At 61.7% G+C, this 113,693-nt stretch carries 109 protein-coding genes and 5 tRNA genes (2 of these 114 cut by a window edge); 51 read left to right on the top strand and 63 right to left on the bottom strand.

The window, feature by feature from the left end:
• From AOBCEHNH_RS03620 to rsfS, 18 genes are all read left to right on the top strand, one after another.
• Window positions 1-1,852 carry the 3' portion of an HAD-IC family P-type ATPase gene (locus tag AOBCEHNH_RS03620; RefSeq protein ID WP_152063191.1) on the top strand. 980 nt of this gene lie to the left of the window's left edge, so only the last 1,852 of its 2,832 coding nucleotides appear in the window; the start codon falls outside the window, past its left edge; its stop codon occupies window positions 1,850-1,852.
• Entirely contained in the window at window positions 1,849-2,991 is a 1,143-nt protein-coding gene (locus AOBCEHNH_RS03615; RefSeq protein WP_152063190.1) for a zinc ribbon domain-containing protein, read from the top strand. The genes AOBCEHNH_RS03620 and AOBCEHNH_RS03615 overlap by 4 nt, the downstream gene beginning before the upstream one ends.
• A gap of 87 nt (window positions 2,992-3,078) precedes the next feature.
• Window positions 3,079-3,618, top strand: coding sequence for a peptidylprolyl isomerase (locus tag AOBCEHNH_RS03610; RefSeq protein WP_152063189.1), 540 nt, complete (start codon window positions 3,079-3,081; stop codon window positions 3,616-3,618).
• Between the two features lie 50 nt (window positions 3,619-3,668).
• Window positions 3,669-5,087 carry a tetratricopeptide repeat protein gene (locus AOBCEHNH_RS03605; protein ID WP_152063188.1) on the top strand — a complete coding sequence of 473 codons (1,419 nt, stop codon included), beginning with the start codon at window positions 3,669-3,671 and terminating at the stop codon, window positions 5,085-5,087.
• Between the two features lie 119 nt (window positions 5,088-5,206).
• Window positions 5,207-6,238, top strand: a complete 1,032-nt coding sequence (locus AOBCEHNH_RS03600) for a rod shape-determining protein (protein ID WP_006722612.1) — start codon at window positions 5,207-5,209, stop codon at window positions 6,236-6,238.
• Window positions 6,239-6,319: 81 nt separating this feature from the next.
• Complete coding sequence (mreC, locus tag AOBCEHNH_RS03595) at window positions 6,320-7,234, top strand: rod shape-determining protein MreC (RefSeq protein WP_152063187.1); 915 nt, start codon at window positions 6,320-6,322, stop codon at window positions 7,232-7,234.
• A gap of 10 nt (window positions 7,235-7,244) precedes the next feature.
• Entirely contained in the window at window positions 7,245-7,808 is a 564-nt protein-coding gene (gene mreD / locus AOBCEHNH_RS03590; RefSeq protein WP_152063186.1) for a rod shape-determining protein MreD, read from the top strand.
• Window positions 7,809-7,817: 9 nt separating this feature from the next.
• Window positions 7,818-9,863, top strand: a complete 2,046-nt coding sequence (gene mrdA / locus AOBCEHNH_RS03585) for a penicillin-binding protein 2 (protein ID WP_152063185.1) — start codon at window positions 7,818-7,820, stop codon at window positions 9,861-9,863.
• Window positions 9,864-9,872: 9 nt separating this feature from the next.
• Complete coding sequence (locus AOBCEHNH_RS03580) at window positions 9,873-11,054, top strand: FtsW/RodA/SpoVE family cell cycle protein (protein WP_152063184.1); 1,182 nt, start codon at window positions 9,873-9,875, stop codon at window positions 11,052-11,054.
• A gap of 56 nt (window positions 11,055-11,110) precedes the next feature.
• The gene (locus AOBCEHNH_RS03575; protein WP_152063183.1) at window positions 11,111-12,001 is read left to right on the top strand and encodes a hypothetical protein; all 891 of its coding nucleotides are present in this window, start codon (window positions 11,111-11,113) and stop codon (window positions 11,999-12,001) included.
• Window positions 12,002-12,136: 135 nt separating this feature from the next.
• Entirely contained in the window at window positions 12,137-14,014 is a 1,878-nt protein-coding gene (locus AOBCEHNH_RS03570) for a TIGR03960 family B12-binding radical SAM protein (RefSeq protein WP_152063182.1), read from the top strand.
• Entirely contained in the window at window positions 14,011-14,850 is an 840-nt protein-coding gene (locus tag AOBCEHNH_RS03565) for a TIGR03936 family radical SAM-associated protein (RefSeq protein WP_152063181.1), read from the top strand. Before AOBCEHNH_RS03570 ends, AOBCEHNH_RS03565 begins: the two co-directional genes overlap by 4 nt.
• A 97-nt stretch (window positions 14,851-14,947) precedes the next feature.
• The gene (gene rplU / locus AOBCEHNH_RS03560) at window positions 14,948-15,313 is read left to right on the top strand and encodes a 50S ribosomal protein L21 (protein ID WP_039910251.1); all 366 of its coding nucleotides are present in this window, start codon (window positions 14,948-14,950) and stop codon (window positions 15,311-15,313) included.
• Between the two features lie 38 nt (window positions 15,314-15,351).
• Window positions 15,352-15,606 (top strand): 50S ribosomal protein L27, encoded by a 255-nt coding sequence (rpmA, locus tag AOBCEHNH_RS03555; protein ID WP_006722622.1) that lies wholly within the window; start codon window positions 15,352-15,354, stop codon window positions 15,604-15,606.
• A 235-nt stretch (window positions 15,607-15,841) separates the two neighbouring features.
• Window positions 15,842-17,284: a GTPase ObgE gene (gene obgE / locus AOBCEHNH_RS03550; protein ID WP_152063180.1), complete on the top strand. Its 1,443-nt coding sequence runs from the start codon at window positions 15,842-15,844 to the stop codon at window positions 17,282-17,284.
• Entirely contained in the window at window positions 17,271-17,930 is a 660-nt protein-coding gene (gene nadD, locus AOBCEHNH_RS03545) for a nicotinate-nucleotide adenylyltransferase (protein ID WP_152063179.1), read from the top strand. Before obgE ends, nadD begins: the two co-directional genes overlap by 14 nt.
• Before the next feature lie 4 nt (window positions 17,931-17,934).
• Complete coding sequence (yqeK, locus tag AOBCEHNH_RS03540) at window positions 17,935-18,537, top strand: bis(5'-nucleosyl)-tetraphosphatase (symmetrical) YqeK (RefSeq protein WP_152063178.1); 603 nt, start codon at window positions 17,935-17,937, stop codon at window positions 18,535-18,537.
• A 22-nt stretch (window positions 18,538-18,559) separates the two neighbouring features.
• Entirely contained in the window at window positions 18,560-19,015 is a 456-nt protein-coding gene (gene rsfS / locus AOBCEHNH_RS03535) for a ribosome silencing factor (RefSeq protein ID WP_152063177.1), read from the top strand.
• A 92-nt stretch (window positions 19,016-19,107) separates the two neighbouring features.
• Here rsfS and AOBCEHNH_RS03530 read toward each other — a convergent pair whose 3' ends face one another.
• Together AOBCEHNH_RS03530 and dinB are read right to left on the bottom strand one after the other, a co-directional pair.
• Entirely contained in the window at window positions 19,108-19,932 is an 825-nt protein-coding gene (locus AOBCEHNH_RS03530; RefSeq protein WP_152063176.1) for a glycosyltransferase family 8 protein, read from the bottom strand.
• 176 nt (window positions 19,933-20,108) lie between these two features.
• Entirely contained in the window at window positions 20,109-21,407 is a 1,299-nt protein-coding gene (gene dinB / locus AOBCEHNH_RS03525; protein ID WP_152063175.1) for a DNA polymerase IV, read from the bottom strand.
• Between the two features lie 194 nt (window positions 21,408-21,601).
• On the opposite strand from dinB, the gene rpsP reads away from it, so the two are divergent.
• The 24 genes from rpsP to hflX all read left to right on the top strand — a co-directional run bounded on the left by rpsP (window position 21,602) and on the right by hflX (window position 49,292).
• Window positions 21,602-21,958: a 30S ribosomal protein S16 gene (gene rpsP / locus AOBCEHNH_RS03520; RefSeq protein WP_006722631.1), complete on the top strand. Its 357-nt coding sequence runs from the start codon at window positions 21,602-21,604 to the stop codon at window positions 21,956-21,958.
• A gap of 3 nt (window positions 21,959-21,961) precedes the next feature.
• The gene (locus AOBCEHNH_RS03515; protein WP_006722632.1) at window positions 21,962-22,273 is read left to right on the top strand and encodes a KH domain-containing protein; all 312 of its coding nucleotides are present in this window, start codon (window positions 21,962-21,964) and stop codon (window positions 22,271-22,273) included.
• 4 nt (window positions 22,274-22,277) lie between these two features.
• Complete coding sequence (locus AOBCEHNH_RS03510) at window positions 22,278-22,793, top strand: ribosome maturation factor RimM (protein ID WP_152063174.1); 516 nt, start codon at window positions 22,278-22,280, stop codon at window positions 22,791-22,793.
• A gap of 18 nt (window positions 22,794-22,811) precedes the next feature.
• Window positions 22,812-23,603, top strand: a complete 792-nt coding sequence (trmD, locus tag AOBCEHNH_RS03505) for a tRNA (guanosine(37)-N1)-methyltransferase TrmD (protein ID WP_152063173.1) — start codon at window positions 22,812-22,814, stop codon at window positions 23,601-23,603.
• Window positions 23,596-24,228 (top strand): signal peptidase I, encoded by a 633-nt coding sequence (gene lepB / locus AOBCEHNH_RS03500; RefSeq protein WP_193221165.1) that lies wholly within the window; start codon window positions 23,596-23,598, stop codon window positions 24,226-24,228. The genes trmD and lepB overlap by 8 nt, the downstream gene beginning before the upstream one ends.
• A gap of 51 nt (window positions 24,229-24,279) precedes the next feature.
• A complete protein-coding gene (locus tag AOBCEHNH_RS03495) occupies window positions 24,280-25,197 on the top strand; it encodes a glycine--tRNA ligase subunit alpha (protein ID WP_152063172.1) in 918 nt (305 codons plus the stop codon).
• A complete protein-coding gene (gene glyS / locus AOBCEHNH_RS03490; protein WP_152063171.1) occupies window positions 25,198-27,288 on the top strand; it encodes a glycine--tRNA ligase subunit beta in 2,091 nt (696 codons plus the stop codon).
• Window positions 27,289-27,477: 189 nt separating this feature from the next.
• A complete protein-coding gene (locus AOBCEHNH_RS03485) occupies window positions 27,478-28,350 on the top strand; it encodes a pyruvate, water dikinase regulatory protein (RefSeq protein ID WP_152063170.1) in 873 nt (290 codons plus the stop codon).
• A gap of 202 nt (window positions 28,351-28,552) precedes the next feature.
• Window positions 28,553-31,276: a pyruvate, phosphate dikinase gene (gene ppdK / locus AOBCEHNH_RS03480; protein ID WP_193221187.1), complete on the top strand. Its 2,724-nt coding sequence runs from the start codon at window positions 28,553-28,555 to the stop codon at window positions 31,274-31,276.
• Window positions 31,277-31,486: 210 nt separating this feature from the next.
• Complete coding sequence (locus tag AOBCEHNH_RS03475) at window positions 31,487-33,166, top strand: ribonuclease J (RefSeq protein WP_152063168.1); 1,680 nt, start codon at window positions 31,487-31,489, stop codon at window positions 33,164-33,166.
• 142 nt (window positions 33,167-33,308) lie between these two features.
• Window positions 33,309-35,882 carry an FtsK/SpoIIIE family DNA translocase gene (locus AOBCEHNH_RS03470; protein WP_152063167.1) on the top strand — a complete coding sequence of 858 codons (2,574 nt, stop codon included), beginning with the start codon at window positions 33,309-33,311 and terminating at the stop codon, window positions 35,880-35,882.
• On the top strand, window positions 35,883-37,280 hold the full coding sequence (locus tag AOBCEHNH_RS03465) for a helix-turn-helix domain-containing protein (protein WP_152063166.1): 1,398 nt from the start codon (window positions 35,883-35,885) through the stop codon (window positions 37,278-37,280).
• 39 nt (window positions 37,281-37,319) lie between these two features.
• Window positions 37,320-37,817, top strand: coding sequence for a YajQ family cyclic di-GMP-binding protein (locus AOBCEHNH_RS03460; protein ID WP_152063165.1), 498 nt, complete (start codon window positions 37,320-37,322; stop codon window positions 37,815-37,817).
• A gap of 9 nt (window positions 37,818-37,826) precedes the next feature.
• Entirely contained in the window at window positions 37,827-39,164 is a 1,338-nt protein-coding gene (rimO, locus tag AOBCEHNH_RS03455) for a 30S ribosomal protein S12 methylthiotransferase RimO (protein WP_152063164.1), read from the top strand.
• A gap of 5 nt (window positions 39,165-39,169) precedes the next feature.
• The gene (pgsA, locus tag AOBCEHNH_RS03450; RefSeq protein ID WP_006722646.1) at window positions 39,170-39,820 is read left to right on the top strand and encodes a CDP-diacylglycerol--glycerol-3-phosphate 3-phosphatidyltransferase; all 651 of its coding nucleotides are present in this window, start codon (window positions 39,170-39,172) and stop codon (window positions 39,818-39,820) included.
• A gap of 83 nt (window positions 39,821-39,903) precedes the next feature.
• Window positions 39,904-40,428 (top strand): CinA family protein, encoded by a 525-nt coding sequence (locus AOBCEHNH_RS03445; RefSeq protein ID WP_152063163.1) that lies wholly within the window; start codon window positions 39,904-39,906, stop codon window positions 40,426-40,428.
• Between the two features lie 238 nt (window positions 40,429-40,666).
• A complete protein-coding gene (recA, locus tag AOBCEHNH_RS03440; protein WP_006722649.1) occupies window positions 40,667-41,767 on the top strand; it encodes a recombinase RecA in 1,101 nt (366 codons plus the stop codon).
• Between the two features lie 14 nt (window positions 41,768-41,781).
• On the top strand, window positions 41,782-42,453 hold the full coding sequence (locus AOBCEHNH_RS03435) for a regulatory protein RecX (protein ID WP_152063162.1): 672 nt from the start codon (window positions 41,782-41,784) through the stop codon (window positions 42,451-42,453).
• Between the two features lie 204 nt (window positions 42,454-42,657).
• Window positions 42,658-44,217, top strand: coding sequence for a ribonuclease Y (gene rny / locus AOBCEHNH_RS03430; protein WP_370739231.1), 1,560 nt, complete (start codon window positions 42,658-42,660; stop codon window positions 44,215-44,217).
• Window positions 44,218-44,225: 8 nt separating this feature from the next.
• On the top strand, window positions 44,226-45,314 hold the full coding sequence (locus AOBCEHNH_RS03425; RefSeq protein WP_006722652.1) for an ATP-binding protein: 1,089 nt from the start codon (window positions 44,226-44,228) through the stop codon (window positions 45,312-45,314).
• A gap of 91 nt (window positions 45,315-45,405) precedes the next feature.
• Complete coding sequence (locus AOBCEHNH_RS03420; protein WP_118103255.1) at window positions 45,406-45,726, top strand: stage V sporulation protein S; 321 nt, start codon at window positions 45,406-45,408, stop codon at window positions 45,724-45,726.
• A gap of 1 nt (window position 45,727) precedes the next feature.
• Window positions 45,728-47,089 (top strand): tRNA (N6-isopentenyl adenosine(37)-C2)-methylthiotransferase MiaB, encoded by a 1,362-nt coding sequence (gene miaB / locus AOBCEHNH_RS03415; protein WP_152063161.1) that lies wholly within the window; start codon window positions 45,728-45,730, stop codon window positions 47,087-47,089.
• Window positions 47,086-48,006: a tRNA (adenosine(37)-N6)-dimethylallyltransferase MiaA gene (gene miaA, locus AOBCEHNH_RS03410; RefSeq protein ID WP_152063160.1), complete on the top strand. Its 921-nt coding sequence runs from the start codon at window positions 47,086-47,088 to the stop codon at window positions 48,004-48,006. The genes miaB and miaA overlap by 4 nt, the downstream gene beginning before the upstream one ends.
• Window positions 48,003-49,292, top strand: a complete 1,290-nt coding sequence (gene hflX, locus AOBCEHNH_RS03405) for a GTPase HflX (RefSeq protein WP_152063159.1) — start codon at window positions 48,003-48,005, stop codon at window positions 49,290-49,292. The genes miaA and hflX overlap by 4 nt, the downstream gene beginning before the upstream one ends.
• 42 nt (window positions 49,293-49,334) lie before the next feature.
• Here hflX and lexA read toward each other — a convergent pair whose 3' ends face one another.
• Complete coding sequence (gene lexA, locus AOBCEHNH_RS03400) at window positions 49,335-49,973, bottom strand: transcriptional repressor LexA (protein WP_039910258.1); 639 nt, start codon at window positions 49,971-49,973, stop codon at window positions 49,335-49,337.
• Window positions 49,974-50,130: 157 nt separating this feature from the next.
• Here lexA and AOBCEHNH_RS03395 point away from each other — a divergent pair, with 157 nt between their 5' ends.
• From AOBCEHNH_RS03395 to AOBCEHNH_RS03380, 4 genes are all read left to right on the top strand, one after another.
• The gene (locus AOBCEHNH_RS03395) at window positions 50,131-50,592 is read left to right on the top strand and encodes a LysM peptidoglycan-binding domain-containing protein (protein WP_006722658.1); all 462 of its coding nucleotides are present in this window, start codon (window positions 50,131-50,133) and stop codon (window positions 50,590-50,592) included.
• An 87-nt stretch (window positions 50,593-50,679) separates the two neighbouring features.
• Window positions 50,680-51,123, top strand: coding sequence for a transcriptional regulator NrdR (nrdR, locus tag AOBCEHNH_RS03390; RefSeq protein WP_039910259.1), 444 nt, complete (start codon window positions 50,680-50,682; stop codon window positions 51,121-51,123).
• 2 nt (window positions 51,124-51,125) lie between these two features.
• Window positions 51,126-51,569 (top strand): dUTP diphosphatase, encoded by a 444-nt coding sequence (dut, locus tag AOBCEHNH_RS03385; RefSeq protein ID WP_152063158.1) that lies wholly within the window; start codon window positions 51,126-51,128, stop codon window positions 51,567-51,569.
• Window positions 51,570-51,603: 34 nt separating this feature from the next.
• Window positions 51,604-52,917, top strand: coding sequence for an NCS2 family permease (locus AOBCEHNH_RS03380; protein WP_006722661.1), 1,314 nt, complete (start codon window positions 51,604-51,606; stop codon window positions 52,915-52,917).
• 160 nt (window positions 52,918-53,077) lie between these two features.
• Here the strand turns inward: AOBCEHNH_RS03380 and AOBCEHNH_RS03375 are convergent, their stop codons facing one another.
• Entirely contained in the window at window positions 53,078-54,373 is a 1,296-nt protein-coding gene (locus AOBCEHNH_RS03375) for an MGDG synthase family glycosyltransferase (protein ID WP_226803222.1), read from the bottom strand.
• A gap of 97 nt (window positions 54,374-54,470) precedes the next feature.
• Here AOBCEHNH_RS03375 and AOBCEHNH_RS03370 point away from each other — a divergent pair, with 97 nt between their 5' ends.
• The gene (locus tag AOBCEHNH_RS03370) at window positions 54,471-55,412 is read left to right on the top strand and encodes an NAD(P)/FAD-dependent oxidoreductase (protein WP_193221164.1); all 942 of its coding nucleotides are present in this window, start codon (window positions 54,471-54,473) and stop codon (window positions 55,410-55,412) included.
• 188 nt (window positions 55,413-55,600) lie between these two features.
• On the opposite strand, the gene AOBCEHNH_RS03365 is transcribed toward AOBCEHNH_RS03370, so the two are convergent.
• The 38 genes from AOBCEHNH_RS03365 to uppS form a co-directional block, all read right to left on the bottom strand.
• The gene (locus tag AOBCEHNH_RS03365; RefSeq protein ID WP_152063156.1) at window positions 55,601-56,485 is read right to left on the bottom strand and encodes a DegV family protein; all 885 of its coding nucleotides are present in this window, start codon (window positions 56,483-56,485) and stop codon (window positions 55,601-55,603) included.
• A gap of 147 nt (window positions 56,486-56,632) precedes the next feature.
• A complete protein-coding gene (locus AOBCEHNH_RS03360; protein WP_006722665.1) occupies window positions 56,633-57,166 on the bottom strand; it encodes an adenine phosphoribosyltransferase in 534 nt (177 codons plus the stop codon).
• Window positions 57,167-57,217: 51 nt separating this feature from the next.
• Window positions 57,218-58,114, bottom strand: coding sequence for a transcriptional regulator FtsR (gene ftsR, locus AOBCEHNH_RS03355; RefSeq protein ID WP_006722666.1), 897 nt, complete (start codon window positions 58,112-58,114; stop codon window positions 57,218-57,220).
• Window positions 58,107-58,517, bottom strand: a complete 411-nt coding sequence (locus AOBCEHNH_RS03350; protein ID WP_006722667.1) for an FHA domain-containing protein — start codon at window positions 58,515-58,517, stop codon at window positions 58,107-58,109. The genes ftsR and AOBCEHNH_RS03350 overlap by 8 nt, the downstream gene beginning before the upstream one ends.
• A gap of 87 nt (window positions 58,518-58,604) precedes the next feature.
• A complete protein-coding gene (locus AOBCEHNH_RS03345; RefSeq protein WP_006722668.1) occupies window positions 58,605-59,348 on the bottom strand; it encodes a CDP-alcohol phosphatidyltransferase family protein in 744 nt (247 codons plus the stop codon).
• A 114-nt stretch (window positions 59,349-59,462) separates the two neighbouring features.
• A tRNA-Pro gene (locus AOBCEHNH_RS03340) sits at window positions 59,463-59,539 on the bottom strand.
• A 59-nt stretch (window positions 59,540-59,598) separates the two neighbouring features.
• On the bottom strand, window positions 59,599-60,783 hold the full coding sequence (coaBC, locus tag AOBCEHNH_RS03335) for a bifunctional phosphopantothenoylcysteine decarboxylase/phosphopantothenate--cysteine ligase CoaBC (RefSeq protein ID WP_152063155.1): 1,185 nt from the start codon (window positions 60,781-60,783) through the stop codon (window positions 59,599-59,601).
• Between the two features lie 2 nt (window positions 60,784-60,785).
• Window positions 60,786-61,499: a zinc ribbon domain-containing protein gene (locus AOBCEHNH_RS03330; RefSeq protein WP_152063154.1), complete on the bottom strand. Its 714-nt coding sequence runs from the start codon at window positions 61,497-61,499 to the stop codon at window positions 60,786-60,788.
• Window positions 61,496-62,302, bottom strand: coding sequence for a Nif3-like dinuclear metal center hexameric protein (locus AOBCEHNH_RS03325; RefSeq protein ID WP_152063153.1), 807 nt, complete (start codon window positions 62,300-62,302; stop codon window positions 61,496-61,498). Before AOBCEHNH_RS03325 ends, AOBCEHNH_RS03330 begins: the two co-directional genes overlap by 4 nt.
• Entirely contained in the window at window positions 62,289-63,461 is a 1,173-nt protein-coding gene (locus AOBCEHNH_RS03320; RefSeq protein WP_152063152.1) for a cysteine desulfurase family protein, read from the bottom strand. Before AOBCEHNH_RS03320 ends, AOBCEHNH_RS03325 begins: the two co-directional genes overlap by 14 nt.
• Before the next feature lie 5 nt (window positions 63,462-63,466).
• Window positions 63,467-64,147 carry a ribulose-phosphate 3-epimerase gene (gene rpe / locus AOBCEHNH_RS03315; RefSeq protein ID WP_152063151.1) on the bottom strand — a complete coding sequence of 227 codons (681 nt, stop codon included), beginning with the start codon at window positions 64,145-64,147 and terminating at the stop codon, window positions 63,467-63,469.
• Window positions 64,148-64,205: 58 nt separating this feature from the next.
• The gene (locus AOBCEHNH_RS03310; protein WP_006722674.1) at window positions 64,206-65,222 is read right to left on the bottom strand and encodes an NAD(P)H-dependent glycerol-3-phosphate dehydrogenase; all 1,017 of its coding nucleotides are present in this window, start codon (window positions 65,220-65,222) and stop codon (window positions 64,206-64,208) included.
• A complete protein-coding gene (gene plsY / locus AOBCEHNH_RS03305) occupies window positions 65,215-65,949 on the bottom strand; it encodes a glycerol-3-phosphate 1-O-acyltransferase PlsY (protein WP_193221163.1) in 735 nt (244 codons plus the stop codon). Before plsY ends, AOBCEHNH_RS03310 begins: the two co-directional genes overlap by 8 nt.
• Before the next feature lie 2 nt (window positions 65,950-65,951).
• Window positions 65,952-67,289: a ribosome biogenesis GTPase Der gene (der, locus tag AOBCEHNH_RS03300; RefSeq protein ID WP_118271163.1), complete on the bottom strand. Its 1,338-nt coding sequence runs from the start codon at window positions 67,287-67,289 to the stop codon at window positions 65,952-65,954.
• Between the two features lie 299 nt (window positions 67,290-67,588).
• A complete protein-coding gene (locus AOBCEHNH_RS03295) occupies window positions 67,589-68,992 on the bottom strand; it encodes a DUF512 domain-containing protein (protein ID WP_152063150.1) in 1,404 nt (467 codons plus the stop codon).
• Window positions 68,992-69,843 carry a 4-hydroxy-3-methylbut-2-enyl diphosphate reductase gene (gene ispH, locus AOBCEHNH_RS03290; protein ID WP_152063149.1) on the bottom strand — a complete coding sequence of 284 codons (852 nt, stop codon included), beginning with the start codon at window positions 69,841-69,843 and terminating at the stop codon, window positions 68,992-68,994. Before ispH ends, AOBCEHNH_RS03295 begins: the two co-directional genes overlap by 1 nt.
• Complete coding sequence (locus AOBCEHNH_RS03285; protein ID WP_152063148.1) at window positions 69,844-70,578, bottom strand: lysophospholipid acyltransferase family protein; 735 nt, start codon at window positions 70,576-70,578, stop codon at window positions 69,844-69,846.
• A 1-nt stretch (window position 70,579) separates the two neighbouring features.
• The gene (gene cmk / locus AOBCEHNH_RS03280) at window positions 70,580-71,260 is read right to left on the bottom strand and encodes a (d)CMP kinase (RefSeq protein WP_152063147.1); all 681 of its coding nucleotides are present in this window, start codon (window positions 71,258-71,260) and stop codon (window positions 70,580-70,582) included.
• Between the two features lie 9 nt (window positions 71,261-71,269).
• Window positions 71,270-72,088 (bottom strand): pseudouridine synthase, encoded by an 819-nt coding sequence (locus AOBCEHNH_RS03275; protein ID WP_152063146.1) that lies wholly within the window; start codon window positions 72,086-72,088, stop codon window positions 71,270-71,272.
• Window positions 72,081-72,794 carry an SMC-Scp complex subunit ScpB gene (gene scpB / locus AOBCEHNH_RS03270; RefSeq protein ID WP_152063145.1) on the bottom strand — a complete coding sequence of 238 codons (714 nt, stop codon included), beginning with the start codon at window positions 72,792-72,794 and terminating at the stop codon, window positions 72,081-72,083. The genes AOBCEHNH_RS03275 and scpB overlap by 8 nt, the downstream gene beginning before the upstream one ends.
• The gene (locus tag AOBCEHNH_RS03265) at window positions 72,794-73,597 is read right to left on the bottom strand and encodes a segregation and condensation protein A (protein WP_006722684.1); all 804 of its coding nucleotides are present in this window, start codon (window positions 73,595-73,597) and stop codon (window positions 72,794-72,796) included. Before AOBCEHNH_RS03265 ends, scpB begins: the two co-directional genes overlap by 1 nt.
• 58 nt (window positions 73,598-73,655) lie before the next feature.
• Window positions 73,656-74,360: a site-2 protease family protein gene (locus tag AOBCEHNH_RS03260; RefSeq protein WP_152063144.1), complete on the bottom strand. Its 705-nt coding sequence runs from the start codon at window positions 74,358-74,360 to the stop codon at window positions 73,656-73,658.
• A gap of 10 nt (window positions 74,361-74,370) precedes the next feature.
• Window positions 74,371-74,667, bottom strand: coding sequence for a hypothetical protein (locus AOBCEHNH_RS03255; RefSeq protein WP_006722686.1), 297 nt, complete (start codon window positions 74,665-74,667; stop codon window positions 74,371-74,373).
• Window positions 74,654-76,666 carry an ABC-F family ATP-binding cassette domain-containing protein gene (locus AOBCEHNH_RS03250; RefSeq protein ID WP_152063143.1) on the bottom strand — a complete coding sequence of 671 codons (2,013 nt, stop codon included), beginning with the start codon at window positions 76,664-76,666 and terminating at the stop codon, window positions 74,654-74,656. Before AOBCEHNH_RS03250 ends, AOBCEHNH_RS03255 begins: the two co-directional genes overlap by 14 nt.
• A gap of 70 nt (window positions 76,667-76,736) precedes the next feature.
• Window positions 76,737-76,811 (bottom strand) — tRNA-Val (locus AOBCEHNH_RS03245).
• 197 nt (window positions 76,812-77,008) lie between these two features.
• Window positions 77,009-77,084, bottom strand: a tRNA-Ile gene (locus AOBCEHNH_RS03240).
• Window positions 77,085-77,397: 313 nt separating this feature from the next.
• Window positions 77,398-78,663, bottom strand: a complete 1,266-nt coding sequence (locus tag AOBCEHNH_RS03235; RefSeq protein WP_152063142.1) for an ABC transporter permease subunit — start codon at window positions 78,661-78,663, stop codon at window positions 77,398-77,400.
• Entirely contained in the window at window positions 78,656-79,621 is a 966-nt protein-coding gene (locus AOBCEHNH_RS03230) for an ABC transporter ATP-binding protein (protein ID WP_152063418.1), read from the bottom strand. Before AOBCEHNH_RS03230 ends, AOBCEHNH_RS03235 begins: the two co-directional genes overlap by 8 nt.
• Window positions 79,622-79,643: 22 nt before the next feature.
• Complete coding sequence (locus AOBCEHNH_RS03225) at window positions 79,644-80,459, bottom strand: hypothetical protein (protein WP_193221162.1); 816 nt, start codon at window positions 80,457-80,459, stop codon at window positions 79,644-79,646.
• A complete protein-coding gene (locus AOBCEHNH_RS03220; protein WP_152063140.1) occupies window positions 80,456-80,950 on the bottom strand; it encodes an RNA polymerase sigma factor in 495 nt (164 codons plus the stop codon). The genes AOBCEHNH_RS03225 and AOBCEHNH_RS03220 overlap by 4 nt, the downstream gene beginning before the upstream one ends.
• Window positions 80,951-81,332: 382 nt before the next feature.
• Window positions 81,333-81,408 (bottom strand) — tRNA-Ala (locus tag AOBCEHNH_RS03215).
• Between the two features lie 23 nt (window positions 81,409-81,431).
• A tRNA-Ala gene (locus AOBCEHNH_RS03210) sits at window positions 81,432-81,507 on the bottom strand.
• Window positions 81,508-81,668: 161 nt separating this feature from the next.
• Window positions 81,669-83,378 carry a proline--tRNA ligase gene (locus tag AOBCEHNH_RS03205; RefSeq protein ID WP_152063417.1) on the bottom strand — a complete coding sequence of 570 codons (1,710 nt, stop codon included), beginning with the start codon at window positions 83,376-83,378 and terminating at the stop codon, window positions 81,669-81,671.
• Window positions 83,379-83,578: 200 nt separating this feature from the next.
• The gene (gene ispG, locus AOBCEHNH_RS03200; RefSeq protein ID WP_152063139.1) at window positions 83,579-84,640 is read right to left on the bottom strand and encodes a flavodoxin-dependent (E)-4-hydroxy-3-methylbut-2-enyl-diphosphate synthase; all 1,062 of its coding nucleotides are present in this window, start codon (window positions 84,638-84,640) and stop codon (window positions 83,579-83,581) included.
• Window positions 84,641-84,664: 24 nt separating this feature from the next.
• The gene (locus AOBCEHNH_RS03195; RefSeq protein ID WP_226803220.1) at window positions 84,665-86,107 is read right to left on the bottom strand and encodes a M50 family metallopeptidase; all 1,443 of its coding nucleotides are present in this window, start codon (window positions 86,105-86,107) and stop codon (window positions 84,665-84,667) included.
• Between the two features lie 14 nt (window positions 86,108-86,121).
• On the bottom strand, window positions 86,122-87,297 hold the full coding sequence (gene dxr, locus AOBCEHNH_RS03190; RefSeq protein ID WP_152063137.1) for a 1-deoxy-D-xylulose-5-phosphate reductoisomerase: 1,176 nt from the start codon (window positions 87,295-87,297) through the stop codon (window positions 86,122-86,124).
• On the bottom strand, window positions 87,297-88,157 hold the full coding sequence (locus AOBCEHNH_RS03185; protein WP_226803218.1) for a phosphatidate cytidylyltransferase: 861 nt from the start codon (window positions 88,155-88,157) through the stop codon (window positions 87,297-87,299). Before AOBCEHNH_RS03185 ends, dxr begins: the two co-directional genes overlap by 1 nt.
• A 27-nt stretch (window positions 88,158-88,184) precedes the next feature.
• Window positions 88,185-88,970 carry an undecaprenyl pyrophosphate synthase gene (gene uppS / locus AOBCEHNH_RS03180; RefSeq protein ID WP_152063136.1) on the bottom strand — a complete coding sequence of 262 codons (786 nt, stop codon included), beginning with the start codon at window positions 88,968-88,970 and terminating at the stop codon, window positions 88,185-88,187.
• 170 nt (window positions 88,971-89,140) lie between these two features.
• On the opposite strand from uppS, the gene AOBCEHNH_RS03175 reads away from it, so the two are divergent.
• The gene (locus AOBCEHNH_RS03175) at window positions 89,141-89,302 is read left to right on the top strand and encodes a hypothetical protein (protein ID WP_193221161.1); all 162 of its coding nucleotides are present in this window, start codon (window positions 89,141-89,143) and stop codon (window positions 89,300-89,302) included.
• Between the two features lie 100 nt (window positions 89,303-89,402).
• Here AOBCEHNH_RS03175 and AOBCEHNH_RS03170 read toward each other — a convergent pair whose 3' ends face one another.
• The 21 genes from AOBCEHNH_RS03170 to AOBCEHNH_RS03070 all read right to left on the bottom strand — a co-directional run bounded on the left by AOBCEHNH_RS03170 (window position 89,403) and on the right by AOBCEHNH_RS03070 (window position 112,149).
• Entirely contained in the window at window positions 89,403-89,606 is a 204-nt protein-coding gene (locus AOBCEHNH_RS03170) for a hypothetical protein (protein ID WP_152063135.1), read from the bottom strand.
• 8 nt (window positions 89,607-89,614) lie between these two features.
• A complete protein-coding gene (locus AOBCEHNH_RS03165; RefSeq protein ID WP_152063134.1) occupies window positions 89,615-92,305 on the bottom strand; it encodes a hypothetical protein in 2,691 nt (896 codons plus the stop codon).
• 82 nt (window positions 92,306-92,387) lie between these two features.
• Complete coding sequence (locus AOBCEHNH_RS08020) at window positions 92,388-93,320, bottom strand: N-acetylmuramoyl-L-alanine amidase (RefSeq protein WP_226803216.1); 933 nt, start codon at window positions 93,318-93,320, stop codon at window positions 92,388-92,390.
• A gap of 2 nt (window positions 93,321-93,322) precedes the next feature.
• Window positions 93,323-93,613 (bottom strand): phage holin, encoded by a 291-nt coding sequence (locus AOBCEHNH_RS03155; RefSeq protein WP_152063133.1) that lies wholly within the window; start codon window positions 93,611-93,613, stop codon window positions 93,323-93,325.
• 10 nt (window positions 93,614-93,623) lie between these two features.
• A complete protein-coding gene (locus AOBCEHNH_RS03150; protein ID WP_152063132.1) occupies window positions 93,624-93,965 on the bottom strand; it encodes a hypothetical protein in 342 nt (113 codons plus the stop codon).
• A 339-nt stretch (window positions 93,966-94,304) separates the two neighbouring features.
• Window positions 94,305-95,342 carry a hypothetical protein gene (locus tag AOBCEHNH_RS03145; protein ID WP_152063131.1) on the bottom strand — a complete coding sequence of 346 codons (1,038 nt, stop codon included), beginning with the start codon at window positions 95,340-95,342 and terminating at the stop codon, window positions 94,305-94,307.
• A gap of 49 nt (window positions 95,343-95,391) precedes the next feature.
• Window positions 95,392-95,676 carry a hypothetical protein gene (locus tag AOBCEHNH_RS03140; RefSeq protein WP_152063130.1) on the bottom strand — a complete coding sequence of 95 codons (285 nt, stop codon included), beginning with the start codon at window positions 95,674-95,676 and terminating at the stop codon, window positions 95,392-95,394.
• Window positions 95,676-96,788, bottom strand: a complete 1,113-nt coding sequence (locus AOBCEHNH_RS03135; protein WP_152063129.1) for a hypothetical protein — start codon at window positions 96,786-96,788, stop codon at window positions 95,676-95,678. Before AOBCEHNH_RS03135 ends, AOBCEHNH_RS03140 begins: the two co-directional genes overlap by 1 nt.
• Window positions 96,781-99,273: a fibronectin type III domain-containing protein gene (locus AOBCEHNH_RS03130; protein ID WP_152063128.1), complete on the bottom strand. Its 2,493-nt coding sequence runs from the start codon at window positions 99,271-99,273 to the stop codon at window positions 96,781-96,783. Before AOBCEHNH_RS03130 ends, AOBCEHNH_RS03135 begins: the two co-directional genes overlap by 8 nt.
• Window positions 99,273-102,824: a phage tail tape measure protein gene (locus AOBCEHNH_RS03125; protein ID WP_152063127.1), complete on the bottom strand. Its 3,552-nt coding sequence runs from the start codon at window positions 102,822-102,824 to the stop codon at window positions 99,273-99,275. Before AOBCEHNH_RS03125 ends, AOBCEHNH_RS03130 begins: the two co-directional genes overlap by 1 nt.
• Entirely contained in the window at window positions 102,817-103,251 is a 435-nt protein-coding gene (locus tag AOBCEHNH_RS03120) for a hypothetical protein (RefSeq protein WP_152063126.1), read from the bottom strand. Before AOBCEHNH_RS03120 ends, AOBCEHNH_RS03125 begins: the two co-directional genes overlap by 8 nt.
• Window positions 103,252-103,479: 228 nt before the next feature.
• The gene (locus AOBCEHNH_RS03115) at window positions 103,480-103,824 is read right to left on the bottom strand and encodes a hypothetical protein (RefSeq protein ID WP_152063125.1); all 345 of its coding nucleotides are present in this window, start codon (window positions 103,822-103,824) and stop codon (window positions 103,480-103,482) included.
• Window positions 103,825-103,938: 114 nt separating this feature from the next.
• Window positions 103,939-104,994 carry a phage tail tube protein gene (locus AOBCEHNH_RS03110; RefSeq protein WP_152063124.1) on the bottom strand — a complete coding sequence of 352 codons (1,056 nt, stop codon included), beginning with the start codon at window positions 104,992-104,994 and terminating at the stop codon, window positions 103,939-103,941.
• A gap of 10 nt (window positions 104,995-105,004) precedes the next feature.
• On the bottom strand, window positions 105,005-105,469 hold the full coding sequence (locus AOBCEHNH_RS03105) for a hypothetical protein (RefSeq protein WP_152063123.1): 465 nt from the start codon (window positions 105,467-105,469) through the stop codon (window positions 105,005-105,007).
• Between the two features lie 4 nt (window positions 105,470-105,473).
• Window positions 105,474-106,268 carry a hypothetical protein gene (locus tag AOBCEHNH_RS03100; protein WP_152063122.1) on the bottom strand — a complete coding sequence of 265 codons (795 nt, stop codon included), beginning with the start codon at window positions 106,266-106,268 and terminating at the stop codon, window positions 105,474-105,476.
• Window positions 106,268-107,506, bottom strand: coding sequence for a phage major capsid protein (locus tag AOBCEHNH_RS03095; RefSeq protein WP_152063121.1), 1,239 nt, complete (start codon window positions 107,504-107,506; stop codon window positions 106,268-106,270). The genes AOBCEHNH_RS03100 and AOBCEHNH_RS03095 overlap by 1 nt, the downstream gene beginning before the upstream one ends.
• A 17-nt stretch (window positions 107,507-107,523) precedes the next feature.
• Window positions 107,524-108,237, bottom strand: a complete 714-nt coding sequence (locus tag AOBCEHNH_RS03090) for a head maturation protease, ClpP-related (protein WP_152063120.1) — start codon at window positions 108,235-108,237, stop codon at window positions 107,524-107,526.
• Window positions 108,224-109,699 carry a phage portal protein gene (locus AOBCEHNH_RS03085; RefSeq protein WP_152063119.1) on the bottom strand — a complete coding sequence of 492 codons (1,476 nt, stop codon included), beginning with the start codon at window positions 109,697-109,699 and terminating at the stop codon, window positions 108,224-108,226. Before AOBCEHNH_RS03085 ends, AOBCEHNH_RS03090 begins: the two co-directional genes overlap by 14 nt.
• 139 nt (window positions 109,700-109,838) lie before the next feature.
• Entirely contained in the window at window positions 109,839-111,338 is a 1,500-nt protein-coding gene (locus AOBCEHNH_RS03080; RefSeq protein WP_152063118.1) for a terminase large subunit domain-containing protein, read from the bottom strand.
• On the bottom strand, window positions 111,335-111,826 hold the full coding sequence (locus AOBCEHNH_RS03075) for a P27 family phage terminase small subunit (protein ID WP_152063117.1): 492 nt from the start codon (window positions 111,824-111,826) through the stop codon (window positions 111,335-111,337). The genes AOBCEHNH_RS03080 and AOBCEHNH_RS03075 overlap by 4 nt, the downstream gene beginning before the upstream one ends.
• A gap of 8 nt (window positions 111,827-111,834) precedes the next feature.
• Complete coding sequence (locus AOBCEHNH_RS03070) at window positions 111,835-112,149, bottom strand: hypothetical protein (protein WP_152063116.1); 315 nt, start codon at window positions 112,147-112,149, stop codon at window positions 111,835-111,837.
• 877 nt (window positions 112,150-113,026) lie between these two features.
• Here AOBCEHNH_RS03070 and AOBCEHNH_RS03065 point away from each other — a divergent pair.
• The 3 genes in view from AOBCEHNH_RS03065 to AOBCEHNH_RS03055 are tightly spaced (at most 22 nt apart) and all read left to right on the top strand, a layout consistent with a single transcriptional unit that may run on beyond the window.
• Window positions 113,027-113,311 (top strand): hypothetical protein, encoded by a 285-nt coding sequence (locus AOBCEHNH_RS03065; RefSeq protein ID WP_152063115.1) that lies wholly within the window; start codon window positions 113,027-113,029, stop codon window positions 113,309-113,311.
• A 22-nt stretch (window positions 113,312-113,333) separates the two neighbouring features.
• Entirely contained in the window at window positions 113,334-113,522 is a 189-nt protein-coding gene (locus tag AOBCEHNH_RS03060) for a hypothetical protein (RefSeq protein ID WP_152063114.1), read from the top strand.
• A 16-nt stretch (window positions 113,523-113,538) separates the two neighbouring features.
• Window positions 113,539-113,693, top strand: the 5' portion of a protein-coding gene (locus tag AOBCEHNH_RS03055) for a hypothetical protein (RefSeq protein WP_152063113.1). 112 nt of this gene lie beyond the right edge of the window; 155 of the gene's 267 nt are visible here — the first part of the coding sequence; it begins with the start codon at window positions 113,539-113,541; the stop codon falls past the right edge of the window.

Here is a 113,693-nt window from a genome sequence, read left to right as displayed (position 1 = left end):
CGCCCGCGTGGACGTGCTCTGCCTGGACAAGACCGGCACGATCACCTCGGGCCATATGGAGGTCGAGGGCGTGTATGTGGCCGACGACCTTGGCGGGGCCGCGCCCGCGGAGGCCTTCGACGCCGATCGCCTCGATTCCGCGTCGCAGCGGATGCACGCTGCGCTCTCTGGCATCGCCCGGGCCACGTCGGACGATGCGAACGAGACCTGCACGGCGGTCCTTGCGCACTATCGCGACCTCGCCCGTGCGCCCGAGGCCCAGCGCGCCATCGCTTTCTCCTCCGCCAAGAAGTGGAGCGGCGCTCAGCTCACGGGCGGTGCGTTCGGCTCAGATTCGGTCGCGTGCGTCATGGGCGCCTCGCAGTTCGTGCTCACGCCGGATGTCTTTGCCCGTTTCGAGGGCCGCGTCGCCGAGCTCGCGTCGCTGTGCCGTGTGCTGGTGGTTGCCGAGGTCGACGGATTCACCGATGAGGGCGATATCATCGGCGAACCCCGTCCCTTGGGCTTTGTGACCATCCGCGATGAGATTCGTTCGTCCGCGGCGGACACCATCCGCTATTTTTGCGAGCAGGGCGTCACCCTCAATGTCATCTCCGGTGACGACCCGCGTACGGTCTCGACGATCGCGCGCACGGTCGGCATCCCTGGGGCCGATAGGTATGTGGACGCAACCACGCTCGATACGCCCGGTAAGGTGGACGCCGCGGTCGATCGCTATCACGTCTTTGGCCGTGTGACCCCGCAGCAGAAGCGCGAGCTCGTCAACGCGTTGCAGCGCCGCGGCCATACGGTCGCCATGACGGGCGACGGCGTGAACGACGTGCTCGCCCTCAAGGAGGCCGATTGCTCGGTGGCCATGGCCGCGGGTTCTGACGCTGCGCGCAACGTCGCCGAGATCGTGCTCGTCGATAACGATTTTGCGGCCATGCCCGAGGTCGTTGCCGAGGGGCGTCGCTCCATCAACAACCTGCAGCGCTCGGCCGCGCTGTTCCTCACCAAGACCCTGTTCTCGATGGGCCTGGCCGCGCTGTGCATCTTTGTGCCGCCCTATCCCTTCCTGCCCATCACGATGACGCTCATCAATTTCTATTGCATCGGCTTCCCGAGCTTTGTCTTGGCGCTCGAGCCCAACACGGCTCGTGTGCGCGGCAACTTCCTGGCGAACGTCCTTAAGCGCGCCCTCCCCGCGAGCGCGGGCGTGTTGGCCGGTTCGATCCTGTGCATGGGGGCCGCCGCGCTCTTTGGGTATTCCGAGGCGATGCTCTCAACGATGTGCCTCATCACCGCGTGCGCCGTGGGCGTCTACCTCATCTGGCGCATCTCGGTGCCCTTCACGCCGCTGCGCCGCGCCGTGTTCGTGTTCGTCATCGCGGGTCTTGCGGTCGGTGTTGTCGGGTTCCCCGGATTCTTCTCGATTGCTCGCCTCAAGCTCATTCCCGCCGTGCTTGGTGCGCTGTTCGCCGCTGTGGGATGCCTTTTGTTCGCCTGGCTCACCGACATGCTCGAGCGCTCGCCCGAGAAGACGAGCAAGCTTGCCACCGGCTTCGGTCGCGGCGTTCGGGTGAGTGTGCGCGGGCGCTCCGGCGGGCGCAAGGTCACCTCCACGGGCTCGAGCGCCCGTCGCGCCTTCGACCGCGCTCGCGAGCGATTCGCGCGCCGCAAGGCCGACGCCTCCGCCCGCGCCGCCGCCGAGGCGGATTCGCCCGAGGTCGCGATTTCCGACACCCGTCGGGAGAGCGTGAAGACCGCGGTCGGAGCTTCGTCCGGACGCAAAAAACGCTATCGTGTTGAGCAGGCCAACGGCGGCATCCGCGTGCGGATGCCCAAGACCAAGCGGAAGAAGGACCATTGATCTGCCCCATCTGCAACGCTTCCATTTCCGATGATTCGAGCACGTGCCCCGCGTGCGGCGCCGACCTGTCGCCGCGCCCCGCTTCCACGCACCCCGATTTCATTTTTTGCGAGGGCTGCGGTGCGCGCCTGGGCGACCAGGACCGCACATGCCCCAAATGCGGCCGACCCGCTCCGGGCATCCTCTCTGAGCAGTCCGCCGCTTCCGACCTCGCGGCCGGTCGTACCGCGAGCTTCCCGCGTCTGACCGCCGAGATGATTGCCGGCGCGGTGCCGGCCCCGAGCGCCTCTACGAGCTCCGCCGCCCCTCGCGACGAGCAGGCGACGAGCGTCCTGGATGGCGACGAGCTTTCCGCCGCGCAGGCGCCCTCGGCTTCGCGTTCCGCAGCACCGCGTCCGCGGCCCGTCGTGAGCGATGACGACCTTGCGCGTGGAGACGACGCCTACGCCAAGGCGCGCCGCCCCCGTTGGGTCGCTCCGCTTGTCGCGGTTCTCCTCTTTGGGGCGGTTGGCGTGTTCGTCGCGACCGACCCGCTGGGCGTGATGCCCGGTATCGTCGAGTCCTTCGATCGGGCCGCGAGCGAGATGTACCCGAGCCGCCAGGTGGCCGAGAAGGGCTCCGCCGACGATTCCGCCCCCGAGACGGGGGAGACGGGGGCAGGAGAGGCCGACGGCGCCCATGTGCTCTCCGAACCCGAGGCCTTCCAGCTGCTCTCCGCTGTGTATGCCGAGATCACGTCGTATCAGGACGCCCTGGGTCCGGTGATCGAGACCTTCAACGGGCAATATCTCATCAAGGACTTCGATCAGCGCTCGCAGGCTTCCCAAGGCGCGTATGACCTGCGTTCTACCATCCAGCAGACCCTGGATGAGCTCGACTCCCTGCGCCTTGCCGAGAACACGGCGTATGCCGAGGACGTCGAGCATCTTAAGCAGCTTGCCACGTGGATGTACAACCGCGTCGACGTGCTGTGCAAATCGTGGGACGTCTCGCTCGCGGTTCCGCAGGGAGAGCGTCCGGCCGACCATCAGGACGAGATCCTCGCACCCCTGCGCGAGGTGTCCATGGTCGATGGCCGCGCCGTCGACGTCATCGAGTACGAGAAGAACGTCGCCGCGTGGAAACCCGTCGAAAAGTAAGGTTCGTGCCCCGCCCGCCGCGTGCGGGCGGGTCGCGTTGGGCGTGGTAAGATAAGTTCTATATGCACGTACGTTAGGGGGAGACTCATGTTCTTCAAGAAGACCCGCACACCCGAGTACCAGCTCGCCGGCGACGAGAGCGCCATCATCGAGACCTCGCAGGGCACCATCCGCGTCAAGCTCGATTCCGCGGGCGCCCCGATTCATGTCGCGAACTTCTGCGAGCTGTCCGTGATGGGGTTCTATGACGGCCTCAAGTTCCATCGCTACGTCCCCGGGTTCGTGATCCAGGGCGGTTGCCCCAACACGCGCGACATGACCCCCGAGCAGGTCGCCGCGGGCCAGATGGGTCCCGACGGCCAGCCCGGTACTGGCGGTCCCGGCTGGAACATCCAGGAGGAGTTCTCCACCAACCCGAACAACAGCCACGAGGACGGCGCCCTTGCGATGGCCCGTTCCATGGACCCCAATTCCGCGGGCTCCCAGTTCTACTTCTGCCTGGGTCCGCAGCACAACCTCGATTCTGGTTACACCGTCTTCGGCTCCACGGTCGAGGGCCTCGACGTCATCAGTCGCTTGCGCGCCGGCGACGAGATCCGCCATATCGAGATCGTCCACGAGGCTTAAAGATCCGCCTCGCGAGAAGTAAACGACCCTTACGCGTCTAAGGAGTACATGTGAACGCTCAAGTTTTGGAACAGGCCCGCAGCGCTTACCGCACCGGCGACTTTGCCGCCGCGGCCCAGCTGTTCTCCGCTGCCAAAGAGGGCGACCAGCCCTGGGGCGAGGCCGACCATCTCCGCGGCAACTCGCTCATGCGCCTCGGTCGTTATGCCGAGGCGGCGGCTGCTTATGCCGTCGCGTTGAAGGATGACGCCTACGGCAAGAAGGGCGCGCTGCTCACCAACCAGGGTAAGGCCCTCGTCGCCGCCGGCGATTTGGCCTCGGCCGTCTCCTCCTTCTCCGCTGCCACCCAGGATGCCAGCTACGCCACCCCGTATAAGGCCTACCTCGGTCTCGGCAGCGCACTGGAGAAGCTCGGCAACCTCACGGAGGCCGGTGTGGCCTACCGCCAGGCTGCTATCGACGGGACCAACCCCGCCCCGGCTGGCGCCTTGGCGAGCCTCGGCGATTGCTTCGTCGCCCTGCAGCGTCCTGAGGATGCCATTGAGTCGTACCGCACCGCGCTCGATTTTGCCGGTCCGCGCGATGATGTGAGCGCTATCAACGCCGGTCTGGGCTGCGCGTACGCCGCCGCCAACCGCTTCAGCGATGCGCTCGACGCCTTCACTGCCGCAACCGCGGACGGCGTGTATCAGCTCACGGCCGATCAGTCCGCTGCTCGCGATCGCGCGCATGATGCGCTGTCCGCCTCCGCGGCAATGATGCCGGCGACCGACGCCTTCGACACCGCGGTCGACCCGCTCGATCCGCTCGGACAGTCCGGCAACTTCATGCCCGATCCGTCCGACACCGGATTCTTCACGCTTTCCGAGCACGAGATGGTTCAGCAGGATCGCGCCGAGGCCAAGGTTCGCCGCAAGCACCGTCACCTCGGTCTCAAGATCTTCATCACGATCCTCCTCATCCTGGTTGTTGCAGGCGGCGGCCTTGCCTTTGCCTACACCCGCGGATTCGGCTTCCCCACGCAGCAGGACACGCTTACCAAGCTGTTCGAGGCTGCCTCCTCCGATGCCGCAACCGATGAGTTCTTGGCCTCCGGCCTCGACGATAGCCAGCGTGCGGTCATCGTGGCCTCCATCCCCAAGGACGCCACCGCGACCATCGAGGGCATGGATGCCGGCATGAGCGAGTCCAAGGCTACGGTCAAGGTCGCGCTCAAGCAGGGCGGCGAGATGACGTATGAGGTCGACTTCGTCCGCGAGGGTCTCGGTTGGGTCGTTTGCTCGATCGCCTCCGACTTCAACGTCTCCGGCGATGTCGACGCCTCCGCTGGTACCGATGAGTCCGCTGCCGAGCCCACCGATGCCGACGCTGCCACGGACGAGGCTCCCGCTGAGGACGCCGCTGCCGCCGATGCGCCCGCTGCGGAGGACCCGACTGCCGAGCCTGCCGGCGAGGCTGCCGCACAGTAGTAGTTTCAGTGGACGGGTGATGCGTTTTCCGCGCACGTTATCTTTGACGTACGGGCGGACGCTACACTTGTCCCAGTGAACCCCGTGTGTTTGACGTAGGAGCAGACTTGTTTTCTCTGATGGATATGTTTTTCGGTCAGTACGACGGCGATCTGGCGATCGACCTCGGTACGGCCAACACCCTCGTCTCCGTGCGTGGCAAGGGCATCGTCATCCGCGAGCCCTCCGTTGTCGCAATCGATAAGAACGACGAGCGCATTCTGGCTGTCGGCATCGAGGCCAAGCGCATGCTCGGGCGCACGCCTGGCAACATCGTCGCCGTCCGCCCGCTCAAGGACGGCGTCATCGCTGACTTCGATGTGACCGAGGCCATGCTGCGCTACTTCATCGACAAGGCGAGTGAGAAGCGCTATCCCTGGACCCCGCGCCCTCGCGTCGTCGTGTGCGTGCCCTCCGGCGTCACGTCCGTCGAGAAGCGCGCCGTGTTCGAGGCCACCATCCAGGCCGGTGCGCGTCAGGCCTACCTCATCGAGGAGCCCATGGCCGCCGCCATCGGCGCCGACCTGCCCGTTGAGGAGCCCACGGGCTCCATGGTCATCGACATCGGTGGCGGCACCACTGAGGTCGCGGTCATCGCCATGGGCGGTATCGTCGTCTCCCAATCCATCCGTATCGCCGGCGATGAGTTCGACCAGGCGATTCTCCAGCATGTTCGCGATGCCTACAACCTCGCCATCGGCGAGCGCACCGCCGAGGATATCAAGATCAAGGTCGGTTCGGCCGTCCCGCTCAAGGACGAGCTCGACGTCGAGGTCAACGGCCGCGATGTGATCACGGGCCTGCCCAAGACCGTCCGCATCGAGAGCGAGGAGATCCGCCGCGCCCTCAACAAGCCGCTGGATGAGATGACCAAGGCCGTCAAGGACGCCCTCGACGCGACCCCGCCGGATCTTGCCTCCGACCTCATGTACTACGGCATCCTGCTCACGGGCGGCGGTGCCATGCTCCGCGGTTTGGACGTCCGCCTGCGCGATGAGACGGGCGTTGCGGTCAACGTGAGTCCCACCGCACTCGACAACGTCGTGAACGGCTGCGCGCGCGTCCTGGAGGCAAACGCCTTCGACGGCGGTTTCGTCCAGAGCAACGCGTAGCGGAAAGGTCGGCCTGTGCCGGGTAAGCCCAAATATTCCTCCAATCTGCATAGTTCAAGACAATCAACGGGTGGTCGCCCGTTGATTGTTTTATGCCTCGTGTCGCTGCTGCTCCTTACGTTTTACCTGCGTGAGGGGGACACCGGCATGATCCACTCCCTGCGCGGCGCAGCGATGACGATCACGTCTCCCGTTCGCATGCTGGGCGGTGCGGTTGCGGCCCCGTTCAACGCAATCGGCAACGCGATCGGTAACGCCGGCGCCTCGTCCGAGACGCTGTCGGAGCTCAAAAAGGAGAACGAACGTCTGACCGCCAAGGTCGCCGAGCTTTCCGAAGCCCAGGAAACGGCTGCTCGTCTTGAGAAGCTCGTCGGCCTCCAGTCCACGTACAGCCTGAAGTCGACCGCCGCCCGCATCATCGGGTCCACGGGCGATGCCTGGTCCAACGCTGTCATCATCGACAAGGGCGTAAACGCCGGCTTCGAGGTCGGTATGCCCGTATGCAGCTCGGGTGGCGTCATCGGTCAGATCATCGAGGTCTCTGCCACCACTTCCACCGTGCGCCTCGTGAGCGACGAGCAGTCCGGCATTTCGGCCATGGTTCAGGGTTCGCGTGCTCAGGGTATGCTCCGCGGACAGGCCGATGGCACCCTGCGCCTCGAGTACGTCGTCTCCGATGCCGAGGTGTCCGCTGGCGACATCATCATCACGTCTGGTATCGGCGGATCGTTCCCCAAGGGGCTGCCGCTCGGTACCGTCGCCTCAATCAACCGTGCCGCGAACGCGGTGTATTGCACGATCGTCGTGCGTCCCGCCTCCACGGCCGAGAACAACGAGGAGGTCCTCGTCATTACTTCGCTCGAGGATGACCAGGTCGCCTCCGATGAGGAGGTCGCCGCGGCCAACAACTCACCGCAGGGCGGTCCGGCCAAGCAGCAAGACGATGCAACTGATTCAGACGGCGCCGCAGATGCGGACGCCCCGGCCGGCGAATAGGAGGTAGTCCATGGGATTCGAACTCAAAAACTCAGGCCCCTCCCGCGGTCGTCTCTCGGGCATTGTCGTGGCGTGCATCCTGCTGCACCTGGCCCTCGCGCCGCAGATTCACCTTTTTGGTGGAGCGTTCAATTTCATGCTCGTGCTGACGGTGTCTCTGGCCATTTCCCTCGATTCCCGCACCATGGTGTACGTCGGCTTCTTTTCCGGCCTTCTGTATGACCTGACCACGACGGGTCCCGTCGGACTGATGTCGCTGTTGCTCGCCATGGTGGGATACGGCGTGGCCCTTATGTCGCGCGGCCTGACCTCCGGCGTCGGCATGGAGACGCTGCGCGTCGTGATCGCCGCTATCCTCGGTGTCAATCTCATCTACTCGATCGCGATGCTCGGCCTCGGTGTCGAGTCGAGCGTGCTCGTGGCCATTGGCGTCCATGGCCTCGCTTCGACGGTGCTCGACGTGCTTGCGAGCATCCCGTTCCTGCTCATGGCGGGTTCGCCTGCGGCCCAGCGCGGGTTTTCCTCGCGCGGTTTTGGCTACGGGCGCGGTTCGCGCTTCAAGGGCTTGAAGTAGGTCGCGTCCATGGATGCCCAGTTCATCGTTATCATAGCCGGCGTCATTCTGCTCGTCGCCATCATTGGCTCGCTGCTGTTCCTCAAGGGGTACTCGGGTAAGTTCACCTTCGACACCCAGAACGGCACGCGTCCGCGCGCCTCCGAGGGGGAGGGTTCCACCCAGGGCGTCAAGTCCAACGGGCGCTTCAAGCTCCTCACCGCCGGAGTCGGCGCGGTGTTCGCCGCTATCATCGCCAAGCTCTGGAGCATGCAGATGGTCTCGTCGGACCATTACGATGCACTCGCCGAGAAGAATCAGACGCGTACGGTGACCACTCCCGCGCCGCGCGGCCGCATTCTCGACCGCAATGGCGTGGCCATCGTCGATAACCGTCCTTCGCTTGCCATCACGGCGTACCGCGACCTTGCGGATGATCCGGTCACGGTTCGGCATCTCGCCAACGTGCTCGGCATGCCCTATATGGCCGTGTTGCGCAACATCCAGAACAACACCGAGGGCCCGCAAAGCCCTCATACCGTTGCCACCGATGTGAGGCGCTCTACCGTTGCCTACATCCAAGAGCACATCGACCTGTTCCCCGGCGTCTACATCGCCGAGCGCACCGAGCGCGCCTATCCCTACGGCACGCTCGCGTGCCACGTCGTTGGATATACCGGCACGGTCACTCAGGAACAGCTCGACGCCCAAAAGGATGAGAAGGCCAATTCCGGCTCGATCGTCTACCAGCATGGTGACATCGTGGGTCAGGCAGGCGTCGAATACTACTACGAGAACCTTCTACAGGGCATTCGTGGCGAGCAGACCGTCAAGGTCGACGCGAGTGGCAACGTGACGGCCCAAGCCGGCGCCGTGCCCGCCGAGCCCGGTAGCGACATCAAGCTCACGATCGACGTGAAGATCCAGCAGGCGTGCGAGGAAGGTCTCAAGATCAGCCAGGAGACCGCCGAGCGCACCGGGTATCCGGGGGGCGCGGGCGCCTGTGTCTGCCTCGACTGCACCAATGGCGATGTCCTCGGCATGGCGAGCTTCCCGTCGTTCGATCCGTCCGTGTTCGTCGGCGGCATCTCCTCCGACATCTGGTCCGAGCTCAACGATGACAAGGGCGGACGTCCGCTGGTCAACCGCGTCGTTGGTGGCCAGTACATGTCCGCATCCACCATCAAGCCCCTGAGCTCCTTCGCCGGTATGGAATACGGCGTGTACACTGCCGAGACCCGATCCGATTGCAGGGGCTGGTGGACCGGCCTGGGCGAGGGAAGCGGCAAGTGGTGCTGGCTGCACAAGGGCCACGGCGTCCGTGGCCTGCAGGATGGTATCAGGGACTCTTGCGACGCGGTCTTCTACGATCTGGGCAAGAACTTCTTCTACGCCGACCATGACACCGAGGGCCTGCAGGAGATGTTCCGTCGCTGGGGCCTGGGTTCCAAGACGGGCGTCGATCTGCCCGCCGAGGGCGTGGGTCGCGTTCCGGATGCCGAATGGAAAGAGAGCTACTTCAAGGATTGGTCGGCCGAGGAGCGTGCATGGAATGCCGGCGATATGACCAACATCGCCATCGGCCAGGGCGACATCCTCGTGACGCCCATCCAGATGGCAACGGCATATGCCGGCATCGCCATGAACGGCGTCGAGTACACGCCTCATGTCCTGCATTCGGTCGTGGCCCGCGACGGCCAAGGCGATGCCTATACCTTCGAGCCGAAGAAGCGTCTGACGGTCGAGCTCAAGAACCAGGACTCCCAGATGGGCGTCGTCCATGCGGGACTCCACTCGATGATCTACGAGGAGTCTCCCGCCCTCGCCGAGCACTTCAAAAACCTGCCCGTCCAGGTGGCTGGCAAGTCTGGCACGGGCGAGAAGGTGGGGGAGGAGTTGTACGGCTGGTTCATTGCCTACGCTCCTTATGACGACCCCAAATACGTGGTGGTCACGTTGTTGGAGCAGGGCGGTTTTGGCGGAACGTGCTCTATGCCGGCGGTTCGTCACGTCCTCGGCGCCATTTACGATTGCCCCGACTCGCTTGAGTACGTCGGCGGGGATACCTCGAGGTAGGTGAGGAACATGGCTCAAGATACGCTTTCGCGCGTGAACAAGAAAATGGGCGCCAACAGGGCTGGCTTGCGGCAGAAGGTGAGCGTGCCCGTGCTCATCGCCTGGGTGCTCCTGCTCGCCTACGGCGCCTTTGTGATTTGGACCGCGTCGCTCACCATCGCCGAGGCCTCGTTCACCCGCCAGCTCGTCGGCATCGGCCTCGGACTGTTCTTGGCGTTCCTGTGCTGGAGGTCCGATTTCTCAGGCCTGGCCGGCATGACGACCGTCCTGCTCGTCATCGATTTGATCGTCCTGTTCAGTCCCTATATCCCCGGCCTCTCTTACAACGCCAAAGGCATGACCGGATGGATCAAGATTCCGCTTATCGGACTCACCTTCCAGCCGGTCGAGCTTGCCAAGCTCATCACGATCTTCTTTGTGGCCTCGCTCGGTGCGCAGTACAACGGTCGCATCGATTCGGTGAGGGAGTACGTCAAGTTCTGCGCGATGCTCATGGTTCCCTTCGGTGCGGCCGTGGTCGCAGGCGACTTGGGCAGCGGCCTGGTGATCTTCTTTGCCGGTGCCGCCATCATCATGATGAGCGGGCCCCGGAAGGAATGGGTGCTGTGCACCGTGGCTCTCATCATCGGCCTCGTCTCGATCATGCTCGCCCTCGACTCGGTCCTCGATGGCATGCTGGGGCGCGATGTCCTGCTCAAGCAGTACCAGATGAACCGCCTGCTCGTCTTCATCGACCCCGAGTCCGATACCTCGGGTGCCGGCTATAACTTGCTGCAGTCCATGATCGCTGTGGGCTCGGGCGGCTTCTTCGGCAAGGGCGTGGGCAACGCATCGCAGGCCGGCGCTGGCTTTTTGCCCGAGGCCCATACCGACTTCGTGTTCGCCCTGCTGTCCGAGGAGTTCGGTTTCGTCGGTGCGCTCGTGCTGCTCGGCCTGTTCGCCTTCCTGATCTTTTCCACCATTCGCGTGGCGCATCGATCCGACTCCCTGTTCTTGCAGCTCGCATGCGTTGGTGTCGTGGGTATGTGGACCTTCCAGCTGCTCGAGGAGGTCGGCATGTGCATCGGCCTCATGCCCATCACTGGTATTCCGCTGCCCTTCATCAGCTTCGGTTCATCGTCGATGCTCATGCAGTGCGCGGCAGTCGGTATCGTCCAGTCGATCTGGCGAGTGGGTAACAAGTCCGTATAGACCCGTCTGGGTCGTGCGGATACGTCCGTATTGGTCTGAGCGTTTCGAGGAGTGACATGAGGATTCCCGTTGATTCTGTCGTTGACGCCGTCAAGATGGGTGCGAGCGTCCAAGGCGATGTTGATGCGCCGGTACGCGTGGCGGTCTACCTTGACGCCGGCGCGCCCTCCCATATCGTTTCGTGCCTGCGCGACGCCCTGGTGCCGCAGACGACCTCGGGGCTCGTGCGAGTTGCGCGTCTTGATGCCCCCGTGTTTTCCGTCAAGGCCGATACCGACGTCGCCCTGGTTGTGAGCTCGGGCAGCCCGCTGTTGCAAGATCGCGTCCAGCAGATCGTGATCGCGGGCGTCCCGACCGTCATTCTTTGCGAATCAAGTGTGGAGGTGCCCTTTATCCAGCAGGATACGGCGATGCTCGGCCTTATCGCCGCGAGCGATGCGACGCACCTGCTCTCCTCGCTTGCGCGCTGGATCTTGGATCGGACCGACAAAGACACCGCCTTTGCCGCGAACTTCGCCTTCATGCGCATCGCGGCCGCCATGCGGGTGGTGCGGTCGGCGACCATGGCCAACCTTGCCACCGGCGCGCTGTTCTTCATGCCAGGCGCCGATTTTCCCGTTATGACCATGACGCAGCTCGGGATGATGCTCAAGCTCGCGGGCGTGTTCGGCAAACCCATGCGGGTCGAGCGCGCGTACGAGGCCGCCATGGTGCTCGCCGGTGCGATCGCCCTGCGCGCCGGGGCGCGTGCGGTGGCGCGTCGTATCGGGCGCCCGGGTGTGGTCTTCAAGGCGCTTGTCGCGGGTGCCGGTACGTTCGGCATGGGGTGCTGCCTCAGCGCCTATTACGAGCGCGATGTCGACTACGGTCCTCTGAACGACTTTTTCCGCGGGGCGTATTCGCGTGCGAAGACCCTGCTCGCCCCTGCGCCGCAGGCGGTCGCGTAGGCCGGTTTGCCGCGGTATTTGGCCTGCCGCTGCTGCCTGTGCGGTGCGCCCCCGTTCGCCCGTGTCGCGACGATGCGCTATCATTCCCGACACCCGTGACTTTTATCTCCGTTAAGCCCCCGATAAGGAGGATTCATGCGAGTTCCCTATGAGAACCGCTTCCATGAGCTTGAACCGTTGCTCGCCCGCGTCGAAAAGCCTACGCGCTACATCGACCATGAGTGGGGAGCGCTGTACAAGCCCGAGGCTGAGCACCGCTGCGTGCTGATCTACCCCGACGTGTACGAGGTGGGCCTGCCCAACCAGGGCATCGCCATTCTCTATCGCAATCTCAACGAGGCCCCTGGTCTTTCCTGCGAGCGCGGCTACATCCCGTGGGTCGACATGTCCGATGAGATGCGCGCCGCCGGAATCCCGCTGCTCTCGCTCGAGGGCGCTGCCCCCATCGCGTCCTTCGACGTCGTGGGCTTCCACGTGCCGCATGAGATGGCGTGCACCAACTACCTCGAGGGTCTCGACCTTGCCGGCATTCCGCTTCATGCGGCCGATCGCGGTGAGGACGACCCCATCGTCATCTGCGGCGGCCCTTCCGTCTACAACCCCGAGCCGCTCGCGCCGTTCTTCGATTGCATGATGATCGGCGAGGGCGAGGAGCAGATCGTCGAGTTCTGCCAGCGCCATCGCGAACTGCGCGACGCCGGTGCGTCCCGTGCCGAGATGCTTCGCGAGCTTTCGAAGATCGGCGGCGTTTACGTGCCGTCCCTCTATGAGGTGCGCCATGACGAGCCCTGCTCGCCGCACGGCTACACGGTCCCGCGCGAGGGTGAGGACGTGCGGCCCGTGGTTTACAAGCGCGTGGTGAAGGACTTTGGCGCCACCAACCCGGTCCCGCAGGCCGTCGTTCCCTACATGCAGATCGTCCAGGACCGTCTCTGCGTCGAGGTGCTGCGCGGCTGCGCCCGCGGTTGCCGCTTCTGCCAGGCGGGCATGACGTACCGCCCGGTGCGCGAGCGCTCCGCCGACCAGGTGGTCTCCGCCGTCACGGGTGGTCTTGCCCACATGGGTTATGACGAGGTCTCACTCAACTCGCTCTCCACCACCGATCACTCCAAATGCGCCGAGATGCTCAATCGCCTCAACAAGCGACTGGGCGACACCGGCATCTCCATCTCCGTGCCGTCTCAGCGCCTCGACTCCTTTGGTGTGGACATGGCCGCCGCCGTGGCGGGGGAGAAGAAGGGCGGCCTCACCTTTGCGCCCGAGGCCGGCAGCCAGCGCATGCGCGACATTATCAACAAGAACGTGACCGAGGAGGACCTCGAGCGCGCCACGCGCGCCGCGTTCGAGGCCGGTTGGCGCCGTGTCAAGCTGTACTTCATGATGGGTCTGCCGGGGGAGACCGATGAGGACATCGTCGCTATCGCCCAGCTCGCCGACCATACGCTCGAGATCGCGCGCGAGGTCGTTCCCAAGGAGCAGCGAGGCGGTATTTCCGTATCTATCTCGGTATCGGTGTTCATCCCCAAGGCGCATACCCCGTTCCAGTGGTGCCCGCAGCTCGACGACGCCGAGGTCAAGCGCCGTCAGCAGCTGCTCTTCCATTCGGTGAAGAATCGCGCCGTGCGCATCCACTGCCACGATGCCGCCACTTCGCTCGTTGAGGCGGTCATGAGCCGCGGCGGCCGCGACATCGCACCTCTCATCGAGGGCGCCTGGAGGCGCGGCCAGCGCTTCGACGCCTGGACCGAGCAGTTCGAGCTCAGTCGCTGGGAAGAGGCGGCCGCGGAGCTCGGCATGGACTTGAGGGCGCTCGCCCAGGAGTCCTTTGAGCTCGATTGGCGTCTGCCCTGGGAGCATGTGAGCCCGGGCGTGTCCCGCGGGTTCCTCCTGCGCGAGTACCGTCGATCCCTCGAGGGCGTCACCACGCCCGACTGCACGCGCGAGTCCTGCACAGGCTGCGGCGTGTGCCCGACCCTGAAAGCCGACAACGTCTTGGTAGGTGAGCGCGCATGACGAACGCATCCGAACCCACGCTCTTCCGCCTCCGCGTGGCCTATCCCAAGTTGGGGCGCCTCAAGTACCTGGGCCACCTCGAGCTGATTCACACGGTCGAGCAGGTCGTGCGCCGTGCGAAGCTGCCCTATGCGGTCACGCAGGGTTTCTCCCCGCATATGCGCATCGCCTACACCTCGGCACTGCCAGTGGGGACGTCTTCCACGGCGGAGTATTTCGACGTGTATCTGACGGAGCTCATCCCTGCCGAGGACGCGCTTGCGCGGCTGCAGGCCGCCGCTCCCGTGGACCTGCGTCCTATCGATGCTGCCTACGTTGAGCTCCGTCGCCCGGCGCTCACCGCCGAGATTAATGAGGTGCGATACCTGCTTGAGGTCTTCGTCAGGCCCGAGTTCGACGTTACCGACGAGGCGCTTTCTCAGATTGTCATCGGCTGGTACGATCAGGGCGCGCAGATCCCGTTCCATCGCGGCAAGAAGACCAAAACCCTCGATGTGCGGCGCTTGCTCAAGGCCGAGAGCCACGAAGTTCTGACCGACGGTTGCGTCAGAATCGAATTGTGCACCCGTTGCGACAACGAGGGCTCGCTTCGCCCCGAGATCATCGTGGCCGCCTTCGACCAGGCCTTGCGAGGGCTCGATCCCGGTGTGGACGAGCAGATCGTGTCTACGGGAATCCAGCAGCTCACGGTGTTCGATAGATATAATGTTGAGCGTATTTCTCAAAGCATTTGCGTGGAAGCTTCGACTATCATCGAGCCATTGGGCCGTGAGCTCGAGGCACCTGAGGGGAGCCTTCTCGCGCGTTCCGTGCGATGGGCTTTGTCGAACCTGTGAATATGCAGGGAAAACGTTGAATATATCCGTTGACGCGCCATAATCCACCTGATACCATATCCGACTGTTGCACAACTGATGCATGAAGGGCAAGAACATGTACGCAATCGTTTCTACGGGCGGCAAGCAGTATAAAGTCGCCACCGATGACGTCATCACCGTTGAGAAGATCGAGGGCGAGGCCGGTTCCAAGGTCGAGCTCGAGGTTATCTTCCTGAACGACGGCAAGAAGATCGTCACGGATCCTGCCAAGCTCGCCAAGGCTAAGGTCACTGCTGAGATCCTGGAGCAGTTCAAGGGCGAGAAGCAGCTCGTCTACAAGTTCCACAAGCGTAAGCGCTATCACCGCCTCAAGGGCCACCGTCAGCAGCTCACCAAGCTGAAGATCACCAAGGTCCAGGCCACTTCCCGCGCCAAGAAGACCACCAAGGTCGAGGAGCCCGAGGCTCCCGTCGCCGAGTAGTCGACCATTTGTAGTTAGTTAGAGAGCAGGTACCTGACATGGCACACAAAAAAGGTCTCGGTTCCTCCCGCAATGGTCGCGACTCCCGCGGCCAGCGTCTGGGCACCAAGCGTTTTGACGGTCAGACCGTGAAGGCCGGCGAGGTTCTCGTCCGCCAGAACGGCACTCACATCCACCCCGGCGAGAACGTCGGCCGTGGTAAGGACGACACCCTCTTCGCGCTCGTCGAGGGTAAGGTCAAGTTCACCAAGGGCCTCAAGCACCGCGTGAACGTGTACCCCGTCGAGGCGTAGTCCTCACCCTTTTTGCATTTGCATCTTTTGGGAGACCCTCTGAGCGTTTAGCCCGGAGGGTCTCCTTGTGTGTAAAAGGGGTCGGGTGCACACGACACATCTCATTTTGCACAGGGGCATTTGGTAAGCTAGTTGAATGTTTACTGCGAATGCGCGTCGCGCGCATCGCCGTGGATGTGCAATTTGCACCCGTCCCTTTTTACACATAGGGCTTGTCAACATACAAGGAGGGGCTGTGTCCCAGTTCACCGATATTTGCCGCATCAACGTCAAGGGCGGCGACGGCGGCGCCGGCTGCATGTCGTTCCGTCGTGAGGCCTTCGTTCCCAAGGGCGGACCCGACGGCGGCGACGGCGGCCATGGCGGCGATGTTGTCATCCAGGCCGACGCCCAGCTCTCGTCGCTCATCGATTATCGATTCAAGCATCATTTCCGCGCGGAGGCCGGCACGCACGGCAAGGGCTCGCGCAAAGACGGCGCCGACGGCAAGGACCTTATCCTCAAGGTGCCTATGGGCACCGTCATCCGCGAACTCGATCCCACGACGATGGAGCCCGCCTACGATCTGGCCGACCTCACGCACGACGGGGAGCGCGTCGTGGTGGCCCCCGGTGGCACCGGTGGTTTGGGCAACCCGCACTTCGTGACTTCCACGCGTCGTGCTCCGGCGTTCGCTCAAAAGGGCGAGCCCGCCATCGAGCACTGGATCGAGCTTGAGATGAAGCTCATGGCCGATGCAGCCCTCGTGGGTTTCCCGAGCGTCGGTAAGTCCTCGCTCATCGCCCGCATGAGCGCCGCCCGACCCAAGATTGCTGACTACCCGTTCACCACGCTCGTGCCCAATCTCGGCATGGTGCGCGCCGGCGAGTATTCCTATGTCGTTGCCGACGTTCCGGGTCTCATTGAGGGCGCGGCCGAGGGCAAGGGCTTGGGCCATCAGTTCCTGCGTCATGTCGAGCGCACTGCTCTGATCCTGCACGTTGTCGATATCACGGGCAGCTATGAGGGCCGCGATCCCCTCGAGGATTACCGCATCATCAACGATGAGCTCCGCCGCTATGCATCCGACCTTGCCGATCGTCCGCAGATCGTCGTCGCCAACAAGTGCGATGCCTCCGGCGTGGCCGATCGCGTCCAGGCGCTAAAGATGGCCGCCCTCGAGGACGGTCACGAATTCTTCGCCGTTTCCGCGCTTACGGGCGCCGGCCTTCAGACGCTCATGCTCGCCTGCGGTGAGCGCGTGAGCGAGCTGCGTCGCGCCATCGCCGAGGAGCAGGCAGCCGCCCCCGCCTTCGACGAGGAGAAGTGGGAGCGCGCCCGCAAGGCTCGCGACAAGCGCTTCCGTGTACTCCAGGAGGAGCCGGGCGCTTGGCGCGTCACCGGCACCAATCTCGAGCGCATGGTCGTCCAGACCGACTGGGAGAACGAAGAGGCCATCATCTACCTGCAGCACCGCATGGCCCGCATGGGCGTGGACGATGCCCTTATCAAGGCCGGCTGCAAGAATGGCGATGAAGTTCGCATTCTCGGCTACGCCTTCGATTTCGAGGGCATCGACGACGATGAGGATTATGAGGACGACGTCGAGTTCATCGAGTTCGATGTCGACGATGAAGAGCTCGCCACCGAGGATTCTCAGCCCGAGGTCGGTGAGGAGGACCCCGATGTCCTCGCGTGATCGACTGCTGCCCCCGCTCGGCGACGACCCTGAGCGCACGTACCGCCTGGGCATCATGGGCGGAACGTTCGACCCGATTCACTACGGCCACTTGGTCACCGCCGAGCAGGCACGTGAGGCGCTCGATCTTGATCTGGTGCTGTTCATGCCCGCCGGTTCGCCTGCATTCAAGCAGGACAAGCATGTGAGCGACCCCGAGGATCGCTACGCTATGACGGTGTTGGCCACTGCCGCGAACGCGGCGTTCTACGCCAGCCGCTTCGAGATCGATCGTCCTGGCGTCACCTATACGGTCGACACCCTCGGAGAGTTGCGCTCGCGCTATCCCGATAACGTAGAGCTCTACTTCATCACGGGAGCAGACGCGATCATGGATATCCTTGCCTGGCATGACGCCGAGCGCCTCGCATCGCTTGCGACCCTGATCGCCGCGACCCGACCCGGGTACGATATCGAGACGGCCAAGGCCCGCATTACCGCCTCTGGCATCGATTTCGATGTTCGCTATATCGAAATTCCGGCTCTGGCCATCAGCTCGTCTAACATTCGCGAGCTCGTGCGCGACGGCAAGAGCGCGCGCTATCTCACAAGTGAGTCGGTGATGGGTTATATCCAGAAGAACGACTTGTACGTCACGGGAGAATGATCACATGACGCTTTCAGATGAACAGATCGCCGAGCTCGAGGCCGTTCGCGCCAAGCTCGAGGTGCGCATGGTCGAGAAACCCCGCCGCTACCAGCACTCCCTGGGCGTTGCCAAGACGGCTTACGAGATAGCACGCGCATACGACGTGGATTGCTTTTCGGCTGCCCTTGCGGGGCTTTTGCACGATTGGGACAAGGTTTTGGACGATCACGAGCTGCTCGTGAGAGCGGCTCAGTACGGCGTTCGCGTCGCCGGTTCCCCCGCCGCCGCCGTGGGGTTGCTGCACGGTCCTGTTGCCTCTTATGAGCTGCCGCATATTTTCGAGGGCATCGACGCTTCCGTGTGCCAGGCGGTCGCAAGGCACACGGTCGGAGCGGTCGGCATGACGCCGCTCGACATGGTCGTGTTCGTCGCCGATGCGATCGAGCCCGGGCGTCACGGCGACTACGCCGAGCGCCTGCGCGCCATGGTGGGGGAGTCTTCCCTGGAAGAGCTGTTTTTCCAAACGTTCGCGCAGGGTCTCGTTTATGTGATTTCGGGTGGACGCTATCTGTACCCGACCGCCATCGACATCTATAATGCGTACGCAGCAAAGCGAACGCGCTAACCGATCACAGGAAAGGTTTTCCATGACTGACATGACCGACGATCAGCTTCTCGACTACGCCTCCGGCCTGGGCGCTCATGCTGCCGAGGGCAACGCCTCCGTCGAGCGCAGCGCCGCTTCCCCCTCTACGTCCGGCGTTCCCGCCATCGAGGTGGCTCGCGTCGCCGCCGACGCGGCCTCGTTCAAGGGTGCCGAGGACATTTGCATCATCGATCTCACCGAGCTCTCCGATGTCTGCGACTACTTTGTGCTTGCCACCGGCAGCAACACGCGCATGACCGACGCTATCGTCGACGAGGTCGAGGAGAAGGTCGCGAAGGCATTCGGCGAGCATCCGTTCTCGATTGAGGGCCGCGAGGAGCGCAATTGGATCCTCATGGACTACGGTTCGGTCGTCGTCCACTCCTTCACCCCTGAGGCGCGCGAGTACTACCGCCTCGAGAAGCTCTGGGGCGATGCTCCCGTCATCGAGCTCTAATTTCGGCGTATCGCCACACGGGGTTTACGCAAAAGGGCAGGCTATAGTGCCTGCCCTTTCTCATATCCGCAGTGTATTCTGCTCTTCGCTCGCTATATCCGGCGGGCGAGCGTGGCGTAGTGTTTGTACAGCGCTGCGAATTGGCCGCGGTACTTCGGCGCCCACGGTTTATCTCGGCCACAGAAGTGCAGAATCGCAGTGTTGTTCATGACCCAATCGAGCGTTGCCTCGCCTCCGGTACGGATGATGTTGTCGGGGTATTTCCGCGCGTCGTAATTCCACACCTGGTCGGGGACGGGCAATGTGCGCTCGCCATACAGGGCGTTGAAGATGTCCTGGTCGGGGAAGAGCAGCTTTCGCTCGTGCTCCATGGCAAAAGCAAAGATCTCGTCGGGGTCGATGAGTGCTTTGGCCCGCGGCATGTCCATGAGGATCACGCCGGTATTGAAGTAGAGCTCGCTCGTGTTGAGGCGCACGTTGTTGAGGGCCGTTGCCGGATGGATCGCATCGGTATGGGACGCGGCGGCGAATACGCAGGCTCCCAGTTCGATGTCGAAGAGCGGCGTGAGCGGATTGATGATGAGGATGTCGGGGTCGAGATACAGGGCTCGGTCTATGTTGGCGTCGATGACATGCGGCGCCAGCATGCGATAGTACATCTCCTGAGGGTATCGCTCGCTTGAGCGGGCATGCGCGAAGAGCGCCTGGTCCACCATGCGGGGCGCAAGCTCTATCTCGATATGCCCGCAAAAAACCGCAAGAGAATCGAGCGCCACCTGCGGGATACCGCGGTGAAGGAGCCAGACTCGGATACTTTCAGCTCGGTTATTTGCACGCAGCGACAGCAGCATGGTGCGGAGCGGGCCGAGATATCCCTCGTCACAGGTAACGACGATTTCGAGGGTGCGCTGCGTCATGGGTCTCCTTAACGAGGTCGATGCATGTTAGGGCCGCAGGCTACTTGCGAGTCACGTCCTCTCTTGTACCCGCAGCTCGATGTGTAATCGGGTGCAGGTACAAATTGCTCGTCACTTTGGATGGACGTTCTTGTGGCGTGCGAATATGCCGATGTGTAATTTGCACCCGTCCCCAATTACACATCTTCGGGAGCATGTTGCGTGAGGAACTTCGCGGGGTCGACAAGGTCGCCGCCAAAACGGGTGCTCCGCCCAAAGGACACGGCATCGTTGCCAAAGCGCTCGCGCAGGGCGTCGAGCGTGACGGCGAGGTCGCGCTTGTCGCTCGCCATGGCGCCCCGTTCATCGACGGCGCAAAAGAGGTCAGTCTGAATCCCATGGGGGTCGGGCCCAAAATCGCTCACACCCACGCCGGCGAGGCGGATATGCATGCCCCCGGTCCAAATCGAGGCCAGCAGGTCGCATGCGACCGCTCCGAACACGTTCTCATCGTCGGTCGCGTGTGCGAGCTTGCGCTGGATCGTCCTACCTTCGCCAAAGGAATACTTAAGCTTGAGCGTGACGGTTCGTCCCGCCAGTCCACGCCGGCGGAGCCTGGCACCCACCGATTCGGCGAGCAGCTGTATCGCCGCCTTGACGTCGCTGGGGTCGGTGAGGTCGTGCGCGAAAGTCCGCTCGTTGCTGATGGATTTGACGTCGTCGGGCGCATCGATAGCCCGAACTTCGCTGACCTCGAGCCCCGCGGCCCTTCGACGCGCGAGTTCGGTGTTGATGCCGAAGATGGGTGAGAGGAGGCCGTCGGACGCTTCTGCAAGCTGCCCGAGTGTCCGTATCCCCACGCGCGCAAGTGCGCTTTCGACGGCGGCACCGATGCCGCTCATGGCGCGGACGGGTAGCGGTGCGAGAAATCCGTGCTCGGTTCCAGGCGTCACGATGGTGAGCCCGCGGGGCTTGTCCCGCTCGCTGGCGATCTTTGCGACGGTCTTGTTGCGACCCAGCCCGATTGAGCAGGTGACGCCCAGTTCTGAGACACGGCGGCCGATGCGCTGCGCTATCTGAATGGGATGTTCGTCGCAAAACCGGCCGGGGCTGATGTCGAAGAACGCCTCGTCTATGGATACGCGGTCGACGAATGGGGTCTCATCTGCGAGAATGGCCATGACGCGCGCGCTCATCTCGCGATAGCGATCGAAGTGGCCGGGCGTCCAGATGGCCTCGGGGCACAGGCGTTTGGCCTGGGCGGACGACATGGCCGAGCGAACACCGTAGACTCGCGCCTCATATGAGCATGTGGAGACGACGCCGCGTTTTTCGGGCGAACCGCCCACGATCACGGGCTTTCCGCGCCATTCCGGATGATCGAGCTGCTCGACGCTCGCAAAGAACGCATCGAGATCCATCAGCCCGATTGCAGGGCCGTTCCACGAGCCGAAGAGCTCTGGGGCGAGACCGTATGTATGTTCGCTTGTGTTCATGCTGTCAGTATATCGACAATTGCCGATGTACGCTGCATGAACATGCTTGCAATCGCGCAAATCTCAGATAAGATATGGATTTGCTTGCGACTTTCCAAATGAAGCCGGTCTCAAACGCTTCCCGTCGAGTCGTTTGGCACGGTAATTGTCCTGGTTAGGAATGCAGCAATCGCTGCGGAAAAGAAGGAGTTTGCATGGCTGTCAAGATTCGCCTCGCTCGTCATGGTTCCAAGAAGCGCCCGTACTACCGCGTCGTCGTCGCCGATTCCCGCACCCGTCGCGATGGTCGCCCCATCGAGGAGGTCGGTCGTTACAACCCGATGACCACCCCCAAGACCATCTCCCTCGACCTCGAGAAGATCGCCGACTGGCAGTCCAAGGGCGCTCAGCTCACCGACGCCGTCGCCGCTCTGGTGAAGGCCGCCAACGAGGGCGAGAAGACCGCCGCCGCCCCCAAGAAGTCCAAGAAGCAGCTCGCCAAGGAGGCCGAGGAGGCCGCCCGCAAGGCCGAGGAAGAGGCCGCTGCCGCTGCCGAGGCTTCCGAGGAGTAAAACGTGTCTGAGGAGCTGCTCTTGGAATCCCTCGTTGATGAGGCCATCGACGCCACCGAGGCGGAGGAGCTCGTCTCCGACCGTATCGCCGATCTTGTTGAGTATCTCGTCTGCAGCATCGTCGACGATGCCGACGGCGTTTCGCTCGAGGTGATCGACGGTGCCGACTCGTCGACCATCGAGGTCACCGTCGCCGAGGGCGACGTGGCCAAGGTTATTGGTCGCCACGGTCGCACCATCAAGGCCATTCGTACGCTCGCCCGCGCCCTCGCTGCTCGTCTCGACACTTCCGTCGAGGTCGAGGTCCTGGGTTAGGCCCGTGCGCGCCGCCTATAAGAACATCGCCCGTGTGGTTCGCCCGCACGGCACCAAAGGGGAGGTTCTCGTGGCTCCGCTGCGAGGCCTTCCCCTTTTGCTTACCGAGTCGATGCAAGTGCATCTGACCCCGCCCGCCCTCAAGCGGGAGCGTACCTCGACCGTCGAGTCCCTTTCCGTCACGCCCGAGGGCGCCCGCGTGCGCTTCTCCTGCGCTCACAATCTCGATGACGCCGAGAGCTTGACGGGTTGCTATGTCCTCGCATCCTGCGATGACTTCGAGCTCGGTCGTCTCGATTCGGCCGTTGGAGACCTGCTGGGCCGCTCTGTCGTCGATGAGCGTTTCGGTGATTTGGGCTCTATCGTCGAAGTCATGGAGACCCCTGCGAACGATGTCTGGGCGCTGGATGGTTCGTCGCACGGGGAGGTCCTCATGCCCGTTATCGACGAAGTCATCGTCGAGCTGCCCGAAGAGGGGGCCATCACCGTCCACATCATGGACGGTCTGCTCGATCTCTAAACGCTGAGAGGAGTGCTCATGCTCATCGAGACCCTCTCGGTCTTTCCCGAGCTTTTCGAACCCTATATGTCCACGTCGATCATGGGTCGCGCCCGTGCGCGCGGCTTGTTCGATTTTGCCGCGTACGATTTGCGCGATTGGACGCATGATCGCCATCGCACCGTGGACGATGCGCCCTTTGGTGGCGGCGCCGGCATGCTCATGAAGGTCGAGCCCCTTCATGAGGCGATTTGCGATATCTCGTCGAGGGGGGAGTATTCGCCCCGCGTTGTGTTTTTCACCCCGTGCGGCGAGCCCTTCACGCAAGAGGTCGCCGAACGTCTCTCTGGATGCGATCGCATCCTGTTCGTCTGCGGACGTTACGAGGGTATGGATGAGCGCGCCTATGACCTCGCGGACGAGCGCCTTTCGATTGGCGATTACGTTCTGACCGGCGGCGAACTTCCCGCCCTCGTGGTCTCCGACGCCATCATCCGCCTGATCCCCGGTGCGCTCGGCAACGACATGGGCAGCGTCGACGAATCGTTCTCGACCTCCGATGATGGCGGGTTGCTCGAATACGCTCAGTACACGAGGCCTGCCGATTTCAACGGATCTTCCGTACCGGACGTCCTGCTCTCGGGCGACCATGCCAAAGTCGCGGCCTGGCGCCGTTGGAACGCCATCGAGCGCACCTGCCGTTGGCGCCCCGACCTCATCGACTCCGCGCGCCTGACCGACGCCGAGCGTCGGCGCGCCCTCGATCTGATCGAGCAGTTCCAGTCCGGTGATGATCAGGCCGTATCTGATGGAGAGGCTATCGATGAGTGACATTTCTGAGGCCCTTGACGGCACTGCTGCCCAATCTGCGCCTTCGAATGAGTCCGAGCGCCTGGATGGACCTGATCGCGAGCCCAAGTGGAAGGGTCTTCTCGAGTGGCTCGGCGTCTTTGTTGTCGCCTTCGTCGTCTTCGCCCTGATTCGCGTGTTCGTCGTCTCGCCATTCGTTGTTCCGAGCGGCTCCATGGAACCGACCATTCTTGTTGGCGATCAGGTTTTCGCCCAGCGCGTCAGCGCACATTTCGGCGATACGCCCGAGGTCGGCGATATCGTCGTGTTCAAGAATCCCGTCTCCGATTCCAGCCACGAGATTTTGGTGAAGCGTGTCGTGGCTCGCGCCGGCCAGACGGTCGACATGATCGACGGGCAGGTATATGTCGACGGGGTCGCCTTGAAGGAGCCCTATGTCGTTGGCGAGAGCTACCCGCTGCCCATGCAGGCTCCGGGGGTTTCGGTCGACTACCCGTATGTCGTTCCAGAAGGTTCGCTGTGGATGATGGGGGACAACCGTGAGAACTCCTCCGATTCCAGGTACTTCGGGGCCGTTCCCACGGACAACGTCGTGGGGACCGTCTTTTTCCGATATTGGCCGTTCTCGCGGATCGGCTCGATGTAACGCTAGAATATAAGCTTGTTTGACCGTACGAATGAGGGGGAGCGCCGCAGGATGAATCCGAACGCATTGACCTTCCAAGAGATGATTCTCAAGCTCGAGGAGTATTGGGCCGGCCATGGCTGCACCGTTATGCAGCCCTACGATTCCGAGGTGGGTGCCGGTACGTTCCACACCGCCACGTTGCTTCGCAGCCTCGGCAAGAAGCCGTGGCGCACGTGCTACCCGCAGCCCTGCCGCCGTCCCGCCGATGGCCGCTATGGCGAGAATCCCAATCGCATGCAGCACTATTACCAGTTCCAGGTGCTCATTAAGCCGAGCCCCGAGAACTCCCAGGAGCTGTACCTGGACTCTCTGACCGCCATCGGCCTCGATCCTGCTGAGCACGACGTCCGCTTCGTCGAGGACGACTGGGAGAGCCCGACGCTCGGTGCCTGGGGCCTCGGTTGGGAGGTTTGGCTGGACGGCATGGAGGTCACCCAGTTCACCTACTTCCAGCAGGTCGGCGGCATCGAGTGCGATCCGGTTCCCGTCGAGATCACCTATGGCCTCGAGCGCATCGCAATGTACGCTCAGGGCGTCACGAGCGTCTACGACCTGGTCTGGAGCTATCTGCCCGACGGCACGCCCATGACCTACGGTGAGGTCTTCCTTGAGAACGAGCGTGAGTTCTCCGCCTACAACTTCGAGGTCGCCAACGTCGATATGATGCGCCAGAAGTTCGATGATTTCGAGGCCGAATGCCATGCATGCCTCGAGGCCAGGCTCCCGCTGCCCGCCTATGACTGCGTCATGAAGTGCAGCCACAGCTTCAATATCCTGGATGCCCGCGGCGCTATTTCCGCCACTGAGCGCGCGGCGTACATCCTGCGCGTCCGCACGCTCGCCAAGGCGTGCTGTGAGTCCTATTTGGCCGAGGTTGCCGGTGATGCGGCCGCGTCCGATAGCGTTGAGAAGGGGGAGGTGGCCTAAGTGGCGAACACCCGTGATTTCCTGTTCGAGCTCGGTGTCGAGGAGATGCCCTCCGCCCCGCTCAACAATGCCGTCAAGCAGCTTGAATCCCTGATGGGCAAGGGTCTCGACGAGGCCGGGCTCGCCCACGGCGCGATTCGCGTCATCTCTTCGCCGCGCCGCCTGGCCGTGCTCGTGAGCGACGTTGCCGAGGCGACGGAGGAGATTCACTCCGTCCTGCGCGGTCCCTCCGCCAAGATCGCCTTCGACGCTGAGGGCAATCCCACCAAGGCCGCCGAGGGCTTTGCCCGCAAAAACGGTCTCACCGCTCGTGAATTGGTCCGTCGCGAGGACGCCGATGGCACCGAGTACGTCTTTGCTGAGCAGAATACTCCCTCGGAGCCCGCGCTCCCCATCCTGACGCGTGTGTGTGAGGGCCTCATCCCGTCCATCCAGTGGCCGAACTACCGTAGCCAGCGTTGGGGCAGCGAGCATGCCACCTTCGTCCGCCCAGTTCGTTGGATCTGCTGCCTCTTCGGTGAGGAGGTCGTCCCGGTCTCCTTTGCCGACGTTGTGAGCGGCAACACCACGCGCGGCCATCGCGTGCTTTCCCCCGGTGAGCACCTCGTCGCCAGCACGGATGCCTACGAGGATGTTCTCGAGTCCGCCCATGTCCTGTCCGCCGAGCGTCGCGAGCAGGTCATCCGCGAGGGTATCGCCAAGGTCGAATCCGAGCTCGGCGTGCGCGTTGATACTCCTGCGAAGGTGTTCGACGAGGTCGTCAATCTCTGTGAGTGGCCGACGGTACTCGTGGGCCACTTCGACGAGGAGTTCCTGAACGTCCCGTCCGAGATCATCTGCGAGTCCATGCTGTCCAACCAGCGTTACTTCCCGACGTATGACGCGGAAGGCAAACTGACCCGTGCGTTCGTCGTTGTCTCCAACGGCGACCCCAAGGCCAGCGCCACCGTGATCGACGGCAATGAGCGCGTCGTCCGCGCGCGCCTCTACGACGCCAAGTTCTTCTACGATGAGGACCTCAAGGTCGACCTCGAAGTGTTCCGCGAGCGCTTGGCCTCCGTTGGCTTCCAACAGAAGCTCGGCACCGTGCTTCAGAAGTCAGACCGCATGGAGGACCTGGCCCTCGCCATCGCTCGCGAGGCCCATCTCGGTGCCCACGCGGCGTCCAGCGCTCAGCGTGCCGCCCACCTGGCCAAGGCCGACCTCGTGTCCTCTGCGGTCGTCGAGTTCACCAGCCAGCAGGGCGTGATGGGTGGCTACTATGCCACCGCAGCGGGCGAGGAGCCCGAGGTTGCCGCCGCCATTCGCGATCATTATCGTCCCCGCTTTGCCGGCGACGATCTGCCCGAGGGCATCGCCGGCTGCATCGTTGCCGTCGCCGACAAGCTCGACACTATTGCAGGCATGTTCGCCATCGACGAGCCTCCCACCGGCTCCAAGGATCCCTTCGCGCTGCGCCGTTCCGCCATCGGCGTCCTCAACATCCTCCGCACGCGTCTGAAGTGCGGGTATGAGGCGATCGTCGACGCTGCGCTCGAGGGCTACCTGGAGCAGGGCCTTGAGTTCGACAAGGCTGCCGTGGCTGCATCCGTCTGCGCGTTCATCAAGGGCCGCATGGCCCAGATGGCCCGCGATGAGAAGGTTTCCGCCGACACCGTGGCCGCCGTCTCCGACGGCGACGTCACCGTTCCCGTGCACTTCTTCGAGCTCGCGCATGCTCTCGAGGAGGCACGCGCCAACGACCGCGAGGCCTTCACCAACCTCGCCACCGCTTATGCGCGTGCCGCCCACCTCGCCGACGCGGAGCTCGGCACCAAGGTCGACCGCAATCTCATGGGCGACGCCGAGCTTGCCCTACTGGATGCGACCGACGTCGCGCGCGATGAAGTTGCCTCGGCGCTTGACGCTCGTGATTTCAAGGCCGTCATCGTCGCCCTTGCGGCTCTGCGCGGTCCCATCGATGCGTTCTTCGACGATGTCATGGTCATGGATGAGGACCTGGTCGTTCGCGAGAACAGGCTCCGCCTGCTCAACCGCTTTGAGAGTGTGTTTGCCGGCATTGCCAACATCGGTGAGATGGCTCGCAAGTAGCGCCTGCTTCGAAGCGTTCATAGCTTGATTGGAGGGTCCGTGAGGGCCCTCTTTTCATATGGGCACTGTTCGGCCATGAGGATTCTTCGCGGCCGCCGTTCATCCAAAAGGATGGTCTCCTCGGTGCCCGACGTCGAGGCCGTACGCTATAGTCGCCTTGATGTGAAGACTCGTTCGAAGGGGGGCTCCATGACCAAGCGTTTTGCACACCAAGTCGTCCTCGTCGTTTCCGATTCGCTGGGTGTGACGGGTTATGAGGTCGTTCGTGCTGCATGCGGCCAGTTCGACGGAGTCGAGATCGCCGTCGAGCGCCTGACGAAAGTCAACGACGCGGACATGGTCGAGGAGACTGTCCGGCAGCTCTTGGGTGAGGGGAGCACGCTCAGCGTTCTGTACACCATCGCCGACGGTGCCTTGCGCGCCGAGGTCGGTGAGCGGCTTCGGGCAATGGGCGTCAACGGTGTCGACGTGCTCGGTCCAGCCGTCCAGGCATTGAGTGAGAGCTCGGGAGTCGCGCCGAGTGGGATTGCGGGGTCCATCCATCGTACGGATGAGGAGTATTTCAAACGCATCGAGGCTATGGAGTATTTTGTCGAGCATGACGATGGACGTGGCGCCGATGACTTGGATGACGCCGATATCGTCCTTATCGGCATCTCACGTACCGGTAAAACGCCGCTGTCCATGTACCTCGCTCATCTTGGGTATCGCGTTGCGAACATCCCTCTCGTTCCAGGTGTAGAGCCGCCGGCGTCCCTGTTTTCCGTCGATTCCGGAAAGGTCTTTGGCCTCATCTCCACGACCGAAGTCGTTGCGACAATTCGCGACCGGCGCCTCGGCGACGATATGAGTCGCGCCGTCGCTTCCGACTACGCCGATCCCGAACGTGTTCGTACGGAGATGGATGAGGCCCGGTCGCTTATCAAAAAGCTCGGATGCATTTCCGTTCGCACGGACGGAAATGCTATCGAGGAGTCCGCGGCCGAGATTCTCGAGCGCATGAGGCGGGTGCGCATCGGTCGCGAGCGCCGTCGAGAGCATCTGGATGCGCAATCGTTTTAGCATATTCTAGCTGCAGTGGTATCTTCATCGAGTAACCACATGCGCGACCGTTTGCCGTGCGCATTGCGCCGCTCGGCCCCATATCCCCGCATCTTCACAGGTATTTCCAATCGCCCCCGTAGAGTTCCCTTAACCCGCAGAAGCGCGGTATGGCAAACGATATGGCCCGGCTTCGGGTCGATAGGGGGTCCGTGTGACTACGATGCAGCGCGTGTACAAATTCGGTGGCGGCGTGGCCTCGCCCGACGTGACCGAGGGCGACGCCTCGATGAACTACATCCTCGGCGGCAAGGGTGCAAACCTCGCCGAGATGTGCCGCATCGGCCTTCCTGTGCCCCCGGGCTTCACCATCACGTGCCAGACTTGCGTCGAGTATGACGAGGCGGGGAGCAACTGGCCCGATGGCGCCCTCGACGAGATCGAGGCGGCAACGCGCGACCTCGAGGCTCGTATGGGAAAGCGCCTGGGAGATGCCGCGGATCCGCTACTCGTCTCGGTCCGCTCCGGAGCGCCGTTCTCCATGCCGGGCATGATGGACACCGTGTTGAACCTCGGCCTCAACGATGAATCCGTGATGGGCCTCATCGCCCAGACCGACAACCCTCACTTCGCATGGGATTCGTATCGCAGGTTCATCCAGATGTTCTCCAACGTGGTGCTGGGTATCGATGCCGACCTGTTCGAGAACGCCATCGCCGAGCGACGCCTGATCGCCGGGGTCCGCACCGATGCCGAGCTCTCCGATGAAGATCTCCGCGATCTTGTCGATGAGTTCAAGGAGATTTTCGTCCGAGAGGTCGATGCCTCCGCGTACCCCGAGCTCATTGTGGACGGGACTGTTGCCTTCCCCGCAGATCCCTGCCTTCAGCTGCGCTTGGCCATCCAGGCCGTGTTCGGCAGCTGGATGAATGAGCGCGCCTGCATCTACCGCCAGCGCAACCGCATCCCCGACGATCTCGGCACCGCCGTCAACGTCCAAGTCATGGTATTCGGCAACAAGGGAGAGACCTCCGCGACCGGCGTCGCGTTCACGCGCGACCCTGCCTGCGGTGCGCGGGGAACCTATGGCGACTTCCTTGTGAACGCGCAGGGCGAGGATGTCGTCGCCGGCATCCGCAACACCGAGCCCATCTCCGGTCTCGCGAACGTCCCCGGGCTGGAGGAGGCCGCGGCCGAGCTTGACCGCGTCTTCGGCATCCTTGAGGGCCATTATCGCGATATGTGCGACATCGAATTCACTATCGAGCAGGGCAAGTTGTGGATGCTGCAGACGCGTGCGGGCAAGCGTACGGCCGCAGCGGCGTTGCGCATCGCGATCGACATGGTCGAGGAGGGGCTCATCTCCCGCGATGAGGCGCTTATGCGCATCGATCCCTCGCAGCTCGACCAGCTCTTGCATCCTCAGTTCGACACCTCCGCCGCCGTCGACGTGCTTGCGCGCGGCCTCAACGCGAGCCCCGGTGCCGCTGTGGGCGAGATTGTCTTTTCCTCCGACGACGCCGTCGCCGTCCATGAGGCCGGGCGCCCCGCAATCCTCGTGCGCTGGGAGACGAACCCCGATGACCTCAAAGGCATGGTCGCCGCTGAGGGCATCTTGACGAGCCATGGTGGAAAGACGAGTCATGCTGCCGTTATCGCGAGAGGCATGGGGACGCCGTGCGTGTGCGGTGTCGAGAGCTTCCGCATCGATGCCGCCGCGAAAGAGGTTCACGTTCTGGGAACCGATATCGTGCTGCACGAAGGTGACGTCATCTCCATAGACGGCGGTCAGGGCATCGTTGTCGCCGGCGCGGTGCCGCTTGTCAAGCCCGAGCTGACCGGAGACCTTGACACCGTTCTCAGCTGGGCGGACGACGTTCGCCTCGATGAGTCCGACGGGCGCGGATACCACGTGCGCGTCAACGCCGATAACCCCGAGGACGCCGAGCTTGCCCTTGAATTCGGCGCCGAGGCCATCGGCCTGTGCCGCACGGAGCATATGTTCCTCGGCGATCGCAAGCAGATCATCCAGTCCTTCATCCTCTCCGACGATGCCGATGTGCGCGCCAAGGCGCTCGAGGACCTGCTCGCCGTCCAAACTGAAGATTTCGTCACCATGCTGCGCACCATGACCGGACGCGCCATGGTCATCCGACTCATTGATCCGCCACTTCATGAGTTCCTCGACGATCCTCGCGAGCTTGCCGTTGAGATCGCGCGTAAAGAGGCCCTGGGCCAGGACGTTTCCGATGCTCGCAAGCGCCTGCGCCTCATTGACGGGATGATGGAGTCCAACCCCATGCTTGGCCTTCGCGGCGTGCGTCTCTCCATCGTCTATGCCGACCTTCCGTTGATGCAGGTGCGCGCCGTCGCGTCCGCCGCCGCCCGCCTCAAGCTCGAGGGCTTCGATCCACGCCCCGAGATCATGATTCCGCTCGTGTCCATCACCGAGGAGCATGTCCAGACCCGTGCGGTCGCCGAGCGCGTCATCATGGATGTCGAGGCGGAGTACGGCGTGAAACTCGACATTCCCATTGGAACTATGATCGAGCTGCCGCGCGCTTGCCTGGTCGCCGACGAGATCGCGGCCCATGCCGACTTCTTCTGCTTCGGTACGAACGATCTCACACAGACGACCTTCGGTTTCTCACGAGATGATGCCGAGGCTAAATTCCTTCCCGCCTATCTGCATGAGAAGGTGCTGGCTTCAAATCCCTTCGAGACCGTCGATCCCGCCGTCCTTCAGTTGGTGAAGATGGCCGTCGACAAGGGTCGTGCCGTCACACCCGAAATGCATTTCGGCGTCTGCGGTGAGCATGGCGGCGACCCGACGTCGATCGTCGACTTCTTCAACACGGCAGGCGTGGACTATGTAAGCTGCTCTCCGTATCGCGTCCCGCTCGCCCGACTCGCGGCTGCACGCGCCAAGCTCACTTGCGCTCGCTAACGGCGCGAACCGACAATCGACCCCCTTTATTCGCGGTGGCCGCATTCGTGCGGCCACCGTACTTTTGGTGTACTTTCGTTCACATGCAATCGAATGGATACAATAATTTCCGAATGCGTGTACCCACCTCGACGCATATGACTTTGAATTGCGCGGCGGCATCGACCGTCGTTTTCGTTATCGTGCAATCGAAAGGAGCCACATCAGTCTATGGCAACCAACAACAAGAAATCTAACGTGACGCTCAAGGTCATCCCCCTGGGCGGCCTTGACGGCATCGGCAAGAACATGACCGCCTTCGAGTGCGGCGATGACATGGTGCTCGTCGACGCAGGCCTCATGTTCCCCGACGACAACCAGCCCGGCATCGACCTCGTCCTGCCGGATTACACCTATGTTCTCGAGAACGAGCACAAGCTTCGCGGCATCATCATCACCCATGGCCATGAGGACCATACGGGTGCACTGCCCTATCTCTTGCAGGACCTCAACAACAAGGTGCCGATTTTCTCCAGCAAGCTCACCCTCGGCTTCATCGAGGGCAAGCTTTCCGAGTTCCGCATCCGTGCGCCCAAGTTCCGCGAGGTCAAGGGCGGTAGCCACGTCAATCTCGGCTGCTTCTCCATCGAGTTTTTCTCCACGACGCACTCCATCCCCGGCGCGCTCGGCGTGTTCCTGAAGACTCCGGCTGGTACTGTTGTGCACACGGGCGACTTCAAGCTCGATCAGACCCCGATCGACGGTGTCACCCCCGACTACGGCGCACTCGCAAAGTTCGGCAAGCAGGGCGTCGACTTACTCATGTCCGACTCCACCAACGCCACCGTCCCGGGCTTCACCAAGTCCGAGGCGGAGGTCGGTCCTTCGATCCTCCATGCGATCAAGAACGCCAAGGGTCGCGTCTTCGTCGCCTCCTTCTCCAGCCACATCCACCGCTTGCAGCAGATCTGCGATGCGGCCAAGAAGTGCAATCGCAAGATCGTCGTCACCGGCCGCTCGATGCTCACCAACACGCGTGTCGCACGCGAGCTCGGTTACCTGAAGGTCGACGAGAACGACCTGCTCGATGCGTTCGAGATCAACGGCATCCCCGAGGATAAGCTCGTCGTCATGTGCACCGGCTCGCAGGGTGAGCCGCTCTCCGCTCTCTCCCGCATGGCCAACGGCGAGCACAAGACGCTGTCCATCCACGAGGGCGATACGGTCATCATCTCCGCAACCCCGGTTCCGGGTAATGAGAAGGCCGTCCAGCAGGTCGTGAACAGCCTGGCCAAGCTCGGCTGCGACGTGTACGACAAGAGCCGCGCCCTGGTCCACGTTTCCGGCCACGCCAGCCAGGAGGAGCTTAAGCTCATGCTTGCCCTCACCAAGCCGAGTTACTTCATGCCCGTCCACGGCGAGGCCGTGCATCTGCGCGCGCACGCTGCGCTCGGCCAGAAGATGGGTGTCCCCGCCAAGAACATCTTCGTGATCGACAACGGCGATTCTCTCGAGATGCGCGACGGTGTCGTCAAGCGCGGCCGCTCCGTCGAGTCCGGCGTCGTATACGTCGACGGCCTGCGTATCGGCGATACCGACCCGATCGTCCTGCGCGACCGTCAGAAGCTCGCGAGCGACGGCATGGTGACGGTCGTTGCCATGCTCGACATGAAGCGTAAGAAGATCGGCGACCTCGAGTTCTCCGGTCGCGGCGTCTCGTTCCCCATCGACGACCAGTTCTCCGCCGATGCCTCCGCCGCAATCCAGCGCGCCATCGAGAAGGGCAAGTTCAACTTCTCGAGCTCCGGTACGGATGCCATCCGCAAGGCCGTGCGCGATGCCCTCTCGAATTACATTTGGAACAACAACCGCACGCGACCGATGATCATCCCGGTCGTCATGGAGGTGTAGGTTGGCCCGCTCAGCCAATTCATCTGCAAAGAAATCTCCGGCACGTAAGAACAAGCAAGGGGCGGCCTCCTCGGCCGCCCCGCGCGGTCTGCGGGCCAACGAGGGCCGCGCTCCCGTTTCCGATCACGCCTTCGATTCGCTTATGGACGATACCGCTGGCCGCGACATCGCCGGTATTGCGATCGCCGTGGTCGCCGTGGTCTCGTTCATCGCTGTGGTCTCGCCTACGAGCGCGCCCGTCTCAAACGCTATCGCCGGTTTTTACCACCTGGGCTTCGGCCTGGGTGCCTATGTGCTGCCGTTCGCCCTGCTCATATTCGCCGCCGGTCTCTTCTTGCGCGACCGTGCGCCCTTGAACGCCCGCACGCTTTTAGGCGGCTCTCTCATCCTGCTGGGCGTGCTGGCCATCCTGTCGCTCATGGTTCCGGGCACCGAATTTGCCACCTCAGCCATGTTCGAGCCCGAGGCCCTCTCCACCTCCGGTGGATATGTCGGCGCGTTCATCGCGAGCGCCCTTCAGCAGGCCCTCGGCAAAACCATCTCTCTCGTGGTGCTCATCGGCCTCATCATCGTCGGGTTCGTTGTGATCGGTTTTTCGGTCAGCTCCTTCATGCGTGCGGCCGCCGATCGCGCCCGCGTGCTCGCGGAGCGTCGACGCGTCAACGTGAACGATGCCCCCTGGGGCGATGAGGGCGCACTTCAGCCCGCACAGGGGCGCGCGGCGTTCGGCGGGGCCGCCGTTCAGGGCAACCTGTTCGACGATGCCGGTACCGCCGAGACGACCTTTCTGGGTAATCGTGAGACCACGGTGCTGGATTCCGCTTCCCGGGCGTCTGCCCCCGCAATCGAAGATGAGCCGGATCGCGATGAGGACCCCTTCGTCGATTTGAGCAGCCAGCTCGCTGCTGAACGTGCTGAGACCACGCTCATTCCCGTGCCTGACCGTATTGACCACGTCGATGCGCCGGCCAAAGCCGATGGGGGAGAGGCACCTTCCGCTACGGCCGAATCCCCCGTTGATGACGAGGAGATCCCTCCCTTTGATGTGGATGGTGCGACACGCTCCGTCGTAAAGACCGCCGACGGTCCGCGCGAGATCCCGTCCTTCCTTAAGAGCCATGCTCCCGCTTCCAGCTCCGACAGCTCGGCCAAGGAGGTGCGTCCTTCAAAAACGAGCGTCCCTGCCGCGGCCGATTCGGAAGAGCCCGAGGACGGCCAGCTGCAGCTGCCTCCGCTCAGCATGCTCCGTCACAATCCGCATTCCGCTGTCGCCGCCTCTTCGGACAAGGAGCTCGAGCAGACCGCAAACTCCCTGCAATCTACGTTGAACGAGTTTGGGCTCCACTCCCGCGTTGTCGGATGGATCTCCGGTCCCACCGTGACCACGTTCAAGGTCCAGCCGGGTGAGGGCGAGCGCGTCAGCCGTATCTCCAATCTCGAGGACGATATCGCGTTGTCTCTGGCCGCGCAGTCGGTCCGCATTTTCGCGCCGATTCCCGGCACCTCGCTCGTGGGCATCGAGATTCCCAACGCCAAGCGCCAAAACGTCAACCTCGGCGATGTTTTGCCCTATGTTCAGGGCGGACCGCTCGAGCTTGCCATTGGCCGTGACGCGGAGGGCCAGCCCATCGTCGCCGACCTCGCGAAGATGCCCCACCTTCTCATCGCCGGCACCACCGGCTCCGGTAAGTCCGTCATGATCAACTCCATCATCATGGCGCTGCTCATGAGGAGCCTTCCCGAGGACGTTCGCCTCATCATGGTCGACCCCAAGCGTGTCGAGCTTTCCGGCTATAACGGCTTGCCTCACCTGTACGTCCCGGTTGTCACCGAGCCCAAGCAGGCTGCGAGCGCCCTGCAGTGGGCGGTGTCCGAGATGGAGCGCCGCCTCAAGGTCTTCGAGCGCATCGGCGTCCGCAAGATCTCGACCTTCAACGAAAAGCAGGCTGCCGGCGAGTTCGACCATTACGACAATCCGCCCGCTAAGATGCCCTACCTCGTCATCATCATCGACGAGCTCTCCGACCTTATGATGGTCGCCGGGAAGGATGTCGAGGCGAGCATCGTGCGCATCGCGCAGCTCGGCCGTGCGGCGGGTATCCACCTCATCGTGGCCACGCAGCGCCCGAGCTCCAACGTCGTGACCGGCCTCATCAAGGCGAACATCACCAATCGTATCGCCTTCAACGTCGCCACCGGCATCGACAGCCGCGTCATCATCGATCAGATGGGCGCCGAGAAGCTCACCGGCTACGGAGACATGCTGTTCTCCAAGGTCGACTGGGGCAAGCCCAAGCGCATCCAGGGATGCTTCGTGTCCGATGACGAGATCAACGGTGTCGTCGATTTCGTCAAGGAACAGGGCGCGCCCGATTACCACGAGGAGATCCTGTCTGCCGTGGCGCCCGCAACCATGTCCGGCGGGGGAGGGGGCGGCTTCTACAACGAGGCTCCCACCGAGGAGGACCCGCTATTGTGGGATGCGGCGAAGATCGTTGTCGAGTCGCAGCTCGGCTCCACCTCCGGTCTGCAACGCCGTCTTAAGGTTGGCTATGCGCGCGCCGGTCGCATCATGGACATGCTCGAGGAAAAGGGCATCGTCGGTCCGCCGGACGGCTCAAAGCCGCGCGAGGTGCTCTACGATGAGGAGGGGCTTGCGGCGTTGCGCGCCGTGGAGGAGCCTCTGTCTGAGGAAGAGATTTTTGGAGGGATGTAGATGACCCGTCATTTCGGTGAGATGCTGCTCGAGCGCCGTCGTCAGATGGGCGCTTCGATTCAGCAGGTCGCCAACGTCATCAAAATCCGGCCGCAGATCATCGAGTACTTCGAGACCGAGAACTTCGCTGCCATGCCCCCGCGCGGGTATTCCCAGGGAATCATCGCCAGTTACGCGCGATTCCTCGGCCTGAATCCGCGCGAGGTGGTCGATGCCTATTTCGACGCCCTGCATGAGTACGAGCGCAACGGTTCCGGTGGCCGCGCCGGCCGTTTCCAGGATGCCGCCGCCGATGCCAACCCCCGCAGCTCCAATGCAGCGGGTCGGTACATGATGGTCAATTCTGTTCCCGCATCACGTTATGGTCAGCGCCCGCCTCAGGCCGGATACGTGTCCGAATTCTCATCCGCGCATGAGCCCGTTTCAGCTTCGAGACTTCGACCGGTCAACACCGCCGACTCCCGCCGTCGTCCCTCGCAGGGCGGGTACGATTCCACGTTGCGTTCGCGCGCCCGTCGTTCCGACGGCCACCCGGCCTCCGACCAGCGCGATCCTCGCGCCCACGCTTCTCGTTCACAGGACGGGCGCCCCTATCGCGACCCTCGCGGACCGCGTGGCACCTATCCCGATCAGCGGCCCGTTCGTCGCGCGCCCGGCGGGCAGCCTCCGCGTGGGGGCGCCGGACGGGGACAGGTTCCTCGTGGTGGGTCTCGTCCGCCCCAACAGGGCCCCGATTTGAAATTCCTGGCCATTATGGCTCTCGGTATCTTGATCCTCATCGCGTTGGTCATGGTGCTGCTGCGCGGTTGTGCGCCCAAGCCCGAACCAGCCGGCAGCGCATCTTCGACACCCTCTGCTCAAAAGGCGGATTCCAAGGACACCTCCGAAGATTCAACCGATGTCGACGAGGGAGGCGATTCGTCTACGGACGAGGGTGACGATGCGGACGAGCCGTCCTCATCCAAAGACAAGGCCGACAAGTCCTCCAAGGACGAAGAGCCCAAGGAGACCATCGTCAAGGTCAAGCTCAAGGAGAAGGGCGCAGTTGCCTGGATCGAGGTCAAGCTCGACGGCAAGATCGTCTTGGGCAAGCAAGTCGTCGGTCCCTTCGAGGAGGAATTCAAGGTCGAGACCCAAATCGATATCACCACCAACACGCCGAGCGCCGTCGCCATCTATAAAAACGGCGACAAGGTCCGCTACGATACGAAGGTCTCAGGCGTTGGCAAGGTCTCGATTCTCGCGCCCAAGAAGGAGGAGCCCGAGAAGGTCGTCGACAGCGATGGCGACGGCACGCCCGATATGACCATCGACGAGGCGAAGGAAGCGGGTGTCACCATCCCAGAAGACGTCCTTGCCGCCGCCGAGAAGACCGACGAGCCAACGACCGAACAGTAATCGACCGGTCCGCGTGGACCGAATTGAAAGGAGCCTACTATGGCAAAAGACTCGAGCTTCGACGTTGTGTCCGAAGTCAACATGCAGGAGGTCGACAACGCCTATCAGCAGACGGCCCGTGAGCTTTCCCAGCGCTATGACCTGAAGGACTCCGGCGCCACGATCGAGCTGTCCAAGGCGGACAAGCTCTTTACCATCAACGCTCCGGCCGATTTCGTCTCCCGCCAGATCATCGACGTCCTTTCGTCCAAGCTCATCAAGCGCGGTGTCGACATCAAGACCGTCAAGTGGGACGATCCGCAGGCCGCGAGCGGCGGCACCGTTCGCGTGCTCGGCCATATCGTTGAAGGTATCGACCAGGCGACCGCCAAGAAGATCAACAAGGACATCAAGGATCAGAAGCTCAAGGTCAAGGTGACCATCGAGGCTGACAAGCTGCGCGTCACCAGTGCATCTAAGGACGCCCTGCAGCAGGTCATCGCTTTCCTGCGCGATCAGGATTACGGCCAGCCCCTCCAGTTCACGAACTACCGTTAAGGAGCGCCCATGGCTCACGGATCCATTCTCTACATCACGCTCGGCTGCGCTAAAAACGAAGTCGATACCGACCGCATGCGCGCCCTTCTCAACGGGGCTGGCTACGACGAGGTCTTTTCCGCCGAGGACGCTGATGCGGTGATTATCAACACGTGTTCGTTCCTCGCCTCCGCGACGTCCGAGAGCATCGAGACCACGCTTACGCTCGCCGAGGAGATCTCCGAGGGCGTTCGCGGGACTCGCATCGTCATGTGCGGCTGCGTGCCCTCTCGATACGGTTCCGAGCTCCCGGATGAGCTCCCCGAAGTCGCCGCATTCGTTCGCACCGACGAGGAGGACGGCATCGTCTCCGTCATGGACGAAGTGCTTGGCATCGAGCGCGTCGACCCTCCGTTTATTCCGAGCGTCAAGCGCACGGTTGAGAGCGCCGTCGCCTATGTCAAGATTTCCGATGGCTGCGACCGCTACTGCAGCTTCTGCGCGATTCCCTACATCCGCGGTCGCTATCATTCCCGCTCCGCCGTGAGCATCCTCTCCGAAGTTCGCGATTTGGTCGCCGGCGGTGTTCGCGAGATCGTTCTCATCGGTCAGGACACGGGCATCTGGGGCACTGATTTCAAGGACGAGGTCGACGGTCCCACCAACTTGGCGCAGCTCATGATCGCCGTCGCTGAGGCGGTCCGTCCCGAGCATGTCTGGATCCGCGTCCTCTACCTGCAGCCCGAAGGAATGACCGACGAGCTCATCGCCGCCATCCGCGACACACCCGAGGTCCTGCCCTATATCGACATCCCCGTGCAGCACTGCAACGCGCGCGTCCTGAAGGCAATGCATCGTTCCGGCTCCGCCGAGCAGCTTTCCGACCTCTTCGCGAAGCTTCGCGCCGAGATTCCCGCGATGGTTATCCGCACCACCAGTCTCGTCGGCTTCCCCGGTGAGACCGATGACGAAGCAGCCGAGATGCTCGCGTTCATGGATCGCGAGGGTTTCGATTACACGAGCGTGTTCCCGTATTCTCAGGAGGAGGGGACGTTCGCCGCGAAGATGGACGGTCAGGTTGACGAGGACGTGAAGCTCGAGCGCACTCAGGCCGCCATGGACTTGGCCGAGGCCCTCGGCTTTGCCGCCACAGCCGCCCATGTCGGCGAGGTGGCCGAGGTCATCGTCGACGGTATCGAGGAGACCGACGAGGGCCCCGAGCTTATCGGTCACGCTTGGTTCCAGGCCCCCGATTCCGATGGTGCCGTTCACCTCGAGGTGACCGACGCCGCCGTGGGCGACATTTTGCAGGTCAAATTTACCGACAGCTTCTGCTATGAGCTCGTCGGCGAGGTCGTAGAGGAGTAGTAGGCATGGCCGTCAACGCCAAGGGCGAGGAGATCACGAGCATTTGGACGCCCGCCAACATCGTCACGTGCGTTCGCATTCTGTTCATCCCGCTGTTCATGGTTGCGAGTGAGTTCGCGTTCAGCGGTTTTGCCGCCGGCGGCAACCACTTCGGCATCACCGCAGGCGCCTGGGCAGTCGCCGCCTTCGTTCTGTACTTCGTGCTCAGCGCCACCGACAAGATCGACGGCGATCTTGCCCGCAAGCGCGGTGAGGTGACTGACTTCGGTAAGTTCCTCGACCCGATCGCCGACAAGCTGCTTGTCTTCTCGGCGCTTCTTATCTTGCTCGAGCACGGTCTGGTCAACGTCTGGTTCGTGTTCATCATCTTGCTTCGCGAGTTCCTCGTAAGCGCCCTTCGTATGGTGGCGAGCGCTAACGGCGAGGTCATCGCAGCCGATAATCTCGGAAAGGCCAAGACCGCGGTCACCATGGTATCGCTATGCGCGTACCTGCTCGGTATCGCGCTCGAGTTCCTCGCGCTTCCCGGCATGGTTCAGGCCACCTCCATCGTGCTCACGGTCGCATGGGCGACGATGGTCGCCGCGGTCGTGCTCACGGTCGTCTCGGGCGCACAGTACTTCTGGAACGCCCGTCACGTCATTTTCCGCGTGTAGCGTTCTTTCTCATCGACCCCCGCAAACTCGCTGGTTCCCTGCGCGTTTGCGAGGGTCGCTTGGTTTTAATTGGGGTTTCCAGCATGATTGATATTAATGAGACGACCCTGAACGCCGCCTGTGTACGCGCCGCTGAGGGGCTCGTGCGCCTGGCGACCGAGCGTGATATGCGCGTAAGCACCGCCGAGTCCTGCACTGCTGGCATGGTCTCGTCTTACATCGCCGGGGTGCCGGGGGCCAGCGCCGTCCTGCTCGGCGGCGCCGTCACGTATTGCGACGATATCAAGAATCACGTGCTCGACGTGCCCGCAAAAACACTTGAGAATCATACGGCTGTGAGCGGGGAGACCGCGTCCGCCATGGCGGACGGCAGCCGTAAGCTATTTGGCTCTGATGTTGCGGTGAGCATCACTGGGTATGCGGGCCCTGGCGGAGGTAGTTCCGCCGATCCGGTCGGAACCGTCTATATTGGAGTGGCGACCCAGCGAGGCACTCGGTATGAACGCCATCTGTTCGAAGGTGACCGCATGTCCGTTCGGCTGCAAGCCGCGCTTGGCGCGCTTAAGCTCCTCGCCGCTGCCGTCGTCGATGATGGGGCTTCCGCGTAACTGGCGCACAGGGCTCCCATGATGGGGTTTCCGTGCCGTTATCGCGCGAGGCTCCCCGTTCCTCCACCTGCGATACCCACGCTTCCTCGTGAAATCAGATTCCTTGCGATCTGCGTTCAGATTCCGGTCACATGCTTTCCGATGTATGGGGAATAACGCGGAGTAGCATTTCTCACAGGTCGCTTGACCACGAACACCCGTTCGGATACTATCGACTTGTCAAAATCAAGGAGGAGCAATGGCCAAGAATTCCGGCCCTGCGCGCATCATTCACGAGCGCACCACGGGCGAAGAGCGCGAGAAGATGATTGAAGTCACCAAGGCCGATATCATCAAGAAATTCGGCGACGGCGCGATCATGCGCTACGGAGATGGCGGTCCCGAACTCGAGGTAGAGGCTATTCCAACTGGAGCCATCGCCCTGGATGCCGCATTGGGTATCGGCGGTGTCCCGCGCGGCCGCATCATCGAGATCTACGGTCCCGAGTCTTCCGGCAAGACCACGCTTTCGCTGGAAATCGTCGCGGAGGCACAGGCCATGGGTGGCGTCGCAGCGTTCATCGACGCCGAGCACGCCCTGGATCCCACGTATGCTGCTCGCATCGGTGTCGATATCGACGAGGTGCTCATCTCACAGCCCGATACCGGTGAGCAGGCGCTTGAGATCTGTGACATGCTCGTCCGCTCCGGAGCCATCGACGTCGTCGTCATCGACTCCGTCGCCGCCCTGGTGCCTCGTGCCGAAATCGAGGGTGAGATCGGCGAAACGACGGTGGGTCTCCAGGCCCGCCTGATGAGCCAGGCCCTGCGCAAGCTTGCCGGCTCCCTCGCAAAATCAAACACGACCTGTATCTTCATCAACCAGCTTCGCGAGAAAATCGGCGTCATGTTCGGCAACCCCGAGACGACGACCGGTGGTCGCGCTCTCAAGTTCTTCTCTTCCGTCCGCATCGACATCCGTCGAATCGAGAGCATCAAGGTCAAGGATGAGATCGTGGGCAACCGCGTGCGCGCCAAGGTTGTGAAGAACAAGGTTGCCGCTCCGTTCAGGACTGCGGAATTCGACATCATGTACGGTACGGGCATCTCCAAGGAGGGCTCGGTGCTCGACATGGCCGTCCAGTTCAATTTCGTCACCAAGGCCGGTGCCTGGTTCACGTATGACGGCGAACGACTCGGTCAGGGTCGCGAGGCCGCAAAGGAGAAGCTGCGCAAGACCCCTGAGCTCTTGGCCGAGCTCGAGCACAAGGTCCGTGTCGCATGCGGCCTTGAGTTCGAAGATGAACCCGTGGGTACCATCGTCGATGATGTCGAATTCGATAGTTCGTCCGAGGCCTAGCAAGCACGCGTGCTATGACGTTGCTCATGACTGAGCTCGAGGTGCGCCTTCCCGATCGAAGGAGCGCCTCGAGCTTCTCCACCTCAAAAAAGCCCATGGCAGAAGTCTCCTGCATCATGGATAACGGCCGATCAAGGGAAATCGTCGTCCCCGTTCGCGTGGGACGCTTGCTCATGACCGATGCCATAGCTCTGCCGCTTCCCGAAGGGGAGGCGTTCGATGCCATCCATGCACTTGAGGGCAAGATTTGTTTTGCTCAGCTGACTGAGATGTTATCGAGGCGCGACTATGCCGTCCTCGAGGCGCGGGAACGACTACTCAATTACGGATATCGTGAGATCGAAATCGATGCGGCCCTATCCAAGGCAATCGATGTCAGGTTCCTTGATGACAGTAGGTTTGCGACCTATTTCATCTCCGAACGCATTCGGCGCGGTTGGGGACGGCGGAAAATCGAAATCGAATTAAGGCGCAAAGGCGTCGATGCCAACGACCTGCCTGGCTACCCTGAGGACTTCTTCTCTGACGATGACGAGCTCGATCGCGCGATCGAGCTGCTGTCTCGCAAGTCGATTCCGTCAGTGAGGCCCCAGGAGAAGCTCATCCGACACCTCATGGCAAAGGGGTTTTCATATTCCGTGTCGGCCGAGGCCGCTCGACGCCGTTTATCGTCCGATACCTTATGAAACTTTGACAAATCCCCTGCCACCTCGTAGGATGGATTTGTCATTTGTTTGTTATGCGCTCATCCTCGCAGATGAGATTGACGATATTTTCTATCGGAACGATTTCATAGGCCCTTCGGTGGACCATACCCGGCAAATGTCCTGCGCCTTCCTTATCGGTGGGTGCAGTTTTCTTGCATCTTTAACCACTAAAAGGAGTCCATCATGCCAATGGAGCTTGTTCTCGTCGGCATCGTGTGCCTGGCAATCGGCGCTTTTGCCGCCGTCTTGGCCATGCGCAACGCCAAGTCCGGAAGCATTCGCGAGGCCGAATCGAAGGTTACCGCCGCCCATTCTGAAGCCGAGCAGGTGATGGCCGATGCGAAGCGCGCGGCCGAGACCCTTAAGAAGGAGGCCCTCCTCGAGGCCAAGGAGGAGATCATCCAGAATAAGCAGGCCGCCGAGGCAGAGGAGGCTCAGCGTAAGAAGGAGATCCGCGCCCTCGAGAACCGTGTGATGCAGCGTGAGGAGTCCCTTGATCGCCGCAATGAGGCCCTTGATAAGCGAGAGCACCAGCTTTCCAGCCAGCAGGGTCAGATCGACAAGCGCTCTCGTGAGCTTGAGGAGCTCTATGCTCGTCAGACGGACGAGCTCGAGCGCATCTCTGAGCTTACCCGCGAGGACGCCCACGCAGAGCTTCTCGACAAGGTTCGCGGCGAGGTGACCCACGAAGCCGCCACGATCATTCGCGAGTCCGAGCAGAAGGTCAAGGCCGAGTGCCATAAGACCGCTCAGGAGATCATCTCCCTCGCCATCCAGCGTTGCGCTTCCGATCACACCGCCGAGGTCACCGTCACGTCCGTTCACATTCCCTCTGACGACCTCAAGGGCCGTATCATCGGACGCGAAGGCCGCAACATCCGCACGTTCGAGCAGGTTTCCGGCGTCAATCTCGTCATTGACGACACCCCTGAGACCGTCGTCCTCTCCAGCTTTGATCCGGTTCGTCGCGAGACCGCTCGCGTCGCCCTTGAGAACCTGATCGCCGATGGCCGCATTCACCCAGCCCGCATTGAGGAGATGTACCAGAAGGCCTCTGACCTTGTGCAGCAGCGCGTCCGCGAGGCTGGCGAGCAGGCGGCATTCGATATGGGCATCCACGACCTGCACCCCGAGATCGTCAAGACCCTCGGTGCCCTTCGCTATCGCACCTCCTTTGGCCAGAACGTTCTCCGTCACTCCCTCGAGGTGGCCGACCTTTGTGCCATCATGGCCGCTGAGCTCGGTATCGATGTCGTGACCGCGAAGCGCGCCGGCCTTCTGCATGATCTCGGCAAGGCCATCGATCATGAGGTCGAGGGTCCGCATGCCGTCATCGGCGCCGAACTTGCCCGTCGTTATGGCGAGAAGCCCGCAATCGTTCACGCGATTGAGGCGCATCACGGCGATACCGATCCCAACACCGTCCTGGACGTGCTCGTCCAGGCTGGCGATGCCATTTCTGCCTCCCGTCCCGGCGCTCGCCGCGAGTCCGCTGAGAACTACATCAAGCGTCTCGAGAAGCTCGAGGAGATCGCGAACTCCCACGAGGGCGTGGAGCGCACCTACGCCATGCAGGCCGGTCGTGAGGTCCACGTCATGGTTCAGCCCGACAAGGTCTCCGACGCCGAATCCACGGTCCTGGCGCACGATATCGCCCAGCAGATCGAGGAAGAGATGGAGTATCCCGGCCAGGTTCGCGTCGTGGTCATTCGCGAGAGCCGCGCCGTCGATATTGCAAAGTAGTGTGACCCATGTCTGACGGCAACGACCTTATTTCGTTCATCGCCTCCATGTCCGGCGAGGGAAACCTTCGTGTCGAGGAGAACCTCGGCGACGGCTTCGTTCGCCTGCGCGTTTCCGAGGCTGAACGCCGTCAGGCAAAACACGATATCCAACATGTCGAGGACATCGTCGTCGAAATGCTGCGAAATGCACGCGACGCAGGTGCTCGCAATATCTACCTCGCCACGAGTAAGGAGGAGGGTGTTCGCACCCTCCTTTTCCTCGATGACGGATCGGGAGTGCCAGAGGATATGCGTGATCGCATCTTCGATGCGCGCGTCACATCCAAGCTCGAAAGCATGCGTATGGACAAATGGGGTGTCCATGGACGCGGTATGGCCCTTTTCTCAATTCGTCAGAACACTCAAACGGCCGAGGTCGTCACCTCTGCTCAAGGTGGCGGCTCGTCATTCCGCGTCGTCGTCGATACCGCTTCTCTCGGTGAGCGTGCCGACCAATCGACCTGGCCGACCGCCTCAAAAGACGAGGATGGCATTCTTTCCTGCGTGAAAGGCCCTCACAACATCAATCGTGCTGTTTGCGAGTTCGCATGTGAAGAGCTGCATGGTTGTGACGTATATCTTGGCACCCCCACCGAAATCGCCGCTACGCTATACGCTCACGCAGCATCTCGTGTCGATACCACACGTTTGCTTTTCTTGGATTCTGAACAATCGTTGCCGGTCGTCGATCGTCTGACCTGCGCGGCGGATGCCGGCGACTTCATTCGAATCGCATCCGACATGGGCATAGAGATTTCCGAGCGCACCGCCCATCGCATTCTCGGCGGTTCTATCGCGCCGCTCAAGAGCATCGCCTCTCGTCTTCTGCGCGAAAAGGAGCCTGCGATAGGGGAGCCAGCTCAAATCGATCTTACGCGCGACCGACGCGGTCTCAAGATCTCGAAGGAAGATATCGCTTCTTTTTCTCGTACGATGGAACGAGATTTTACCGATCTGGCATCTCGATATTTCCTGACGTTGTCGCGCGAGCCGAAAGTCCGCGTCACAAAAGACCGCATCACTGTCACCTTTGATATCGACAAGGAAGACACCTAGCCCGTGCACTTGCCCATGTGTAGTCCATGGGGTATCTTTACACCAACTAAAACACACCAAAATATGCACTTTATTCGCTGGAGAAATGTACATGGAGTTCCTCAAGGTCTCGAGTAAATCATCGCCCGCCTCGGTGGCAGGCGCTATAGCCGGCATGGTCAAAGATGGCGTCCCCGTCAACATGCAGTGCGTCGGCGCCGGCGCCGTCAACCAAGCCATCAAGGCGATGGCAATCGCCCGCGGGTTTCTGATCCCCACCGGGTTCGACATCTCTTGCGCTCCGGTCTTCTCGGACATCCTTATAAACGGTGAATCTCGTACAGCCATACGTCTGTCCGTGTATGTGCACCATATCTCGTACAACTCCGCCGATATCCCCGATTTTCCCGACGATTTTAAGCAGGTTTGCTAACATGTCCAACCTTTCTATCCTTTCTGGAAAGACCTATTTCATCCGCACGTTCGGATGCCAGATGAATTTGCACGATTCCGAACGCGTAAGCGGCTTGTTGGATTCCTGCGGCTGCTTGGTTGCTTCAAGTCCCGCAGATGCCGATATCGTCATCTTCATGACATGCTGTGTGCGCGAGGCTGCGGATACCCGCCTGTACGGTCAGTGCTCCTCTTGCAAAAGCCTTCCTGCATCGCCTTCCGGCAAGCGCGTCATCGCCGTAGGCGGCTGCATCGCCCAGCGTGATGGTGAGGGCCTGCTCACCAATCTCGATAACGTCGACGTCATTTTCGGAACTCACTCAATCGCCCATGTCGCCGATCTCCTGGCCGATGCCTTCGCAGACGGCGACCATCATGTCCGTGTCGAGGAGATCGACACCGGCGCTGCCACCGATATGCCTTGGCATCGTGAGACCGCTTTTCACGCATGGGTTCCGATCATGACCGGCTGCAATAATTTCTGCAGCTATTGCATCGTTCCATACGTTCGCGGACGCGAGAAGAGCCGTCCCATGGACGAAATCGTCGATGAGGTGACCGGGCTTGTCCGCCAAGGCGTTCGATCCATCACGCTTCTTGGCCAGAACGTCAACTCCTATGGGCGCGACCACGATCACGACCCACGTTTTGCCGAGCTGCTCCGCCGCGTGGGCGACACCGGAATCGAGCGCATCTACTTTACCTCGTCTCATCCGAAGGATCTCCTTCCCGAGACGATTGATGCCATGGCCGAAGTTCCCGCTGTCATGCCGCAACTTCACCTGGCCGTTCAGTCCGGTTCTTCACGCATCTTGAAACTCATGAATCGCAAGTACACACGCGAACAATATCTTGACCTGGTGCAGCGTGTCCGCGATCGCATTCCCAATATCGCCCTCACCACGGATATCATCGTCGGTTTCCCCGGTGAGACGGAAGAGGATTTCGAGCAGACCGTCTCCCTCGTCGATGAAGCGAAATTCGCTCAGGCGTTCACGTTCATCTACTCCAAGCGTGAGGGAACGCCTGCTGCGAAAATCGTCGACCCCACTCCTCGTTCGGTTATTCAAGAGCGCTTCGATCGCCTCGTAAAGCATGTCGAGCAGACCGCCTTCGACTTCAACCAAGGCTCACTGGACACCACCGTCCCCATGCTCATCGAAGGCACGTCCAAGAAGGACCCCAACGTTTTGCAGGGCAAGAGCCCTTGGAACCAAACCGTGCACTGCCCTGTGCCCGCGGGCGTGGACCCCACGACGCTCATCGGCAAGGTCATCGACGTCCACGTCGATACGGCACGCACATGGTATTTGTCGGGTGCGTCCGTAGGCGATGCTCGATGACTCCAATCGTAGCGATAACGGGACCCACTGCTGTTGGAAAGAGCTCCCTCGCCGATATGCTCGCCATACGATGGGGGAGTGAGGTGCTTTCCGCCGATGCCATGCAGGTTTATCGTGGTATGGATATCGGAACGGCCAAAACGCCCGTCGACGAGCGCCCCGTTCCGCTGCGTCTCGTTGACTTAGTGGACGTATTTCAACCGTATTCCGCCGCGCAGTTCCAGGTTGACGCACGTGGTGAGGTCGAACGGCTGCGAGGCGAAGGCAAAACGCCCATATTTTGCGGCGGCACCGGGTTGTATTTGCGCGCTGCGCTCGATGACATGCACTTCCCCAAGGGGGAGGTCGACGATGAGCGTCGCGAGCGCTACAACAAGCTCGCCGAGGATCTCGGACCCCTCGGAATTCACGCTATGCTCGAGAAACGCGATCCCCGAAGCGCGGAGATTATTCATCCCAATAACGTTAAACGTGTCGTTCGCGCGCTTGAAATGTGCGATGAGGGTGTTTCCTACGCCGATCAGGCAGCTGGGTTTTCACAGCACAATCCGTTTTACGAGCACGCAACCTTTGCGCTCACCATGGACCGCGCCCGTTTGTACGAGCGGATCGATCGACGCGTCGACGTTATGATGGGCGAGGGCCTCCTTGAAGAGGTCAAGGGACTGCTTGATTGCGGCGCACGTGACGCGCTCACGTCCATGCAGGCAATCGGATACAAAGAGATCATTTCATACCTCGATGGCGAATGCACTCTTTCCGATGCAGTCGACCTGATCAAACAGCGCTCCCGCCGCTATGCAAAGCGCCAGATCAGCTGGTGTAAACGCGACGAACGAACACGTTGGATCGATCTCGATAGGATGGGAGTCGAAGACGCCCTCGATCTTATTGAGCACGAGGTGCTGAAAGGATGAGTCGTTTCGAACTCGTGGACACTGCTCCGACACCAGAGCGCGCTATCCTCGTCGGCGTTGACTGGAGAAGCGACGGTTGGCCTATCGAGCGCTCGCTCGACGAACTCGAGCGGCTCGCCGACACGGCGGGCGCTGGCACCGTAGCCCGACTGACGCAACGACTCGACCGACCCGTACCGAAATCCTATATCGGGTCGGGCAAAGTTGAAGAACTCAAAGGCTTCGTGCAAAGACTCGATGCCGATGTGGTGATTTTCGATGATGACCTGAGTCCCTCTCAGCAGTCCTATCTTGAACGCGCACTCGGTGAACCGACGAAGGTCATCGACCGTACCGCCCTTATTCTCGATATCTTCGGCTTGCACGCTCGAACACGCGAAGGCCGCCTGCAAGTCCAGCTCGCACAATTGCAATATCTTTTGCCACGACTGCGGGGCATGTGGAGCCATCTTGCTAAAGAGCAGACGCGCGGCGGCATCGGCAGCAGGTTCGGTCAGGGTGAGAGCCAGCTGGAAATCGACCGACGCATGATTCGCAATCGTATCGCCCAACTGAGGCGTGAACTGCGAGAGGTCGAGAAACGTCGTGACGTTCAATCGAAGAAGCGCAATGACTCGCAGACGTTTCGCATCGCGCTCGCAGGCTATACGAATGCCGGGAAGTCCTCGCTGCTCAATCAGCTCTGCGGCCCCTCTGTGCTTGCGCAGGACAAGCTTTTCGCCACGCTCGATCCGACGACCCGCTCACTCAGTCTTCCCGGTGGCAGAAACGTGACCATTACCGACACCGTCGGTTTCATCCAGAAGCTACCGCACGGCTTGGTCGAGGCTTTCAAATCAACGTTATCGGAAGTTAGGGACGCCGATCTCATCCTGCGGGTGGTCGATATCTCCGATACTGATTATCCGCGGCATGTCGATGCCGTAGAGCACGTTCTCGATGAAGTTGGGGCGGCCGAGCAGCCGGCCGTCACTGTATATAACAAGATCGATCGCCTGGATCCCTCTGTAGTTGAATCGCTGAGGCGCCGAGAGCCCAGGGCCGTATTCTTTTCCGCCGTTACCGGAGAGGGGAAAGAGGAGCTGCTGAATCGGATAATCCATGAAGCGTCGGCATGTGATGCACCGATATCTTGCGAGATTCCCTATCGGGAAGGCCTGCTGCTCTCCTCCATAAGGACTCAGGGCAACATTCTTATCGAGGAGTACCTCGAGGATCGGATCAGGCTCGTTTGCAAGGTGCCGCGCCATATTGCCGCGCGCGTCAAACCATACGTCACGGAGTGAGCCGAGGGGCTCACTCCGATTCCGAATTTTCGATCCAATTATTTAAAAGCGACGCATCAGGGCGACAACCTTGCCGAGTATCGTCGGGTTGTCGGCGTAGATGGGTTCCATGGCGTCATTCTCGGGTTGGAGTCGAACGCGGCCGCGCTCCTTATAGAACGTTTTAACCGTTGCCGACCCATCGATCATGGCGACGACAATCTCGCCGTTCATGGCGCTTTTCTGCTCGCGCACGATGATGTAATCGCCGTTGAAGATGCCAGCATTGATCATGGAATCCCCGTGCACCTCCAGGACAAACGAGCTTGAATCCGTTGCGATCTCCGTGGGAACAGTAAACGAATCCTCGATATTCTGCTCTGCGAGAATGGGCATGCCAGCAGCGACACGACCGACGAGGGGCAATTTGACCGTGCCACGGGCAGACGAGGCGGTGGATTCTTCCGGCTTGTACGACGATCCGTCGGAATTGAACACCTCGAGCGCGCGCGGCTTCGTCGCGTCACGGCGAATCAAGCCGTGCTCTTCGAGCGCGCTGAGGTGAGCATGGACAGTGGATGGAGAAGAGAGCCCGACGGCGGCCGCCATCTCGCGAACGCTCGGGGGATAGCCCTTTTCCTTTTGATAGGAGCGGATGAAATCGTAAATCTGTTGCTGGCGCTTGGTGATTTTACGGCTCACGGCAGATCCCTTCTCATCAAACACTTGTTCGAATATTTCTTGACAGGAACAACTGTTCGAAGATAATAATACACGAACACCCGTTCTAAGAGAACGAGTTTTGTCCGAACGGCCATTTATATCTATATGCAGAGAACAGAGCCGAAAGGAGCACGCCATGAAGAGTCAGATCCGCGTTGTTGGAAATCTCGCCCTCGCCCCTGCTGAGGAGCATCGTTTCACCGTTATCGACGGGTCTGCTGCTCAAAAGGCGGTCGCACCTTCGCGCCCGCAGCTATTCGCCCCGATTGCATATCCCAGTCGCACGGTGCTCGAGGGCGCCAAGATGAACGATAAACTTGTATTCACCCTCGCTGCGCTTGCGGTATCTGTCTGCGTTGCAGGCACTATATTCATGGGGTCCGCTTCCTCGGATTCCAAGCTTAACGCGCTTCTGAACGCCCCCACCAAAATCGTCGAGGTCACCACCGGCGACACGCTGTGGAACATCGCCGAAAAGAACCCTATCGACGGCCTCTCCATTACTGAGACAGTCGATGCCATCAAGATGGTCAACGACCTCGATTCGGGCCTGCTGGTTCCTGGTATGGAGCTTTCCGTTCCCACCGCTGCAAGGTAATAGGTTTCCAGCGGAACTAAATTGTGCTACACCCCCTCATCGCATGGTATTCTAAATAGGTTGTCTCAATGGGAGGGGGATAGCGATATGCGTTGTCCAAGCTGTGGACATGATGACACGCGCGTCATTGATTCTCGAGCGCAGGATACAACCAATGCCATCAAGCGCCGGCGTGAGTGCCGTTCTTGTGGATATCGTTTCACCACGTTCGAGCGATGCGAGGATCCCATCGAAGTTATAAAAAGCGATGGGTCCGTCCAGCCCTTTGACCGCAATAAGTTACTCGTCGGACTGATGCGCGCCACCTCGAAACGAGACATCGACCTGTCCGAACTCAACGCGCTCATCGATGATATCGAGCGCGAGCTTCGAGGCGGAACGCTGACTGCCATCCGATCGCACGACATCGGCGACATGGTCCTAAAGAGGCTAGAACGCATCGATAAGGTCGCTTACATCCGCTTCGCATCCGTCTATCGCGATTTCCGCGATGTCGATGAGTTTATTTCCGAGCTTGATAAGTTGAGGTAACCATGTCCGAGCTTTCCGTTTCCATTAAGCGTCTCGATCCGAGCGTCGAACTCCCCTCATATGCATACGAGGGGGATGCAGGCCTCGACCTGCGTGCCAATGCGGACGTCGTCATCGAACCCTATCAGCGCGTCCTCATCCCAACGGGTCTTGCGATTGCAATTCCCGATGGCTACGCGGGCTTTGTGCAGCCGCGCAGCGGCATGGCCCTAAAGCAGGGGCTCTCCATCGCCAACACGCCCGGTCTCATCGACGCCCACTATCGTGGCGAGCTCAAGGTGATCGCGGTGAATCTCGACTCCGGAAAGGCTATCCACATCGAGCGAGGCGAGCGTATCGCTCAGCTCGTCATCCAGCAGGTGCCCGTCGTGCACCTCGTAGAAGTCGACGAACTCGACGAGACTGACCGCGGTTGCGGCGGTTTCGGTTCGAGTGGTTCGAAATAAGTCAGTCGGTCCTTGAGCATAGGGGGATAACCACATGGACCAGTTCTTCAAGTTGGGGGAGCGCAACTCGAACATCGCGACCGAGCTTCGCGCCGGCCTGACAACGTTCCTGGCGATGGCTTACATCATCGTCGTCAACCCGCTTATCCTGTCTGCAGGCGGCGTTCCCATGACCGCTGCGGTCACTGCCACCTGCATTGGCGCCGGCATCATGACGATCGCGATGGGCTTCATCTCGAATCGTCCTCTGGCCTGCGCTTCCGGTATGGGCATCAACTCCATCGTCGCCTACACGCTTTGCGGCGCGATGGGGCTCGGTTGGCAGACCGCCATGGCCATCATCTTCGTTGAAGGCATCGCCATTCTTCTGCTCGTTCTTTGCGGCCTTCGCGAGGCCATCATGGACGCCATTCCCGTGTCGCTCCGTCATGGCATCTCCATCGGTCTCGGCCTTTTCATCGCCATGATCGGCCTCAAGGACGGCGGCATTATCGTCGCCAACGAAGCCACCATGGTTTCCCTGGGTAGCGTTACCGACCCCGTCTTCCTCGTTGGCCTCATCTCCATTGTGGCCACGGTCATCCTTTCCTCGATGAACGTCAAGGGCGCGCTGCTCTGGGGCATCGTCATCGCATCCATTCTGGGCATTCCGCTGGGTGTTACCGCCGCTCCGTCCAGCATCGTAGCTCCGCTCGACTTCTCCACGTTCGGCGCACCGTTCATGGCTGACGCCGATGGCGTCATGGGCGTCGTCAAGGCCCTCACCACTCCCGCGCTCCTGCTCTTCGCCTTCTCTCTCATGATGAGCGACTTCTTCGACACCATGGGCACCGCGATGGCCGTCGCCAAGCAGGGTGACTTCCTTTCCGACGAGGGCAAGGTCGAGGACATCAAGCCGATCCTCATCGTTGACTCTGTCGCCGCCGCAGCCGGTGGCGTGTTCGGCGCGTCTTCGATCACCACGTTTGTTGAGTCCGCTTCCGGCGCCGCTGACGGCGGCCGTTCCGGTCTCACCTCCATCACTGCGGGCATCCTGTTCCTGCTTGCCGCATTCTTCTCCCCGCTGATCAGCTGCATCAGCTCTGCGGCGACCTGCGGCGCCCTGGTGTACGTTGGCTTCCTCATGATGAGCGAGGTCACCGAGATCGACTGGTTCGACATCCTTGAGGGATTCCCGACTTTCATGATCATCATCGGTATCCCGTTCACGTACTCCATTTCCAACGGTATCGGCCTCGGCTTCATCGCCTATGTCATCGTTGCCTCCGTCACCGGCAACATCAAGAAGGTCCGCCCGCTCATGTGGGTTGCCGCCGCCGCTTTCCTGGCCTACTTCCTGCTTCTCTAATTACACGCTTCCGCACGTAACCTGAGATGCCAAGACGAGGCGCCCTCGACGAGTTAATGCTCGTCGAGGGCGCCTCTTTTACATGGAGATTAACTTCGCCAGAGCAACGTCGTACTTTCAAACAAGCACAACGGCAGAACATAGAGCAAAAAGCAAGCGCCTATCGCGCGTGGGCCGGTTTCCCGCCCCAGTAAAACTCGGCAAAATGCCGCTCACGATCGCAGGGAACCCCGACGAGGCGCATGGTCGCACGGACAATGTCGGCAGCGGCATCAGGTCGCCTCAGCGCACTGGCGTTAACCAGAAGCCCATGAAGAGCCTCCTTGTTATCGTGTAGATGCGTAAGCTGCATCACAAGCTCACGAGAGGTCGTGGCATGCATGCTGGCGCCAAACGACGTGAGCATGACGGTGTTTGACTTCTCTTGGCCATAGGCCTTGCCCAACAGCAGCATCGGCAGCTCCGCGCACAGGCATTCGGTCACCGTAAGACCACCAGATTTAAGAATGGCAAGGTCGCAGGCATGCATAAGAGCTGCCATATCGTCGACGTAATCCATAACCATCGCATTTGAGAGTTTCATTCCCGAAAAGATCGAGCGTAGATGATCGGCGTATGATTTATCCTTGCCGGGCAAGAAGATAAAGTGCATGTCCTCGAATCTTCTAAGATAGGGGAGGGTCTCCTCAATTGCCGCCCTAAAACGAACGTAAGGCTGGGGGAGAGCGGCGCCTGCCATAACAAGCACCAACGTTTTATTCGCAGGAAGACCAAAGCGCTTGCGATCCGCGTCGCGACGGCCGGAATCGCCGAAGCCAGACCGGACCGGAATGCCCGTCACTTCGATGGCGCTCTCGGGGACCTTTCTCGGACGTAGGGTCTCAGCCATAAACTCCGTCGCCACGCAGAAGAGGTCGGCCTCCTTATGTGGCCAAAATCCCTCGATCTCATAATCAGTTGGAACACAGACAACGGGATATTCGATCTTAGTGCGCATGCGGGCGCCCACCGCCACATTTGCAGCGGTGATATGAGTGCAGATGATGGCAAGGGGACGCGCTTTCTGAACATACTCATCGAAAGAATCGAACATCAAGGTCGACCATGCTGAGCCGCCACCCCACAAAAGGCGCCCGGTAAGTGTGAAGCGCCAGGTGACATCATAGAGCGGCCTTGTTGCCCCAGTGAACGCAGTAGCAGTCTTATTACCGTCGAACTTGATTTTTCCGAAATCGAGAATATCGAGGACGTCGACCTGAACGTCCTGCGGAACACCATCGAGACCACGAAGTTGCTCGATGGCCTGGGCAATCGCATTTGCCGCCGCACGATGACCAGAACCGACGGATGCATGCACAACCGCGATGGTCGGCCTATGCGTCGATTCGCTTCCCGAAGGAACGGACGCAGGTATAGCCGCAACGGGCTCGCACGGACAATCTGTACGATCTTGCATCAGGCACCCCCAAAGACGATAAAGGTATTGTACGACCCCATGTGTAACAGATTCCCGCTATCGGGTAAGAGCAGAGAAACGACGTATGGAGGTTCTTATGTCCACGCCAAATCAACGCGATCTTGTGATCATCGGCGGAGGTCCCGCCGGTTACTCCGCTGCTTTATACGCTGCACGTGCCAGCCTTGATACGCTTGTCGTCGAGCAGGGCATGCCCGGTGGTCAGATTGCCACATCAGATATGATTGACAACTATCCTGGAGTCGAACGATGCTCGGGTGCCGAACTCGGACAGAAAATGCAGGCCCATGCGGAATCCGCCGGCGCACAATCGACCTACGGTTCAGTTCAATCCCTTACACGCCATGAAAGTGGATTCACCATCACAACCGACATGGATTCCATTGAAGCCAAAAGCGTTATCGTCGCCACGGGAGCGACGCCCCGTCCCGGCAACTTCCCGGGAGAAGAGATGTACAGGGGCCGAGGCGTATCGTATTGCGCCACTTGCGACGGCATGTTTTATCGTGGTAAACACGTGTTCATCATCGGCGGCGGCAACTCTGCCGTCGAGGAGGCGCTCTATCTATCGAATCTTGCTGATCAGGTAGAGATCATCGTTCGCCGTGATGTGTTCCGTGCATCCCGTGGAATGGTCGGTCGACTCTCCGCCAAGCCCAACATCTCAATTAGGTACCAAACTAGTATTACCGAAGTTTCGGGCTCGACGTTTATCAACGCCATCACATTTCGAGACAATGTCACAGGTGAAACGCACGTCGAGTCGTACGACGAGGGTTCCGTCGGCATCTTTGTTGCAGTTGGTCACGATCCCGCCACGAATCTCGTTGCAGGTTTAGCCGAACTCGGCCCCGATGGTGGTGTACTGACCGACGAGCATATGGGCACCACGACGCCGGGTTTGTATTGTGCAGGCGACATGAGGTCCAAGTCGCTACGACAAGTTGTCACGGCGGCTGCTGACGGCGCCATTGCGGCAACAGCTGCATATCATTACATCGAGTCTCTATCTGCCTGATGATGCAGACGCCCTCTGAGAATGCCTAATCTCAGAGGGCGTCTTTGCGCAGCTTGCGTCTGTCGCTAACAGAATGACAACAATCAAGACTTAGTCATTCCTGATAATATATATTATGTAAAGTGGAGATGGAGATAGATAACCGGCCTGCAAACCCATCAAGACGTGTGCGCAGGCCGGTAGATTACTTAACTCAGGCCGTTCCACTCATACCCGATGATCAAGCCAGACTCCTCAGCATAATAAGAACAGAGACCTCGACAAGGAAGGATCTCGACTTCGGCCTGCGGCCATTCGGATGCAATCGCACGGCCCAGCTCCTCTGCGCCCTCGACATTGTCGACATGATCGATATACGCCATACCGCCACGATATCCGTCCGACCTCATGACATCGAGGATTTTCTTAATCGTCTTCTTATCACCGCGCGTCGGGGCAATCACCTTGATGGTTCCCTGCTCACTTGCCGTTCCAAGCATACGAATGGAAAGGCCGCTTGCGAGTGCGCCAACCAACTTGGGCATGCGCCCATTCTTGACAAGATTGTCGAAGCTCCTCAACGAGAACTGCACCTGGCTGTTCGACTCAAGCCTCTTTGCATACGAAACGACCTCGTCGAACGTCGTATCAGGATGCGTCGTAAGGTACCTATCGATAAGGCGGACAATGACCTCGAGTTTTGCGCCCGCAGCTCGAGAATCAAGGATGTAGATGTTTTTGCCCATAATCTGACCGCCGTGCTCACGAGCATATTCGTCCATAACGAGATTGCGGCCCATCTGAGCAGAGTCGTAGCTTCCCGAAAGATTGGAGGAAAGCGTCACGACAATGACGTTATCGGCCAGGCGGAACAGATCAGCCCATTCGCCAGCGCTCGGGCATGCCGAACTCGATGCTGTTGCCTCCGAATGGACTCGCTCGTTCAGCTTGCTCACATCCAAGTCGGAGTCATCGGGGTACTCCTCCCCTCCCACGTGAAGCGTGAGCGGCGCGAATGCATAGGTGCAATTGGGGGTGACGGGCGTATAGTCACGCAAGTTGCAACTAGAGTCAGCGATAATGGCCCAAGTCATGAGGGTTCCTTTCGCTCGATTTATCGAGACCAGAGTATATACCTACTAAAATGACCAGTTGAGGACGAAAAGGCAGAAACCCAGCGCATATGAAGATGGGGAGGAAGGGCTCTCCCCTTTCCTCTCCATAACCGACGGAAGTGTGCGTTAACCGACCTTGACCAGGCTGAACAGCTCCTGATCACCCGAAGTCGCAAGTACGTCGCGCGGATTCAGGAACGTAAGCTCGAGGATGCAAGCATAGCCGACCAGCTCGCCCCCAACCTCCTGGATGAGCTTGCCGGTTGCAGCGGCAGTACCACCCGTGGCGATAAGGTCGTCGACGATCAGGATGCGGTCACCGGGTTCGATCGCATCGCGATGAATCTCGAGCGTATCGGAGCCATACTCGAGCTCATAGCTAACGGAGTAGGTCTCACGGGGCAGCTTACCGGGCTTGCGAGCGGGAATAAAGCCAGCTCCGAGCTCCATGGCAACGGGCACGCCGATCATGAAGCCACGAGCCTCGGGACCAACAACCTTGGTAATGCCCGCATCACGGAAGTGATCAGCGATCGCGAGAACGGTTTGACGCATTGCGTTGGCATCGGCGAACAGGGGCGTGATGTCCTTAAAGACAACACCGGGCTCGGGATAATCGGGGATGTCGGTGATAAAGGACTCGAAGTCAAAATCGGACATGTCGGCGCATCTTTCTACTCGTTTTGGCTTTGATTGTCACAACGTGCGGCGCTATGAAGCGTCGACGGGGAGGACGCGAATCGGTTGGGCGGCGAGCTCGCTTGCATCCAATGCGCTCACGACCTGCTCATGCCCAGTCGCGTAAGACTGCTGGCTCACATGGTTCTGAGCGGCCTGCTGCGCACGGGTGATCTCATCATCGATTGCATCGACGTCGGCATCTTCAACGACCGCGTTAAGCGATTCGAATACACGGTTGCGAAGAAGGGCGGTGCGGACGCCATCGGTGAGGTCGTGCAGCGTTTTAAAAGCACGGTCGAGCTTAGCCTCACGGTCATCGTCGGAGTCATCGGAACCGAGCATGCCAATAAGAACCTGCTCGAAGAGCGCGGACTCGCGATTGGCGGCAATCACATACTGACGCAGATTGCGCGGCTCGATGTGAAAGCGCGAGAGTTCGGCACAGTGGCGGATGATCTCGAAATCACGGCCATCGATAAGCTCGCGGTTCTGCGGGCTGCGTATGATGCGGATGAGATCATTGTCGGAAAGCTGGCGCAGAAACGCGATATCGACGCCAAGGATGTCGGGGACGTCCTCGATGGGATGCAGTTTCTGACGCGTCTCCTTAGAGGCAACCTTCATGGGGGCATCTGTCAAGAGACCGACCTCGAACGCGAGCGCGGACAGGTCCGAGGCGCTATCGAGCTTTTGCTTGATAGCGGAAAGGGGCATGTACCGCGTCTTTTGAAGATGCAAGATAACCTCAAGGCGGTCAACGTCGGCCTTGGAGTACTGACGATAGCCCTTAGGGGTGCGATGGGGCGTAATAAGCCCCTCGTCCTCAAGGAAGCGTATTTTTGAGTTGGAGAGATCGGGATACGTTCCGCGCAGGAGGTTGACCACCTGCCCGATGCTGAGGTAGCTGCGCTCAGCCAAGCTACTCACCGGTTTCGATGCGCTCCACGGTGCTCTCGTGGTACATCAGCGTGAACGTGCCGATCTGCACGGACGAGCCGTCGTGCAGAGGCGCGGAGTTGACGATGGCGCCATCAACCCAGGTGCCATTGAGGGAGCCGAGGTCCTCGATGAGAACACTGGCGGCGTTACGCAGGATCTTGGCATGGCTGCGAGAGACGGTCATGTCGTTGAGGAAGATCGTGTTGGAGGGATCGCGACCGATGGTGACCTCGGGCTGATCCAACTCAAAGACATTGCCGGTCTGCGGCCCCTTGATGATGGAAAGGACCGGGACGATGAGGGGCGTGCTCTTCATGAGGTCAGGCGCGGTGGCATCGCTGCTCGGCATGCGAAAAACGCGCGTTGTCTCATTCTGCTCGACATTGGCCATGGTAACCCCCTAGCGGCAAAACGGGATAAACCCGGAAAATACAATCAATAATTTATTCTAACCCAAATAGTTCGCATATCGGTGTCGTTATGCGTTCTCAACGACCTCGGCATCATCGGCATCATCGATCTCAGGGTTTAGAAAATCATCATCCTCGTCCTCGGGATGCGCAATCGCGGCGCGAATGGCGACCATGCCCTTGACGGTATAGACGCCACCCGTTGCCAGTGAGCAGAAGACTCCTGCATACACGAAGTAAATGCCCAGCGGGGCGGCCACGTCGTTAATGCCGGGCAGCCAGGAAACGGAGGCCGGGACAAGGCCCAGGCCATCGAGCATCGGCATCCCGAGGAGCATCAAGGTAAAACCGCTCATCAGCAGCGCGGTGGCGAGCTTGCCGATAAAAACGACATCGATGGGCCTGCGATGGTAATGGCGAACCACAAAATTGCCGAGGAACAGGTACACATCGCGACCGACGATGGCGAGGCAGATCCATAGCGGCAGCTCACCTCGAGCAACCAGGCCGACGACACCGGTGAAGAGCAAGGCGCGGTCCACAATGGGATCGAGCATCTTTCCCAGCCAACTCACGGTCTTGGTCATGCGTGCGATCTGCCCGTCGAGCCAATCGGTAGAAGCCGCGATCGCGTATATGGCGAGGGCGACGTAACGGTTTTGGTCGGTCACGAACAGGTACAGAAAAACGCCCGTGAGAATCAAGCGCGTGAAGGTGATGAAGTTTGAGATGGTGAAGATCTTATTGGAAGGATAATCGGAGGTACCGATGAGCTCCTTCTTGATCTTCTTCCTGATCTTGCCTGCGGCCACGCCTTACTCCCCTAGAACATGAAACACTGGAGGCATGATACCCGCTTACGAAACGCGTAAGCCGACAACCTTAAAATGGAAAAGGGCGACCAAATGGCCGCCCTTAATGCTCCGTGGTCGGGACGACTGGATTTGAACCAGCGACCCCTTGCGCCCCATGCAAGTGCGCTACCAAGCTGCGCTACGTCCCGAAGCAAGGAATTACTTTACCCAAAGGTTCCAACAGATGCAAGAACTTTTTTTCATCTATTTAAGATTTTAGTTCTTTGGCGCGTTTCAGCAGCTCATAGGCAAGGTCCTGCTTGTCCATGCAGGGGATCTCCTCAGCCCCCTCCCCTGTCACCCAAAGAACCGCATCCGTATTTGAGCCGAAGGTGGACTCCGAACGCGACACATCGTTGGCGACGATGGCATCGCAGCCCTTGCGGGCGAGCTTGTCGACGGCACGACGAGTAAGGTCATTCGTCTCGGCGGCAAAGCCGATCACGACGCGATCGTCCTTCTTGGACGACATGTCCGCAAGGATGTCGCGCGTCTTGACGAGCGGAACAGAGGTCAGTTCGCCATCGGACTTGCTGAGCTTTTCGGGGGCGACGGTAGCGGGGGTATAATCCGCGACCGCAGCGGCGCAAACGAGCATGGTGGCCTCTTCGAAAGCGCGCTCGACCTCGGCATGCATCTCCGCAGCCGACTCGACGGGAACGACGCACACACCTTGAGGCGCCTGAAGGGCCGTCGGGGCGCTCACCAAGGTGACGCTGGCCCCCATGTCCCGTGCGGCGCGCGCAAGCGCGTAGCCCATCTTGCCGGAGGAGCGATTGCCGATATAGCGCACGGGGTCAATGGCCTCACGCGTACCGCCGGCGGTGATGAGCACGTGCTCGCCCACAAGGATGTCGGATCGCCCGAGCACGGCAAGCGTACGGTCCACAATTGCCTCGACTTCGGCGAGCTTGCCCTGTCCGGTGTCACCGCAGGCAAGGTAGCCGGTAGCGGGGTAGACGATCTCACAGCCCCTCGCAGCGAGGGTTGCAACGTTCTCCTGAGTGGCGGCCGCCGTCCACATCCCCACATTCATCGCGGGAGCCACGACAATGGGGGCATCCGTCGCAAGCAGCGTCGTGCTCATCAGGTCATCGGCAAGGCCATGGGCCATTTTGGCGATGACGTTGGCCGTGGCCGGGGCCACGAGAACGGCATCGGGCTCTTTGGCAAGCGAGATATGGTGAATCGGGTCGGAGGGGTTGTCGAACAGGTCGATAGCAACCTCCTCGTGCGTAAGCGCTCGAAAGGTGGTCGGGCCCACGAACGCGGTTGCGTGCTCGGTCATGCAGACCTTGACACGCACGCCGGCCTTCTGGAGAAGGCGGACAATCTCACATGACTTATACGCGGCGATGCATCCCGTAACGCAAACGAGAACGGTCTTTGGCATGACTACTCCTGCTCGTTGACCACGATGATGCGGTGGCAGTACGGGCACTCGGCATAATCGGTCGCATGACGAAGCGCATCCATGGACGCGGGCTGGAGGGCGGTGCGGCAGACCGTCGGGACGTTGCCCTGAATACGCTCGACACACAGGCCCTTGAAGCGCTTAGAGGAGCGCTCGTACAGCCCCTGGACGTCCTTGGGCAGACGGCCGAACAGGTGGTTGCGGCGAAGGGAAAGCTCGTCGATCTCGGTCTGAATGGCAGAGGCCTGATCGCGGGCGGAACGCGTGTCCTCGACGATGGCGGCCTCGAAGCGCTTGATGTAGTCGGCAAGTTTGCGCTCGCGCTCCTCGGCAGCGGCCAGCGCCTCGCGTGCCTCAGGACGGTCGAACTCGATGCGCTCGAGGCGCTTGGCAAGATTGGAGAGCTCCTCCTCCAGATCTCGCATCGCACGGTAATCACTCGGATCGACGGAACGGGCCTGAGCGGCGGCGACGGCCTCATGGCAGGCGCGCTCGCCCTCATCGAGATCATCGACCGCGATCTGCGCGTCCTTGCGAACGGCGAGCAGGCGTGTGGCCTCGGCGCGGAGCTTGGTGAGAGCCGCGCGCTTCTTGGCAAGCTCGTCGATGATGGGCAGCGAGCCGAGCTGCTTACCCAGCTTTGCAAGCTCGAGGTCGGTCTCCTGCAGCTTGATCAGATCGGAACCAAGACTCATGCGAAATCTCCTTGCGTCGGCACCCACCATTGCGTGGGCAGCGGATTGACATATACGTGTTCGGCCGGGACGCCAATCGAGACGCAGGCGTCGGCCAAAATCGAGCAGAACGGCTGCTCGGAGCGATCGTGGCCCAAAGCCACAACCCCCATCCCCCTGAGAGAGAGGTCCTGGGCGCGATGATAGCCCACCTCTCCGGTCACCACGACATCGGCGCCCGCGCGCACGGCGAGCTCACCGAAATCACCGAGGCTACCGCCGAGAAACGCCGGTCGAAAGACCGTCATCTTAGGATCGCCCCAAACGGTCGGTGCCGTCTCAAACGAATCCCGCAGACGAACGGCAAGATCGCCGAGCGTGATGGGGTCACAAGCACACAGGCTTCCCAAACCAGTCGCATCCGGGTCGCTTAGGTACTCGAGAGAAGATCGCGCCTCCATACCGAGAAGCCCAGGAAGTGAGGCCCTCGCCTCGTGGGAGCGATCAAGGTTGGTGTGAAGCGAGATGACACTCACACCGAGCCGGACGGCCTCGTACACGACGGCGGAACTCGAGGGACGCTCAGCAGATGGAGGACAGAAGCTGTCGGGAGCCGAGATGTAAACCGGGTGATGCGTCAAGAGCACATTGCAACCCAAGGAGCACGCAGCGTGCAGCGAGTCCAGGGTGGCATCCAAAGAGCACAGCACACCGCGTACTTTGGCATCGGGATCGCCCACGGAGAGCCCCACATGGTCCCAGGCCTCGGCATCCCGACGTGGGAAACGTGCGAGCAGGGAAGATTCAAGGTCACGGACGAGCATCGTGCACCACCTCGAAAAAGGCCTCGACAAACCGGTCGAGGGCCGCAGGGTCAACGCGGTCGTCGAAGGAGATGCGCAAGGAGCCGAGCGCATCCTCACGAGGGATCCCCATAGCCCGCAGCACATGGCTGGCATCCATACTCCCACTCGAGCAGGCACTCGCTGCGGAAACGGCGAACCCAAGGCTGTCGAGCTTCAAGATGAGCTCCTCAGAGTCGACGCCCTCGACGTAAATGCTCACGATGCCGGGGAGACGATCGGAATCGGTCCAATCCCCCATCGTGGCATGAACCTTGGAATTTGAGCAGAGTCGATCATACAGGTTATCGGCCAGAGGCCTGAGCACAGAAACGTGCTCGGCTACGTGCGGCATAAGGGCATCGGCGGCGGCGGCAAGTCCAACTATGGCCCGAAGATCTTGGGTGCCGGGCCTGAGACCACGCTCCTGCCCACCTCCGAGGCTGCGTGGGCGAATCGGGGTTCGTCCCTTGAGATACAAGGCGCCGATGCCGACCGGCCCGCCGACCTTATGCCCGGCGATGGAGAGGGCATCGACAGCGAGATCTGCAACATCAAAGGGCACATGCAGCCAACCCTGGACGGCGTCGGCGTGATAGACGGCCCCGTGGGCATGAGCTACATCGGAAAGTGCTCGGACGGGCTGGATGACGCCGGTCTCGTTGTTGGCGAACATGACCGACACAAGCGCGACATCGGGTCCCATGAGCGCTTCGAGCTCAGAAGGTTCGACATATCCTCGACGGTTGGGCTTGACCGTATCGACCGTGAACCCGAGAGCACGAAGCTGCGGGAGATTGTCGAGGATCGAATCGTGCTCAATCGCGGAAACGACAACACGGTCGCGCCGGCGATCGGCCGCACGAGCCGCCTCGGCAAGACCGATGAGCGCCAGGACGTTGGCCTCGGTTCCACCACCGCAAAACAGCACCTCAGAGGCGCGTACGCGCGAACCGAAGCTGCGAGCGACAACCCTGCGACAAGATTCGAGCACCTGCGCGGCCTTGCGACCGAGGGAGTGCAGGGAGTTGGGATTTGCCCCGGCGATTTCCGAGGCGTCGTAATCAAGCTGAGCGCGGATTGCCTCGGGCCTCATGGGCGTCGAGGCCGCGTAGTCGAGATTGGTATACGTGTCAGACATCGCGTCTACGCTTCCCTGGAAGCTCGGCCGCGCGTACCGGCCTGACGGATGTCCTCGACCGCCTGAGCCGGATCCTCAGCTCCGAAGACGGCCGAACCGGCCACGAGAACCGTCGCACCGGCGGCACCAAGCTCCTCGGCGTTGCCGGCGCCCACGCCGCCATCGATTTCGATGAGGGGATCGACGCCGTGCTCAACGCACATGGCGCGCAGGCGGCGGAGCTTATCGAGCGTACGCGGGATGAACTTCTGTCCGCCGAAGCCAGGGTTCACGCTCATGAGCAGGACCATATCGAGGTCATCGAGGATATCTTCGAGCACATCCACGGGAGTGGCGGGGTTGAGCACCACGCCAGCCTTGCAACCACGGGACTTGATGTGGGAAACCGTGCGGTGCAGATGCGTGGAGGCCTCATAGTGGACGGCGACGAGGTCGGCGCCGGCGTCGATGTACCAATCGACCGTATCGTCGGGATTGGAAACCATGAGATGAACGTCGAGCGGAATGTCCGTGGCGCTCTTACACGCTTTTACGATGGCCGTGCCATAGCTCAGATTCGGCACGAAGTGACCATCCATGACGTCAACATGGATCAGGTCCGCATTCGAGATGCGCTTCAGGTCGTGCGCGAGGTTCGCCATATCGGCCGAGAGGATGGAAGGGGAAATCTGGATTGAAGCTGACATGGCGTTCCTTTCGAACGAATTGATATGCGGTTATGCGAGGGCTGAAGATGCGAAACGGCTATTCGTCGAGACCGTAGAACTCCTCACCCGGCATGCGGCTGGTAAGCTGGTCGAGCGCCTCCTCGAGCGTCATGCTGCCGTAGAGGAGCTGCTCAAGCGCAAAGGCGAATGGCACGTCGACGCCCTTGGAGCGCGCAAGCTCGCTGACGCTCTTTGCGGCCGCCGCTCCCTCGACGACCATCCGACGTCGCGCCTGGTACTCCTCGAGCGTCTCACCACGGGCGAACGCCTCACCGAAAGAACGGTTGCGCGAATGGCGCGAGGTGCACGTCACAATCAGGTCGCCCATGCCGGCCAGGCCCATGCAGGTCATAGCCTCTCCGCCGCAAGCATGGACCAGACGACTCATCTCAGCCAGTCCACGGGTCATGATGAGCGCAAGGGCGTTGTCGCCCATGCCCGATCCGGCTGCGATGCCGCAGATGATGGCCATGATGTTCTTCATCGCACCGCAAAGCTCAACACCGACCAGATCGGTCGAGAGGTAGATGCGGAAGTTCGGTCCGAGGATGATGCCCTTGAAGAAATCGCCGATCTCCATGCTCTCACAAGCGATGGTCGAGGCGGAGAGGGCCCCATGGCAGATCTCCTCGGCGTGATTGGGGCCTGAAAGCGCCGCGATGCGCTCAGGATGACCGATTTCGCTGGCGATGACGTCGCTCATAAGCAGCCCGGTGCCGAGCTCGATTCCCTTTGCCAGACAAAGCACCGGCAAACCATCCGGGATGTAGGGCGCGCAATCACGGGCAACGCCCCTCAAGAACGACGAGGGTACGGCGAAAATCACAGCATCTGCGCCAGCCAGAGCCTCCTCATGTGAGCAGGTCGCGCTCACGTTCTCAGGCAGCGTGTAATCTGAGAGATAGCAGCTGTTGGTATGAAGCTCGTTGATCTCGTGCGCCGGAGCGGGGTCGTAGGACCACATGACGACGGTATGCCCATGAGAGGCCACAAGGCCGGCCATGGCCGTGCCCCACGAACCGGTACCGATCAGTGCGATGCGCATGTTACTCATCCATCTTATCGACGCGTTTAGAAAAAGAGAGTTTGGACTCCGTGCCATTCAAGAGCTTCCTGACGTTGGAGCGATGGGCCCAAACGATCAGCAGCCCGAGAAGGGACATGATCACCTTGAAGCTCAGGCTATCGCCCGCAAAATACAAGGGAACCGTGATGGGCAGGGCCAGAACGGTGATGATGGAACCGAGCGACACGAGACGCGTGAACGCCACGACCACGATGAAGATCCCGAGATGCAGCAAGGCGAAGGGCCAGGAAAGACCAAACAGCACACCCACGCCCGTCGCAATACCTTTACCACCCTTGAAGTGGAGATAGGGCGAAAAGATATGGCCACACAGGCATACGAGCCCCGCGAGCGCCAGGAGGGTGTCGCCGATGCCGGCGCCACCGTTGAGGGCGAGTACGTCGACGGGCTCGATGCGGACCATGTTGGCGACGACGAGACGGGCCGCGTTCACGCCAAGAACGCCCTTGAAGACGTCGCAGATGAGCGTGGGAATCGCGACCTTGGGGCCTCCGGCGCGGAGCGCATTGGTGGTGCCGATGTTGCCGGAGCCGACCTTCTGCAGGTCAATTTTACCGAGCAACCTGGCAAAGATCTTCCCAAAGGGAATACCGCAAACAAGGAACGTGAAAATGTACGTGAGAATCAACGGCCACCAGGAAGCTCCGAACATCCCCGGGCCAGCAAGGGCGAGGAAGCGATCCATCCCCGGCATCGCTACTCCTTGTCCTTGTCGCTCTTCTTGGCACGGAAGCGCAGGCGGATCGGCGTTCCCTTGAAATCAAAGGTGGCGCGCATGCGGTTCTCGATATAACGCTTGTAGTTGTCGGACACCAAGTCGGTGTGGTTGACGAAGAACGTGAACGCCGGGGGTTTCTCACCCGTCTGCGTGACGTAGTGCATCTTGAGGCGGCGCTTGCCATCGGAGACGGTGTGGCCGAACTCACGCATATCGGTAAGGAGCTTGTTCAGCTGAGAAGTGGTGATATGGCTCGCGCGACGCTCGGCCGCGGCATCGACCATATCCCAGATCTTGTGGACGCTGCGGCCGGTCATGGCGGAAATGCGCAGATACTCGGCCCAGGGCGCCATGGTCAGGCGGCGATCGACCGTCTCCATGACGGCCTCGCGCTCGTAGTCGTCCTTGAGGAGGTCCCACTTGTTGAGGAGTACCACCAGGGCACAGCCGCGCTCGATCGCGAGATTAGCAACCTTCTGGTCCTGCTCCGTCACGCCCGTGGACGCGTCGACGACGAGCAGCGCGACGTCCGCGCGATCGATGGCGCGAAGCCCTCGGACCATGGAGTAGTACTCGATGTTCTCGTAGACCGTACTCTTCTTGCGGATGCCCGCGGTATCGACCATGCGATAGCGCTTGCCGTCGCGCTCGACAACCGTGTCGATGGCATCGCGCGTGGTGCCGGCGATATTGCTCACGATGGAGCGGTCATTGCCGATCATCTTGTTGAAGAGCGAGGACTTGCCGGCGTTCGGTCGGCCGATGATGGCGACGCGCAGCGTATCGGGCTCGTCGTCCTCGTCGCCCGCGTCCTCGGGCAGCAGGGAGACGACCTCGTCGAGCAGGTCGCCGGTGCCATGGCCGTGCAGGGCGGAGACGGCGACGGGGTCGCCCACACCCAGGGAGTAGAACTCCCAAAGGCTGTCGTTCTCACGGGCGGGATTGTCGAGCTTGTTGACGAGCAGGAAAGTCGGTTTCTTGAGCTTGCGCACCATGCGGGCGACGCTCTCATCCTCCTCGGTGACACCGACAGAACCGTCGACCACAAACAGGATGACAGCGGCTTCCTCGGCGGCGGCCAGGGCCTGGTCGCGGATGGACGTGGCAAAGACATCGTCACTCTTCATGGGCTCGATACCGCCCGTATCCACGAGCATGAACTCGCGGCCGTTCCAGTCGGCGACATGGTAGCTGCGGTCGCGCGTGACGCCGCGGCTCTGATGAACGATGGCATCGGACGTCTGCGCGATGCGATTGACGAGCGTCGACTTGCCCACGTTAGGGCGCCCGACGATCGCGACAATAGGACGAGACATAGGTTCTCCTTGGATAGTCACAGTTGGTGAAATTCTAGCATGTGCTCCGTAGCGATGACGCATCCCACGGGGTGGACATAATCTCTTCGGGTGTGGTTCGCTTCGCTCACAAAACACCCTACGAGAATATGTCCACCCCGGAGGGTCGCCCATCGCGATCCAAGCCACCCTCGTTGGAAAAATATGTGCTCGGCTCTATTTATGGGCAGCCGATGCGGGGGCATATTTCCGTAGGGCGTTTTTTGCGAAGCGAAGCGAAACCACGCCCGAAGGAATTATGCCCACGCATCGGCGTTCAGTTAGACCAACGCGTCGAGTAGATGGTTCGGCGCGGGAGTGGCGAAATGCACGATCGCACCGCGCTGCTCGAGTTCAGCTGTGACCTCATCACGGGCGAGGCCGTCGAGGGTGAGACCGTCGTAGTTGAACATCACATCCGGAATGAGCAGTTCGATGTCCGTCAGGTCGGCTGGCAGCTGGCCGAGCAGATCACACGCGCAGATGAGGCCCGTGACGTTCACGTTGCCGCCGAAGTACTCGTTTTTAATCGTGCAGACATCGATGACGCCTGCATCGAACATGCTGCAAAACGCACCGAAGGTGCCCTGCGCCGCTTCTCCGGAAATGACGAGGACCCGACGACTCGATTCGCCGAGCCGCTCGGAAACGCGAGCGACTTCCAAACTCCTGACAGCCCTCACGGACTCGACTTCGTCCAGGAAGCTGCGAAGCATGCCGATGCCGTCGTAAAACTGCGGAAAGCCATCATAAGTCTCTGCAGGAGGGACCGGCAGATGGGCATCGATGTAAAACTCATCCGCGAGCTGGAATACCGTGCAACCGCGCTCCTCGCGGGCGCGCTGTTGGAACGGCTCGAGCATCTTGACAACGGCCCGCGACGCCTCGACGTCATCGGAGTACGAGGTGGTGAAGCGCTTCTGATGCTTGGTGAAGCCAAGCGGGACGATGGCAAGGCTCGTGATGCCGGGATGGGCCTCGACGTACTCGAGAGTTGCGAGCAGCTCGTCCCCGTCATTGATCCCGGGGCAAAGCACGATCTGCGCATGGATCTCGATACCAGCCTCGAGAAAGCGCTCAAGCACCTCGATGCCACGCGGTGCGTTGCGCCCGATGAGCTTGCGTCGGCACTCAGGGGTGATGGCATGAAGCGACACGTTCATGGGCGAGAGCATCTTGTCGATGGCATCTTCGACCTCGGGGTCCTTCATATTCGTAAGCGTCACGAAATTGCCCTGCAAAAAACTCAGGCGATAATCGTCGTCCCGAATGGTGAGAGTGGATCGGCTCTCCTTGGGGAGCATGTTCATGAAGCAGAAGATGCAGGCGTTCACGCAGGTGCGCATCCCGTCGAAGACGACGCCATCGAAATCGACGCCCCATTCCTCGCCCGGGAAACGCTCGATCACGGCAGATGCGACCGTGTTGTCACGCGGATCGAATACCTCGATCTCGGCCTCGACGTCCTCGGTCTCCCACAGCCACACGATCATATCGGTGAGCGGCTTGCCATTCACCGTGAGCACGCGCATACCAGGCTCGAGCCCTATGTCATATGCGGGAGAATCGGGGGTCACCGACAAAACGGTGGCGCCGTCTGAAGATGGATCCTTTGACAGGGCATATGGCGCAACGGTGCCCGCATACGTGGGTACCGAGGGCATGTTCGAATCTCGTTCGGCCATCAGGACTCCAGAAGGCTCCGCATGCGGACAAGGGCGCGCTCAATATGCGAGGCAGGCGTCGAAGCGCCTGCGGTCACGCCGATATGAGAAGCTCCGTCAAACCACGCCGCCTCGATCTCGGAGGCGTCCTCGATGTGATGCGTTTTGGGGCAGGCCGCCGTGCAAATCTCGGCAAGACGACGTGTGTTGCCGGAGTTCTTGCCGCCGACGACGATCATCGCGTCGACGCGACGGGCAAGTTCGGCCGCGCTATCCTGACGTTCCTGAGTCGCGGAGCAGATGGTGTTGATGACGCGCAAATCCATGGTCCGCTTGGATAGTTCGGCAACGACATCGGCCAGCGCTCCGGGCGTCTGGGTGGTCTGCACGACCACGCCGACCTTGCGCGAAAGATCGATGGCGTCGAGATCCCCGGAGACGGAGACCACGTGAGCGTCATCCCCTGCGTGTCCCATGATGCCCTCGACCTCGGGGTGGCCGCTCTCCCCTACTACGATGAGCTGATACCCCTCGCGCACGAGGCGTTCGGCGGCGTTATGGACCTTCTTGACATAGGGGCACGTTGCATCCAAGACATCGAGGCCGCGGGCACGGGCATCCTCGACGACACTCGGCACGACGCCGTGGGCACGAATGATGAGCGTGCCCTCCTCGACCTCGGAAACGCTCGAGGCAGTGCCCATGCCGATGCGTTCGAGATCGTTGACGACCAGCGGATTGTGAATGAGGGGGCCGAGCGTATTGACGGGCTTGTGGGCCTCGTCAGCGGCCTTCTCGGCCATGCCGAGCGCACGCTCGACACCGTAGCATACGCCGGCGTAACGAGCGACCTCGATCTCGATGTGAGTCATCTAGAACCTCCCCGGATGCTCAGCGCGCAGCGCATCGCGGATCGCGTACATACGTCGAATGGACTCGTCCTCAACCCACTGCGTGCGCTCGCGGCGCTTCATGCCCTCGGGAGCATCTTCGAGAAGGACGGAATCACCAGCTCGCATCCAGCACTTCTTGGGGCGCATGATTCTTTTACCAGCAGGTGTGATATCGCGAAAACCGCAAACGGCAATCGGGGAAACGGGCGCCTTTCCCATCTGCGCTATAAGCGCGAAGCCTCCGTGAACCTCGACCGGCTGGTCATCGGTGCGAACGCGAGTGCCCTCAGGGAAAATCAGCACATCCTCGCCGCGCTGCAAGGCATGCTGGGCCGCGCGCAGGGCCGCCATATCAGCCTCACCGCGATCGACGGGGATGCCGCCCGCGAGGGCGAAAGCCCAGCGGACGATGCCCGTCTTGTTGAATTCCGACTTGAAAATCGGGCGGACGCGGCGGCCGGCCGCCCACTCGCTCGTAACGATGGGCAAAACCTCGGCCATCGAAGTGTGATTGCAAATGATGACGACGCCGTCGGTGCAGCGGGCATGCACCTTCTCGGCGTCCTCGAGATGCCAGCGCCACATGACTTTGGAGAATGCCCAGAGAACAGCCATGACGATGGTATAGATCGCACGCTCATGCAGCGGAAACGCCGACATGGGGCAGTTGTAGTGCGAAGCCGCATCACGCGGAGTCGAGATCTCCCCGGCCATGCTACCTCCTCTCGGCGATGAGATGCTCGATCATGGAGACGATCTCATCGATGGTGTGGCTCGTCGAATCAATGCGAACGGCATCGTCGGCACAGGTGAGCGGCGCAGTTTCACGCTTGGAGTCAAGCGCGTCACGACGCTCGATATCGGCGAGCGTCTGCTCGATCTCAGCCTCGATTACGGATGCGTCGACCTCCGCGCCCTCATGGCGCTGCATGACACGGCGACGGGCGCGCTCACGCGGATCGGCGGTCAAAAATACCTTGAGCTCCGCTTCCGGAAAGACGACAGTACCGATATCGCGGCCCTCGGCAACAACATCGCGGCCCTCGGCGAAACGGCGCTGCGGGTCGAGCATGGCGGCGCGAACCTCGGGATTGGCAGCCGCTGCGGAGACGTTGCGGTCCACCTCGGGGGTGCGGATCGCGTCGGAGACGTCGACCCCATCCACGAAGACGGAGACGTTGCCGTGATTCTCAGCGCCAAACGTGATGTGAATGTCGCGCGCAAGCTGAGCAGTCGCCGAAGCATCTTCAAGCGAAATGCCGCGCTGCAGTGCGCTCAACGCGACAGAGCGATACATAGCGCCGGTATCGAGCTTGGAAAAGCCGAATCTCGTGGCCACCTCGCAGGCGATGGTGGACTTGCCTGAACCGGCGGGCCCGTCAATGGCGATGATCATGTAATCCTCCTATAGATCCAGCCGCGGCGCGGATTTGAGCGACGCGACCTCTTCGTCGGTGAGTTCCCTCCAAGAGCCTTCAGCCAAGTCCCCGAGCCGCAATTCGCCGAACCGGCAGCGATGCAGGGCGATGACGGGATGACCAATCTTGGAGAGCATGCGCTTGACCTGGTTCTTTCGGCCTTCTCGGATGATGACCTCGACGGCCGTCGTCCCCGGATCGAGCCGGGGGAAGCCGGGGATGCGAGCATCTGCCGGCTCGAGCACGCGGCACCGCGCGGGCTGGCACAGGCCGTCGTCGAGGGTGAGCCCGCGCCGCAAGGGCTCCAGGTCTCCATCCAAGCAGCGGCCGTCCACGATGGCGCGATACGTCTTCCACACATGGTGAGACGGATGGAGCAGGCGCTGGCCCAAATCACCATCGGTGGTAAACAAGAGCAGGCCGGTCGTGTCCATGTCTAAACGGCCGACCGGGAAGAGCCCGGGAAACTTTTTGCTGGGCACGAGCTCAGCGACGGTGGGACGCCCATGCGGGTCGCTCATCGTGGTGAGGAACCCGGCCGGCTTGTTGAGCATGATGTAGGCGGGTCCGGAGCCGAGCACGACGGGAACGCCGTCAACCGTGACCTCATCGCATCGCGGGTCGACCTTCGTACCGAGCTCGGTTTTGACCTCGCCGTTGACGCGAACGCGCCCGGCAGTCATGAGCCCTTCCGACCCACGCCGACTCGCAACGCCTGCGCGCGCGAGAAAGCGCTGCAAGCGCATGGGGACCAGCATCGAGTCGCCCTCATGGACGAGCGGCGAGCCCTCACTGGCGCTACGCATCGCGATCCTTGTCGAACGAATCGCCATCGAACGTGGCGCCGACGTCAGCGTTGCCCTCATCCGTGGAGATGAGCTCGCGCTCCTCTTCCAGATCCTCGTCCACCTCATCGAGGGTCGACTGGATGGATCTGCCGGAAAGACGCTCGCGAATGAACTGGCGAGCCTGCTCATCAGGGGCGAACTGCTCGAGATCGGGAAGATCGCGCGTGGAGCGCAAGCCGAACTTCTCGAGGAACGCGTTGGTGGTACCGTAGAGAATGGCCTGGCCGCGCTGGGGATCCCGGCCCGTCTCGCGAATGAGGCCCTTATCCACCAAAGAGGAGATGACGCCATCGGAGTTTACGCCGCGGATGCCCTTGACCATTTCGCGCGTGACCGGCTGATGATAGGCGATGACCGCGAGCGTCTCGAGGGCGGCCTGCGAAAGGCGCTGAGTATCCCATGACAGGACAAAGGACTCGACCTGGTCGTGGAACGCGGGATGGGTGAAAAGGCGCCAACCCCCTGCGACCTCGCGCAGCTGAAAACCGCGATTGGCCTCCTCATACTCGACCTTGAGATCGGCCAGAAGGGACGCAATCTCACCGGGGGTCGAACCGAGAATACCCGCGAGCTGACTTGCGCTCACAGGATCACTCGAAACCAGCAGCAGCGCCTCAAGGGCGCCCTTGATGGAGCCGGCTTCAAGCTCGCTCAGGTGCTCCATTAGTCCTCCTCGTCAAAAAGCGAACCGTCCTCGGGGCGGTACTCGGGCGCGCCCTCGACTCGGTCGATGCGGATGGTGCCGAAGTTCTCGTCTTGCTCGAGCGTGACAGAGCCGCGCTTTGACAATTCGAGAATGGCGAGAAACGTGGCGACGATCTGCTCAGTGGTCGCATCCCCATCCAGAAGATCGCGGAACGTGAGATGGGGCCGCGAGATCGTGACGCGGTCGACAGAGGCAACCGTGAGTTCGATGGGCACGCGACTGGGGGCGACATGCTCGGCCTCAAGCAGGAACGTCTCGCGCTTGCCATCCAAATCCGCACAAATGACGGCAAGGCCGCGCAGCGTGATGCCCGCAAGGTAATCGGGCATCAAGTTCAAGAACTCAGGGTCGGGGCCGGCAACGCGCGGATGCATGCGGCTCTCGGCCTCCATACGGGCCCCCAACGCGGCAGCGGCGCCCTTGAACTGCTTGTAGGCTATGAGGCGCTGGATGAGGACCTCGCGTAGGGAATCGGCATCCAGGCCCGAGAATTCGTCGTCCAAGTCATCGTCTTCGGTGACATTGGACGAATCGTCGGGGACAAGCGACGCGGCCTTGATATCGAGCAGAGTCGCGGCGACGAGCAGAAAATCGCTCGCGACATCGAGGTCAAGCGCCTCGAGACGCTCGACCTCGGCGAGGTACTGCTCGGCAACCTCGGAGATGGAAATCGAGCCGATATCGACCTTTTGCCTGCTCACAAGCTGAAGCAGAAGGTCAAACGGTCCGGAATAGACCTGCGTGGACACGCGATACGACATGCGATCCCCCTCTCACTCTAAAAACGCATACGCACTGAGTGTAGCGCACCGACAGGCATTAAAGCCCCAAAGCGAAGCTGACAAGGTTGAGATACAAGGGATCGACCGTGATGCTGAAATAAAGTCCGATCAAATCGATGTGCAGCAGACTCGGCAACACGTACAGAACGACGATCAGAATGGGCATGGAATAGCGCTGGACCTCGTAATACGTCTGGAGAGCTCGGCCCTTGAGAAACAGGACAAGCAACGAAGAGCCGTCGAGCGGCGGCAGCGGGATCAAATTGAAGAACGCGAGCGAGAGGTTGACGCTCATGAGCGTCAACGAAAAGCGAACCAAGTGCGGAGCGACCTGCGCAGCCAGGCCGTACTGTGCCAGACCACCTGCGAACAGCGCGGGATCGTTGGCCAGGCCGCGCAAAAGAAGCGCACCCAGGAAGGCAAGGGCGATATTGCTCAAAGGACCCGCCAGAGAGACGATCACCTCGTCGCGCTTGGGATGTTTGAGGTTGCCAAGATAGACGGGCACGGGCTTGGCAAATGCAAAGACGGGACCGCCGGCCAAGATCATGATCAGGGGCAGCAATATGGTGCCGAAGGGATCGATGTGGCGAAGTGGATTGAGCGAGATGCGCCCTTGTGATCGAGCCGTGCGATCGCCCAACAGGTAGGCGGCAAGCGCATGGGCGCTCTCATGCACCACAATGCCGATGATCACGGCAGCTGCGCTTGCGAGCAAGCCGAACAGATAGTCGAAATTCACCCTACTCCTCCTAGCGGATGGTTTGAGAGATGCGGCCAAGCAGGTAATCCACAAAGAAGCACACCGCCGCCACGACTGCAAAATCGAAGCGGAACACGCCGCCAAAGGGAGTGGGAATCAAACCATAGCCCGCGATGATATCCGGAAGCGCCCGGGTGAGGTCGACGACAAAATTCACGATGCCGAGCATCGTCGCGAATCCGTTGAAGCATAAGACGACCGTGAGCACACAGAGGCCGAGCGCGAACAATCTGAAAGCGAAACCCAGAAGCGACAAGGCAACGGCAAGCGCCCTACGCGAGTCCACGGGAAGTCTCCTCCTCGATCGTGGTGGACAGCTCGAGCCACTCGTCCTCGAGAGCCGGAAGCTCCTGCTTGAGCCCGTTGTACTCCACGAGCGCGGCGTTGAACTTATCCTGGTCGGCATACAGTTCCTCACTGGCCATGAGAGCCATGAGCTCGTCGTAGCGGGCTCGCTTCACATCAAGCTCGGCCTCGACCTTCTTGAGGCGGTCCTTCGTACCCTTGAGGCGGCGATTGAGCTCGGCGCGAGCGGCGGCCTCCGCACGCTTTTGCTCCTTGGTCTTCTTGCCCTCGCGAGGCGCCGCAGCCTGAGGCTCGTCGGCGCGTTGCGGGACCTGTTGCCTGGAGGCATTTTCAGGCTCAACCGCCTCAGCCGCGGCACGCGCGGCCAAGTCCTCGCGCTTGAACAGGTAATAGTCGTAATCGCCGTCGTAAACGGTAATCTTTCCGTCGCGGATATCAACCACGCGGTTCGCCACAGCACGCACCAAGTGCTCGTCGTGGGAGATGAGGACGATCGTGCCCGGGAAGCTCTTGAGGGCGTTCTCGAGCATGTCGACGGAATCGATATCGAGATGGTTGGTGGGCTCGTCGAGGCAGAGCAGCGCCTCGGGGGCAACGAGCATCTTGGCCAACGCAAGGCGGGCGCGTTCGCCGCCGGAAAGGACCCCCACGCGCTTGTCGACGTCCTCGCCGGCGAAGAGGAAGGCACCGAGCAAACTGCGCTGCTGAGGGACAGTCCAGGTCGGGGCAACGGAGTCGATCTCCTGCAGGACGGTATTTCCCTCTTTAAGCCCCTCGAGCTGGTGCTGGGCGTAGTACGCCACGCCGACGTTGGTGCCGAGCGAACGGGTACCCTCAGTCGGCGCCTCCTGGCCAATGAGCATCTTGAGGAGCGTGGACTTGCCGGCGCCATTGGGTCCGACGAGCGCGACACGGTCCCCGCGATACAGCGTCAGATCGGCGTGCTCGTAAAGGGTCTTGCTGCCGAAGCGCTTGGCAAAATCCTCGAGCTTGATGACCATATCGCCCGAGCGCGGAGGGTCGGGGAACTTGAAATTGACGTGCTTGTGACCCTCGGGCAAGATCACGAGCTCGCTCTTGATCTGCTCGATGCGGCGCATACGCTCCTGGGCCTGGGCGGCCTTGGTCGGCTTGTAACGGAACTTATCGACGAATACCTGCATATGGGCGATCTCGCGCTCCTGGGCGGCGCGCTTGGCGCGCATCTGCTCGAGGTTGTCCTCGCGCTGCTTAAGATAGGAGCTGTAATTGCCAGTATAGGTGGTGATACGGCGGTTCTCGAGGGCCGCCACGTGATCCACGCAGGCATCCATAAAGGCACGGTCGTGGGAGACGATCAGCACAGCGCCGTCGTAGGCGGAGATGAACCCGCGCAGCCACTGGACACTTTCGAGGTCGAGGTGGTTGGTGGGCTCGTCGAGCAACAGGACGTCGGGATGGCGGAGGAACAGCTTGGCTAGCGCAATGCGCATCTGCCAACCGCCAGAGAACTCGGAACACGGCTGATCGAAATCCGAGGGCTTAAAACCCAGACCGGCAAGAATCTGACGCGCGTTGCTCTCGAGTTCGTAGCCACCCAAACGCTCGAAGCGGTCCTGCACATGACCATACTCGTCAAGCATAGCCTGGGGAACCTCGCCGGACTCTCCAGCCTCGGCAATCTTGAGCTGAAGCTCCTCGGCGCGCTCCCCCATCGTCTTAATTTCAATCGCAGCGTCCATAACCTCCTGGATGATGGAGATATCACCGGCGAGTTTGGTCTCCTGCTCGAGATAGCCGACATTGGCATCCTTGGCAAACGTAACGGACCCCGCATCGGGGCTGTCGATGCCCATGATGATCTTGAGCAGCGTCGTCTTGCCGGCACCGTTGGGACCGACAAGGGCGTACCGCTCGCCGGCATTCACCTGGAGCGTGGCACCCGTGAACAGGGTCCGCGCGCCGAAAGACTTCTCGATTTTGTCGACAAGGAGAATCATGTCACCCTCACAAGGTCGCTGAGTCTCTATAGCAAAAAGGCTCCAGTTACCTGGAGCCTTTAATGTGTGATGGTGGGCGATACAAGATTCGAACTTGTGACCCCATCCGTGTGAAGGATATGCTCTACCCCTGAGCCAATCGCCCGTGCTTTTCAGCAAGGAGAATACTAACACGAATTTGGATGACGGTGCAATACATTTTTTAAAATCGCGATTCAGGTGAGGCACTACTCGCCTCAGGCGAACGTTTTCGACTCATTTAGCCGGATAGCCGTGCACGGCGTTGCACATCGGGCACGAAAAAGAAAAAGGCCAGACACGCGGTCTGACCTGCTGTTTTGATGGTGGGCCCTCCGGGATTCGAACCCAGAACCCAGGGATTATGAGTCCCCTGCGCTAACCGTTGCGCCAAGAGCCCGTTAAGAATGTTGCATCACATGCGTAAATGTAAAAGGCCTTCGGTTTCCCGGAGGCCTTAAATCTCATGGTGGAAACGAGGGGGATCGAACACCTGGCCTCTTGATGCCGGGAAGTCCGATTAACCTCAAATCCGCGCGAAAAGACGCATTCAGGGCAATTCCGGGTAAACGCGAAAACCGACGCAACGCAAATTCTGCAATCGCAGCGATTCCTGCGAGAGGGAGTATACCACGCAATCGGCACTAGGAGCCGTCGTGATTGATTAGTGATTAATCCGCGCGTAAGGCCTCGGTTGGGCGCGGCGGTGCCGATCAGGCGACCTGGTGCCGACACCAGCGGCCCAGGGCGAGGGGGACGCCGACCGCGACGAGGGCGCCGTAGACGAGGGCCGCCATGCCGATGAGGTCGAGCACGACCGGCCCCACCGGGTAGGAGAACAGCGCGGCGAACATGTCGAACGGCGACTGCAGCCCCATGGGGAACAGCGTGAGGATGTGGCGCAGCACCCCGACGCCGGCCGACGGGAGGAGGCCGGTCACGAACAGGACGACCACGTCGGTCACGATGATGGCGAGCGTAGAGGGCGTCGACGCGGAGAGTGCGAGCGTCAGGGCGAGCATCCCGAGCATGACAAGGTAGAAGATGCCGATGTACAGCGCGGCGGCCTGCGCCATCGTGAGGTTGTAGGGCGAGGCCAGAGCATAGTTCTGGATCGTGAGGTCCGCCCCTCCGGCACCGTAGAAGGCCAGGGAGACGCCGCAGACGATGGCGGCGCCGGCCGCGAACAGGGCCGTGGCGTAGAGGGCGGCGGCCGCGAGCTTCGCGGCCACGAGTCTGCCGCGCCCGTTTAGGGACGAGAGGAGGACCGCGTCGGTCCCCTCGCGGTACTCGGAGGCGAACAGGGGCGTCACCGTGACGCAGGCGGCGAAGATGGCGAAGAGGAGGAACGCCGTGCAATCGAGGATGTTGTCCCAGCCGCCGGACCACCCGTAACCGATGGGCTCGGCCACGCCGGCCTCCTTCTCGGTCCAGAACGAGCGTTCGGCCGGCGAGTAGACCCACTCCCCTCCCATCCCCTCGTCGAGGGAGTCCTGCAGGCTGGCCGCCAGGGCGCCGTAGAAGTCGAGCGCCATCTCGGGGCTAACGCGGAAAGCGTACTGGTAGGGCTCCAGGCCCCTGACCGCCCAGGGCTTGAGCAGCGTGATGTAGTACGGATCGTAGAGCTCCAGGCGCGTCGCCTCGTCGTACGCCTCCGCCACGGCCTCGTACGCGGCCGCGTCAGACATCTCCGCGAGCTCCTCGGGGTTGAGCCTCTCGTAGGCGATCTCCTGGTAGCGGGCGATGTCGGCGGCCACGCGCTCTGGCGTGAGATCGCCCGCGCGGGCCTCGGCCACCTCGCGGCGGTGCGCGATGGCCTCGGGCCCCGAGAGGATCTCCCCGATGTTGCCCTCGGCCCTGGCTTGCATCACGTTGAGCGCCATGACGGCGACGAGCATGACGATCGCGCCGGCGTTCGCGGCGACGGCCACGCGGCGGGTAAGCATCTTCTTGAGCTCGAACTTGATAAGGCTAAGCATGTCGGCCACCTCCGAAATGGGCGCCGCGGCGCCCGCGGCGATCGGCGTCAGCGGGCCCGGCGAGCGGCGCGGGGCCGCCCTCCGCCCCGCTCTCGTCGAACACGTGCAGGTACAGGTCCTCGAGCGTGGGCTCGGCCCTGACGGCGCCGGGCACGCGGGAGGGGCCGTCTCCGGAGAGGAACCGGACGAGGGCCGTTCCGTCCCCCATGTGGTGGACGTTGACCACGCGCGACGCGGTCGACAGCTCATCCGCCTCCCGAGCCGGGACGCGGGCCTCCCAGACCATGCCGTCGACGCGCGACACGACCTCCGACGGGGCACCCCGCATTATCAAGGACCCCGCCCGCATCATCAGGATGCTGTCGGCTATGCACTCGACGTCAGAGACGATGTGCGTGGACAGCAGGACGACCTTGTCGGCGGCGAAGCTCGCGATGAGGTTGCGGAACCGCACCCGCTCCTTCGGGTCGAGGCCGGCGGTGGGCTCGTCGAGCACGAGGACGTCCGGGTCGTTGAGCACCGCCTGGGCGATACCGAGGCGCTGCTTCATGCCACCGGAAAACGTCCGGATGAGGCGGCGCTCCTCGCCGGCGAGCCCGACCCGGTCGAGCAGCTCGAGCGAGCGTGTGCGTGCCCCGCGGGAGTCCAGGCCCTTCAGGGCGGCCATGTACTCCATGAAGTCGAGCGCCGTGAACTCCGGGTAGTACCCGAAGTCCTGGGGGAGATAGCCGAGGCGCGCCCGGAACTCGCCCCCCATCTCCGCGGTCGGGCGCCCGTCAAGACGGACCTCGCCCGAGGTCGGGCGCAAGATGCCGCATATCATGCGCATGATCGTCGTCTTCCCCGCGCCATTGGCGCCGAGCAGCCCGTAGACGCCGGCCCCCAGCCGGGCGCTGACCCGGTCGACCGCGATCTTCGGGCCGTACTGCTTGGTGAGCCTATCGAGCTCGAGTTCCATCGCATTCTCCCTTCTATCGAAATCAGATGTCGAGCGGGGACCGGACGTCCCCGCGCCGGGGCGCGAAGCCCCGGGCCCCCTCGCCCAGCCACGCATGGATTTCCGAGGCGCACCAGGACCCGGAGGCCAGGCACGCGAGGCACCAGGCCCAGGCGCTCGCCGCCGCGTACGCAACTGGGGCGGCGTAGAACAACAGCGCCGACGCGGCGGTGACCGAGGAGGCCCACGCGACCGCGGCGCGCCCGGCGTCCGGCCCCGCGGCGCGCCTGGCGCACATAAGGCCCCCGGCGCAGGCCGTCAGGTAGGGGGCGGCCATGAGGGCCAGGGCCCTGGCGGCACCCAGTCCCTGGGCCCCCGCCGAGGCCGACCCGAGCGCGAACACGAGCACGCTGGGGACCCCGAAGAGCAGCAGGCGGGCGAAGGACACCGACACGGCGTTGAACGGGCACGACGACTCGAGTTCGCCCATGCCGAACGGCTTGGACCGCGTCACGCCGACGAGGCACACCAGGGCGAGCAGCCCACCCGCGGAGGAGAGCGCCTGGAAGGCGGCGGGGCCGTCCGCCCCCACTCCCGCACCCGCGACCGTCAGGGCACACACGGCGGCGATGGCGACCCAGGCGCCGGGCGGCGTGAAGCGGGCCTGGGCGGCCAGGAACGCCGGGAGCGACGCCTCCGGCCCCCTCCTCCCGAGGGCGGCCGCCTCGGCCTCGCAGGCGGCGACGCAGGCCTCGACGAGACTGGCGCGGCCCGCCTCACGGTCCCAGCCCTCGCGCTCCTCCCGGAACAGGCGGGCGAGCTCCCGCTCCGGCGATCGGTCAGGAATGTGATCCATCATGCGTCCCCTTCCTCGGAGGCCAGGGCCTCCCTGATGTCCGACAGGGCGGAGCCGATCCGGCGCGCCACCGCGAAGCGGCTGAGGCCAGTGACGCGCGCGATCTCCACCGCGGTGAGCCCCTGGTCGAACTTGAGCTCGACGATCTCGCGGGCCTCGTCTGGCAGGGCCCGGACCGCGCGACGAACGGCGGACAGCCTGTCGGCCGAGCCGGACCCGGGCGACGGGTCGGCGAGGACCTCGTCGCAGGGCAGCTCGTCGGCGCGCATCGCGCCACGGCGGTGCGAGTCGGCGCAGACGTTGCGCGCGATCGTGAGCAGGTAGGCCAGCGGCCTGCCGTCGTCCCGATAGCGCCCGGATGCCCCGACGAACCTGAGGAACACCTCCTGAACGGCGTCCTCCGCCTCGTCGACCGACTCGGTGTGCCTGCGGCAGTACGCGTAGACGTCGGAATAATGGGCCTCGACGAGCCGCCTAACTCCTGCAGGTTCCATCCCGCGACTTTCGTGCGCCACGCGCACCACCCCCTCTCGCAATAGATAACGGAGCGGGCGCCCCCGATGAGCGCCCGCACACGGTTTCTACATATTAGACTTCGACCGAGCTGAATTCCCGGCGGGGGTGTCCCGTTTGCGGAAGGTCGCAGTCCCCGGGCAACGAGACACCGTGTTCCGCGAATAACGCGACACCCGGTTTATTAGATGAACTGATGAAGGACCTCCCTCAGGTGGGGGCAGGGTCCCGAAAAGCGAGCAATCAGATCAGATTCCGCGAATCTAGTCAAAGGATCCTGACATGCATTTCGGAATGAAATATACAGAATCATGAAAATCGTAAATAAAAAGGCCAGGGCGAAAACCCTGGCCTTAAATCTCATGGTGGAGACGAGGGGGATCGAACCCCTGACCTCTTGACTGCCAGTCAAGCGCTCTCCCAGCTGAGCTACGCCCCCATGAAGAGAAAGAAAGAAGCAAGTGGTGGAGACGAGGGGGATCGAACCCCTGACCTCTTGACTGCCAGTCAAGCGCTCTCCCAGCTGAGCTACGCCCCCTTGCAACGAAGAAGTACTATACGGGAACCTCGAAAGCTGTGCAAGCACTTTTTCAGACTTTTTTGAAAAGAAGTCTGATATTGGAGGTTCTCCCAGGTAAACGCTGCACAACAACATGGGCGCACGATGCTTTGAGCACGTGCGCCCATGAAGGACAAACTCTAACGGCGCTGCGAGATCACAAGATCGGCGACCTTGGAGGCAACCTCATCGATCGCAACGTCCTCGCGCTCACTCGTAGCGCGATCCTTAAGCTCGACCGTGCCGTTCTTGAGACCGCGCTTACCCAGCACGATCTGGTACGGGAAGCCCATAAGGTCGTTATCGGCGAACTTCACGCCGGGACGGATGTCGCGATCATCGACGATGACCTCGATGCCCGCTTCGCAGAACTCCGCAGTCAGGCGGTCGCAAACCTCGGCGCACTCCGGGATCGTCGGGTCAAGCGGCATGATGGAAACCTCGTACGGGGCAATCGACACGGGCCAGATAATGCCGTTCTCGTCGTGATGCTGCTCGACAGACGCGGCGAGGGTGCGCGAAACGCCAACACCGTAGCAACCCATCAGGAAAGGCTTCTCCTCGCCGTTCTCATCGGCGAAGGTCGCCCCCATGGCCTCGGAGTACTTGGTGCCGAGCTGGAAGACCTGGGACACTTCGATGCCACGGGCACCGGCGAGCGGGGCGACGCAATGCGGGCAGGGGTCGCCGGCAACGACCGTGATGAGATCCTCCCATGCGTCGGGCTCGAAATCGCGACCCGGACAGGCGCCGGTAAAGTGGTAATCGACCTCGTTGGCACCGCATGCCCACTGCTTGGAATCGCGCAGGGTGACATCGCAGACAAGGCGAATGCCCTCGGGCAGGTTGACCGGCCCGATAAAGCCCTTGCAAAGGCCGTACTGCTCAAGCTCCTCGTCGGTCATGAGGTGGAAGCCCTCGCCAAAGAGATGCTCGGCCTTGCAGTCGTTGAGCTCATGATCGCCGGGGACGATGGCGACAACCGGATTGCCCTCGACGTCGATGAGGGCGAGCGCCTTGCGCGTGCCGTTCTCGGGGAACTCGAAGAACTCCGCGACCTCCTTGATGGTCGTGAGTCCGGGGGTATGAACCTTCTGCAGGGTGCCGTCGCCGGGACCCTCAGTAACGGCGACCTGAGTGGAAGCGGCCTCGTCGTCCGCAGCGTAACCGCAAGCGTCGCAGTACACGAGAGCAGCCTCACCGGCGTCGGCGAGAGCCATGAACTCAACGGAGGTGTCGCCACCGATCTGACCGGAATCGGCCACGACGGGCAGCGCCTTGAGACCGCAGCGCTCGCAGATGTTCGCATAGGCCTGCTTCATATCGTCATAGGTCTCCTGCAGGGACTCCTGCGTGGCGTTGAAGGAGTAGCCGTCCTTCATGATGAACTCGCGACCGCGCATGAGGCCGAAGCGGGGGCGCATCTCGTCGCGGAACTTGTCCTGAATCTGGTACAGGTTCACAGGAAGCTGCTTGTAGCTCTTGAGCTCGTTCTTGATGAGGTCGGTGACAGTCTCCTCATGGGTGGGGCCGAGAACGAACTCGCGCTCATGACGATCGGAGATACGCATGAGCTCGGGGCCGTACACGTTGTAGCGACCGGACTCGCGCCACACCTGGGCATCGACCATAATGGGCATGAGCAGCTCCTGGGCGCCGGCGGCGTCCATCTCATCGCGGACGATATCCTCGATCTTGCGCAGAGAACGCCATGCGAGGGGCAGGTAGCTGTAAAGACCCGCCGCCTGCTTGCGGATCATACCCGCACGCAACATGAGGCGATGGCTCGCGAGCTCGGCCTCCGCGGGGTCCTCCTTGAGCGTGGGGGCATACAGATTGGACATCTTCATCGCTCGGGTCTTAGACACAGCGACCTCCTTATATCAATTGCGTCAAACGCTTCGATAATACCAGCTAATGCGCCGAAATCTTGTCTGGCTGTAGAGTAATCACAGCTCCGGTCCAGACATATTTCCGCAAGGCGTTTTTGTGATGACGAAGGCGAACCACGCCTGAAGGAATTATGTCTGGACCAGAGCGGTGGGATTGATCAAAGCCTGTCGATTTCCTCCATGAGCGCATCCACAATCTGGTCCTCGGGCACCTTGCGGATAACCTCGCCATGGCGAAACACCATGCCGACACCGCGCCCGCAGGCAACACCCACATCGGCATCGCTCGCCTCTCCGGGTCCGTTGACCACGCAACCCATGACGGCGACGGAGATAGGCTTGGAGCAACCCTTCAACCGCTCCCCCACCTCTTCCGCCAGGCCGATGAGATCCACCTGAGTACGGCCGCACGTGGGGCAGCTCACGAGCTCCGGACTGCGACGGCGCAGACCAAGCGATTGCAAGATCCCCCAGCACACCGGCGGCTCCTCAACTGGATCGGCCGTGAGGCTCACGCGCATCGTGTCACCGATGCCCTCGGCGAGTAACACACCAAGACCCACGGCGCTCTTGATCGTACCTTGCTGCACGGTGCCCGCCTCAGTCACGCCGAGATGCAACGGGACATGGGGCAGTTCGCGCGAAAGCGCGCGATACGTCTCGATCGTGGTGGGCACGCTATGCGCCTTAGCAGAAAGCACGATGTCGTCGAATCCACGCTTCTCGAAATGCTCTACAAACTCGAGCGACGAGGCGACGAGCTTCTCCGGCTGCGTCAGGCCGTCACGCTCGGCGATACGCTTGTCGAGCGAACCGGCATTGACACCGATGCGAATGGCCGCACCCGCCTCACCAGCCGCATCGATCACGGCGTCGACGCGCTCCCAGTCACCAATGTTGCCAGGGTTGATGCGCAGCTTGGCCGCTCCAGCCCGAACAGCTCCGATCGCGAGGCGGTAATCGAAATGAATGTCAGCCACGATCGGCACAGGAGACTCGCGACAGATGCGCTCGAAGGGCCCCAGCGCCTCCCGTGAGGGCACGGTGACCCGAACTAGATCGCATCCCGCGTCAACCAATGCGTTGACCTGGGCAAGCGTTGCATCGGCATCCACGGTGGGTGTGCAGGTCATGGATTGCACCACGACCGGAGACCCGCCGCCTAAGGGCACGGAACCCACCATCACACGACGCGTGCGCTCACGAGCGAGACCTTGCATGGCACTCCCCTTTCATTGCCACCGCTAGAAGAAGCGGAGGATATCCGAGCCCAACATGTAGACGAACAGCAAGCCGAACAGTCCAATACCGATCATGGAAATAACCGTCTGGACCTTGACCGGAACTTTTCGACGCGTAACGGCCTGGATCGCCTCGATCAACAGTTTGCCTCCGTCGAGAGGCGGAATGGGCAGCAGGTTCATGAAACCAAGGGAGAACGAGATGAGCGCCGCCCAGTTGAGGAACGTGGCAGGACCGGCCGCAGCTGCCTGAGCAGACATCACGGAAATGCCGACGACTGACGTTGAGTTGTCGAGCACCTCCATCGTGTGACGCGGATTGAGAAGGCTGGCGACAGACTGCGCAGTAGTGACGATGTTGTCGATGGCAATCTGGCAAGACTGCAACGGGCTGAGGCGAATCACCTTTACAGGTGCATTGATACCCAACATCCCGTCGGGGTCGAACGACACCTCGACACTCATGAACGAGCCGTTCTCGCGAGCCCAGGAATCGTCTCCCGAATTCTCGTCAAAGGGAAGATGCTCGAACGCATCGCTCTGGTTGTTGGGACGCCACAGCTCAAGCTCGACCGGGTCCTTCTTGCCGGTGGCGTTCAAGGCATCAGTCATTTCGATCCAAGAGGCGACCTGCTCCCCATTGACGGCAATCACACGGTCGCCCTTCTGAAGACCAGCTTGCTGAGCGGGAGAATCAACGACGATATCGCCCAGGACGTTGAGGTCCATGGGTGTTGAGACACCGAGCGCGGAATAGACCGCGATTACGAGCAGAAAACCAGTCAGGATATTGACGGCGATACCCGCAACCAACATGAAGGCACGCTTCCAAAATCCCTTGCCAATGTACGTATGAGAACGCTCAAGCTCGAAGAATTCGGCATCGGTCATGGGAGGGATCCAGGGATCGCCCTCGTCAGTGGCATGCTCGCGATCGAACGTGCGACCGTCATAAACCGTATTACCGGACCGATCGCGAGAGACCGCGGCAAACGCCTGCGGAAAGTCGCCGCCGTGGGATTTCTCGACATCCTCGACCTCAACCTCAACGGGGATGATGGAGCCCCAGCCATAGAGCAGCGAGCAGGCATCCTGGACGTCATCCAACGACAGACCAAGCTCCTCGGCAACGATCTCGAGCTCAACCGTACCATGACGATGAATACAAGCAAGGACCTGCGGGGCGCAGGGGACCTCGGTTGGATCCATACCGCAAATCTCAGCGTACCCGCCGAGAAGAATCGGGGTCACGCCGAACTTCGTGCCGATGCGCTTGGAAACGTGGTGGATGTTGAAACGACAGGGCATGCCGAGGAAAAACTCGAGCACGCGAACGCCGCACGCCCGCGCGGCGAGAAAATGTCCACCCTCGTGCACGAACACGAGGACCGACAGAAGCAGAAGGCCCCAAAAGATGGGGCCGAGAATTCCAAATAAAGCGTCCATATAATCCAAACTCATCAGAAACGGGACGAGATGATACCTCGCGCCTGCTCACGAGCCCATGCGTCGACATCGGCCAGCTGCTCGAAGGAAACGACCTTCTGGCAGTCGTGCTCATCCATACACGCCTCCACTACATCGGCGATGCCAGTAAACGTGCAGGCGTCATGCAGGAATGCGTCGACGGCGACCTCGTTAGCGGCGTTAAGCACGCAGGGAAGCGTACCCCCCTGCTTGCCGGCGATTTCGGCGAGCTTGAGGCAGCGGAAGGATTCCATATCCGGCGCACCAAATGTAAGTTGCGCGATTTCGCGGAAATCGACACGCGTGGCGGGAGTGGACCAGCGCTCGGGATACGAAAACGCATACTGGATGGGAATGCGCATATCGGAGGCACCGAGATGCGCCATGACCGAGCCATCCTCGAATTCGACCATGGAATGAATCTTGGACTCACGCTGGATGAGCACCTTGATGCGATCGATATCCATACCGAACAGATGCATGGCCTCGATGCGTTCAAGACCCTTGTTCATGAGGGTGGCGGAATCGATGGTGATCTTCGCACCCATGTTCCACGTTGGATGGGCCAAGGCATCATGACGAGTAACATCGGCAAGCTCATCGAGAGTACGCCCATAGAACGGGCCGCCCGAACACGTGAGCCAGATGCAATGCGCCTCGCGCGGATTCTCACCGAGCAGGCATTGGAAAATGGCACCGTGTTCCGAATCAACGGGAAGCATCTGACCCGGCTGGACCATGGGCATCAGCAAATCGCCACCCACGACCAGGGACTCCTTGTTGGCAAGCGCCAATCGCTTGCCGCTCTTGAGAACAGCATGACTGGCAGAAAGGCCCGCGGCGCCCACGATTGCGACGAGGACCACGTCTACATCCTCGAGCTCGACGAGCTCCTCGGCACAACGAGAGCCGGTATGTAGTTCGCACGCGGAGGGTAGCTCCGAGAGGACCGCGTCGCCACGATGCGCCTCAGACGTGACCGCCACATGTCGCACAGCAAACTCGTGTGCAAAATGAACCAGATTCTCGGTGCGCGAATGCGCACTCAGCGCAACGACCTCGAGCTTGTCAGAGTGCTGCTTGCAAACATCGAGCGCCTGCGTGCCGATAGAGCCCGTACAGCCGAGGATGGCAACGCGCGTACGTGAAGGCGTGTCGACGACAGCCATTACAGGACACCCCCAAGGTGAAGCATAAGATAGGCTGTGATGACTCCGACGATCAAAGAGTCGGACCGATCGAGCATGCCGCCATGCCCGGGAATGAGATTGCCCGAATCCTTGACGCCGACACCTCGTTTGATACGGCTCTCGAGCAGATCACCGAACACGCCCATGATGGATACCACCACGCCGCAGAGAATGGAGAACCAGAGGTTGATCTCATACAGGCCCGTCCACCAGATAATGATCCATACGACGACGGAACCAAAAAGTCCGCCGAAGAAACCCTCCCAGCTTTTCTTGGGGGAGATCTTGGGAACCATCTTATGCTTACCAAAGCGACTACCGACCATGTAGGCAAAGGAATCTGAGAGCCATAGGGAAGCACAGACGCCGATGGACAGCAACGCGCCCTCCCAGCCGGGAATGGCCTCGCGAAGCAAAACGATGGCGGATAGCATGTAGCCGGTGTAGATGGCGCCGAAAGCCGTCACCGCCACATCGGCGATGCGCGTGCGGGGGTTCTTCACATACCACAGACCCAAGAGCAACACGAGCAGGAAATTGATGACCGTGAGCCACACGGGGTCGACCAGGACGGACAGCGGGAAAAGCACCGAGGCGACGAGTCCCACGAATTCATTGGGAACCTTACCGTCCAGTCGCATTATGCGATAAAACTCATAGCAGCAAAGCACCGACATAACCGAGGCAAAAACGGCAGTGGGTACGACACCGAACAACAAAGACCCGATGAAAAGCGCCGCATACACGATGCCGGCCCCGGCTCGCACCATAAACGAATGAAGGCGACCGCCGGATTTCACGGTCGCCGCAGCTTTAGAGGTAGCTTCCTTAGAATCCAAGATGAACTCCTTGAGACTCCCCCGGCCTTAAGCCCGGGAAAGACCGCCGAATCGGCGGTCACGGCCCTGGAACGAGGCAATGGCGCGGACAAGCCCCCATCGATCGAAATCGGGCCAATACGTATCGGTGATATAAAACTCGGAATAGGCGATCTGCCACAACAGGTAGTTCGAGACACGCAGCTCACCCGACGTGCGGATGACAAGCTCGGGATCAGGCAGACCCGCCGTATAGAGGTGATCGGCAACGAGGGCGTCGTCGATCTGTTCGACGGCAATATCGCCTGTCGAAACGGCCTCAGCGATATGCCTGACGGCACGGGTGATCTCGGCCCGCCCGCCGTAATTGACGGCGAGGGCGAGCGTCATGCCCGTATGATCGCGCGTCTCGGCAAGACCGCGCTCAAAGACGTCGCGGGTCTTCTTGGGGAGCGCAGAGATGTCACCGAGAAACTCGACGCGCACGTTCTCACGTTTGAGCAAAGGCAGCTCATCGACGAACGTCTTGGCGAAGAGGTACATGAGCAGATCGACCTCAGCCTGAGGGCGATTCCAATTCTCCGTGGAAAAGGCGTAAGCGGACAAAACGTCAACGCCCATACGAACGCAAGCGGTGATGACGTCTTGCAGCGCCACGATACCGGCCTTATGGCCCTCTCCCCTACCGAGACCACGGGAGGTCGCCCATCGGCCGTTGCCGTCCATGATGCAGGAGATATGGCGCGGAATACGCGCCATATCGATATCTGCGATCGAGATGTCATCGGGATGCTCGGCGAAGAACTCGTTGAGCTTTTCGATGTCATAGTTCATGACTAGATCTCCATGTTCTGAAAGATAAGCAACTGTAAACCTCCTAAGAGTCTGTAGCTCGGGTTATACATTCTATCAGACCGATAAGATTCACAAGAACATACATTAGGGACACACTTGGGACACAGAAACACCCCGCCACGAGGGGCGCCGAGACCAAGGAGCAACCCATGACCATCCCCGAGTTGACCGAGACCATAGAGGGCGCGTCCGCCGTCCTGTCCGACGTGTCCGCAGAGCGGCCAGACCCCAGGCTCGCGCTCGTCATCGCCGCGCTCGGTGCCTGCGCTGAATCGCTCGACCGCATGTGGGAGGACCGGGGCGCGAAATAGAAAAAGCCCTCCACAACCCGAAGGCAGTGGAGGGGCGCAACTTAGTCCAATCGAAAACAAAAGCACCCCCTCCCGCGCGATGCGAGAGGGGGCGTTGCGATTAGATCTCTGGAATGACCGTCGGGGTGTCCTCGGCGGGAGCGTCGCGTGCGTCCAGCGCGTCGGAGATGGCCTGCATCTGCTCGGGCGCGAGGACGCCCCGCGCCATCCAAGCTGCGGCTCGCTCGGTGATGACGAAGCGGCTCTGGCCCTGGGCGATGCCGTCCATGATGCCGCCGAAGACGAAGGTGGAGAGGTCGAACATGGTTCCTCCTATAGGTTCGCGGCGGCTGCCACGACCGCCTGGGTGAGCTTGGATTCGAGGTCTGCGAAGGCGATGTTCACGTCTTTTAGGTAGTTGATATAGACGTTTGCGGGGATGTTGCCATCGTTCCAGACGTTTGAGGTTGCTTCTGGAAGTGCGGGGAGTTCAACCTTGCCTAGAGGGATGGTTTGCGGTTCGGCAAGCTGATAGATTACCTTCATTCCGCCATAGAGCTGATTGGCCTGTTCCTTCGTTGTCACCGATTCGGGGACTGTGACGTAAATCATCTTTTGATTGACGTAGCAGATACCGATGGTGTTGTTGACAGTATTGATAGCCTTTTCCGCGACAAGCCCCGTGTAGTTCGCCCCAATGTCAAGAACCTTATCAACCGCGTAATTGCGTCCCGTGCCCTTGATTACCTGAGCGCAATTCCAGTCATACTGTTTAGTTCGCTTGATTAGGCTAACATTGCCTTCAGCGTCAATTACAACTTCATCCGTTACCCCATTGGGTAGTGAGCAAAGTTCATTACCCTTTAAGTCAATTGGGGTTAAAGCCTTCGTCGCGGGCGCGGTATACCCAGTTGCATTGCCGCCGACTTCGAGCTGTACGGCGATACGAGCATTGGAAAACTTAGTGCCAGCCGTTGGTACACGCACGCTGCACTCGCTGATTATCGTTGGTTTGTCCAAAGAGATGGTGATTGTCGGATTTTCCACATTGGTATTCGCAAGCCACGTATTGTCAGAAGCATTGCGAATGAAAAATATGCAGTCTTTCGGGAATCCGATGGAATCAACGCTGAGTGTATAAACCCCTGCTAGGAGTGTCACCCTAGTGTTGTCATCGATTATCTTTATATCAATATTGCTACTAGTAGTCATGCCATTAACTATGACTGATTTATCGTTTTCCATACTCGCAGAAATACCTGAATCGGGCTGATTTGGAAGACTGTAAATTCCGAGTAGATTCTTGCCCGCAACCACCAATTCAGCCTTGTTGAGATTGGTTATCTCTTGGGGGCAATCAGGTGATGGGGATGGTTTGCCGCCCGTGTAGGGTTCATAAGCGGTTGCCTTTGCGCCTTCTTCGATTTGGAAATGACTGTTAATGCAGTTCTTTCCAGCATCGGTGTAATTGCCGCCAAGGAAGAGTTCTTCAAACTCACCGATGTTCTCTGGCGTGGTGAAGGTTTCGGAAGCGTTCTTGATATAACCGACTGTCAGGCCAATCTCCTTGCTCTGTTGGGCGTTGAAGGCGAGAAGTTTAAAGCCCGCTTTACCGTCTGTGATACCGCTACTTGAGTAGGTATATTTGGTGTTTGGCTTCAGGATGTTCTTAAATCCTCTGATGTTGTAACCAGATACGTAGCGTTCCCCGCCTAATAGGTTCTTGCCAGTGGTTGTGAGTTGATTGCTCTGCCCTAAGACTTTGCCTTTAAGAATCGGTGCCTTCCAAGAGTCATGGAGATTAATGAAGGTTGATTCCGCTTCACCCTTTAAAACGTTTCCTGAAGGAACTGGTAGTTGTGCAACTGCCGCTTCGGCCTTGTTCGCTGCCGTTGTGGCGTTGTCTGTGGCTGTCTGCGCTTTGGCTACAGCTGCTTGGGTTGCTTCTTCAGTCTTGGCAATAGCCGCGTCTGTGGCCGTCTTCGCGTCCTGCGCCGCTTTGCTCGCTGTATCTGTTGCCTTCTTGCAAGCTGCATCCACCTTTGAATTCCAAGAGACAAGTTTAGTGTTGAATGTCTCTGTTCTCTTGGTTTCATTTGCGGCTCTGGTTGCTTCTGCCTCCACGCGCCCCGTCTCGGCGGTCGCGCGGGCCTGCTCCGCCTTGGCTCGGGCGGTCTCGGCGGCCACGCGGGACGCCTCGCCATCGGTCGCAGTCTGCGCCGCCGCGTCCGCCTTCCCCGCTGCCGCGTTGGCTGCCGAGGTGGCCGCGCTCGCATCTGCTACGGCCTTGGCCGAGTCGGCCTTGCGCTTCGCCTCGGCGGACTCGCGCTTGGATTCCGCCGCGATTCGCGCCGCCTCCGCTTCTGCGCGCGAGGACTCCGCCGCAGCGCGCGCCTTCTCGGCCTCGGTTCGGGCCTGCTCCGCCTCGGCGACCTCGGCGATGGCTGCGGTGACGCGGTCCTCGGCCTGCCGCGCGGCCTGCTCGGCCTTCGCGGCAGCCTCGTTCGCTGCCTTCACGGCCTCGGCGCTCGCGGTCTCGCGGGCCTTCTCTGCTGCGATGCGCTTCGCCTCCGCGTCGGCTCGGGCGGTCTCAGCCGCCTCGCGCACAAGCTCGGCCTCGATTCGCGCGGCCTCTGCGGACATGATCTGCGCCCACAGGTCGGGCTGCTCCTCGCCGGGGTCTAGCGGGCCGGTGAAGCCCGACTCCACGACCACGAGCGGGTAGCGCTCTTGCGCGGTCACGACGCGGACCTCGCCGCCGACGTAGCCCAGGAGGCACGTGGAGACGGGGCCTGTGGACTCCATGAGCGACGGCGGGACGGCGACCGTCATGTCCTTGTCCGGAATGTAGCGCTTGGGCGATTCGAGCGACGGGCCGCAGAGGACCACCTGGTATGAATCGCAGCCGCGGAACTCGGAGTCCAGGTCGAACTTGATGCGGTCCGCGTTGAGACCATGTTGCACGACCTCCCGCTTGTCCCATGCGATCTTGCGACCGCGCACCTGCGCTGTGTGGACCAGCATCAGCGGCCTCCAATCTTCACGATGATGTAGCTCGCCAGCGCGACGGCGCACAGCGAGCAAATGATGATGATGCCTCCCGCCATCAGAAGCGGCCCTCGTTGAGCGCGCGCTGCATGGCCTTGACGGTCGGGGAGCCCGCGTCGAGCTTGCCGTCCTCCACCTTCGCGCCGGAGGTCGGCTTGAAGTGGCGGATCATGGCGTTGATGGTGTCGGGGCCGATGAAGCCGTCTGCGGGGACACCGCAGGCGCGCTGGATCGCGCCGATGGTCTGCGAGCCCGGCTGCTCGCCCCAGGGCGCGGAGAACTCCCAGCCGCCCGTGCAGGCCTTGAGGCGGTGCTTGTGCTGCGGGTTCTGGCGGGAAATCTTGCCGTCCTTGAACGGACAGCCGAGCACCTCCTGGATTCGGCGCGTGGTGGCCTCGCCCCAGTAGCCGTCCACGGCCAGGCCCTGCGGCTTGGGGGCGGGCTGCGGGGCGGGCGCGGGCGCGGGTGCGGGGGCGGACGCGCCGATGCCGAAGGCCGCGAGGATGCCCCTGGCGAGCTCGTCAATCTGGGAATCGAACTTGGCGGCGTCACCGGCGTCGGAGATGAAGCCGCACTCCACCAAGCGGTAATTCACGCCAGCTCGGGCGGCGCGGTTCGGGTTGGCGAGGTCGGAGCGTCCGACGATGGTCTTGGAGCGACCGGGGAAGAAGCCGCCGATGAAGGCCGCGAGGGCGTTGTCGATGGCGTCGGGGTTGAAGCCCTCCTTGATGATGACGTGGCCGCCCTTGGCACCCGCACCAGCGCTGTCCATGTGCAGCTCGATGACGGGGACGCCCTTGGGGCAGTGTCCGCGACCGATGCCGTTGTCCTTGTACCAATTGCGGTTCATGTCGCCGACGATGACCTCGGAGCCGCCGAGGGCCTGCATGCGGGCGGCGAGCTTGCGGACCTGAGCGGCCTCGCTGAAGCCGTTGGCGCAAGCGCCGGGGTCCCCTGCGCCGTGGCCTGCGATTGCGAATACCTTGGCCATGGTTAGGCCTCCTTCTTGTAATTGCCCTTGAGCTCGGTGCGCTCCAGGGCGGACTTGCTGTCGGAGATGCCGCTGGTGGTCGGGTCGGTGATGCAGGCCCAGACGGACGTGAGCATCGAGACGACCACGACTGGGTTGCCGAGCGCGGCGGCGATGGTGGAGCCGAGAGCGGCCCACGTGGTCATGTCGGCCCACTCCGCGCCCATGCCGACGATGAGCGGCATTACGACGGCGCAGGCGAGCTGCGCGATGAACACGGGGTTCTTGAAACGGACCTTCCAGTTGATCTGCATGTCGTTCTCCTTAGATGTCGTCTGGCGCGTCCACGTGGGCGCGCATGATCTCCTCCCAGAGCTGGGTGCCCGTGCCGTTGCCCCCGAGACTGTGGTAGGCCTGGTACACGGACGTGGCCTGCTCCTTGATGCGCACGGGGCACGGTCCGCCCGACACGACGTACTCGCGGTGGTAGTCGATGAGCTGCTGGCGCAGCAGCGCGCGCATGCCCATCTCCATCGCGTCGTCGTGCGTCTTGCGCTTGTCGCGCTCGTCGCGCTCTCGCCTCATCTGCGAGCCGAGCCACCCGACGAGGGCGGCGAGCACTGCGGTGACGAGGTAGTTGGCGGCGGTGCCGATCAAGTTGTCCATTGGCGTAAATCACCTCCCGCCTTCGTCTAGGCGCGATGAAACGCCCGCCCTCCCCCGCTTGAACGGGGTCGGCGCTGCATGAGAAAGGCGGCCCCCGAGAGGACCGCCGTGCGATGAAAAAACCAGACCGTTCAGGCGCAGAATCGGACCAGACGGTCTGGGTTTTCGACCGATAAATTGAAAGAAAGGAATCACCTATGAACGTCGCCGCGACTTGCGATCTGTACATCACCGCGAAGACGGCCAAATGCCGTCAGAACACCCTCGACGGCTACATAAGCGCCATCCGCCATGTATCACGATCTGAAAATCACGGGCGTGGTCGGCCTCGCATGGTAGTTAAGCCCTGAACGTGATGGCGTAATTGAGGTCAGCGCTTCCCGTTCCCAGCGCGTCGGTTCTGACCACGATGCTGTCGGTGATGACAACGCCAAGAGGCACGACGTTGGCCTTGGACCAGTCGGCGTTCGTCACGCTGATGACTGCCGTACCGGCGGACGCGCCGACAGAAGATGCCAGCGAGTCCAGCTCCTGCTTTGTGAAGAGCTGCACATTGGTGCTATCGCAGGAGACGGTCTTTGTGCCGCAGATTGTGACGCTCTTCGTAAACCGGCCTAAGGAATCCTGTACCGTCTTGAGTTCGGCCTTGGTGGCCTTGTCACCGAGCGCCGCGTCGAGGCCAGTCACGTCCCCGGTGACGTGCTTGTGGGTTAAAGCGGCGAAGGCGGTCTTGAGCTTCGCCCACAGATACGTGAGGCCGGTGCCGCCTAGGACGCTCTCGCTCGCAACCTGCTCGCCAGCGGCGATACGGTCGATTTCGTCGGTGGTGAGACCGACCAGCGTGGCGTTGGACATGCCGACGCGCTCCCATTTGCCGTCGATGCTCATCCATTCAAGGTAGTTGTCCTGACCGTCACCTGCAGGCACGTCCATCAGCGCGGCGAGGGCGCTCATTGCCTGACTGGGGATGGGGACGAAGTACAGTTTGCCGACCTCGCCCGAGACCGTGGGCATGAGGGTGTCGGGGTCGAATTGGCCCTCGTTGAGCTTCACGACCTGCAATCCCTGCGCGGCGGCGTTGTTCGCCGCCTGGTCGGCGTTGTTCTTGACCTGCTGGGCGGCGCGCTCCTGCTCGGCTGTGACGCGCTTTGACTCGGCGTCCACACGGGCGGCCTCGTCCTCGGCGCGATTTGCCTCGGCGTTGACACGGGCGGTCTCGGCCTCCTTGCGAGCGGCCTCGGCCTGGCCGTCAGCACCGGCTATGCCGTAGGTCTTCGTGCTGCCGTCGCTCATATGAACTTCTGCGCCCCAGATCTCGCCATCGAGCGAGACGTCCTGGGAAGCGCGGACTAGGAAACGGTCGTCGGACTTTGCCATGGTGGGCTCCTATCTTTGTCTTCGAGGATGGTATGAGGGCGCTCCCCCGCTACTTGGCGAGCACCCCGACCGCGAGCGGCTGGTGCATGTAGGTGTCTACGACAACCACGTCGCCGACCATCACACCGGAGCAGGCGGTCGTCATGGGCACCGAGGACAGCTTCACGGGGATCGCTGATGTGCCTCCGTCCACGTCGAGCACGTTCCCGCGCACAGCCTTCACGACCATGCGGTCGCGCCTGAAAGCTGGCATCTGCGCGTTCCTGTTGGACGCCTTTGCGCTCCTTCGGCCCAACGCCCTGTAAGCGGCCTCCTCGCGTTGGCTCATCTGCATCACGACCTCCTCCTGAAAACGCGGACCTCGGAATCGACGGCGCAGCCGCCGCCGAGCGTGAGCGTCTGGGCGCGCACCTGGAACCTGCCTTCGATGCCGCCGCTTCTGTATGAGACGTCCACCGTGTCGTTCACCCTGACGGGAACATATGGGTGGCGCATCCTCAGACGCCATATAACGGACTGGGCGGTGGACAGCATCGTCTGTGCGCGCTTGTCCGCATATGCCTGCATCTCGCCGTCCGTCTTGCCTGGAGGCAGTCCCATGTACGAGTAGCCGCGCGTGATGGTCCTGCCTCGCCTTACGGTCGAAAGCGGGCTATCGGGGTCACGGTCCCACGCCTCGGAGGCGATGACCTTGCCCTTCTCATCTGGGCCGTAGATGACGACGACATGGTTGGCGGCGTCGGTGTAGTCGCGCTCCTCCTCGATAGCGGGGTCGAGCCTAACGTTCGGGTCGTCCTGCGAGAACGTCCACGACGGGGCGATCTCGCCTGGGTCTCGGTACTTCTCGAACACGACGCGCCCCATCGGGTCTGTGAACGCGGCTCGGAATCCAGCTAGGTCCAGCAGGTCGTTCACCATGTCGAGCTTGGTGTCTCCGATCTCGGAGTTGTTCTGCTCCGCACCTATGCCGTAGGCCCTCGTGTCGGTGACGGTGTAGTCGCTCGGCTCCGCGACGACGGTGAGCCCGCAGTCCTCGCACACCTTCTTTGCAACGGCCACGGCGTTCTCGCCCTTTGATACGGTCACGGGTGACGAGAAGCGGTCATCCAGCAACTCTTGCAGGCGTCCATACATGCGGACGCCCGCCGTCGAGTACCCTGCCCTGATGGACCTGCCGGGGACAACGGGCAAGAAGGTGCCGAGGACGACATCCTCGGTCTCCCCTCCAGCCCATTCGACGGTCATGTAGACCCTCACGAGGTCGGGGCCGAAATCCACCTCGTCAACCATCGGGAACTCAGCGCTCTCCTTGATTCGCGTGTCGTCGTTCCTAGTCACGGTGCCACCCTTGAAGGCGTTCAGGACGGCGGTCTCGAGGCCAGTCTTGCGGTCCACGCGCATGAAGCGGTAACTGGTGTTCGTGAACCTCTCGCTCCACCTAGCCATTGCGCGGACCCTCCCACATAGCCTCCGTGAGCGACGCGCTCACATTCCAGGTGCCGTAGTTCTTCGCCGAGTAGCCGAGCGTCCAGTCGGCCTTGACGCGGTGGCGTCCTCCCCAGTGGTCCCTGAACCAGCAGACGGCGTTGGAGCGGTCGCGCCTCATGGCGTCAAGCTCGCGGTACTCGTCTGCGGTCGTGACGATGTAGGAGTGCGAGCAGCTGGAGCTCATACCGCCGTCCGGGTAGAACGCGGGCAGCGATGAGGAGCCGACACCGTTGATGAACTCGAACCACTCGCCGCTGTGAGATGTGCCGCTGCTTGCATCCGCGTCCAATCCGAGCAAAATCGCCCTGCCAGCGTCCACGCCGAAGTTGAACGCCTCGGACCCGTCCGAGTCGATATGGGCGACAACCTCAGCCGTAGTTGCCGTGCCAGCCGCGCTGTATGCAGTGACCAGATAGGTGTAATCCACGTTCAACGGAGGCAACCTGTCGATGACCTCGTTGCCGCTCGCCAGGTCATCGATGAGCATCTCCTGCGAGCCGTCATCGAGCATGCGCGCCACGGACAGGCGCACGGTCGGCATCACCGTCAGCAGGGACTCCGGGCTGTCTCCCTCGCCCTTGTACACGACGATTCGCGCTGAGAGGTCGCCGAGCACGTTGGTGACGGATACCTTCGGCTCGGCAGGCTCGGCGTAGTTCGTGGAGATCAGGCGCTTGGCCTGTGCCACGAGCGAGTATCCGTCCAGCGCCGTGAGCTGGACGATGTACTTTCTCTCATTCTGGGGCAGATACGTGTCCACCGAGAACGAGTAGGAACGCGCATCGACCGGCAGCTGCGCGGAGTGGAGCACGTCACCAGTCTCGGTGAGAAGCCTTATCTCCTGGGAGCTGACGCCAGATGACGTGACTATATCCCACGTTGCCACGAACGGGATGAGGTCGATGACCTCGCCATCGGAGGACGGTGTGACGAAGTGCGCCGTGGGGGCGTTCTCGGCGTGGAATGTGCCCTGGGGGGACCACGCGCCCCAGGACGGGTCGAGGCCCTTCGTGCGCACTCGAACTAGGTGATCGCCCTCGACCGTCGCGCTTACGTCCGCATGAGATTCGGTTGTCACCTCCACGACGCTCGTATGGCCATTCGGGTCGGTGACCTCGACCTGGGCCGCTGTCTGCGCGGAGCCGTCGGGGTGCGCCTTGGCCCAGGAAACTCGCACGGTGGCGGGCAGCGCGTAGACGTTGGCGAACTCGGAGAGGGTCGGGGCGTTCGGCGGGACAACGGTAGTGACAGTTTCAGATTCGCGGTAGCCGGAATACAGGTCGCCCTTCTTGGCCCGGACACGCGCCCTGACGGAACCGCCGCCAGCATCGACCTCGATGCTCGCGCCCATGCTCTTCTCGGCACTCCATCCGCCGCTGTTCAGCGAGAGCTGGTAGAGGTAGCTGTCCGCCCAGGGGCTAGCCGCCTCGATTGAGATGCGGACGCGGGTGCCGCCGATCTTGGCAAGCGAGACCGACTTGGGAGCGGCGGGCGTGGTGTAGACGTAGTCATTCTGGGTGCTGTAGTCCGAGTAGAGGCCGTTTGTGGCCCTTACGCGGTAGTCATAGCGAGAGTTCCCAGAGATGCCCGTGTCGGCATAGTTGACCGATGTCGCTCCGAGGGTTGCGATCTGCACCCAGCCGCCGTTGTTCGTCCTGCGCTCGAGCAGGACGTTCTTATAGGATTCGGCGGCGTTTTCGGCGATGCGCCACGACACGTCCGCCCTGCTGTCGGACTTGCGGACCGCCGCGCAGCCGCTCGGCGCAGTTGGCGTGGTGTAGACGTAGGCGGGGCACTCCACGTAACCGGAATGTCCGCCCGGTCCCTTCGAGCGCACACGGTAGTCATAGCGATGGCCGGCCGAGATGGAGTCGCGGAAAGACGTGGCGTCCCAGTTCAGTTCCTTTATCTGACCCCATCCGCCAGCGTCGATCCTGCGCTCGATGAGGACGTTTGACCACGGGTACGCGCCGTCCATTCCGGTGTAATCGCCGCTCCACTCGAGCACGGCGACATCGTCGCTTTCGCGTTCAGCCGTGAAACCAACCGGAGGCTTAGGTGCCGAGTAGGGTATGCCGCCGATCCAGACGTTGCAGTTTGCTCCGGAATCGCCGACCTGGAATCCACCTAGGTGGAAGCCTCCGTAGCAGCCAACGTTCCTTCCGTCGCCGTAATGCTTGGCAACGGTGAAGTCGCGGACGAGCATGTCCTTCGTGACAGTCTGACCCCTGCCAGCGTACACCCCGCCGACGCCGACCCATCCGCTGGACTGGCCATCGCAGCTCACGCAGGCGGTGTTGCCGTTCGCCACGTTGAAGCCATATGCGAGCGACTGCCAGCGTGCAACCACTCGGATGGTGGCGGTCGTGGAGGTCTCCGACTGAACCCACGCCGCGACGCCGCCTCGCCAGTTGCGGACGTTTCCGCCCCATGCCTCTGCCATTATCGGACTCCCATCATGTTCATGAGTTCCATCTCGTTGAAGATCACCTCGACCGCTTCCATGACGCGGGGCGACGAGGACTGGATTTGAGCGCCGTTGATGTTCAGCACGTAGGTGTTGCCTGCCCGCTGCGCAGTGCTGCCGCCGCGCATGGCAGCGACGGTCTCCTGGGCCACAACCTGCGCGAACGGCGTAACGTAATGGCGGTTGGTGAGCGGGACTATCGCCTCGGCACCCGCCTCGCCAGCGATGTGGCGCGTGATGTCGGTTGCGCGGGTTGCGATGCCGCCAGCCGCATGGAGGGCTATGCCTCCGCTAGCGTGCTTTGTGCGAAGACCGTTGGCGCTGATGTTCAGGTTCTTGCTGAACAGGTTGCCGATTGCGTTGCCGAGGTCCCAGATGGAGTGACGCGCCGAGTCGAAGTTGCCCTTGGCCTCGACCTTCACCTCTTTGTCTTTGAGGTTGCTGATGGACTTCTTCGCGTCGTCGGTGGCCCTCTTGGCGGAACCGTCTGGGACGTTGCCGTGGGCCTGCACGTTTGCGTCCTTGTTCTTGAGGTCGGTGCCGTTGTAGCTGTTGATCTTCTGGATCATCAGGCCAACGTCCCCATTGCAGGACTTCCAGAGCTCGTCAAAATTCGCGGAACCGATTTGGCGCATCTTGCTGGTGTCGGCACCGAGCGCCGCAAGGTTCTCCTGGAACGTCCCGACGCTCTGTCCAGATTCCTGAAGGCTCGTGGCGACCGCGATTGCGAAGTCTTGGTAGCAGAGCTCCTGCGCGGCAATGTCGTTCTTGACGCTCTCTGCGAGGTTGGAGGAGTTGAGCGCCATTGCAGCCATGGCTTCAGATGCCGACTGCGATGCGCTATCGACACCGACCTGCGCCTCCTCGACCGCTCCCTTCATCTGGATAACGGCATTGCAGGCGTCCTCGTATGCCTTCTGCTCCTCCTGCGTTGCGGTCCTACCAGCAGCAGCGGCAGATTGAAGTCTCTGGTAGGCAAGCTCTTTTTCAGCAAGTGCCCTGTTGTAAGCATCGGTCGCGGATTTAAGCTCTATCTCCGCCTTGACCTGGGCCTCGATATAGCCCTGGACGACGTTTTGCAGCGCCTGCTTGCGGGCGTTCTCCTCCCATGCGCGGGCGTTCTCGAGAATCTTCTCGGTGCTCTTGCTGAGTGAGCCCCTGGCCGCGTCGGTGATAGATACGGAGTCTCCGGTGATCTTGTTGTAGCCCTCGACGGCGAGCGACAGTTTGCCCTGCTCGAGCGCCGTCAGGCTCCCCTTATTGCCGAGCTGTTCGATGGTGGCGACGTAGTTCTCGAGCGATTCCCTCGACACGGCGAACTGGCTCAACGTCTCCTGCGCCTTCGCGTTCATCTCGGAGACGCCTTCCATGGCCTCACGAGCGCCCTTGGCGACAGTTTCGTAAGACGTTGCGACGCCCTCGGCGGATGCGGTCAAGCCACCAGCAACGTCCGAGAACGTCTGGGAAGCCTTGGCAAGCTCCTCCTGGCGTTTGGCGGCGGCGCGCATCCTCTCCTCGCACTTTGCGAACGCGGCGGCGAGGAGACCGACCGACACGGCCACGGTGCCTGCAAGCATGATTCCAGACATCTGCATGGCCACGCTCTTCATGGCGAGTCCGAGTCCGTCGGCGTTCTTGGCGGCGGCTTTGGCCTCTGCGGCGCTCTTTGCCAATTCGGCGCTGTACGCCTCCATGGTTGCCTCGCTAAACCCCATCGAACGTTCGACGGCGCGCAGCGACGGCTCAAGCGACTTGATGCCTTCGGCGGCTTTCCTGGCCTCCTTGGTCGAGTTGCCGAACGCAGAGACGAGCTTCGCGTTAGCCCTGTAGTCGTCAACAGCGGCAATCATGTCAAGGTTGTGCGACTTCGCCTTTGCGAGCAAGGATTGCCTCGCCTCGCCGGAGGTCATCATGGATGCAGCCATGGCAGCGTTCATGGCGTTCTCGGCCTTCTTGACCTTGCCAGCGGACACGACCATCGCATCCCACGCCTCGACGTACTTGTCCACGCCGCCAGCGGCCTTCACGGCGGCGTTCTTGGACAGACCGAGCGCGGAGATGAAGGACTTTGCGCTGCCGTAGGTGCGCAGGTTCGCGCCGTCCAGGTTCATCATCGCGTCAGTGAAAACGGCGAGATTGGACGTGACTGAGCCGAAGCCATCCATCAGACGGCCAGAGAGGGACATGAGGGGGCCAGCGCCCGCCGCAAGTCCGGCCATGGCGATGATTGCCCGCTGACCGCCCTCGTCCATGTCGGCGAAGGCCTGCGCCGCGTCTGCGACGCCCTGAATCATCGGGTCGAGCGCCTCAACCGCGTCAATGACCGCGTTGACGAGTGGGCGACCGACCGTGATGGCGATGGCGTTAAGCTTGTTCTTGAGAACTTCGATGCGCGAGGCCATCGACTCGTTCCTCTGGTCAACCTCCTTCTGCAACGCCGTGTTCTGCTCCCACGCGCTAGTGGAAAGCTCGAGGGCACTGGAGAGGACGCTCTGCTTATGCGTGACGGCCTCCGTCGAGCCAGCGAGGCGGCGCATGACGTCGGACTGGCGAATCTGGGTGAAGCCCAGCTCGCCCATGATGACGTTCATGTCCTCACCGGCAGCAGTTGCGCCGCCGATGCCCTCGATGAGCGAGTTGAACGCCCCAGCGGCGTCCTCGCCCCATGCGCGCCTGAACTCCTCCGCGCTCATGTTGGCGCGGCTGGCGAACGCCTCGAGGTCGTCCCCGCCGTTGGCGACCGCCTTGCCGATGGACACGAAGATCTGCGACAACGCGGAGCCGCCCATCTCGGCCTTGATGCCGAGCGAGCTCATGGCACCGGCCATGCCGAGTATCTGAGCCTCGGACATGCCAGCCTGCGCACCGGCGGACGCGAAGCGCATCGCCATCTGCGATACCTCGGACTCGGTGGTGGCCATGTTGTTGCCGATTGCGACGAGCGTGGAGCCGTAGTTGCTGAACTCGTCCTCTGCCATGCCGACGATGTTGGCGAAGCGGGCCATCTCCGTGGCGGCGGTCTCCGCGTTCATGTTCGTTGCGATGTCGAGGCCGCTGACGGTCTTGGCGAACGTCTCCAGCTTCCCGTTGCTGATGCCGAGCTGCGCGCCCAGGGCCTCGATGTTCAGGATGGTCTGCGCGTCCACGGGCTGCGTCTTGGACAGCTCGAGGGCGGACTTCGCCAGTTCCTCGAGCTCGGACTCGGTGAGGTCGGAGGTCTTGCGGACGTTTGCGAGGGCGGTGTCGAACTCGACGGCCATCTTGCCAGCGTAAGCGCCGCCAGCGACCATCGGCAGGGTCAGGCTCTTGGTCAGCTTGTCGCCGACCTTGGCCACCCGATCGCCCATGGACTCCCACTTAGCGCCGACCTTGGCGATGTTGGAGGTCATGGAGTTGGCGCTCTGGGCGGTCAGCTTCTCCATGCGGGACAGCTTGTTTCCGAGCCTGGATGCGCCGTCTATCGCCCTGTCGAAGCCGTTGCCGTTGAATACGGAGCTTACGGCGATTGTGATTGATGCTTTACCCAAGGCTCAACAACCCCTCGTCGCAGGTCTTCTGCACGAGGTCGCTAACCTCGCGCACGATTTCTTCCTCGTCCTCGAGAAGCGCGCGAAGCAGGGCGCGCGGAGGTGCGCTGCCGAGCGGTACGCCAGCCCTGCGGCCAGCCCTCTTGCCCTCGAGGATCACCGCACCCGGATTGGCGAACTCGATGACGCCGCCGCCCGGGTCGGTGGAGACGAACTTCACGCCGTTCGCGTAGGTGCGCAGGGCGAGCGACTTGGCGTAGGAACCCGTGGGGTTATCGCCCAAGCCGCCCGCGTACGTCTTCGCCTTATCGTAGGTCGGTCGCACGAGCTCCTTGATGCCGCGCTTGAGCTCGGACGCCATCTCGGAGTCCACGGCCCTGAGCCCAGCTATCACGTTGTCGAGGTTCTGAACGCGGATTGAGAACACGTCAGCCGACCCCTAACCGCCTCTTTGCTTCCTCGCGTTCCGCGCGGAGCCTGTCGCGCGCTCGGACGGCTGTCTCCCCCGGCTTCCTCCACTCGGGCTTTCCGTCCGCATCCCTTTCGCGTGACGCCGCTAGCTCGGCGTCGTATGCCATCTGCAAGAACAGGCGCGGCATGCCGAGGGCCATGTCGATTACCTCCGGCACCGACATGCCCCCGTACCTGCTCAGGGCTAGCAGTTCTCGCCAGAGGTATCCGTAGGGTTTGCGTCGGCCTCGGATACCTCCTCGGCCTCGTCCTCGTCTTCGGCCACGAGGTCGATGTCGATCTTGCACATGGCGCGGGCGATCTTCATTTCATCGACCTTGTGCAGATTGCCGATCTCGACGCCCTCGATACCAGCCTCCTCGCCTGCAATAAGACCAGCGAGGCAGGCCACCGTGGCGGAGTCGGGGTACTTGACTCCGTTGGAGCTCAGGGCGACGCGGGCGAGCATCGTGAAACCGTTGGCGTAGACGACCTCGCCGATGACCTCATCGCTGCCGGGCTTGGAGTAGACGAACTTTCCGTTTTTCACAGCGCGCTCCTTTCATCCGTTTGCGCTGCGGGAAATATCGGCCCTCCCTCCCCCGCCGACGCGGCATGAAAAAGGCCCCCTTTCGGGGGCCTTCCCATCCGCTGGGGCCGTCTGCTACTTGGATGCCTTGGGAGCCTTGGCGGTGAACATGGCGGCGGCTGCGGCACCGGCGTAGTTCTCGACCTTGTTCACGACCGTAATGGTCACAGGGCTGGACTTCGCGTCGCGGACGATGGCGGAGTCGCAGGTGAACTGGATCGTGGCTTCGTTGCCCTCGGGGTCGGCCTCGGGGAACTCGGCGCTGAAGGGAACGTGGTCGTACTTGATCTCGATGTACTGCTTGGCGTCGGAGTCGAGGACGAACTTGGCGTACACGGAGCCGAAGACGACCTTGGAGGAGACGTCGGTGGCGGATTCGGAGCCGGTGAGCATCTTCTGGAACTGCTTGAAGTCGTCAGGGATGGTGGTCACGCTCACACCAGCGGCCAGCTGGCCGATGCCGATGTCGCGGGGCATGGCGCGACCGAGCGAGGACTGCGCTGCGGCGTTGTTCTCGATGGTGAAGGATGCCTCGGAGACGAGGGCGACCTTCGGGTCGGCGCTGGCGGTGTCGAGCTTGAACTCGCAGTCCGTGGTGATGAACTGCCCGTCGTAGCAGGAAGCCTTGAGCGCGCCGGGGATCTCGGAGAGACCGAACTTGGAGTCGATGCCCATGAGGGAGATCGCGGCGTCGAGGTAGTCGTTGCCGGAGGCGGTGATCTGGAGGTTGCCCACGCGGCAGCCGACCGTCTTGCCGATGCCCTTGTCGAGCTGGCCCCACAGGGTCAGGTACGGCAGGTCGGCGCCCATGGTGATGACGTGCTTATGGTAGCCAGCGCCTGCGGTTGAATCAGGGCTGGACTTGATAGCGCCGAGGGCGGCGTAGAGGTACAGCGGGAACACGTCGGGGTAGCACAGCGTGTTCACGGTCGGGTTGGCCTCGATGGACTCGACGCGGGCGTTGGAGGCCGCGCGGTTGCCGCAGGATACGGCGCGGGACGCGGTGCTCTTGGAGACGGCGTAGGGGGTGCCACCAGTCAGGCCGTGCAGGTACTTGGGGGTCTCGGCTGCGGTGTCACGGTCGGTCTGCAAGGCGACAGCCGCGAACGCGATGGAGGGATTGACGGACATGTGAATCTCCTTAGTTGATGGTTAGCGGGTCTATCTCCGCCTTGACGCGGACACCCAGGTCGATTGCCGCCAGGTAGAGGGCTCGGTCGTTCTCATAGGCGGTGCCGCCCTGGGATACGAACGGCTCGGCATGGATGGCGAGGCCACCGAGCGTCCTGTCGGCTGCGATGGCGGCGATGAAACGCTCGGCCCAGCCGAGGACCGTCTCAGACGCCTTGTCCACGCCTTTGCGCTTGGCCCAGGCCTGACAGGCGATGGAGAACTCGACGCGGTAGCATCCGCGCGCGCCCATGCCCATGGTCGTGGCCGTCGAACGGTCGCCGATGTTCACGGACTCGGGCAGCTCGCGAACGATGAACTCGAAGGGCTTGCCGGTGGTCGAGCCGCCGATGCTCACGAACGGCTTGGGGTCGCAGTCGGCAAGCGCCTTTTCGGCAACTCCCTCGACGTACTTGATGCACTCGGAGAACACCACGGGATCACCCGACCAACAGGCGCTTGACGCCGTAGCGGGAGATGACCGCGTTGACCTCGGGGAGCGAGGTCGCTGCACCGCCGACGCCTGCGAGGACGTAGTTGACCACGCCCGCCTCGGTGCTCATGGACGATGCGTTCTCGGGACCCGCCTTCGGGGCGAGGAAGTAGGACGCGAGGGCCACCACGGCGTCCCTCATCTCGGAGGGCGTCGGGTTCAGGCCCATGACGAGCGCCACCTCGGCGAACTCGCCGACTGGGACGCCGATGACGTCGAGCGACACCTCTGTTGCCTTGTGGACCGTGAGGTTGCTGCCGTCCTGCCCCGCGGCTCGCACGGGGGTGATGATGTCGGTGGCCATGCGGCCATCCACGAACGGGACGCTCATGTTCGAGCAGTTCGGGCGGTCCACCACGCCGACGCGCATGACGGGTTGCAGGAAGCGGCCAGCCTCTCGCTCGATGGTCTCGATGGCGCGGGAGCGGGCGGCGATCACCGTCTCGTCCACCAGTACGTCGTTCTCGTAGACGTCGGAGCGGTAGCACTTGATGTCCTCGACGGTGCAGTAGCTCGAAGCCACAACGTCGAGCTGGGCGGAGACCTTCACGCCGCTGAGTTCCCACTCGACCGTCAGCAGGTCTGGGCAGGACTTGAGGGCCACCTTGCCACCGCTCCACGGCTCTGAAGAGCCATCGGATGCGTAGTTGACGGTGGCAGCGGACGGCCCGCCCGCGAGCTCGAGTTCATCGAGCTCGACGAGCGAGCAGCGGAGCCTGGTATTTGGCTCGAGGCGGGTCATTAGGCCTTGGCCTTGGTGCGGGCCATGGAAGCGGCGGCAGCGGCGGGCGTCAGCTTGAGGGCGTCGGCCATGTACACGAAGGACTTGGGGCGCTGGACCGTGATGAGGTGCTCGCCCTCGGCCAGAAGCGTGTACTCGTTGCGGGTGAACTGGTCGTTCACGAAGCCGATGGAAAGGGCGTCGGCCTCGGAGGTGTACCAGGTGGCGGCGTTGGCATTGAACATGAGCGCGCCGTACTTCGCATCGCTAGACGGGTCGGTGACGAGGTTCACGTCCTCGACAACCGGAAGGCCCCAGACCTTGCCGTTGACGTTGATGAGCATGTAGCGCTGGTTGGCGTCCTTCATCAGATCCAGATGCTCGGTGACGAGCGGGTGGACAGCGAGGTGGGTCGGCATCATGCCGGTGGCCATCCAGGACTTAGTCTTCATCTTGCGGATGGAGTCAACCACGGTGTCGCCAGCGGCGTTCTCGTAGGTCTGGATGCCGGTCTTCTTGAGGATGCCCTTCTTGGTGGCGCCGTTGTCCAGGTTCAGGAGGGCGTCGGCCTCCTTGAGCTTCAAGCCGTACATGAGGTCGTTCTTGATGATGGACTCGAGCTGGCCGTAGTGGTAGGCGGTGTGCTTGGAGATGGGCATGTGGTGGGCCAGGGTGAACAGGCTCGCCTCGTCCTTGTCCCAGGCCTCATCGGACTCGGCCTTGACGGTGCCGGGGGTCCACTCGGCGGCTTTGTTGGTGAAGGACTTCGGAATCATGTACTCCATGTTGGAGTCGGTGGTGCCCTTGGAGATCACGTCGATGACGCCCATGGGCATCTCGATGATGTTGGAGGGCAGGTTGTAGCTGGTCTTCTTGGGATCGACGAGCTTGTAGGTCGGGTCGGCGGCGTTCATGACCTGCTCGTAGGTGAAGGCCATCTTCTCGCCATACTTGGCCATGATGTTCTCGAAGCCGTCGCGGGAACCGAGGAAGGCGTTCACGAAGTCAACGTGCTCGTTCTTCGGCTGCGGGGTGCTTGCGATGACGGGGACGCCGCCGTCGTTGCGCATCTTCTCCTCGGCTGCGAGGACGTCGGTCAGCATCTCGTTGAGAGCGTCCTTCTTGCCCTGGAAGGTCTTGATGGCGTCGCGGTAAGCGACCTGCTCCTCGCCCTCGGAGGCGTTGAAGGAGTTCTCGGCGGACTTGATCTTCTGATCGAGGTCGAGAAGTTCGTTGTGGATTTCGATAGAGGATTTCATGTGCGCTCCTTCGCGCTCTAGCCCTCCACCTTTAGGAAGGCACCGTTCACGCACACGACGCGCGAAGCGGCCCCCGCCTCATCCACCACGGCCTCCGTGGCAGGTTCGCCTGTGCTGGGGGGCATGGTCGGCTCTACCTCCCCCGCAGGCTCATCGACCGCGTTTGCGATGCCCTCCGGGGCGTGTTTGAACTTGCCGAGCATCTTCTCGTCGATGCAGGCGGCGACGGGGGCCGCGTCGCTCATGCGGTCCGCGAACCCGCGCTCGACGGCCTCCTCGGCGGTGAACCAGGTCTCCTCGTCCATAAGGGCCTCCACCTCGGAGAGCTCCATGCCAGTCTTCTTGACGTACTGGGCGGAGATGGTGCCGCGCAGCTTGTCCAGCAGGTCTGCGGTCTTGCGCATGTCGGAGGCCTCGCCACGGCAGCAGGTATAGGGGTTGTGGATCATGAGCAGCGCGGACGGGCCGATGACAACCTCGTCTGCGGTCAGCGCGAAGTAGGACGCTGCGGAGGCGGCAAGCCCCTCGATGGACGCGGTGGTGCGGCCCTTGTAGGCGCGCAGGGTCTCAGCCATGGTGTTGGCGTCGAACACGTCGCCGCCGCCCGAGTTGATGTGGACCGTCACGTCGTCTCCGCCAGCCTCCTTGAGCTGTGCTGCGAAGTCGGATGCGGTTGTGGCCGCGTCGTCCCAGAAGTCGCCGATGGGGCCGAAAACGTTAATGTCCTTCATTTGCGACTATCTCCTCAATGTCGGCTTTGATGTCGTATTTGATGCGGGCCATGGTGCAGGCGTTGGCATACGGGGTCAGGACGCGCGTGGCGAAGTCCCTGAACTTCTCGGAGTCCCCGCCGTCCCTCAAACGCTCTGCGATGCGGGCGCGCATGTCCTCGTGGATAGCGTTCAGAGCGCCGCCGTCCGGGTCCTCGCCCGAACCGCCCGTACCCTGCTGGGCCTCGGAGGTCGGGTACACGGCCTCGCCACTAGCGGGGTCCACCGTCGCGTAGGCGGTCGGGCGCAGGAACAGCTCGCCTCCCTCGTAAGGGGGCATGTCCTCCTTGGCGCGGATGTCGTTGGGGCAGTAGAAGCCGCTGTAGAGGCCGATGCGGTAGCCTTCCATGCGGTCCTTGTAGTTACCGCGCAGCAGGCCGTTGAGGTCGAACTGCACGTAGGCGTTCTCGATGCCCGCGTCCCACAGGACGCATGAGAACGCGCGCTCGATCTCTGCACACTCAGGCACGAGGGTCTTGTTGGCGAAGTTGAGGGCACCCTGCTCGATGTTGCTGTACGTCGCGTTGGACAGGTCGAAGACCTCCTGCGGCGGCACGGACAGGGTGCGGCAGGTCTGTTGCAGGATCCACTTCTCCTGCTCCACGAGGCTCATATCGACCATCGTGTAGCCCGTGCTGTGGTACCTCATGCCACGGTCGAAGACGCGCAGCTTGCCAGCGTTGACGATGCCGGAGCCGTCGTCGAGCTGCTTCTTCAACAGCTCCATGCCCTGTTCGTCCATCTTCTGGTCGGTCTCGAGCCAGCCGGGGAAGTGGTTGCCGTTGGTGATGAGCTTCGAGTAGAACTCCTCGATGTCGATGGACAGCCCCAACTCGCGGGCGGCGAGTTGTGCGAGGCTGACTCCCATGAGGCCATCGTCGTCGATGATTGGGGACTTCACCCACACGATCTCACGGGACAGGTAGTTGCCAGCTGGCGTGAACTTGTCACCCGCGTACTTGAAGACAACACCGCCAGCGGGGGTCATGCGGACCTCAGGTTCGCCCGAGAGCGGCCAGATGGCGACGATACGAGGCCCGGACCACTCGACGCGGGCGAAGGCGTTGCCCTTGGCGTCCTTGGTCATGTCCATCCAGCGAAAGCCCTCCTGGGCCGTCATGAACGGGTTCCAACGGGTCCTGAGAAGCCTTGAGAGGTCCTTGGCGGTGTAGCCGCCAGCCTCGACCCTCACGCCGCCCTTGCGCTCGTAGACGTGGACGGGCAGGGACGCAAGCGGCCTCGCCTTGGCAAGCGCGCAAGCGCGGTAGGCGTTTCCGTAGTAGGCCTCGCGGTGGTTGCCGCGCTCGTAGCGAATTACCTTGCCGCCCTCGCGGACCTCCATGAAGTCGATGTTGGGCCCGCCTGCGACTGGCACGGGAGAGGTTGGGTGGATTGCGTTATAGATTTTGTCCAAGAGTCCCATGGCGCTCCTTAATCTCTACGGGCGGCATGGTCTCCCCGACGTCCCCCGCAGGAGAGGCGTCACCTGCGGGAGATCACTCGGGTGTGGGTGAAAGGAGGAAAAAGCCCCACAGCGGAGATTGTCGGCGGGCACTCCCCCGCTACAGGTCGATGCTCCACACGCTGGGAGTCTCGTCATCGTTGTTGTCGTATGAGTACATGGCCATGGCGGCGGCTATCGCGGCGTCGATGCGCCTGGTACCCTGGCCGTGGCGTCCCTTCTCGGAGGCCAGTCGGCGACCGTACGCCTTCGATTCGCTGGATACCGCGTTGATGCAGTGCTGGGCGAGGACGGGGGTCTGCGACAGGGCCGCATGGCGCGTCGATATGGTGCGGGCCAGCAGCTCCGAGGCGGGGCACATGATGGACGGCTGCTGGGGCATCTCGACCAGCTCCATGCCGCGCTCGCGGTCCAGCCAGTTCACGAGGAACTGCATGCGGGCTGGGTCGGTGACGATCATCGGGTTGCCGCGCTGCACGGCCAGCTGTTGCAGCACGTCGGCCACCTCGGTCAAGTCGTAGACCTCCATGGGGCCTGGTTTCTCCCAGCACCACTCCTTGAAAGCCCATTCCTGCCCTGATGTGCGCTGGGCAGCGACGACAGCCAGGGTGTCGCCCCTCACAGCGCCGTCCACGCCGACGCAGAACCATTGGTCCATGTTCAGCTCGCTGCCCTTGCGGGCGCAGGATTCAACGTCGGCGCGGCGCATGAACGGCTCCTCAACCTCGTCCATCGGGGTTCGGTTCAGGTAGTAGCGCTCGAAGCCCTTACCGGGGCGTCCGTCGTCCATCTTGTCGGACTCGTACTGCTCCTCGAGCTCCTCCATGGTGATGCGGCCAGCGGCGGTGATCTTCTTCCAACAGCTGCGGTCCTTCGGGTCGTCACCATCCGTGATGCCGAGCCAGCACACGAAGGCGTGCTTGTCGCGCTTGAGCTTGCCGTACAGCTCGAACAGGAATCCGTCTCGGTTCGCGCCTGCGGTGGTGATGCCGATGGTGAGCGCGTTCCAGATCTTCGCCTGACCGGAGACGCCAGCCTTCCACACGGCATCGTCTCGCCAGACGTGAATCTCGTCGCCGATGAGCACGTGGAAGTGCTTGCCCTGAAGCGCCGCCTCCTTGTACGGGTAGACGTGGATTTCCTGGCCCGTGGCGTCGTTCCTGATGACGTCCTTGTAGATGTGCCACGCCTCGGAAAGCTGCCTGTTGGCGCGGATGATGGTCTTGATGTAGTTCTGGACCATCACCGTGTTCTCCTTGGAGTCGGCGACGATGCCGTACTGGCCGTTGGGCAGCGGCTCCATGGTGGCGATGGTCAGCACCATGACGGCGGCGAGTTGGGACTTGCCGAAGCCACGGTGAACGCCGACGAGGACGCGGCGGAAGCGGCGGCGGAACCTGCCAGTGCGCTTGTCGATGGTGCCCGTGCCGAAGATTGGTCGCCAGATGTTCTTCATCAGCCAGTCGGAGACCTCGTAAGGCTCTCCACACAGCTCCGACTCGCCAGCGTAGGTGAGGAAGCCCTCGGCGAACAGCCTTGCGCGCTCTACCTGGCGCTCACCCTCCGCCGACATGCGCCCGCACGGTGTCCTGTAACTCATCGTCCCCTCTTTTCCATGAGGGCGTCGATGGTCTCGGCGATGGACAGCGTTGCGGCCTTGCCAGCTGCTTGCGTGAGGCCCAGGCGTGCGCGGGCCATCGGGGACAGGCCGAGCTGGTCTGCCAGCTTCAGGCCCTCCGTCATGGCCTCGCGCATCTGCTTGAGGTAGGGGTTCGGTATGAACTTCAGGTACTCGCCCGTGTCGGGGTCTGGCTCTCCAACGGGGACCATCAGCTTCATCTGGCCGTCAGCGCCCATGACGCGGGCGCGGCACTGCTCGACCGTCTCAAAGTCCCACACCAGCTGCTCGATAAGCGGTATGTCGCGCTCCTCGTAGGCTATCCCAGAGCCGACGAGGGACGTCCAAAGCTCGGTCATGTGCGGGTGGGCCAGCACCGTCTCGGGAGGGGTCAGGGAACTTGCCTCGACGGTCTCGGGGATGATGACGGCCTTGTCCTTGGTGCGCCTGATTGCGTGCGCGTCTGGCATGCGACCCATTACAGGCCCACTTCCGCCAGCACTTGCGCGAGGTTGGCGGCAAGCACCTCGCACAGCAGCCTGTACTCCTTCGGGCCGCACTGGGACATGGCGTCGAGCGTCGCAACGCCGCCCTTGATCTGGGACAGCGCAAGAACGAGGTGCTTGGACCCCAGGCTCTTGCCGCCCTCGACAACCTCCATGTTCAGCTCTGGCAGGGCTATCTGGGTTTTACGCGCCCTGTAGTGTGCTTGCTTGCACTTCTGGCTGCAAAAGACGGCCCTTTTGGTCTTAGACTCGAACTTCTGGCCGCACCAACCGCATTTCTTTTCCATGCGCCACCTCCGTGGCGGGCATGGTCACGCGGGTCTCCCCCGTTGCGTAACACGTTCAGTAACGGTTCCGTAACGCGGCTCTCATTTTTTCGTACCAGTAAAAAAATCAGGGGGAGCCGCTGGGTACCGGTGGCGGGGTTTCGTGAATTTACCCCCTCCCCCCGGCGGTTTTTCGCTCACGCCCCGCGCCGTCTCGGCATAAAAAAAGCCGCGCCCATCGGCGCGGCCCTGTGTGGTCTGCTGTTGTGTTGTCTAGTTGTTCGCCTTGCGCGGCGGGGTCACCGTGGCGACAATCGCGCCCGTCTTACGATCTATGATGCACACGTCGCAGCCTGTCACGTCGGCAACGTCTGCCACGGTGGCAATCGACGGTGCCGCTTTGCTTGCAGCCTGTCGCACATACTCGCGCGACTTACCAAGGTCAGCGCTAAGCCGATTGTATGACTTGCCACTACGCTCAACTACCGTTGCAATTAGTTTATTTACCTGCACTTTTATCCTCCTTGCTATTGCCGCAAGTTTAGCAGATTCAGCATATACATATTGTTCGATATGTAGACTATGTGGAGATACATATTGTTCGGTTGTATTGTCTATGCATATCGTTCACTATGTAGTCACGCCAAGGGAGCACATCCCAAGGCGCACCGCCTCCGGCGCTACCAGCAAGGACCGGCTAAGGAGGCATCCCGTGGACGAGTTGACGACATTGCTCGGTCTCGTCTCGGCTCTGGTCAAGCTTGCGGCGGCGGTCATATACGCCAAAGCAAAACGCGACCAGTCCGAAGACTAGCCGCGTCAACAAACAGCTGGGCGGTTCAGAGCCGAAATAGAGCCGCCCGGCTCCACGGGAGATTCTACCACGAAGGGAGAAGTCATGTACAAGGACGGAGAGACCTACATGCTCGTCATCGAGTGGGACACGGGCGAGAAGCCAGACCCGGACGACCTCGAGCAGCCCGAGACCTGCGGCGCCTACGAGTACGCCGAGGCCGTCGCGCCCGAGGAGCTGGAAGCCGCCATCGGGGGCGCGAAGGAGGAGGCCCGCGACCTGCTGGACGCCAACGGCTCCGGCTGGGTCTCGGTGCTGGTGGGCGTCGGCGAGTGCGTCGACGACATCGACCAAGACAACGCCGAGCAGGTAATCACGTTCGAGGCGTAGGCCTCAGAAAGGAAGGAAGACCATGAAGAAGAGCAGCAACGTGAGCCGGTTCAAGTGGAACATCCGCAAGGCCAACGCGGCCATGGAGCTGGTGAAGGCCGACGGCCTCCAGCTCTGGCATGGATGGGTGTGGACGAAGAGCGGCCCGACCGATCGCCCCGCGCGCAAGGTGTGCCCGTTCAGCGATTACGTGAGCAAGTTCGAGCTGTAAACAAAGGAGAAGGACCATGGAGACCATTAAAAGCAAGCTCGCGGCATATGAAAAGGCATGCGAGGAGTGCGACGCGGCAGATGCCGCATGGGGCAACGACCCCGAGAACGAGGAGCTGGAACGCGAGTTTGACCGCACGTATTCAATGCAGTGGCGCGCCATGCGGGACCT

This window comes from Collinsella intestinalis (assembly GCF_902501455.1).
In the GTDB taxonomy this organism is placed as follows: domain Bacteria; phylum Actinomycetota; class Coriobacteriia; order Coriobacteriales; family Coriobacteriaceae; genus Collinsella; species Collinsella intestinalis.
This window is presented reverse-complemented; position numbering and strand designations above follow the sequence as displayed.

Bases quoted from the DNA above. Each gene is read 5' to 3' on its own strand.
- AOBCEHNH_RS03610 (WP_152063189.1), top strand. From the start codon at position 3,079: ATGTTCTTCAAGAAGACCCGCACACCCGAGTACCAGCTCGCCGGCGAC.
- AOBCEHNH_RS03600 (WP_006722612.1), top strand. From the start codon at position 5,207: ATGGATATGTTTTTCGGTCAGTACGACGGCGATCTGGCGATCGACCTC.
- mreD (WP_152063186.1), top strand. From the start codon at position 7,245: ATGGGATTCGAACTCAAAAACTCAGGCCCCTCCCGCGGTCGTCTCTCG.
- mrdA (WP_152063185.1), top strand. From the start codon at position 7,818: ATGGATGCCCAGTTCATCGTTATCATAGCCGGCGTCATTCTGCTCGTC.
- AOBCEHNH_RS03580 (WP_152063184.1), top strand. From the start codon at position 9,873: ATGGCTCAAGATACGCTTTCGCGCGTGAACAAGAAAATGGGCGCCAAC.
- AOBCEHNH_RS03575 (WP_152063183.1), top strand. From the start codon at position 11,111: ATGAGGATTCCCGTTGATTCTGTCGTTGACGCCGTCAAGATGGGTGCG.
- AOBCEHNH_RS03570 (WP_152063182.1), top strand. From the start codon at position 12,137: ATGCGAGTTCCCTATGAGAACCGCTTCCATGAGCTTGAACCGTTGCTC.
- AOBCEHNH_RS03565 (WP_152063181.1), top strand. From the start codon at position 14,011: ATGACGAACGCATCCGAACCCACGCTCTTCCGCCTCCGCGTGGCCTAT.
- rplU (WP_039910251.1), top strand. From the start codon at position 14,948: ATGTACGCAATCGTTTCTACGGGCGGCAAGCAGTATAAAGTCGCCACC.
- rpmA (WP_006722622.1), top strand. From the start codon at position 15,352: ATGGCACACAAAAAAGGTCTCGGTTCCTCCCGCAATGGTCGCGACTCC.
- nadD (WP_152063179.1), top strand. From the start codon at position 17,271: ATGTCCTCGCGTGATCGACTGCTGCCCCCGCTCGGCGACGACCCTGAG.
- yqeK (WP_152063178.1), top strand. From the start codon at position 17,935: ATGACGCTTTCAGATGAACAGATCGCCGAGCTCGAGGCCGTTCGCGCC.
- rsfS (WP_152063177.1), top strand. From the start codon at position 18,560: ATGACTGACATGACCGACGATCAGCTTCTCGACTACGCCTCCGGCCTG.
- AOBCEHNH_RS03530 (WP_152063176.1), bottom strand. From the start codon at position 19,932: ATGACGCAGCGCACCCTCGAAATCGTCGTTACCTGTGACGAGGGATAT.
- dinB (WP_152063175.1), bottom strand. From the start codon at position 21,407: ATGAACACAAGCGAACATACATACGGTCTCGCCCCAGAGCTCTTCGGC.
- rpsP (WP_006722631.1), top strand. From the start codon at position 21,602: ATGGCTGTCAAGATTCGCCTCGCTCGTCATGGTTCCAAGAAGCGCCCG.
- trmD (WP_152063173.1), top strand. From the start codon at position 22,812: ATGCTCATCGAGACCCTCTCGGTCTTTCCCGAGCTTTTCGAACCCTAT.
- lepB (WP_193221165.1), top strand. From the start codon at position 23,596: ATGAGTGACATTTCTGAGGCCCTTGACGGCACTGCTGCCCAATCTGCG.
- AOBCEHNH_RS03495 (WP_152063172.1), top strand. From the start codon at position 24,280: ATGAATCCGAACGCATTGACCTTCCAAGAGATGATTCTCAAGCTCGAG.
- AOBCEHNH_RS03485 (WP_152063170.1), top strand. From the start codon at position 27,478: ATGACCAAGCGTTTTGCACACCAAGTCGTCCTCGTCGTTTCCGATTCG.
- ppdK (WP_193221187.1), top strand. From the start codon at position 28,553: ATGCAGCGCGTGTACAAATTCGGTGGCGGCGTGGCCTCGCCCGACGTG.
- AOBCEHNH_RS03475 (WP_152063168.1), top strand. From the start codon at position 31,487: ATGGCAACCAACAACAAGAAATCTAACGTGACGCTCAAGGTCATCCCC.
- AOBCEHNH_RS03470 (WP_152063167.1), top strand. From the start codon at position 33,309: ATGGACGATACCGCTGGCCGCGACATCGCCGGTATTGCGATCGCCGTG.
- AOBCEHNH_RS03465 (WP_152063166.1), top strand. From the start codon at position 35,883: ATGACCCGTCATTTCGGTGAGATGCTGCTCGAGCGCCGTCGTCAGATG.
- AOBCEHNH_RS03460 (WP_152063165.1), top strand. From the start codon at position 37,320: ATGGCAAAAGACTCGAGCTTCGACGTTGTGTCCGAAGTCAACATGCAG.
- rimO (WP_152063164.1), top strand. From the start codon at position 37,827: ATGGCTCACGGATCCATTCTCTACATCACGCTCGGCTGCGCTAAAAAC.
- pgsA (WP_006722646.1), top strand. From the start codon at position 39,170: ATGGCCGTCAACGCCAAGGGCGAGGAGATCACGAGCATTTGGACGCCC.
- AOBCEHNH_RS03445 (WP_152063163.1), top strand. From the start codon at position 39,904: ATGATTGATATTAATGAGACGACCCTGAACGCCGCCTGTGTACGCGCC.
- recA (WP_006722649.1), top strand. From the start codon at position 40,667: ATGGCCAAGAATTCCGGCCCTGCGCGCATCATTCACGAGCGCACCACG.
- AOBCEHNH_RS03435 (WP_152063162.1), top strand. From the start codon at position 41,782: ATGACGTTGCTCATGACTGAGCTCGAGGTGCGCCTTCCCGATCGAAGG.
- rny (WP_370739231.1), top strand. From the start codon at position 42,658: ATGCCAATGGAGCTTGTTCTCGTCGGCATCGTGTGCCTGGCAATCGGC.
- AOBCEHNH_RS03425 (WP_006722652.1), top strand. From the start codon at position 44,226: ATGTCTGACGGCAACGACCTTATTTCGTTCATCGCCTCCATGTCCGGC.
- AOBCEHNH_RS03420 (WP_118103255.1), top strand. From the start codon at position 45,406: ATGGAGTTCCTCAAGGTCTCGAGTAAATCATCGCCCGCCTCGGTGGCA.
- miaB (WP_152063161.1), top strand. From the start codon at position 45,728: ATGTCCAACCTTTCTATCCTTTCTGGAAAGACCTATTTCATCCGCACG.
- miaA (WP_152063160.1), top strand. From the start codon at position 47,086: ATGACTCCAATCGTAGCGATAACGGGACCCACTGCTGTTGGAAAGAGC.
- hflX (WP_152063159.1), top strand. From the start codon at position 48,003: ATGAGTCGTTTCGAACTCGTGGACACTGCTCCGACACCAGAGCGCGCT.
- AOBCEHNH_RS03395 (WP_006722658.1), top strand. From the start codon at position 50,131: ATGAAGAGTCAGATCCGCGTTGTTGGAAATCTCGCCCTCGCCCCTGCT.
- nrdR (WP_039910259.1), top strand. From the start codon at position 50,680: ATGCGTTGTCCAAGCTGTGGACATGATGACACGCGCGTCATTGATTCT.
- dut (WP_152063158.1), top strand. From the start codon at position 51,126: ATGTCCGAGCTTTCCGTTTCCATTAAGCGTCTCGATCCGAGCGTCGAA.
- AOBCEHNH_RS03380 (WP_006722661.1), top strand. From the start codon at position 51,604: ATGGACCAGTTCTTCAAGTTGGGGGAGCGCAACTCGAACATCGCGACC.
- AOBCEHNH_RS03375 (WP_226803222.1), bottom strand. From the start codon at position 54,373: ATGCAAGATCGTACAGATTGTCCGTGCGAGCCCGTTGCGGCTATACCT.
- AOBCEHNH_RS03370 (WP_193221164.1), top strand. From the start codon at position 54,471: ATGTCCACGCCAAATCAACGCGATCTTGTGATCATCGGCGGAGGTCCC.
- AOBCEHNH_RS03365 (WP_152063156.1), bottom strand. From the start codon at position 56,485: ATGACTTGGGCCATTATCGCTGACTCTAGTTGCAACTTGCGTGACTAT.
- AOBCEHNH_RS03360 (WP_006722665.1), bottom strand. From the start codon at position 57,166: ATGTCCGATTTTGACTTCGAGTCCTTTATCACCGACATCCCCGATTAT.
- AOBCEHNH_RS03350 (WP_006722667.1), bottom strand. From the start codon at position 58,517: ATGGCCAATGTCGAGCAGAATGAGACAACGCGCGTTTTTCGCATGCCG.
- coaBC (WP_152063155.1), bottom strand. From the start codon at position 60,783: ATGCCAAAGACCGTTCTCGTTTGCGTTACGGGATGCATCGCCGCGTAT.
- AOBCEHNH_RS03330 (WP_152063154.1), bottom strand. From the start codon at position 61,499: ATGAGTCTTGGTTCCGATCTGATCAAGCTGCAGGAGACCGACCTCGAG.
- AOBCEHNH_RS03325 (WP_152063153.1), bottom strand. From the start codon at position 62,302: ATGCTCGTCCGTGACCTTGAATCTTCCCTGCTCGCACGTTTCCCACGT.
- AOBCEHNH_RS03320 (WP_152063152.1), bottom strand. From the start codon at position 63,461: ATGTCTGACACGTATACCAATCTCGACTACGCGGCCTCGACGCCCATG.
- rpe (WP_152063151.1), bottom strand. From the start codon at position 64,147: ATGTCAGCTTCAATCCAGATTTCCCCTTCCATCCTCTCGGCCGATATG.
- AOBCEHNH_RS03310 (WP_006722674.1), bottom strand. From the start codon at position 65,222: ATGAGTAACATGCGCATCGCACTGATCGGTACCGGTTCGTGGGGCACG.
- plsY (WP_193221163.1), bottom strand. From the start codon at position 65,949: ATGCCGGGGATGGATCGCTTCCTCGCCCTTGCTGGCCCGGGGATGTTC.
- der (WP_118271163.1), bottom strand. From the start codon at position 67,289: ATGTCTCGTCCTATTGTCGCGATCGTCGGGCGCCCTAACGTGGGCAAG.
- AOBCEHNH_RS03295 (WP_152063150.1), bottom strand. From the start codon at position 68,992: ATGGCCGAACGAGATTCGAACATGCCCTCGGTACCCACGTATGCGGGC.
- ispH (WP_152063149.1), bottom strand. From the start codon at position 69,843: ATGACTCACATCGAGATCGAGGTCGCTCGTTACGCCGGCGTATGCTAC.
- AOBCEHNH_RS03285 (WP_152063148.1), bottom strand. From the start codon at position 70,578: ATGGCCGGGGAGATCTCGACTCCGCGTGATGCGGCTTCGCACTACAAC.
- cmk (WP_152063147.1), bottom strand. From the start codon at position 71,260: ATGATCATCGCCATTGACGGGCCCGCCGGTTCAGGCAAGTCCACCATC.
- AOBCEHNH_RS03275 (WP_152063146.1), bottom strand. From the start codon at position 72,088: ATGCGTAGCGCCAGTGAGGGCTCGCCGCTCGTCCATGAGGGCGACTCG.
- scpB (WP_152063145.1), bottom strand. From the start codon at position 72,794: ATGGAGCACCTGAGCGAGCTTGAAGCCGGCTCCATCAAGGGCGCCCTT.
- AOBCEHNH_RS03265 (WP_006722684.1), bottom strand. From the start codon at position 73,597: ATGTCGTATCGCGTGTCCACGCAGGTCTATTCCGGACCGTTTGACCTT.
- AOBCEHNH_RS03250 (WP_152063143.1), bottom strand. From the start codon at position 76,666: ATGATTCTCCTTGTCGACAAAATCGAGAAGTCTTTCGGCGCGCGGACC.
- AOBCEHNH_RS03235 (WP_152063142.1), bottom strand. From the start codon at position 78,663: ATGCTTAGCCTTATCAAGTTCGAGCTCAAGAAGATGCTTACCCGCCGC.
- AOBCEHNH_RS03230 (WP_152063418.1), bottom strand. From the start codon at position 79,621: ATGGAACTCGAGCTCGATAGGCTCACCAAGCAGTACGGCCCGAAGATC.
- AOBCEHNH_RS03225 (WP_193221162.1), bottom strand. From the start codon at position 80,459: ATGATGGATCACATTCCTGACCGATCGCCGGAGCGGGAGCTCGCCCGC.
- AOBCEHNH_RS03220 (WP_152063140.1), bottom strand. From the start codon at position 80,950: ATGGAACCTGCAGGAGTTAGGCGGCTCGTCGAGGCCCATTATTCCGAC.
- AOBCEHNH_RS03205 (WP_152063417.1), bottom strand. From the start codon at position 83,378: ATGAAGATGTCCAATCTGTATGCCCCCACGCTCAAGGAGGACCCCGCG.
- ispG (WP_152063139.1), bottom strand. From the start codon at position 84,640: ATGCAAGGTCTCGCTCGTGAGCGCACGCGTCGTGTGATGGTGGGTTCC.
- AOBCEHNH_RS03195 (WP_226803220.1), bottom strand. From the start codon at position 86,107: ATGGACGCTTTATTTGGAATTCTCGGCCCCATCTTTTGGGGCCTTCTG.
- dxr (WP_152063137.1), bottom strand. From the start codon at position 87,297: ATGGCTGTCGTCGACACGCCTTCACGTACGCGCGTTGCCATCCTCGGC.
- uppS (WP_152063136.1), bottom strand. From the start codon at position 88,970: ATGAACTATGACATCGAAAAGCTCAACGAGTTCTTCGCCGAGCATCCC.
- AOBCEHNH_RS03175 (WP_193221161.1), top strand. From the start codon at position 89,141: ATGACCATCCCCGAGTTGACCGAGACCATAGAGGGCGCGTCCGCCGTC.
- AOBCEHNH_RS03170 (WP_152063135.1), bottom strand. From the start codon at position 89,606: ATGTTCGACCTCTCCACCTTCGTCTTCGGCGGCATCATGGACGGCATC.
- AOBCEHNH_RS03165 (WP_152063134.1), bottom strand. From the start codon at position 92,305: ATGCTGGTCCACACAGCGCAGGTGCGCGGTCGCAAGATCGCATGGGAC.
- AOBCEHNH_RS08020 (WP_226803216.1), bottom strand. From the start codon at position 93,320: ATGGCCAAGGTATTCGCAATCGCAGGCCACGGCGCAGGGGACCCCGGC.
- AOBCEHNH_RS03155 (WP_152063133.1), bottom strand. From the start codon at position 93,613: ATGCAGATCAACTGGAAGGTCCGTTTCAAGAACCCCGTGTTCATCGCG.
- AOBCEHNH_RS03150 (WP_152063132.1), bottom strand. From the start codon at position 93,965: ATGGACAACTTGATCGGCACCGCCGCCAACTACCTCGTCACCGCAGTG.
- AOBCEHNH_RS03145 (WP_152063131.1), bottom strand. From the start codon at position 95,342: ATGGCAAAGTCCGACGACCGTTTCCTAGTCCGCGCTTCCCAGGACGTC.
- AOBCEHNH_RS03140 (WP_152063130.1), bottom strand. From the start codon at position 95,676: ATGCAGATGAGCCAACGCGAGGAGGCCGCTTACAGGGCGTTGGGCCGA.
- AOBCEHNH_RS03135 (WP_152063129.1), bottom strand. From the start codon at position 96,788: ATGGCTAGGTGGAGCGAGAGGTTCACGAACACCAGTTACCGCTTCATG.
- AOBCEHNH_RS03130 (WP_152063128.1), bottom strand. From the start codon at position 99,273: ATGGCAGAGGCATGGGGCGGAAACGTCCGCAACTGGCGAGGCGGCGTC.
- AOBCEHNH_RS03110 (WP_152063124.1), bottom strand. From the start codon at position 104,994: ATGTCCGTCAATCCCTCCATCGCGTTCGCGGCTGTCGCCTTGCAGACC.
- AOBCEHNH_RS03100 (WP_152063122.1), bottom strand. From the start codon at position 106,268: ATGACCCGCCTCGAGCCAAATACCAGGCTCCGCTGCTCGCTCGTCGAG.
- AOBCEHNH_RS03095 (WP_152063121.1), bottom strand. From the start codon at position 107,506: ATGAAATCCTCTATCGAAATCCACAACGAACTTCTCGACCTCGATCAG.
- AOBCEHNH_RS03090 (WP_152063120.1), bottom strand. From the start codon at position 108,237: ATGAAGGACATTAACGTTTTCGGCCCCATCGGCGACTTCTGGGACGAC.
- AOBCEHNH_RS03085 (WP_152063119.1), bottom strand. From the start codon at position 109,699: ATGGGACTCTTGGACAAAATCTATAACGCAATCCACCCAACCTCTCCC.
- AOBCEHNH_RS03080 (WP_152063118.1), bottom strand. From the start codon at position 111,338: ATGAGTTACAGGACACCGTGCGGGCGCATGTCGGCGGAGGGTGAGCGC.
- AOBCEHNH_RS03075 (WP_152063117.1), bottom strand. From the start codon at position 111,826: ATGCCAGACGCGCACGCAATCAGGCGCACCAAGGACAAGGCCGTCATC.
- AOBCEHNH_RS03070 (WP_152063116.1), bottom strand. From the start codon at position 112,149: ATGGAAAAGAAATGCGGTTGGTGCGGCCAGAAGTTCGAGTCTAAGACC.
- AOBCEHNH_RS03065 (WP_152063115.1), top strand. From the start codon at position 113,027: ATGTACAAGGACGGAGAGACCTACATGCTCGTCATCGAGTGGGACACG.
- AOBCEHNH_RS03060 (WP_152063114.1), top strand. From the start codon at position 113,334: ATGAAGAAGAGCAGCAACGTGAGCCGGTTCAAGTGGAACATCCGCAAG.